Here is a 115,343-nt window from a genome sequence, read left to right on the forward strand (position 1 = left end):
GACTGTGTTCCTTTAAAATCGAATTTTTCAGATTGCTGAAACTCGTTGTCAAACTGATAAGATTGAATATCAAATTTCTCCTGTAATACTTTATTGGATGTTAATTCTTTATAAATTTTCAATGCTGTTTTATCGGCATTCAAGTAGGAGATTGAACTGGAATTGTCAACAACAAGCGCCAAGGGCGTTTTCACGGTTTCGAGCGTATTTCTGGTGATTATGGGATTAATCAACAATAACAATAAGCCGAAAATCGATGAAAAACGCAAAAAAGCCAAAAACAAGTTCAGTTTTGACTTGTTTTTGGCTTTGTAATAATATTGAAAAAATGACAAACCGACTGCAATTACTAGCGAAAGTAAAATCAATAAAATGGTGGTTATTGTCATTTGTTTTATTTTAAATGATGAATTTTAAATTTGAATTCTGATACCATTTATAATTCATCATTCATAATTATTTTTTAAGTAAGCATTCCTCCATCAACATTTAATACTTGACCGGTAATGTATCCACTCATATCCGAAGCTAAGAACAAACAAGCATTAGCTACGTCATCAGTAGTTCCACCACGCTTCAACGGAATTCCGTCTCTCCATCCTTGAACAACATCAGCACTTAATTTGGCAGTCATTTCAGTTTCAATAAATCCCGGAGCGATAGCGTTACAACGGATGTTACGAGAACCTAATTCTAAAGCAACCGATTTTGTAAACCCGATTACTCCAGCTTTAGAAGCAGCATAATTTGTTTGTCCGGCATTTCCCTTCACTCCCACTACACTACTCATATTGATGATTGAACCTGCACGTTGCTTCAAGAATGTTTTTTGAATCGCTTTGGTCATATTGAAAACCGATTTCAAGTTCACATCAATTACGGTATCAAAATCAGCTTCAGACATACGCATCAAAAGGTTATCCTTAGTGATTCCTGCATTGTTTATCAAAATATCTACGGTTCCGAATTCAGCTAAAACGGCATCAACAAATGTTTGCGCTTCATTAAAATCGGCAGCGTTAGATTGGTATCCTTTTGCTTTTATTCCTAATGCATTTAATTCATTTTCTAATGCCAAAGCCGACTCAACAGACGAACTGTAAGTAAACGCAACATTTGCTCCATGTTTTGCAAAAACCTCTGCAATTCCTTTTCCAATTCCGCGACTTGCGCCTGTTATAATGGCAACTTTTCCTTCTAGTAATTTCATGTTCTAAAACTTAGTTTAATTTTTATTTGAAGCTATTCCTGCTATTCGCTGCAATCTTTTATTTTTTAACAAAAAAATAAAAGGATTTTCGCTTCTGTCAGGGCTATCTAACAATCGTCAAATATATAATAATTCCTTTTTTAAAAAAAATTTGAGATTCAATTACGTTAATATAAATAGTTCTCTTTAGATTTTAAAAATTCGATTTACCCATTTATCCCAAAAATTGGCATAGATAGCCACTAATGTAAAGATAAATAAGAATAAATGATACCAGGCATTACTAATTAAATCCAGGAAATTTAATTTACCATTGGCAAAACTCAAAATCAAGAGTACCTGTGCTCCATAGGGCAGAATCCCTTGAATAACACAAGAAAAAATATCAAGTATTGTCGCCGTTTTCTTTGGATTCAAATCGTATTCATCATTGATTTCTTTAGCAATACTTCCTGTAATAACGATAGATACCGTATTATTGGCAATAGCTAAGTTCGTAAGTCCCACTAAGGTTCCAATTCCGGTCTGAGCCGATTTTTTGCTCTTAATGCGCTTCTTAACTTGAGATAATACATAATCGATACCACCGGCTTTGTCAACCATTGCGGCCAGACCACCTGAAAGCATCGAAAGCAAGAAAATTTCGGTCATGCTTGTAAAACCTTCATAAACTTTTTGAGTAAAAACCATAAGGGTGAAATGATTTCCAAAATAACCGATAATTCCAGCAAGTAAAGTACCTATGATTAAAGTTGAGAAAACATTAACTCCAGATACTGCCAGAACAATTACCAATAGATAAGGAACAATGCTAATCCAGTCAAAACTATTTTTAGGAATGGCTACAGCAACAATATCTGAGTTTAATCCCAAGTAAAAAAGCACCAAAATAGTAATTAGCGCTGCCGGGAAGGCAATGAATAAGTTGATTTTAAACTTATCTTTTAAGTTACAGTTCAATGATTGTGTTGCCGCAATAGTGGTATCGGATATCATCGAAAGGTTATCTCCAAGCATAGAACCACCAAGCAAGGCACCTGAAATTAAAGGCAAAGAAGCACCACTTTTATCGGCTAAACTCACTGCTATAGGTCCAATGGCGACAATTGCCCCCACGGAAGTTCCCGTTGCAGTTGATAAAAAAGCAGCAATCAAAAAAATCCCCAACGGAAAATAAGCTACATCAATATTGTTTATTCCTAAACTTACTACTGCATCAACACCTCCTGTAGCTTTGCTTACAACTGCAAAAGCACCGGCCAGCAGATAAATCAAACACATCGTCATAATTTTACTCTCGCCGCAACCGGCAATCAGAGTAGTTACTTTTTCCTCGGTAGAGGATTTAAAAAGTAAAAAAGCGGAAATAATTCCCAATAAAACGGCAACCGGGGACGGAAGTGCATAAAAATCATTGAGCCAAATACCGGCTCCTAAAAAAGTAAAGATAAAAATCAGTAAAGGAATTAAAGCGAATGGATTACCATCATTTCTAACATGTTTTGTCATAATCAATTTATTAAATGAAAGGGATATGACGAAAAAACAAAAAAGCAAAACAGGAATAAAAAAACAACATTTTTTCCAAAGGATTTGGCTTATCGTTTTAGCACCTTGCTCGTTGTTGCAGGTTGCTATCTCATAATATGAGATTCGTGATAACGGCTGCAAAAGTAATGCTTATTTTGATATAAAAATAATTAGAAACTTATTTTTGTGATTTTAAAGCAACAAAAAAGCCTTACCGAAGTAAAGCTTTTTAAATAACAATTTATCTTTTCAGAAATTTGACTAGAAAGCCACGTTCCATCTTGGTAATTTTCCGTTTTCATCTAAGAAGTTTTGCAAAACTTGTCCTTCAACAGCTGTTGGAATAGCTTTAACTGCATCATTGAATGTTTCGTACCAAACCACTTCTAATACACTGATGTCTTCTTTTTTCATTTGCGCAGGCCAAGAATATTTCCTTCCTGTTTTTGCAAATTGGTGACCGTTTACAATTTTATCATATAAACCGCCGTTTTTAATTTTTAATGTTCCGTCGTTTTGAACAGTTCCAGTAGAACCAACCATGATTAATTCTTTACTATCTCCTACTGCGTAAACTAAAAACACACCACTTCCTTCAGAAGCATTGCAAACTTCTTCTAAACTATCATCGATAGAAAATGAAAACTGATTGCTAACTTCGAATTTTTTTAATTCCTTATACATATTATTTTATTTTTATTTGGATTGGCTTTGGCAAAAAAAATACCTCTTAAAGGCATGAGAACAATTCAAAACCATATATTTTTATTGTTTTTATTAAAAATTAACTTCTTAAAAGCTTCAATTTAATAAAGTGCAAAGGTATTTTTTTAATTCGATTTATAATAAAAAAGCCCCACAAATTGTGAGGCTTAATCTATTTTTAGTTTTTAATAGTAAACTATCCTAAAACTTCTTTTACTTTTTTACCAATTTCAGCTGGAGAATCTACTACGTGAATACCACATTCTCTCATGATTTGTTTTTTAGCTTCGGCTGTATCATCAGTTCCACCGACGATAGCACCTGCGTGACCCATTGTACGACCAGCTGGAGCAGTAACTCCCGCGATGAATCCTACAACTGGTTTACGGTTACCATCGGCTTTAATCCATTTAGCAGCATCAGCTTCTAATTGACCTCCAATTTCACCTATCATAACGATACATTCTGTTTCTGGGTCATTCATTAACAATTCAACCGCTTCTTTAGTAGTTGTTCCAATGATTGGATCTCCACCAATACCGATAGCAGTAGTGATTCCTAATCCTTGTTTTACCACTTGGTCAGCCGCTTCATACGTTAAAGTTCCAGATTTAGAAACAATACCTACGGTTCCTTTTTTGAAAACAAAACCTGGCATAATACCAACTTTAGCTTCACCTGGAGTAATAACTCCTGGACAGTTAGGACCAATAAGTCTTGCGTTTCTTTCTTTTACATAGTTATTAGCGTGAATCATATCAGCTACAGGAATTCCTTCTGTAATAGCGATAATCACTTTTATTCCAGCATCAGCAGCTTCCATAATTGCATCAGCAGCAAAAGCTGGCGGAACAAAAATGATAGTAGTGTCAGCTCCTGCTTGTTCTACAGCGTCTTTTACAGTGTTAAAAACAGGTCTGTCTAAATGAGTTGTTCCCCCTTTACCTGGAGTAACACCACCAACAACGTTAGTACCGTACTCAATCATTTGAGAAGCGTGGAAAGTTCCTTCACTTCCTGTAAATCCTTGAACAATTATTTTGGAATCTTTATTAACTAAAACACTCATGATATATATTTTATGTGATTTTTTAAAATTGTGATGCAAAAGTAAGGTTTTCGAAATTATTTTACGCCTTTTTTGGCATCAAAAAAATTAAGATAATTAGTTTGCTGTTATTTTAATTTGATTAAAATTTCAGGAATCTTTTTAATATTGGCCAATTGTTTTAATTTCTCCCTTGATTCTTCTATCGGCGTACCAAAATAGGTCTTTCCTCCTTCAACGGATTTTGTAACTCCGGTTTGTCCTAGAATCACCGCTTTTTTACCAATAGTAATTCCGCTTGTGGTTCCTACTTGTCCCCAAATGGTAACTTCGTCTTCAATAATTACACAGCCGGCAATTCCCGTTTGTGAAGCTATTAAACATTTTTTTCCAATTACGGTATCATGACCTACATGTACCTGATTGTCTATTTTTGTCCCTTCGCCAATGGTAGTATCTCCTGTAACGCCTTTGTCAATTGTACATAAGGCTCCAATACCCACATTGTCTTTTATAACCACTCGCCCACCTGAAAGCAACTGATCAAAACCATCTTCTCGCTTCTTGTAATAAAAAGCATCAGCACCTAGAATTGTTCCGGCGTGAATAATAACATTATCACCAATAACTGTATGATCATAAATAGAAACGTTTGAATGTATCAAACAATTTTTCCCTATGACAACATGATTTCCAACGAAAGCATTAGGCTGTATTACAGTATTTTGACCTATCACAGCTGAAGCAGAAATGCTAGCAGATGAAGATTGAAAAGGCTTAAAATGACGGGTTAGTTTATTGAAATCTCTAAAAGGATCGTCTGACAATAATAATGCTTTCCCTTCAGGACAATCTACTTTTTTATTGATTAAAATAATAGTCGCCGCCGAGTTGAGCGCCTTGTCATAATATTTTGGATGATCTACAAAAACAATATCACCGGCTTCTACAACATGAATTTCATTCATACCGCAAACAGCGAAATTGGAATCACCAACGTATTCGCAGTCAATTATGGCTGCTATTTCTTGTAAAGAATAAACTTTTGGGAATTTCATATTTTTAATTAGAAAATGAGAAAATATGTCAATTAGAAAATGTGAAAATTAGCTAATTTTCACATTTTCTAACTATCAAATTATTTATTCCTTTACGCGCTCCATGTAAGAACCCGAAGCGGTATCAATTTTAATTTTATCTCCTTCGTTGATAAATAAAGGTACGTTTACAGTTGCTCCAGTTTCAACAGTTGCTGATTTAGTTGCATTTGTAGCCGTGTTTCCTTTAATTCCTGGCTCTGCATAAGTTACTTGAAGTATTACAGATCCGGGCATATCTACAGAAAGAGGTAAATCCGTTTCTGTATTGATGCTTACCATTACATTTTCTCCTTCTTTTAACAAGCCTGGTGAATCTAAGATATTTTTGTTCAAAGATATTTGTTCAAAAGTCTCCGTATTCATAAAGTGAAACTCGTCACCTTCTGGATATAAAAATTGAAATTTATGATTTTCAACACGAACTTCCTCAATTTTATGCCCTGCAGAAAAGGTATTGTCCAATACTCTTCCTGTAGTTAAACTTCTTAATTTTGTTCTAACGAAAGCGGGACCTTTACCTGGTTTAACATGAAGAAACTCAATGATTTTATAAATATCATTATTGAATTTAATACATAATCCGTTTTTAATATCTGATGTAGATGCCATTTTAATTTTTGATTTATGATTTTAGATTTATGTATTCTAAAATCTATTGTTTTTATTTTTTTAAATGAAAATTCGAATACTAATAATTCCCCGAATATCCTTTCATAACACCTCTTGATGAGTTTCTGATAAAATCAATAATTTCATCTCTCTCAGGCGTTGCCTCCATCTCACCTTCAATAATGCCTAAAGCTTGAGTGGTGTTATAATTTTTTTGATATAGGATTCTGTATATATCTTGAATCTCTCTGATTTTTTCAGTTGAAAAACCACGTCTTCTCAATCCAACAGAATTAATTCCTACATAAGACAAAGGCTCTTTTGCAGCTTTTGTATAAGGTGGAACATCTTTTCTTAGAAGCGATCCTCCAGAAATCATAGCATGATCTCCAATATTAATAAATTGATGTACTGCCGATAAACCGCCAACGATAGCGTAATTACCTACAGTTACATGTCCGCCTAACAATACGCCGTTTACAATAATGGCATTGTGACCCACGTGGCAATCATGCGCGATATGCGCACTAGCCATGATTAAACAATTATCACCAATAACGGTTTGACCCGAAGCTACTGTTCCTCTATTGACAGTAACACATTCTCTAATGGTACAATTGTCGCCAATTATAGCCAAAGATTCTTCTCCTCCAAACTTCAAATCCTGAGGAACTGCAGAGATTACTGCACCGGGAAATATATTGCAGTTTTTTCCGATTCTTGCACCTTCCATGATGGTAACATTAGAGCCAATCCAAGTACCATCTCCAATAATTACATTATTATGAATGGTTGTAAAAGGCTCAATTACAACATTTTTGGCGATTTTAGCGCCAGGATGAACATATGCTAATGGTTGATTCATCTGCTTTTTTTTATTATTTTTTATTTATCTGAATAAAACTTGACGTTTTATCTGTCAAGAATTACAGGATCCTTATTTATTGTTTTTTTGCAATCTGCGCCATTAATTCGGCTTCAGCAACTAATCTTCCGTTAGCATAAGCATTGGCTTGCATATGGCATATTCCTCTTCTGATTGGTGTAATTAAATCACATTTAAAGATCAAGGTATCACCTGGTAAAACTTTCTGCTTGAATTTAACATTATCTATTTTCATAAAATAAGTCAAATAATTTTCTGGATCCGGAACCGTGCTCAAGACTAATATCCCACCAGTTTGTGCCATAGCTTCTACAATTAAAACACCTGGCATAACCGGAGCATCTGGAAAATGCCCAACAAAGAAATTTTCATTCATTGTTACGTTTTTCATCCCTACCACATGGCTATCAGACATTTCTATGATTCTGTCAATTAACAAAAATGGAGGTCTATGAGGTAGAACTGCCATGATTTTGTGAATATCCATCAAAGGCTCTAGGTTTAAATCATAAACAGGAACATGATTTCTTTGTTCTATTTTTATAATTTTAGCCATCTTTTTTGCAAATTGTGTATTTACAAAATGACCTGGTTTATTCGCTATTACTTTACCTTGAATTTTAGTTCCAATTAAAGCCAAATCACCAACAACATCAAGTAATTTATGTCTTGCAGCCTCATTTGGGTAATGCAAAGTAAGATTGTCTAATATTCCATTAGGCTTCACATTAAGAGAATCTTTTCCGAAAGCCGCTTTTAAATTAGTCATTGTTGAATCAGAAATCTCTTTATCAACATATACAATAGCGTTATTAAGATCACCGCCTTTAATAAGTCCGTTATCTAACAATGCTTCTAATTCATGTAAAAAACTAAATGTTCTGGATTCAGATATTTCAGTTTTAAACTCTGAAATACTTTTCATAGTTGCATTTTGAGTACCTAAAATTTTAGTCCCAAAATCAACCATTGTGGTTATGCAATATTGATCACTTGGCATGATTAATATTTCGCTTCCGCTTGCTTCGTCTGTAAAAGAAATAACTTCTTTTACTACGTATACATTTCGTTTCGAATTTTGTTCTTCAATTCCTGCTTTTTCAAGAGCTTCAACAAAATATTTTGACGAGCCATCCATAATAGGAAGCTCAGATGCATTTAATTCTATAATAACATTGTCTAAGTCGCAACCTACTAATGCAGCTAAAACATGTTCAGGAGTCTGAATTTGAACTCCAAGTTTTTCTAAATTTGTCCCCCTTTGTGTATTGACAACATAATTTGCGTCAGCTTCAACGACTGGTTGTCCTTCTAAATCTACTCTTACAAAAGTAAAACCATTATTGACTGGAGCAGGTTTAAAAGTCATTTTAACTTCTCTACCTGTGTGTAATCCAACTCCTGTTAGCGAGATTTCTGCTTTGATGGTCTTCTGTTTAACCATTGTTTCCATTTTTTTGGTTTAATATTTGTTTTTTTAACTCTTCAATTTCTGCTACAAGTTTAGGCAAATTCTTGAAATGCACATAGGATTTACTAAAATCATTATATGCGAATGATGGAGATCCTTGTAAAACTTCCTCATTTTTTATATTTCTGGCAATTCCTGCTTGGGCTTGAATTCGAACATTATCACCAATGGTTAAATGTCCTGCAATTCCTACCTGTCCTCCAATCATTCCGTTCTTACCTATTTTTGTCGAACCTGCAATACCAGTTTGAGCCGCAATAACAGTATTTTCCCCTATCTCAACATTATGTGCAATTTGGATTTGGTTGTCCAATTTCACTCCTTTTCTTATAACTGTTGATCCCATCGTAGCTCTGTCAATAGTAGTACAAGAACCGATGTCTACATCGTCTTCTATAACAACATTCCCAATTTGTGGAATTTTTTTATAGGTTCCGTCAGGGTTTGGTGCAAAACCAAAACCGTCGGACCCGATAACAACACCGGAATGGATCACGCAATTATTACCAATCACGGATTCCGAATATATTTTTGTTCCGGCGAAAATAGTGACATTATCTCCAATAACAACATTGTCTCCAATGAAACAATTAGGATAAATCTTAACCTTATTGCCTAAAATAACGTTTTTTCCTATATAGCTAAAACTGCCTAAATATAAGTCAGCACCATATTTTACATTTTCAGACAGAACCGATGGTTGTTCTATTCCGCTTTTGTTGCCTTTTGCCTGATCGTAAAATTCCAACAATTTAGAAAATGCCATATAAGCATCCTCTACTTTTATAAGAGTGGTATTCAATTCTGATTCCGGAATAAAGCTTTTGTTTACAATGGTAATCGTAGCCTCTGTAGTATAAATATAATTATTGTATTTGGGATTCGATAGAAAAGTTAACGAACCGTTTTTCCCTTCTTCAATTTTAGATAACTCATGTACTTCAGCATTGGGATTCCCAACAACTTCACCTTCCAAAATCCCTGCTATTTGTTCTGCTGTAAATTTCATCGCGACAAAAATATAAAAAAAATAGATTTTAAATGTTCATTACACAAGTTGTTTTGGGAAACAGATGTAATATTTAGTAACCGATTTTGATAATGATTTTAAATTCAACTGATCCGAAGATTCAATTACATCCTCGACTGTTCTGTCTTTTTTCAAAATTCGTATTGGCTCAGCTTCCTTACTGTAAGCCTGATTTTTTATTTTCCCTCTAAATATAAAATAATTAGTTTCCGGCAAACTGATATTGTTTTCTAATGCAAAGCGTTCTTTTAGAGGTTGTAATTCCTCAATTTGCACTTTTTCGCTTGTCAGTTTTATCTTTAATAAATCTCTATTGATAATCATTTTACTCAAAGAAGATAAAATAAAATCATCCTGACGCTGCCATGATTTCAGGGCACTAATAATGTCAAAATCGTCTAATTGAGAAAACAAATCCAAAGTAGGAGCATCAAAAGTATCCAAGGTGATTTTGTTTTCTAAGAAAAATCTTAACGGTTCACTGCAAGGTAAAACAACTCCTTTTAAAGTTAGCTCTTTGGCTCTTTTTAAGATTTTGGTCAAGATTTGCTCGGCTACCAAACTTGTTTTATGCAGATATGCCTGCCAATACATTAATCGTCTGGACATCAGAAATTTTTCAACAGAATAAATTCCCTTCTCTTCGATAACCAATACATCATCTACTACATTCATCATTTGAATCAGACGCTCTGAATTGACATTTCCTTCAGCTACGCCCGAATAAAAACTATCGCGTTTTAAATAATCCATACGATCCATATCGAGTTGACTGGAAATCAATTGCAACATGAATTTTCGATGGTAATCGCCCTCAAAAACTTGAATAGCCAAATCTAACTTACCTTTGAACTCGATATTCAATTGATTCATGAATAAAAGTGAGATCGCTTCATGATGTACATCTTCTACAATACTCCTTTCCATCGCATGCGAAAATGGTCCATGACCTATATCGTGTAACAAAATAGCAATATATAGGGCATTTTCTTCGTCTGTAGAGATAGAAACGCCTTTGAAACGCAAAACATCTACCGCTTTTTGCATCAAATGCATGCAACCCAAAGCATGGTGAAAACGGGTGTGATTAGCGCCGGGATATACTAAATATGATAACCCCATTTGAGAAATACGCCTAAGCCTCTGAAAATATGGATGCTGTATCAGATCATAAATTAAGGCATTAGGAATGGTAATAAACCCGTATATAGGATCATTGAATATTTTCAGCTTGTTGATTTGACTCACTATAACTTTTTTTTAGGACAACAAATATAGGCAAATTAACCTTTTTACTTTCATATCTATTCAAAATGAGTCCATTTAATTATTGTTTTTTTTGATCAAATTTAATTAACATAAAATTAAGTTCATTTGGTTCGGTGTTTTACGAACCAATCGTATCTTTGCAAGAAAAATATAATGGCAACAACACAAAAAGAAAGACAAGAAATTATAGAAATGCTTGGTGTTCATTTTGAGTCCGTATTTGACATTCCGCCATTGGCGGCAAGAATTTTAGGTTTTTTAATAATAGACGGTTGTAAATCGGGTTTAACATTTGAAAACTTAATCGAAAAATTGGGTGCGAGTAAAAGTTCTGTTTCAACTAATTTAAATTTACTCTTAAAAATGGAAAAAATCACCTATTTCACGGTTACTGGAGATAGGAAAAAATATTATAAAGGAGCTCCTTTAAGTGAACAACTGTCTAATTATTTAAAAATGGTAAAATCCGAAAAGATCATAATTAACAAAATGATCTCTTATAGAGAAAAAACTGTCTCTTGTACTGAGGAAAAATTTAATTTAGAAAATATAAAATCCTACAAATCTCATATCGAGCAGCTAGAACAATTATTTGTCAAAACCATATCTGAATTTAAAGAAATAGAAACTACATAAAAACAAATAATCAATAATCAAATTTAATAAAAAATGAAGAAAAAACTATTACCCATATTAGCTGTTTTGCTTATTATTTCCTCTTGTGGCAAGAAAGAACAACAAGCAGCACCGCAAGGTCCAGCACCTTTTCCGGTTCAAACAGTAATGGTTCAAGATGCAACTGTATATCAGGAATATACTGCTAATCTTGAAGGACAACAAAACGTTGAAATCCGTCCTAAAGTAAATGGATTCATCCAAAAAGTTTATGTAGATGAAGGCCAGGTGGTAAAAAAAGGTCAAATTTTATTTAAATTAGAAACACAAACTCTAAACCAAGATGCTTCGGCAGCAAAAGCGATGGTTCAAGCCGCGCAAGTTGAAGTTGACCGATTAAAGCCTCTTGTTGATAGACAAATCATAAGTAATGTACAATTAGAAACCGCTAAAGCAAAATTAGCCCAAGCTAAAAGCGCTTATGGAAGTATTGCTGCCAATATAGGTTACGGAACCATCTATTCTCCAGTAAATGGAGTTATTGGAAGTTTGCCTTTTAAGGAAGGAAGTTTAGTGAATCCTAGTAGCGAAACGCCTTTAACTACAGTATCTGACACTAAAATTGTTCGTGCTTATTTCACTATGAATGAAAAACAATTGCTGTTTTTTAATAAAACTTTCAATGGAGCAACTGCCGCCGAAAAATTGAAATCAGTTCCGGAAGTTTCTCTGCTTTTAGTAGATAATTCAGAGTACGATCAAAAAGGAAAGATTACTGCTATGAATGGTTTGATGAATGCAACTACAGGAACTACGGAATTTAGAGCCGAATTCAAAAATCCGCAAGGAATTTTAAGAAGTGGTAGTAGCGGAATCGTTCGTTTACCAATAATAGATAAAAATATCATTTTAGTGCCACAAAATGCTGTTTTTGAAGTACAGGGCAAACAAATTATTTATGTTGTTGAGAAAGGAAACAAAGTGAAATCAAGAATCATTGTAACAAATGGAACTTCTGATTTGAATTTCATTGTTACAAGCGGACTTTCTGAAGGAGAAGTTATTGTAGTTGAAGGAGCTTCTAAACTGAAAGACGATATGGAAATCGTCCCTCAGCAAACGAAAAACAGCACCTCAGAAAAGAGTGATGCCGTTGCAATCGATTCGGTAAAAACAAATACTACACCCGCTAAAAAATAATTGTCAAGATGTTAAAAACCTTTATAGAGAGACCAGTTCTCTCGACCGTAATCTCGATCTTAATCACCATTTTAGGTGTTTTAGGATTGATGTCATTACCCGTAGAACAATACCCCGAAATTGCCCCACCAACAGTTCAGGTTACCGCGACTTATACAGGTGCTAATGCTGAAACGGTACTAAACAGTGTGGTTATTCCGCTAGAAGAAGAGATCAATGGTGTTGAAGGAATGACCTATATGACTTCCTCTGCCGCGAATGATGGTTCTGCTAAAATATCCGTTTATTTTGAATTAGGTGTAGACCCTGATATTGCTGCGGTAAACGTTCAAAATAGAGTTGCTCGTGCAACATCAAAATTGCCTCAAGCAGTTGTGCAAACGGGGGTTACAACTCTAAAAAGCCAAACGAGTGCCTTGATGTTTTTTGCTTTGTATTCTAATAATGATGTTTTTGATGAAACTTATATTCAGAATTATGCTAAAATAAACCTAGTACCAAAATTACAACGTATTAAAGGTGTTGGTCAGGTTAATGTTTTTGGATCCAAAGATTATTCGATGAGAATCTGGATTGATCCAGCAAAAATGGCAACTTATAATTTGACTCCTAAAGATATCCAATCTGCATTACAAGAACAAAACGTAGAAGCAGCTCCGGGTAAATTTGGAGAAAATGCAGAAGGAGTTTACGAATATGTTATCAAATACAAAGGACGCCTTTCTGAAATAAAAGATTACGAGAATATTATTGTAAAGGCTACAGGAAATGGAAATTTCTTAAGGCTTAAAGATGTTGCTACTGTAGAATTAGGAGGTTTCAATTATGGAACTAAGAATATAGCGATGGGTAAACAAGGTGTTGCCGTTGGGATATTTCAAACTTCCGGTTCTAATGCACAAGACATTATTACCGAAATTGTGAGTATTCTTGACGAAAGTAAACCATCTTTCCCTGAAGGAGTTGATTATGTAATTCCATACAATACCAAAACTTTCTTAGATGCCTCTATCGATAAAGTAATTTCTACGTTGATAGAAGCCTTCTTATTGGTGTTTTTAGTAGTATATTTATTCTTACAAGATTTTAGATCTACATTAATTCCGGCTATTGCAGTACCGGTAGCTATTATAGGAACTTTTTTCTTCCTGCAAATATTTGGTTTCTCTATCAACATGTTAACCTTGTTTGCTATGATTCTTGCCATTGGTATTGTTGTCGATGATGCCATTGTCGTCGTCGAGGCGGTGCATGCCAAGCTCGATGAGGGAGCAAAATCAGGGAAAGAAGCTACTATGTCAGCGATGAGCGAAATCACAGGAGCGATTATTTCTATCACCTTAGTAATGGCTGCGGTATTTATTCCGGTATCCTTCTTGAGTGGTCCTTCGGGAGTATTTTACCAACAGTTTGCAATAACACTAGCTATTGCCATTTTGATTTCGGCAGTAAATGCCTTGACATTAAGTCCTGCTCTATGTGCCTTGTTTTTGAAGCCACACCATGATTCGGATCACCGTAATAAAAACTTTAAAGACAAATTCTTCATTGCTTTCAACGCTAGTTTTGATCGAATGAATAATAAATACGTGAAATCTTTAGGATTCTTAGCCAGAAAAAAATGGATTGCGATTACTGGTTTATTGGTTTTTTCGGGTATTACTATCTTTTTGTTTCAAACAACCCCTTCAGGATTTATTCCTAATGAGGATAGAGGAATTATCATGGCCGACTTGACGCTTCCTCCAGGGACAACTCTAGAGAAAACACAAAAAGCAGTCAATGAATTGGATTCTATTTTAGCCTCAATGGATATTGTTGAAGCAAGAATGAGTGTAGTAGGTTTTAGTTTACTAAATAGCGTAAGTGGAGGTTCTTATGCCTTTACGGTTATTAAACTTAAAGACTGGAAAGATCGTAAAGGAGCCAACCAATCAGTTGATGCAGTAGTTGGTGAATTATTTGGTCGAACTGCCCATTTTAAAGATGCCAAAGCATTATTCTTTACACCTCCAAGTGTGCAAGGTTTTGGATCAGCTGATGGTTTCGAACTAAAAATTCAAGACAAAGGAGACGATGACTGGGCTACGGTGAGTAAAGTGAGTAATGAATTTTTAGGGGAATTAATGAAAAGACCCGAAATTCAATATGCTATTACCAACTTCAACCCTTCTTTCCCTCAATACCAAATGGATATTAATGTGGAAAGAGCCAAAGATGCCGGAGTTTCTGTAACGGACATTTTCAATACGATGCAGGGTTATTATGGAGGATTGTACACCACGGATTTCAACAAATTCGGAAAGCAATACCGTGTAATGATTCAAGCCAAAGCATCAGATCGTGAAAATCTAGAATCAATCAATTCTATTTATGTTAAAAATGCCTCGGGACAAAAGGTTGGAATAAGCCAATTTGTTGATTTCAAAAGAATTTATGGTCCTGAAGCAGTGGCTCGATTCAACATGCTAAAAGCAGTAAATGTCAATGGTAAAGCAAAACCAGGCTACAGTTCTGGTGATGCAATTAAAGCCATTCAAGAAGTGGCCGCCCAGCATTTACCAAAAAGCTATACCTATGAATTTTCTGGAATGACTCGTGAAGAAATTTTAGCGGGTAATCAGGCAATTGGAGTGTTTTTATTGAGTTTAATATTTGTTTATTTCTTGCTAAGTGCCCAATATGAAAGCTATTTAGTACCACTTTCGGTATTACTTTCATTACCTGTGGGTATTGCCGGAGCAATTGGTTTTGTGAAATTGGCAGGATTAGAAAACAATATCTATTTCCAAGTCGCCTTGATAATGCTGATAGGACTACTGGCCAAAAATGCCATTCTGATTGTAGAATTTGCCATACAAAGGCGACGACACGGAATGGATCTTACAGAAGCTGCTATTGAAGGATCAAAAGCGCGTTTACGTCCTATTTTAATGACATCATTAGCCTTTATCTTCGGATTATTGCCTTTGGCGTTAGCATCAGGAGTTGGAGCTGTCGGAAACCGTTCTATAGGTATGGGAGCTGTCGGAGGAATGTTAGTAGGAACCATTTTTGGAGTGTTTGTAATTCCAATCTTGTTTGTGATATTCCAAGGATTACAGGAAAAAATTTCCGGAAAACCATTTGAAAATAAAGAAGTTGACGTATTACCTTTAGACGAAGAAAATGAAAAATAAAATATACAGAGTCGCACTATTAGGCATAACAGCAACACTAATGCAATCGTGTTTTGTTGCCAAAGACTACAAGCGTCCGGAGTTAAAAACAGAAAATTTATACCGAAATGAAGTAGTGGCTACGGACACTGCTTCATTAGGAAATGTATCTTGGGACAAGCTTTTTACAGATCCGATCTTGCAGGCTCACATCAAAAAAGGATTGCAAAAGAATTTGGATATCCGAATTGCAATGCAAAATCTGGTTGCAGCACAAGCAACTATGAAACAAGGAAAAGCAGGCTACTTCCCTACTCTTTCTGCTGGAACTGATTGGACGCATAATGAATTGTCTAAAAACAGCCAGTTTGGAGCCATTGTGCAAAACAGAAGCACGGATCAATACCAATTAACGGGTTCCTTGTCCTGGGAAGCTGATATTTGGGGTAAAATGAGAAGTAATAAGCGCGCTACCAATGCCGCCTATTTACAAACAACTGCGGTAAATCAAGCAATAAAAACGCAGTTGATTGCCTCTATTGCTTCCACTTATTACCAATTGCTTTCGGTAGATGCTCAAATAAAAGTAGCCGAAAAAACTTTGATTAATAGAAATAAAAGCATCGAAACTATTTCAGCCTTGAAAAATGCCGGAAATGTTACCGAAGTTGGTGTTAAGCAAACTGAAGCTCAGAAGTATGCTACCGAGATTATTATTGCCGACTTAAAGAACAACATTATTTTCTTAGAAAACACGATGAGTATTCTCTTAGGTGAGCCTTCGGCTAAGATTGAGCGCAGTACTTTTGAATCTCAAACAATGCAACCGAGTATAACACTTGGAGTTCCTGCTAATTTATTGAGAAACAGACCTGATGTTGTTGCGGCTGAATACAATTTGATCACTAATTTTGAAATGACCAATGTTGCCAAAAGTGGTTTTTATCCCTCATTAAAAGTTACAGCTACAGGCGGACTTCAAAGTATTGATCTAAAAGAGTGGTTTAGTGCCAATTCGCTTTTTGCTAATATCATCACGGGTTTAACTCAGCCGATATTTAATCAAAGACAAGTTAAAACCAAATATGAAATAGCCAAAGCCAATCAAGAAAAAGCTTATTTACAATTTGAGCAATCCTTGCTTACTGCCGGTAAAGAAGTTTCGGATGCGTTAGCGCAATACAATAACGAAACGTATAAAATCAATGTTCGCGAAAAACAAGTGGATGCACTTAAAAAAGCAGCCGATTTTTCAGATGAATTATTGACCTATGGTTTAGCGAATTACCTAGAAGTTTTAACATCTAAAAATGATGCTTTAAACGCTGAATTGAGTCTAGTAGACAATAAATTCCAACAATACAATGCCATAATTCAATTATACAGAGCCCTTGGTGGCGGATGGCAATAGCTTAGTTCTTGTAGTAGAATTAAATTTGGTTGATTAGGTTCGAAAGCCACTGAGTATTTTTACTTAGTGGCTTTTTTTTAGGGATGTTTTTAAAATTCAATCCTGACAAGCCATGAATTTTACAGCTTTTATTTCTCGGCTATCTTTTCAGCTTTTTTCATGTCTAAATAGCTTTTCATAAATAGTACCGCTATTGCCAATCGGAACAATCTATAAAGCCAAATATCAACCTCCCAAAAGAATAGTTTGTGTGTTGCTCCTTTATCAAATAAGGATTGGATAAAAGAAAGAAAAAAGAATATCGCTAATACTAGATATATCGTTTTTGACATTTTCATAAAAAATTGTTTACTGTTATTTATTTTATTGGAATTACTTCTTTGTTAATATATTTGTTCTTCCGCCTTGAATAATGGTCATTTGATTTACTTTTGGATTAAATTCTAACTTTATTCCAGCCATTCTAAATTCAAACTTATCTTTTTCAGTTGCTTCTAGAGGAAAAGCTGATTGACCAGTTGCTTGAGCCATTAATTTGGTATTGTCTTTCGTAATAGCAATCTTTAAAGGAAAATCAGGACTAGCATATTCTCCTAAATAAGTATCTAAATCTTCTGATTTTAGCTTTATCACTTCAAACGTAGGGTTTTTAAACTCTCTATTGTAATAAGCAGATAAAAGAGCAATAACAATATCATTGTTGGGATAGATCATCCCATTTGATGTTATGGCAACACTAAGCTTGCTTTCAGGAAAATAAGACAATGCTGAACGAAATCCGTCAATTCCTCCTGTGTGACCAAATCCAATTTTATCATAAAAAGGAACCTGAAAAATTCCCATTCCATAATTATCCTGCATTGTTTTCATTTGTTCCAATGATGCCTTAGAAATCAATTTTCCTGAAAACAAACTTTCAATAAATTGAACTAAATCGGTCGGGTTCGAAACCATAGCGCCGGCTCCTATAGGAATTGACATATCCGTTTCGGTTTCTTTATTCCATTTATCCGCAAAACTGTATGAAAAACATTCGTTGGTTTCAGTATTTATTTTACTTCCTAAATAAGTGTTTTTTAAACCTAATGGCTTTACAATTTTTGATTGTACTAATTCTTTATAGCTCTTTTTATAGGTTTGTTCAAGAATATAGCTCAAAAGAACATAATTAGAATTGCTGTATTCTGCTTTAGTATTGGGTTCAAAATCACTTTTCCTTTTAGCAATTATTGCAATCATTTCTTTAGAACTTTTGGGTTCTGAGCTGTATTTAGAATATTCAGGATCACTGGTAAAATTATGAATCCCGCTTCTATGGTTCAATAAATTCCCAATAGTAATTTTATTAGCATTTTCAATCGCAGGAAAATAGCTTTCAATGGTTTGGTTTAGGCTTAATTTCTTTTCTTCGATTGCCTTAAATAACAAAACCGAAGTAAACATTTTAGAAATTGAACCAACTCTATATTTGGTCAAGTTGCTTGTTTTTTTATTACTTTCAACAACATCCTTGCCTATTGACTTGGTATAAATTAACTTACCATTTTCGGAAACAGCAACGCTTCCCATAAACTTATCTTTGGCTTCCAAAATCTGAAACAAGCTGTCCAGTTTAGTTTTATTAAAACTTTGAGCAAAAGTAATTCCCGAAACAAATAGCAATAAAATGACAATGATTTTTTTCATATAGATATAATTTTAATTTATCGAAATTGTAAAACTATCCGCAAAATGCTTTTTCCTAACCAAAAATAAAGGAATAAACGGTATCATCATCAATGGAATAGATATTTTTTTGAGGATCAAGAATTGAACAATTAATGCCGTTACAGCAAATCCAATCATCATTCCTTTCCCTAAATTATAAGTAATACTTGGATTAATCGTTAGTTTTTTTGTTTCGCCATTTTTAAGCTCAATATCTTTTATTTGAAAAGAGGCTTCATTTCCTATTTTAATTTGATATTTTCCTGGCAAAAGATTGTATTCTTTCCTATTATTGAGATAATTTATTTCATAATCTTTACATCCAATTAGCTTTACCAAATAGTTGTTCTTTTTATTATAAATACTACCGCTCTTAGACATTCTGACAATTATTGTACTTTGATTCATAATTCTAATTTATTTAATCCACCTTTCATAAATGCAGTGTAATGCCATTATTTTAAACCGCACACAATTTATAAAAAAAAACTACAAAACATTCAATCCATAATTATATATTAACAAATTTTCTTACAAAAAAATTTTATCAATTTCCCATAAAAAAATCCGTTTTGGTTTTACAAAACGGATTCGTATTTCATTAATGAACTGAATTTATTTCTTCGCTTCCATCTTAAACTTAGCAGGAAACTGCATTACGATTCCTTCAGCAAGCATGTCTGACATTTTCAGGATTTCAAAATGCACTAAATCAAATGCCTTTACGTCACCATCATAATCTTTTTTGATGCGTTTTAGGGCTTCCTCAGTAGTTAATTTAAGATGATCATGCATCATTTCTTTCATGTCCTTCAACTTCCAATTAGGATTTGCTTTACTCAAAAACTCAGCAATTTCATCGGCATTAGCATACCATCTTTTATTTGCTTTATCAAGCGCCACCGAATTTCCAGCTTTGGCTGCATTTACTACTTCGGCAGCAATTTTGATGTGAGGATAAAGCAAATCGGTCAATTTTTTCCCGGCTGCTTCACCATAATAAGGCTTTATTGCATTGCCAATATCATCTTGGTTTTTGAGTAAACGTTTCACCGCCTGATTTTTACCCGGAGTATTATCAACAAGACACATAATAACATTTCGTGTCCAAATAACATGTTCTTCCCACAATTGACGCATGTTTGTTTTCAAATCAAAAGCCGGAGATCTCATGGATTTTTCCGCCATATTCATATGACTTTTTTTCATCTCTTGTTTGTGCTGAGCCAAAAGATTCCCATTAAAAGCTACCGTTAGGGTAACTGCTAAAAATAAAATAACTGTTCTCATTTTCTAAATATTTAAGATTAGTAGAATATTAAAATAAAAATTAGGTTACAGATTGGGAGTCATTTTTAAGAGGTTAATTTTAATACGCAACTTGAATTTCATCAGTTTTTATCCCGAATTCGACCAAAACATTACTGATAAAACGGAGTTAGCAATTGTCATTACAAGTTACAAAATAAAATCATCTATTTAAACATAACAATTTGTAAAACAGATTATTATGCGTTATTTTACAATAAAATTAATCGAAATTAAATTTTATATTTTTTGAATATTTTTTAAAGCAAGTATCTTAATTTTATGGAGTAAATTTCTGTTTTCAATACTATTTATCAGGAAATTTTATCATAATATTAGCAAGCTAACGCCTCAAAAAAATGTAAATTGGCAGAATGATTTACTAAATTTAAATTCTATTGATACAAATATATGGATAAGATAAAAATACTTTGGGTTGATGATGAGATAGACTATTTGAAACCACACATTTTGTTTTTGGAAAAGAAAAATTACAGCGTGACCACCTGTAATAACGGGCGTGATGCGATTGATATTTTTGAAAATGAGAATTTCGATATTGTTTTCTTGGATGAAAATATGCCCGGAATGAGCGGATTGGAAACATTATCGGAAATGAAGGAAAAAAAATCCTCAATTCCGATGATTATGATTACCAAAAGTGAAGAGGAATACATTATGGAAGAAGCCATAGGCTCTAAAATTGCCGATTACCTGATTAAACCGGTAAATCCAAACCAGATTTTGTTGAGTTTGAAAAAAAACTTGGATAATTCCAGACTAGTTTCGCAAAAAACCACCTTAGATTACCAGAAAGAATTCCGCAAAATTGCTATGGATATGGCTATGGTGAATTCCTATGAAGACTGGATTGAATTGTATAAAAAACTGATTTTTTGGGAATTGAAACTCGAAAACATCAACGACCAAGGAATGATCGAAATTCTGGAATCCCAAAAAACCGAGGCCAATTCGCAGTTTGGAAAATTTATAGAGCGCAATTACGAGAGTTGGTTTGCCCCAAAAGCAGATAAACCCATTCAATCGCACACCTTATTCCGAGAATTGGTGGTTCCGGAAATTACAAAAAAAGACAAACCTATTTTATTTGTAGTCATCGATAACCTGCGTTACGACCAATGGAAAGCTTTTGAAAGCGTAGTTGCCAATTATTATAAACTGGAAAAAGAGGTTCCCTACTACTCTATTTTGCCTACGGCCACCCAATATGCTCGAAATGCGATTTTCTCAGGTTTGCTACCTCTTGAAATGGAAAAGCAGTTTCCTCAATATTGGAAAAACGATCCCGAAGAAGGCGGAAAAAACTTGTACGAGGCGGAGTTTTTGTCGGCTCAATTGAAACGATTGGGACTCAATATTAAAGAAGATTATTTTAAAATTACCAATCTTGCCGGCGGGAAAAAACTGGTTGAAAACTTCAAGGCTCTCAAAAATAATGATTTGGTAACGGTAGTTTATAATTTTGTAGACATGCTCTCGCATGCCAAAACCGAGATGGATGTAGTAAAAGAACTTGCCTCAGACGATAAAGCCTATCGCTCGCTGACTTTGAGTTGGTTTAAGAATTCGCCTTTATTGGAGATTATTCAACAAGCTCAAAAACTGGGTTTTAAACTGATTTTAACCACGGACCACGGTACAATAAATGTAAAAAACCCTTCAAAAGTCGTGGGCGATAAAAATACCAGCCTCAACTTGCGTTACAAAACTGGCCGAAGTCTGACCTATGAGCACAAAGATGTTTATGCTGTAAAAGAACCAAAAAAGATTGGTTTACCTGCCATAAATATGAGCAGTTCTTATATTTTTGCAAAAAATGATTTGTTTTTGGCTTATGTCAATAACTACAATCATTATGTGAGTTATTATAAGAATACATATCAGCATGGTGGAATTTCACTCGAAGAAATGATTATTCCCTGTTTGATTTTTAGCCCGAAATAAATAGTGAAATGCGAATAGTGAGAAGTGAATATTTTTTCGATTCACTTCTCACTAATAAAACAAAAAATATGGAGATTACTTTTTCATTAGATGAAATAGAAAATGTAGCGCAGCAAGTAGTTGCGGAAAACCCAAACAAAGTGATTCTTTTTCACGGAGAAATGGGAGCCGGAAAAACCACATTTATAAAACAACTTTGTAAAACCTTGGGTGTTAGCGAGACAACAAGCAGCCCAACTTTTTCTTTAGTTAATGAATATCAAACCACTTCAAATCAGATAGTTTATCATTTTGATTTTTACAGATTGAAAAATGAAATTGAAGCGCTAGACATGGGCGTTGATGATTATTTATATTCGGGAAATTGGTGTTTTATTGAATGGGCCGAAAACATCCCAAACCTAATTCCTGAAACGCATTCGATCATTTCGATCAAGGTTCTTCCTGATGGAAAACGCCTTTTAGAATTAAGTTAGATAAATACTAAGATTATTATGAATTTAGAAAATACGGTTTCGATTATCTCTTTTTCACCTGATTTAAAAGAGCCAATAAAAACCTTGAATATAGAATGGCTTAAAAAATATTTCAGAGTTGAGCCCAATGATGAAAAAGTACTTTCCAATCCGCAGGAAGAAATCATAGACAAAGGTGGAATGATTTTCTACGCCCAATACCAGAATGCAATCGTAGGTACTGTTTCTTTAATAAAAATAGACGACAGTGCGTTTGAATTAAGCAAAATGGCTGTTACAGATGAAGTTCAAGGCTTGGGAATTGGAAAAAAGCTACTTCAACATTGTATGGAAGTGGCAGAAAAAGAACAGATTCCAAAACTTATTTTGTATTCCAATAAAAGCTTAAAACCTGCCATCCATTTGTATGAGAAATTTGGTTTTTCGGAAATAACCTTGGATGAAGGTATTTATGAGAGAGCCGATATTAAAATGGAAAAAATATTTTTTGATCCTAAATAATTTAATACCAGTATTTCTAGGGGTAGAAAATGCTGTTCTTTAATCTTTTTACGTAAATTTACTTCTTATTATCATCATTACAATGTCAATAGCAATAACTCCATTCACTAAATCACAGTTGTTACCCCAAGAAGAAAAACTAGAGGTAAAAAGACAAAAAAGCGAACTTTTCATAGGTATTCCAAGTGAAACGAGCTATCAGGAACGACGTATTTGTCTTACTCCAGATGCCGTAAACTCCTTGACCTATCATGGACATCGCGTAATGATTGAAGCCGGCGCGGGAGTTAGCTCCAGTTATTCAGACAAAGAATACAGTGATGCTGGTGCCGAGGTAACCAGTGATACCCGTAAGGTTTTTAGCTGTCCGATGATTTTAAAAGTGGGTGCTCCCACTCTTGAGGAAATTGAAATGATGAACAATCAAGCTATTCTGATTTCTTCGATTCAATTAAAAACAAAGAAAAAAACCTATTTTGAGGCCTTAACCAAAAAGAAAATCACAGCCCTTGCTTTCGAATACATCAAGGATCCTGATGGAACCTATCCAGCGGTGCGTTCCTCAAGTGAAATTGCTGGTACGGCATCTGTCTTGATTGCTGCTGAGCTGATGATTACCAATGAATTCGGGAAAGGGTTGTTATTTGGAAACATTACCGGAGTACCACCAACAGAAGTGGTTATCATTGGAGCTGGAACTGTGGGCGAATTTGCGGCAAAAACAGCCATAGGCCTTGGAGCCAACATAAAAGTTTTTGACAATTCTATCACCAAGCTAAGGCGTTTACAAAACAACTTAAACCAACGAATTTTCACATCAACAATTCAACCAAAATCCTTGTTGAAGGCACTGAGACGTTGCGATGTAGCTATTGGAGCAATGCGAGGAATAGAACGTTGCCCGATTGTAGTTTCGGAAACGATGGTGGAAAACATGAAAAAAGGAGCCGTAATCGTTGATGTCAGTATTGATACCGGAGGTTGTTTTGAAACTTCAGAGGTTACTTCTCATGAGAAACCTACTTTCATCAAAAATGATGTATTGCATTATTGCGTACCCAATATCCCTTCGCGTTACTCTAAAACAGCCTCACTGTCTATCAGTAATATCATCACTCCCTATTTAATGCAAATTGCAAATGATGGTGGCATCGAAAGTGCCATCCGATGTGATATGAGTTTAAAAAATGGAGTTTATCTTTACCATGGCATCCTAACCAATAAAGCGATTGGAGATTGGTTTGATTTACCCAATAACGACATCAATTTAATTGTTTTTTAAAGGATCTTTCAATTACCTTTGCCCAAAAAAATAACACATGAAATTTGCACATCGTTTTGCCTACTATTTGGTAGGATTGGTAATAGGTCTGTTTTTTGTTGCAATGGTTTTTAGCGGTAAGGACACTCGCTGTAATTATTTCCCAAATGCCAGAGTTTTGAATGATTTAAGAAACAAACCTTTTGAATATTCTGAAAAAGCTTCTCAAATATTAGCCGAAAAATGGATTGATACCATCGATATCAAAAACACTCTAGAATACGGAGATGTTGATTTTGACAAAAGCAATACCGAATTCAATAAAGCAAAATTGTACGTCATTGAAGGTAAGACGCTAAAAAATCAAAAAATTATCCTTAAAATAAGTAATCGTTCAGACAAAGCAATTTTAGAGGATATTATAAAGGAATAATTTTCTCAAAACCTTTTTAACCATATAAGAAAAATTTAATTTTTTATATGGTTAAAGTAGGTTACGAAAACCAGTTAATTTCTGTTTTGTGATTGGCTTTCAAATACAAATTAGTTTTACTGAAATGTTTATTTCCAAACCACTTTCCTTGGTTGGCACTCATCGGCGACGGATGTCCTGACTCTAAAACTAAATGTTTGTTTCGGTCTATTTTAAGTCCTTTTTTATGGGCAAAATTACCCCAAAGCAAAAACACCACTTGCTCTTTTCCATCGGAAATTTTCTGGATAACCGCATCGGTAAAAAGATTCCATTTTAAATGTTTGTGACTATTGGGATTGTCTTCTCTTACGGTTAAGCTGGCATTCAAAAGCAAAACACCCTGCCTTGCCCAAGCTTCTAAATTACCCGAAGTTGGCATAAAAATAGTTCCTAAATCATCGGTCATTTCTCTGAAAATATTGCGAAGCGAAGGCGGAATCCTGACATCATTGTTTACAGAAAAAGCCAAGCCATTAGCCTCTCCTTTTCCGTGATAAGGATCTTGTCCGATGATAACCACTTTTAAATTATTAAAACTGCAATAATTAAAAGCGGCAAAAATTAATTCTTTCGGCGGATAACAAGTCTGATTTTTATATTCTTCGTCTACCGTCTCCATTAATTCCTCAAAATAAGGTTTCTGGATTTCGTCAGCTAAAATAGATTGCCATTCCGGATCAAGATTGATTTGCATAAAATATTTTTAACCGCAAAGTTCGCAAAGTTTTTCGCAAAGTACACAAAAAAGTAACCCATTTTACTCTGAAACTTTGTAACTTTGAGACTTTAGATCTTACTATATAAAATGATATCCATTACCGAAAAAACCTTACAAGACTTACAATTTCCAACCGTTCTCGAAACCATTTCGGCAATATGCAATACCGATATCGGAAAAGAAAAGGCATTAGAAATAACTCCTTTTAGAGACAAAGAAAGCCTGATGCAAGCCTTGATGCAGACTTCTGAATATGTTTCTTCATTCCAAAATAACAATGCGATTCCTAACCATGGTTTCGATGCTATAACTCATGAAATTAAATTCCTTGCTATCGAGGATAGTTTTCTTGAAGTGGGCAGTTTTAGAAAAATTGCAACATTATCGGCCACAGTTAATTTTTTATTGAATTTTTTGAAGAAATTTGATGATTATTATCCACACTTGAATGCGAGGGCTTCTCAGGTCGAATTAACAAAGGAAATCATTACTTTAGTCGATGCCATAGTCGATAAATATGGAGAAATAAAAGACAATGCTTCGCCCGCATTATTAAGTATTCGTCGCGACATGAATTTGGTTCGTGGTAAAGTCAACCAAAGTTTTGGCGTGGCATTAACCCAATACAACAGCCTTGGATATTTAGACGATATCAAAGAAAGTTTTGTGCAAAACCGTCGTGTTTTGGCCGTTCTGGCTATGTATCGTCGTAAGGTAAAAGGTACTATATTAGGAAGTTCAAAAACAGGAAGTATCGCCTATATTGAGCCCGAAGCGACTTTAAGATATTCCCGTGAACTAAGTAATTTAGAATATGAAGAAAAAGAGGAAATTACCCGAATTTTAAAGCAGTTATCAAATGCTATTCGTCCATTTTTACCGCTTTTGATTCAATACCAAGATTTCCTGAGCGATATTGATGTTATTGCTGCTAAAGCCAAATATGCGGATCGTATCAACGGAATTTTACCAACAATTACCGAAGAAAGACGCCTTTATTTTAGAGATGCCTATCATCCTATTTTGTATTTGAACAACAAACAGAAAAACGAAATAACGCATCCGCAAACCATTGAACTAGGTCAAGAAAATCGAATTATTGTGATTTCAGGTCCTAATGCCGGTGGAAAAACCATTTCACTAAAAACAGTTGGTTTACTGCAATTAATGTTGCAATCCGGAATGTTGATTCCCGTTCACGAACGTTCCGAAACTTTTTTATTCGACAGGATATTAACAGATATCGGAGACAATCAATCCATTGAAAATCATCTTAGTACTTATAGTTACCGTTTAAAGAACATGAACTACTTTTTAAAGAAGTGCAATCGCAAAACGATGTTCCTGATTGATGAATTTGGTACTGGTTCTGATCCCGAATTAGGTGGCGCTCTAGCCGAAATTTTCCTCGAAGAATTCTATCATCGAGAAGCTTTTGGAATTATAACTACCCATTATTCAAATTTAAAGATTCTGGCTAACGAACTGCCTTTTGCCACTAATGCCAATATGTTGTTTGATGAAAAATCATTGGAGCCCATGTACAAATTGGTTTTGGGACAAGCAGGAAGTTCTTTTACCTTTGAGGTGGCTTTGAAAAACGGAATTCCATTCAGCCTGATCAACCGCGCCAAAAAGAAGATTGAAGTTGGGAAAGTACGTTTTGATAAGACGATTGCTACTCTTCAAAAAGAGCGTTCAAAGATGGAAAAAACATCGCAAACACTAAAAGAAGAAGAAAGCAAAGCGCGAGAGGAAGGCAAAAAAATGGAAAACATTAATGTCAAAATCAAGCAAAAATTGGAAAGCTATCAGGAATTGTACGATAGCAACCAAAAAACGATTTATATAGGTCAAAAGATTGAAGACATCGCCGAGAAATATTTCAACAACAAGAGCAAAAAAGATCTCATTGGTGAATTTTTGAAAATTATAGAAATCGAAAATTCAAAGCGAAAAAAAGCCACTCCAAAAGAAAGTAAAGCCATAATCGAAAAGAAAAAAGAAGTTATCGCCGAAGTAACGGTGCAGGTGGAAGAAATCAGAAAAGAAAAGAAAGAGAAAAAACTAAAACCTATTATCGAAAAACCAAAGCATATTTTAAAAGTTGGTGATCGTGTACGAATGCTTGATGGTAAAGCTGTAGGAAGCATTGACGCAATTGAGAAGAATAAAGCCACAGTTAATTATGGTATATTTACTTCAAAAGTAAGTTTGGATGAATTGGAACTCGTGGAAGCTGTAAAGAAGAAGTAAATCAGTATTCAGATTACAGTGTTCAGTCGGTAGCGTCTTTGCGAGGCACGAAGCAATCACGCTAGCACAGACTCAACTTGAGAAACTAAATGCGATTACTTCGTGCCTCGTAATGACTAAAACTAAAAAAATGCTTGATTTCCCTAAAGACAAAAAAATAATCCTCTTTGACGGCATTTGCAATTTGTGTGATTCGGCGGTGCAATTAATCATTAAACAGGATAAAAAAGACCTTTTTAGATTTGTTTCTTTGCAATCTGAGTTAGGTCAGGAAATTCTCAAACATATCGGAATTGATTCGGAAAACATCGATAGCATTGTACTTTACGAACCCGGGATTTCTTATTATTACAAATCAGAAGCAGTTTTAGAAATTGCCACAGATCTTGGGTCCTTCTATTCTTTATTAGCTTTTTTCAAGATTTTACCAACTGGATTCTTAAATTTCATTTACGACCATATTGCCAAGAACCGATACCAATGGTACGGCAAAAAAGAACAATGCATGATTCCAGCTGCCGAATTAAAATCAAAATTTTTATAATAAGTAGATTTACTGATTTTTATCATGTTATACACCTAATGAAATTTCTATTTTTGATATTCTAAAATTTATAGATATGAAAAATATAGCACTTTACAATTGGGATAATGGTTCAATAATTATTGTTTTTGTCTTCGGTTTGGTCGTAATAGGATTAGTAGCTGCAGTTTTACTTATGATGAACAATGACAAAAAAAAGAAATAAAAAAAGAGGATGCCGCTTGACATCCTCTTTTTTTGCAACAAAAACTAAAAATTAGTTTCTGATTAATTTTCTATATTTCAAACGTTTTGGAGTTAAATCACCACCTAAACGTTTCTTTTTGTTTTCTTCATATTCAGTGAAACCACCTTCGAAATAATACACTTCAGAATCACCTTCGAAAGCTAGAATGTGCGTACAAATTCTATCCAAGAACCATCTGTCGTGCGAAATTACCACGGCGCAACCTGCAAAATTCTCCAATCCTTCTTCCAAAGCACGAAGTGTGTTAACGTCCAAGTCATTCGTAGGCTCATCCAGCAACAATACGTTTCCTTCTTCTTTTAAAGTCATCGCAAGATGCAAACGGTTACGTTCTCCACCTGAAAGTGCCGAAACTTTTTTGTTTTGCTCTCCTCCACCAAAGTTGAAACGAGACAAATAAGCTCTTGAATTCACTTGTTTTCCACCCATCATAATCAATTCCTGTCCGTCTGCGAAGTTTTCCCAGATTGATTTATTCGGATCGATATTAGAGTGCGATTGATCTACGTAAGCGATTTTTACAGTTTCACCAACAGAGAATTCTCCGCTGTCTGTTTTTTGCTCCCCCATAATCATTTTAAAAATGGTAGATTTACCAGCACCGTTTGGCCCAATAATCCCAACAATTCCAGCTTGTGGCAAAGTAAAATTTAAGTTGTCGTATAATAATTTATCTCCAAAAGCTTTGGCTACATTTTTTGCTTCGATAACATTAGTACCCAAACGTGGACCATTTGGAATGTAGATCTCCAAGTTTTCATCCAATTGTTTTTGGTCTTCGTTCAATAATTTATCGTAATTCTGTAAACGTGCTTTTTGTTTGGTTTGACGACCTTTTGCTCCTTGACGAACCCAGTCCAACTCACGCTCTAAGTTTTTACGACGTTTAGAAGCTACTTTTTCTTCCAATGCCATTCTGCTTGATTTTTGATCCAACCAAGAAGAATAATTTCCTTTCCATGGAATACCTTCTCCTCTATCTAATTCCAAAATCCAACCCGCAACATTATCCAAGAAATACCTATCGTGCGTTACCGCAATTACAGTTCCTGAATATTGTGCTAAATGTTGTTCTAACCAAAGAACAGATTCTGCATCCAAGTGGTTGGTAGGCTCATCCAAAAGCAAAACATCCGGTTGTTGCAACAACAAACGACATAAGGCTACACGACGACGCTCTCCACCTGAAAGGTTTTTGATAGGCGTATCACCATCCGGCGTACGCAAAGCATCCATTGCAATTTCTAATTTGGTATCAATTTCCCAAGCACCAAGAGCATCAATTTTGTCTTGTAAAGCCGCTTGGCGATCCATCAATTTATCCATTTTATCTGGATCTGAATAATTTTCTTCAAGACCAAATAAATCGTTAATCTGATTGTATTCTGCCAAAACAGCCATAGTTTCTGCAGCACCTTCTTGAACAATTTCTAAAACAGTTTTAGAATCATCCAAAATTGGTTCTTGTTCTAAATAACCTACTGTATATCCTGGTTGAAAAACAACATCTCCTTGATAGTTTTTATCAACTCCTGCAATAATCTTTAACAGAGAAGATTTACCTGAACCATTTAAACCTAGAATACCAATTTTAGCTCCGTAAAAGAAACTCAAATAAATATTTTTCAAAACTGGTTTGTCTGCTCCTTGGTAGGTTTTACTCAATTTTTGCATTGAGAAAATTACTTTTTTATCGTCTGACATTTTTTCTTATTTAAAATTTAAAATTACTTTGCCTATTCGTCCATTCTGATTCAAGACAACATTCAAAACATGATTTATACTCTTCCTTTTAGTGAGCTGAAAACCCAGGCAATTGCCAAGAATCCAACACCCACGGCAGCAAATCCCCAACCAGAAACTTCGCTGTATCTAAAAGCGCCAAGACCGATTAGGAGCAATCCCATCAGTATCATTATTAAAGTTGCCCATCCTAAGATAGTATTCTTATTCATTCCCATAGTTGTGGTATAATTTAAAAATGCAAATATCGTCAATTTTAACGGCTAATTAAAGATATTATAGAGCATTTCTCTTAATAAGTCAGCATTTGACATTGCATTTGCTCCTACCCCTTTGCTTTTGATATCAATTTCTCTTAAAGAAGCTACGATTTGACTCACTTTCCGCATCGGATAATTCTTTAGAGCAACATCGTATTCTTTCAAGAAAAAAGGATTTACTCCTATTACGGCAGCAACATTTTTTGGGTTTTTGTCTTTCAGCCCATGGTATTTGAGTAACTGCACGAAAAAACCAAAAACCAAACTTGTGGTAACCACCATTGGATTTTCTTTCGGATTGTTAGCGAAATTTTCGGCAATGGTATAAGCTTTAAGTTGATTGCGTTCCCCGATTGCTTTTCTCAATTCAAAAACATTGAAATCTTTGCTAAAACCGATATTTTCTTCAATATCTTTTGGAGTTATGGTACTTCCTTTGGGTAAAATAATCTGTAGTTTTTCTAGTTCGTTATTGATCTTACTCAAATTGGTTCCCAAAAACTCAACCAGCATTGCGGCGGCTTTAGGTTCAATGGCATATTTTTTACCTGACAAAACACGTTTTATCCAGTCACCAACTTGGTTTTCATATAACTTTTTGCTTTCATAAACCACCCCTGTTTTAGCCAGTAATTTGGTTGTTTTTTTGCGCTTATCTAAAGTTTTATACTTATAACAAATAACCAAAACGGTCGTTGCCATTGGATTTTCGGCATAACTTTCTAGTTTATCAATGGTTCGGCTTAATTCCTGAGCTTCTTTTACGATGACCACCTGACGTTCCGCCATCATTGGGTAACGTTTGGCTGTCGAAACGATATCTTCTATTGTCACATCCCTACCGTACAAAACCGTTTGATTGAAACCCTTTTCTTCTTCTGACAATATATTTTTTTCGATGTAATCTGATAATTTATCAATATAATAGGGCTCTTCTCCCATCAAAAAATAAATGGGTTGAATATTTCCACCCTTAATATCGTTTACAATTTTTATGACTTCGTCCAAAATAAGTTAATTTGATAATTTGGTTATTCGTTCATTTGGTTATAGTTTTGCTTTATGCAACAACTTAATTTTCCTTCTTATGTTTTCCGTTTCAAAAATAGCGAAAATAAAGTGTCTATTTTTGATGAAATCAGGAAAAAATTTATAATTCTCACGCCTGAAGAATGGGTTCGTCAGCATGTTGTTCAATTTTTACTGGAAGAGAAAAAATACCCTAAATCTTTGATCAATGTCGAAAAAGCATTAAAAGTCAATGGATTGAAAAAAAGATATGATGTCGTCGTTTTTAACCCTGATGGCTCTATTTTTGTTTTGATCGAATGCAAGGCTCCCGAAATAAAAATAGCCCAAGCCACTTTCGACCAAATTGCCCGTTATAACATGACTCTGAGTGCACAATTTTTGATGGTAACTAATGGATTGAATCATTACTTTTGCCAAATGGATTTTGAGAATGAAAAATATCAATTCTTGGTTGAACTTCCGCAATATGCCGGAAACAAATAAAACATTAAGCTAATAATAAACTTAAATAATTCTTTTGAAAAAAATAGCAGTAGTCATTCTTAATTGGAATGGCGTTCAATTATTAGAACAATTTTTGCAGTCTATAATACAGTTTTCTCCGGAAGCTACTATTTATGTTGCCGATAATGCGTCTACAGATGATTCTGTTTCTTATGTGAAAGCTTTTTTTCCAACAGTTAAAATAGTGCAAAACGACAGTAATCTAGGTTTTGCCGAAGGATATAACGAGGCATTAAAGTATATTGATGCCGAAATTTTTGCTCTTGTTAACTCCGATATCGAAGTTACCGAAAACTGGTTGCGACCTATTATAGAAACTTTTGAAAGCGAACCACAAACGGCTATTATCCAACCCAAATTATTAGATTTCAAAAACAAAGAATACTTTGAATATGCAGGAGCAGCCGGTGGCTTTATAGATAAATATGGTTATCCTTATTGTCGTGGTCGTATTTTTGAAACAATTGAAAAAGACAACGGTCAGTACAATGATAACCGAGAAATATTCTGGGCTTCGGGGGCTTGTTTTTTTATTCGAAGTGCTGTTTATAATGAACTGAAAGGTTTTGATGGTACATTTTTTGCCCATCAGGAAGAAATTGATTTGTGCTGGCGCGCGTTTAATAAAGGCTATAAAATAAAATACAACCACAAATCGGTGGTTTATCATGTGGGTGGAGCCACCTTACAACAAGGAAATCCTAAGAAAACCTATCTTAATTTCAGAAATTCATTATTAATGCTTACCAAAAATTTGCCCAAGGAAAGCCTCTACAAAGTGCTTATTTTAAGGATGATTTTGGATGGAATTGCTGGAATTCAATTTATTTCAAAGGGAAAATTCTCTCATTTTTGGGCAATACTCAAAGCGCACTTTTCATTTTACAGTTTATTTTCAAGCACTTATAAAAAAAGAGACAAAACTCAATCAACGAAATACTATAACGTAAAAAGCATCGTTTATAATTACTATATAATTTGTGGCAAGATTTTTGTTAATTGATTTTAACATTATTTATTTGCAAAATCTAATCTTTAAAAACTAACTTTGTAATTCACACTAACATTAAATTTATGAAAAAAATTGTAATCGCCTTATCTGTATTGGCACTTTTAACTTCATGTGTTTCTAAAAAAAAATATGCCGATTTAGAAGCTCGTAATAAAGAAACTCAAGATTTATTAAATAGCGCAACTGTAAAATTAAATTCTTGTCTTGAAGAAAAAGCAGGACTTTCAGCTACTGTTGCAGGATTAAAAGAGCACAATCAAGGATTGATCAATGTGTCAAAAGATTTGACAATGTTAACATCAAAAGGGGCTGAAAACTTAGAAAAATCTTTAGAAAGTTTAAAAGAAAAAGATTTAAAAATCTCTAGACTTCAAGATGCTTTAACCAGAAAAGACAGTGTGACATTAGCATTAGTTTCTAGTTTGAAAAGTTCAGTTGGAATTTCTGATCCAGATATCGAAATTAACGTAGAAAAAGGAGTGGTATTTATCTCAATCGCTGATAAATTATTATTCAAAACAGGAAGTTATGACGTTACTGATAAAGCAAAAGGAGTTTTAGCTAAAGTAGCTAAAGTAGTAAACGATAAACCAGATTTTGAATGTATGGTAGAAGGTCATACTGATAATGTTCCTTTGAACGGAAGCGGAGTTTTACTTGACAACTGGGATTTAAGTGTAAAACGTTCTACTTCTATAATCCGTGTATTGACAAATCAATTAGGAGTTAAACCAGAACAATTAATCGCTGCTGGTAGAAGTTCTTACATTCCTTTAGTAGCAAATGATTCTGCTGAAAACAGAGCACGCAACAGAAGAACTCGTATTGTGGTATTACCAAAAATCGATCAGTTCTATGATATGATTGAAAAAGAAATGAAAAAACAAAAACAATAATTAGTTGTTATTCATTAACAGTTTATTCTAAAAACGTCCCGATAAATTCGGGACGTTTTTTTTTATGCTTTTTTTTATAAATAGAAAAAGCAGGTCAATCGACCTGCTTCCATGTATCCTTAATATTTTTTTAATAACCAATTAAATATTGATTAAGAATAGTATTGTTTTTTAAACTTTGATTCATTTTATTATTCCACTAAACCATGAATTAATAAAATATTTGATCATTTACAAAATATCCAAACTTCCTTTTCCTTCCCTGATCACTTTAGGTTCATAGTCCGAAAGATCAATAATAGTAGAACCTACATTATCTCCATAGCCACCATCAATAACAATATCTACCAGATTCTGCCATTTTTCAAATATAAGCTCTGGATCAGTTGTATATTCAATCACATCATCATCATCATGAATCGAAGTAGAAACTATAGGATTTCCTAATTGGCTAACAATTTCCAATGCAATAGAGTTATCTGGAACACGAATACCTACGGTTGTTTTCTTTTTAAATTCCTTTGGCAAATTATTATTTCCAGGTAAGATAAAAGTATAAGGGCCAGGTAAGGCTCTTTTTAATATTTTAAAAGTAGCCGTATCAATTTGCTTGACATAATCCGATAAGTTACTCAAATCATGACAAATAAAAGAGAAATTTGCTTTTTCAAGCTTTACTCCTTTTATTTTAGCAATGCGCTCCAAGGCTTTTGTATTTGTAATATCGCAACCAAGGCCATAAACCGTATCGGTAGGATATATAATCAAACCACCTTCTTTTAAAGTCTTAACTACTTTGGCTATTTCTTTTTCGTTAGGGTTATCCGGGTAAATTTTTATGAATTGTGCCATTTTATTTTTTGTTTAAACTTTTTTATCCAATAATATCTAGTTTTGCAAATCGCAACAATAACTTTTTAATTCCTCCGACTTCAAATTTGATTTCGGCTTTTTTATCAGCTCCAACGCCATCAAGGTTCAAAACTTGCCCTTTCCCGAATCTTTCATGCATTACTATATTTCCGGCAACCAATTTATTATCAAATAAATTAACTGAACCCGATGGGGCATTTCCTGCTACAGGTTTCAATTTACGAACATTTATGTCCGATTTGGGTTCATTATCGGTAATGTATTTTGGCGGCGCTGCATTGGAAGGTTTTGCTAAACGCAGTTTCGATTTATCAACATCTCCAAAAACATCTTTATCTATCAAAGATTTATAGCGATAATTGCTCTCTGCAGGTGTCAGGTATTCCAAAAATTGTGCATCAATTTCTTCAATAAAACGAGAAGGCTCGCTATCTGTCAATTTTCCCCAGCGGTAACGCGATTGGGCATAGGTTAAATACGCTTGATGTTCTGCGCGTGTCAATGCCACATAAAACAAACGGCGTTCTTCTTCTAGTTCAGATCGGGTGCTCATACTCATCGCACTCGGAAACAAATCTTCTTCCATTCCCACAACAAAAACATGTGGAAACTCCAAACCTTTAGCCAAGTGAATAGTCATCAAAGCCACGCGGTCTTCATCATTAGTGTCTTTATCTAAATCTGTAGCCAGCGCAACATCTTCCATAAATTCCGACAGGGCGCCACGCGCACCGTCTACTTCTTTTTGACCTTCGATAAAATCCTTAAGTCCGTTTAAAAGCTCTTCTATATTCTGAATTTTTGCCATTCCTTCTGGTGTGGCATCTTTCTTTAATTCTTGCACCAATCCGGTTTTTTTAGAAACATGTTCGGTGATGTAAAAAGCATCTTGGTTTTCATTGATTACCTGAAAACTCTGAATCATGGTAACAAAATCCTTTAATCTTTGCTTGGTGCCGGAATTCAGCTTCAAGTCAATTTTATCAATATTTTGCATCACTTCAAATATAGAACGTTTGTAGTGATTGGCAGCAACTGTGAGTTTTTCTACAGTAGTATCTCCAATACCTCGAGCAGGATAATTGATTACGCGCATCAGCGCTTCCTCGTCTTTTGGATTAATTACTAAGCGCAAATAACACAGTATGTCTTTTATTTCTTTCCTTTGATAAAATGACAATCCACCATAAATGCGATATGGAATATCTCTTTTTCTTAAGGCGTCTTCCATCGCGCGAGATTGTGCATTGGTACGGTATAAAATTGCAAATTGACCATTGGTCATTTGATTTTGCATTTTTTGTTCAAAAATCGTACTGGCAACAAAACGTCCTTCCTCAGCATCGGTCATGCTACGGTGTATTTTAATCTTTGGACCGAAATCATTGGCTGTCCAAACGATTTTATCCAATTTGACTTTATTTTTATCAATAATAGTATTGGCTGCCTCAACAATATTCCTTGTCGAACGGTAATTTTGCTCCAGACGGAAAGTTTTCACACCTTCATAATCCTTTTGAAAATTTAAGATGTTATTAATATTGGCGCCACGAAAGGCGTAAATACTTTGCGCATCATCTCCAACCACGCATATATTTTGGAATTTATCCGATAAAGCTCTTACAATCAAATATTGGGAATGATTGGTATCTTGGTACTCATCAACCAAAATATAACGAAAACGGTTTTGATATTTTGCCAATACTTCCGGAAAACGAGTCAATAATTCATTTGTTTTTAATAGCAAATCATCAAAATCCATCGCTCCGGATTTAAAACATTTTTCCACATATTTTTCATACAGTTCGCCCATTCTAGGTTTTTTGGACATGGCATCGGCTTCCTGTAAATCGCGATCATTGAAATATGCTTTTACAGTTATCAAACTATTTTTAAAATTTGAAATCCTACCCAAAACCTGCTTTGGCTTGTAAACATCTCTGTCTAACTGCATTTCTTTGATAATTCCAGAAATGGCACGAAGCGAATCTTGGGAATCATATATCGTAAAATTAGAAGGATATCCTAAAAGAGCCGCTTCAGATCTCAAAATCTTGGCAAAAACCGAGTGAAATGTTCCCATCCAAAGGTTTTTGGCTTCGCTATTTCCAACAATATCAGAAATACGTTTTTTCATTTCACGTGCTGCCTTATTGGTAAATGTAAGCGATAAAATATTGAAAGCATCAATTCCTTGATGCATCAAATAAGCAATTCTTATAGTCAACACACGCGTTTTTCCTGAACCTGCACCGGCAATAATGATCATTGGTCCGTCTTTTTGCAATACAGGTTCTCGTTGGGCTTCGTTAAGTTGGGAAATGTATTTTTGCATTGAAATTTTCTATTTATGCAAAAATAAGGATTTAAGAATTAAAAAGAAGTTTAAAATCAAAATCCGAAGTACTTATTCGTTTTAAGTAATAAATAGAACAAGAGTGAGCATTAAATTTGAACTTGTTGTTGAAATATTCCGTTAACTTCATAAACAATCCCAATTTAGTTCTTCAATTTCAACGGACTTAATTCTTGTTTCAGTCTTTTTTCTGTTTTTAAATTCTTTCCGATTACCATTAAAACAATAAACCCGACAAAAACCAATAACAAATACCCCTGCCCTAATCCTAATTGTGTTTTTGCCTGAACAAGATAAGCCGTTCCATAACTAAAAAAAGAAGTTAAAACATAGGTAATTCCACCTGTGAGACCTCCTGCCGTAGCGGCATATTGAGGAAACCTACTCAGGCAGTAGGGGAAATAAATGCTGAAAGTAAAACCTGCCGCAATGTGAATTAAAAATGCAAAAAGTGTTATCGTGAATAAGTTGCTATAAAATGAAGCGGTAAGCATCATTATTAAAATTATAATAAACTGTATGCAATTAGCCACTCTCAATTTGGGCAAAAGCGATTTATTAATCAATGCTTTACCTATAAAACCACCCGTCATCCATGCCAGTCCCAATCCCAAAGACACATATCCGGTAACAATTGAAGAATAACCCAATTCATGTTCCATAATAAAAGGCCCTGTAAGTCCATAAAACATTACAGTTCCGTAAGAAATACCTAGCATCATCAAACCATGTCTAAAATCCTTTTTTAACAGCATTTCAGAATAGCTGTTTTTAATTGCTTGCATTTGGGGTTTCACTTTGGTTTTCATAGTCTCCCCCGAAAAAATCAACTCTAAAATCAATATCAGAAAACCAAAAAATGCCAAAATATAGAAATTAGAGCGCCATCCAAAGGCGTCTTGCAAATATCCTCCTATAAATGGGGCGATAATTGGTGCTACAGACCAAACAATGGTCATAATACTGAGGTAGTTTTTTTGCTTTTCCCCTTCATAAATATCAACAAAGAAAGTTCGTTTAGCAACGGCTATGAAAGCAACAGAAATACCATGTAGCACTCGCATGAAATAAATCACCCAAATACTATCAGTAGTTGCTATTACTAAACTCGCTATGATAAACAAAAATAAAGCTAGTAAAGACAAACGATATCTACCATAAATATCTAATAAACTACCGGCCACAATCTGTGTTAAGCCATAACTAACCAAAAAAAGCATTAGCGTAAGCTGTATGTTATTCACACTAGTGTTCAGCGCGATACCCATTTGTGGCATCGAAGGCAAATATATATCTGTTGCTAAACCTGATAATGGAACTAATGCAAAAGCCAAAATAGTTGCAATTGATTTATTTTTTTCGGCTAACAATTTAACTTCTTTTATTCTCATTTAATTTTTTAATTATTCATTAACGAGGCTACTATCTCTATTTTAAATAGAAGCCAGCTATATTTATGTCTGTAAATTACTGGTATAGCTAAGGTTATTTATAGTCAGAAAAAGGCTGATTTAAATATGGTGATACAAAGTTACCAACAACTAATCGCTTTAATTTTATACAAATTTAAATAGCTATTTCTAGTGGATTCTTCGGAACATTTTAATTCCAGAAAACATCGTAAGCAAAGCGAATCAAAGTGCCAACCACTACTACTAAAAAGAAAACCCGGATGAACCCATTTCCTTTCGTAATAGCCAGTTTAGCTCCAATCCAACCGCCAAGAGCATTACTTGCAGCCATAGGTAAAGCTATTGCCCAAATGATTTTTCCTTTCATCATGAACAAGCATATCGAACCAAAATTAGTCGCCAGGTTAACCATCTTGGCATTTGCGGAAGCATGAAGGAAATCGAATCCCATCAATGCAATAAAAGCCACCACAAAAAAGCTTCCAGTTCCCGGTCCAATAAATCCGTCATAAAATCCAACAACAAAACTGATTAATATTGCATTCAAAATTTGAGTTCTTTCAGAAATATTTCTCTCAACATGTTGCCCAAAATTTTTCTTGGCATAGGTATAAATCGCTAAAAGCGAAAGGATAAAAAGCAATAAGGGTTTCATAAAATCATTGCTCATATAAGTCAATAAAGTAGAGCCCAAAAAGGCAGAAGGCATTGCCAATCCCATCATTATAAACAGCAATCTCCAGTTCATATTTACCTTTTTCAAATATTGAAAAGCTGCAAATGAAGTGCCACTAAAAGCAGGGATTTTTAAAGTTCCAACAACGGTTGAAACGGGTAAGTTAGGTAATAAAATTAATCCAACTGGCGTTTGAATAAGTCCACCGCCACCTACAATAGCATCAATAAATCCTGCAGCAAAAGCGGCAAGGCAAAGAAAAATAATGATATAAGTATCCATTTATGATTGGCAAAAAAATTAAATATTTCAGGGTCTAAAATATTTCGGCAAAAATACCACTCCATTTATACATTCTACCATAATTCATGCGAATTTATCGCCAAAAAGTATATTTTTGCTTTTCAAAATTTAAACCAAATGAATTCTACTACAATCGTTGAAATAATTGCATATACTCTTCCTTCATTAATAACGGGTGCTGTTGCTTACTTTTTATTTAATTCTCACTTTAAAGACCAACAAAACACTAGACGATGGTTGCTACAAAAAGAAAACAAATCAGCAATATTACCACTTCGTTTGCAGGCATACGAAAGATTGACATTGCTAATGGAACGCATTAATCCTTCCCAATTAATAGTGCGTATCAATCCTATTTCTGACGATAAAAACGAATATCAAAATTTTGTGATTGCTCAAATTGAGCAAGAATTTGAGCATAACTTATCTCAACAAGTTTATATTTCTGACGAATGTTGGTCTATTATTGTAACAGCCAAAAATGCTACTATACAAATGATACGATTAGCAGCAAAAAATGAAAAAGTTCAAGATGCCAATGGATTAAGAGAATTGGTTATTAGTGATTTATTAGAGAAACCATCTCCTAGTAGTGCTGCTTTGGCATTTATAAAAAACGAAGTAGGACAATTGTGGTAATAATCAAATAATAGTCTTTTGGGGGTTGTTTTTATTTTGTGCATAATCAAATCCTGTTTTCCACCACTCTTTCATTTTAGCATTATTAAATACTAAGGCGTTATGGGTTAATTCTATTGGAGTGTAATAGATATTCAATTTTACGTTGTTATCTGTGGCAGATAGTTTTCCCAGTAATATATCATGTTTTTCAATTTGGTCTAATTCGATTCGAAATAAATCAATCAATAATGAGAATGGGTTTTTTCCAATTACTATTTTTGAGCTTGACTTTTCAGTTTCCAAAACAATGACGTCAATCTCAGTAGCACCGCGAATAATAGCTTGCTGAATAGGCACCAAACTTGAAAATCCTCCATCGCCATAATCAAAACCATTTCTGGAAACCAAGCTCATAAAGGGAATATAATTACTCGAAATCCAGATCCAGTCACAAAATTCATCGTAAGTGCAATTATGGATTGATTTGTATTCGGCTCTGTTTTTTGAAAGATTGGTAACGCTAATTACAACATCGGTTTTTAAAGCCTTTAATTCTTGAAAATCCGTTATGGTAAAGTTTTTTTTGATGTATTTCAGCAATCTTTTACTTTCGCCAAAGGTTCTTTTTCTTCTTAAAAATTGTTTAATCATATTGAAATGATTAATTCTTACGGTATCAATGCCGTTTTTACTTTTAACTATAAATGGGTTAACATTAAAAATTTTACCCATGCTAACTTCGGTAAAAACATTATAAATTGTATCAATTTTCCCTATAGCTAAATGAGGTATAAGCAAACTTCCGGTAGACGTTCCGATGAATAAATCGTATTTTTCATTCATATTTTGCAATAAATATTGCGCTACACCACCCGCAAAGGCGCCTTTACTGCCGCCACCAGAAATTACTAATGCCCTCATATCAATTTTTAAAAATTAAACAGAATCTTTTAAATATTTTGATTTCAGTAAATTAAATCTAGTACTAATTTAACAATCTATTCAATTGAAATTGCTCTTTTTCATTCAAATAAGGCAAAATTCGTTCAAAAGAAGCCCTCATTTCTTTGTTTTTCAATAAACTACGAATGTTATCTCTTCCAAATTTAGAAAATTGCCACATATGGTGTGTGGTTGCATTTACGAGATTAATCAAAACGGTATCATCAATTAATTTAAAATTGATTAGTTTTTCCAGAGCATTTTGCCTTGTAATTGCTTCATAATTTGGCGAAGAATAATCAACCAATTCCTTTATAAGTTTTGTTTTATCAACAGCATAATCTGGAGTTGATATAGCCAATGACAGCCATAAAGTTTTCAGATTATAATCATTAAAACCAACCCAATATTTTGACAGATTCAAATAATCGGAACGAAATTCAGCAAAATTATTCCACAAATAATACAAGGCGATTTCTTGTGTTTGATAAGATTTATCAGACAATAATGTTTCATACTCGATCCTGAAATCTGCCGGAATTTTAGGCATTGAAGCTGTTACAGCTTGACGAACTTGACTGTTTTTTGTTCCCAAAGCAAGAAGAAGAAGCTGTTTTTTGGCTTCAAAATCTTCATTTTTGAGTTGATTAACAATTACTTCTTTTACTGTAAAATAGACATCTGAATTTAATATTTCGGCAAAAAAAGCCTCTTTTTCAGTTAGTGGCTTTTTCTTTAGCTTTTCTACTTCAAGCAACAACTTCATTGCTTTATTCTTACCCAATAATTCGTTGATATGTTGATTATTGATTACAGTTTCCTGAAGCCAAACTTTACTAAATTTATCTGTATCAAAATCAGAGACCTTATTAATTTCATCAAAGAAATCCTGCGTATTAACCGTTTCAAAAGAATGTTTTTTTAAATAGTTTTTGACTGCTTTTTTAAACTTTTTATCACCTATCGACTCATGCAATACAAACAATGCCCAAGCGCCTTTTTGATAAAAAGATAAGGAACTTGCCTTTTCATTCAAAACAGGAATGCTGTCTGTTCGTGAAGCATATTTAATTTGCTGCGCCGATTGATATAATTTTGAATAAAAATAATCGTCCCCATAAATTTCTCTTTCCGCCAGCAAAGCATAATAAGTAGCAAAACCTTCCTGAAGCCAATGATGCTTTCCACTTTCGGCAGTGACTAAATCGCCAAACCATTGATGCGCCAATTCATGTGCATTGACATTTGTGTAATTGCGATCTTCAAAACCGATGGAATCTACTACATATCTGCTCGAAAACAGAGTTGCCGATGTATTCTCCATTCCAGCATACAAGAAATCCCGAACCGGAATTTGCTTGTAAATTTGCCAGGGATACTTCACTCCTATTGCTGTTTCCAAAAAATCAAACATCCTTTTTGAATAACGATAGGTTGGTTCCAATTTGCCAAAATCATTTGGTTCCAAATACATTTCTAAAGGAATTCCGGACTTTGATTTTTCTACATGTTTTACAAATTTTCCAATGGCAAGCATCAATAAATAAGAACTCATTGGTTTTTGCATTTGATATTGCCAATGCGCCACTTTATTATTAATGGATTTATTTTTTAAAATTCCATTTGAAATTACCTCATAATCGGAGTTAAAAGAAACTCCTAAATTAAAAATCACTTTTTCATTGACATCATCAAAACTAGGAAACCAATTACTAGTGTATTTTCCTTGTCCTTGCGTCCAGATTTGCAAATCGTCAGTCGCCGCAGAACCAACAAAATAAAGGGTTTGTTTCGGAATTGCTTTATAGTCAAAAGCCAGTTTATTTTTGCCTTTTTGAAATGTAAATACCAATTGCAATTGTTTTCCCGTGTTTAGATAAATAATTTCCTTTCCATTTATCCTCAAATCCGAAAATGTCATGTTTTGGGCATCAATTTTTATCGTGTCGATTGGTTTTAAAACCTCAAAATCATAATTCACAGAACCCGAAACCGATCTTTCATTCGTATCTATGTTCAGTTTTGCGGAAACTGATTTGAAATCAACGAATTGGGTTTGTTGGGCGAAAATAAAGCAGGGAATAAAAATAAAGAGGAATTTCATTATAAAATTGAATTTATGGAATCGGTATTCCAATTTTTTGGATTGTTTTTTATGTAATGGCAGATTTTATCAAATGAATCATGATTTCGAACAATATGATCATGATAATTCGATTGCCATATTTTGGATGAATCTGCCGTCAATAAATTGATTTTTTGGGTTGTAACAGATTTTAGAATGGCGACAAATGATGAAATCGAATTTGGTTTGCGGAATAATTTTGATAATTGCGATTCCGATTCCAATTGTAGAGACGTACAATGTAGAGACGCACTGCAGTGCGTCTCTACCGTATTGGGATTATCGTTTTTTATTTCAATCAACAAATGAATATGATTGGGCATAATGACCCAATTATGAAAAAACCAATTTTCCCGAATTTTAATTGATCTCAATAATTCCTTTTCAATAATTTTCCCGTTCGGATTTAATTCCATTTTATGATCATTAATGGCTCCAAAAAGCCATTCTCTATTTTGGGTAACCATTGTAATAAAATAGATGGCTTCGCTTGAATAATCCCAATTTTTTAATCTATTTGAATCGGTTTGATATTTATTATTGAATAATGTCATTTAAAATTTTTCACTGATTTTCAAAGTTAGAACAATTTGATCAACTAATTGAATGATTTTTGTAAGTTTACCTCCAAAAATCATTAGGAAAATACCATTGAAAAAGAAAGCCTTATTTAACTGGAGTAGCGGAAAAGATTCGGCTCTGGCCTTATATAAAATTTTACAAAATCCTGATTTTGAAATTAGCTGTTTACTAACGAGTGTAAACCAACAATTCCAGCGCGTTTCAATGCATGGCATTCGAGTAGAATTATTGCAACAGCAAGCCGAAAGTATCGGATTACCGATTGAAATAATGGAAATTCCCGAAATGCCCACGATGGAAGTCTATGAACAAGTGATGCAACAAACACTCACAAAACACAAAGAACAAGGTGTCACTCATTCTGTTTTTGGAGATATTTTCTTAGAAGATTTGCGTAAATATCGTGAGGACAAATTGGAATCCATAGGATTTGAAGGCGTTTTCCCGCTTTGGAAAATCCCGACAAAAGATTTGATTCAGGAGTTTATAAATTTGGGTTTCAAAACCATTGTTGTTTGTGTAAATGAGCGTTTCCTGGACAAAAGTTTCGTTGGTCGTGTGATTGACCAGGATTTTATCAATGATTTACCTGAAAATGTTGACGTTTGTGGCGAAAACGGAGAATTTCACACCTTTACTTTTGACGGCCCGATATTCACGAAACCAATTACTTTTGAAATTGGTGAAATCGTGTACCGCAAATATGAAAAACCAGAAAAGGAAGAATCCTCGGATACAGCTTGTGACACGAATACTTCTGATGCGTTTGATTACGGATTTTGGTATTGTGATTTGATTTAAAATAATATGCTTGATGTTTTTTGTGGCATCGATTTTGAGTTTCCAACTTAAAAAAAATATATTTGTTCAAAATTAATTTTATGAAAAAAACTTTACTTCTGCTCTCCTTCATAATTCTTACAGCCTCTTGTGGCGTAAAACAAACGCGCAACATGCTTTCGTCAGGAAATTACGATGAAGCTATTGATAATGCCGTATCAAACCTTCGCACAAACAAAGATAAAAAAGGCAAACAAGACTATGTATATCTTCTCGAAGAGGCATTTGCCAAAGTTAAAGAACGAGATTTGAATCATATAAATTTGTTAGCTAAAGACTCTAATCCTGCGCAATTGGAAAAAATGTACAATGCCTATTTACAATTAAATGCGCGTCAAGAAAAAATAAAACCATTGCTTCCTTTGCAATTAATTGCCGAAGGCAGGAATGCTATTTTTCCTTTTGATAATTACAACGACGAAATTATTGACAGTAAAAATGCTTTATCTGCTTATTTGTACTCCAATGCAAAAAAGCTGCTATTGACTTCTGATAAAATGAATTTCCGTAAGGCTTACGATGATTTAGGCTATTTAAATCAGATAAATCCTAATTACAAAGATGTCTTAAAATTGATGGATGATGCAAAGTTCAAAGGTTCTGATTATGTTATGGTTAATACCAAAAATGAAACTAATATGATCATTCCTGTTCGTTTAAGGAATGATTTACTGGACTTTAGCACTTATGGATTAAACGATAAATGGACCGTTTACCATAGCAACAAGCAAAAGGGAGTTAATTATGATTACACAATGATGATTAATTTTAGAGAAATAAACATTTCGCCTGAGCAAATAAAAGAAAGAGAATTCATAAAAGAACGTCAAATAAAAGACGGTTCCAAAAAACTTTTGGATGCAAACGGCAAAGAAGTCTTAGACAAAGACGGTAAGGTCGTTATGGTAGACAATCTTAGAAAAGCAACGGTTCAAATTTATGAATCCAGACAATTTAAATCTTCCCAAATTACTGCAAAAGTGGATTATATAAATTTCAAAAACAACCAACTATTGCAATCGTTCCCAATAAGTAGTGAATACATATTTGAGAATATTTATGCCACTTATAAAGGCGACAAACGCGCTTCAGACGATAATTATTTTTCCTATTTTGATAAAAAAGTAGTTCCGTTTCCTAGCAATGAACAAATGGTTTATGACACCGGTGAAAACTTGAAAGCGAAGGTAAAAGACATTATAAATAGAAACCCTTTTAGGAACTAAACAGTACCTAACTACCTATAAATAAAGCTCCTTGAAAGTATATTTCAAGGAGCTTTTCGTTATAAAACACAACAAAATATTAATTTTTTGTTACAAACATAAAAAACTGTATTGTGTTTCAAAAATATGTGTACTTTTGCACCAATGAATAATACAAGTTTACATATAACTTCTATCTCACGGACAAACACAGCAAGTACTTCACCCGAAGTACGGATACTATTTGTATAGTACCCAAATTGTGATTCGCTCTATTTTATTCATTTTTCATTTTTCTTATTTTGAAATTTCAACTGTTATCCATTGGATTAACTTATCCTAAAAGCATTATTTCTTATTATTCTTTTTCAAACACATCGAACTGTACACCAACAACTTACAATGCGTTTATTTCGTTTAATTGGAGTAACTTTAGCTTTCCAAATACAAAATTATATAACTTACTTTTTAACTCAAAATTCAGTTCTTGAAATGAATATCTCTATTGTTATAGCTCAGGAAGAACATTTTAAGTATGCACAAATTATTTGTGACACTATAGAATCATCTGCCTTATTAAGAGGAACCGGAATTGCTAAAAGAACTCCGGAATACATCCAAAAAAAGATGGAAAACAAGGATGCCATTATAGCATTGGAAAACGGAAATTTTGCCGGTTTTTGTTATATCGAAAGTTGGCAAGACCATAACTATGTTGCCCACTCAGGACTAATTGTACACCCCGATTATAGAAATTTAGGTTTAGCCAAACAAATCAAATCAAAAGTATTTGATTACTCACTGAAAAAATATCCAAATGCTAAAGTATTCGGAATCACAACCGGATTGGCGGTAATGAAAATAAATTCAGAACTAGGCTACAAACCCGTTCCGTTTTCTGAACTAACTACCGATCCTAGTTTTTGGAAGGGATGCCAAACCTGTACTAATTATGAAATTCTGAAAAGCAAAGAAAACAAAATGTGTTTGTGTACCGGAATGCTTTATGATCCAAAAGAAAAAGCTAAAACACCACCAAAACATCCTTTTAATGTCCGGATTTGGAACCGACTAAAAAAGATAAAACAAGCACTTTTCTTAGAAAAATAATAAGAAGTAAAACATAAAACAATAAATATAATCTGCTAAAAGCTAGTCTACATAAAACGAATAGCCAATAGCCCATAATAGATCCAAAAATGAAAAAAGTTGTATTAGCTTATAGTGGAGGTTTAGATACCTCATATTGCCTTAAATATTTAAAAAACGAAAAAGGATATGAAGTTCACACCGTATTAATCAATACAGGAGGATTTGATGATGAAGAATTAAAAGCAATAGAAGAAAGAGCCTACGAATTAGGAAGCGCACAACATGCCAATCTAACTATCGTTGACAAATATTATGACAAAGCAATAAAATATTTGATTTATGGCAATGTTTTAAAGAACAATACCTATCCATTATCAGTGAGTGCTGAACGTGTTTTTCAGGCAATTGAAGCCATAAAATACGCCAAATCTGTTGGTGCTAGCGCCATCGCTCATGGAAGTACAGGTGCAGGAAATGACCAAATTCGTTTTGATTTAATTTTCCAAACCATCGCTCCCGAAATAGAAATCATCACTCCTATCAGAGACTTGAAATTATCAAGACAAGAAGAAGTTGATTATTTATCAAAAAACGGAGTACACTATTCTTGGGAAAAAGCACAATATTCTATCAATAAAGGACTTTGGGGAACAAGTGTTGGAGGAAAAGAAACCTTAACTTCCGGAAAGCCTTTGCCTAGTGAAGCTTACCCTTCGCAATTGCAAAAAGAAGGTGAAGAGAAAGTAACTCTTGAATTCAAAAAAGGTGAATTAGTTGCCGTAAATGGCGTAGCTGACAAACCGTCGAACAATATTGTTGCCTTAGAAAAACTGGCCAGTGCTTACGCTATCGGTAGAGACATTCACGTAGGTGATACAATTATCGGGATCAAAGGAAGAGTTGGTTTTGAAGCTGCTGCTCCAATAATCATCATCAAAGCGCACCATTTGTTAGAGAAACATACTTTAGGCAAATGGCAACAATATTGGAAAGAACAACTAGGAAACTGGTACGGAATGTTATTTCATGAAGGCCAATTCTTGGATCCTGTAATGAGAAACATCGAAACTTTCCTAGAAGATACTCAAAAAACCGTAAACGGAACCGTAACTGTTTCATTGAAACCGTACCACTTTTCATTAGACGGAATTGAATCTCCTAATGATTTGATGAATACCGGTTTTGGTCAATACGGAGAAATGAACAATGCCTGGACATCTGATGATGCGAAAGGATTTATCAAAATTTTGGGTAATGCTCAAAATATATTTTCATCTGTAAACAATGAAACTTACGAGTAATTTAAATAAAGATTAGCCACAGATTATATAGATTTTCACAGATTAAATCTTTCTAATCATTATAATCTGTGGCTGAAAAATTAAATAAAAACAAATGAAAACTAAATTATTTTTTTTACTTCCTTTATTTCTTATTTTTTTAGGATGTAGTAGTGATGATAAACCTGAAAAAGAGACATTAAAAAATATTACTTATGAAGTTTTATTATTTGAATATACTCCTGATACTGGTAATAATACATCTAGGTTTCGCTATGAAATAAAGTTTACTAATCCTAATAATGTTGCTGTAAAAGGAAATTATAAGATAACATATGACGCTGATGGACTTATTTTAACTCCCATCAGAAAAGTACCCAACGACGATCCTTACGAAAAAATTGGAGCAAACTCCTTTTATACCGCTAGTTATGATGTTGAAACTACTCTTAATCCAACCTTAGGAAATATAAAATCAATAAAATTTGTATCAGCAGATTTCGTTCTTGTGATTGAATAAAAATTAAAAGATTTTAGTGAAATCTAAAAAAAATAAAAATATGATTAATATTGGAATAATTGGAGGTTCAGGATATACTGCGGGGGAATTAATTAGAATTCTGATGTTTCACCCTAACGCAAAATTAGATTTTGTTTACAGTACAACTAATGCTGGAAAACCACTTTCGATAGCGCATCACGATTTATTGGGCGATATTGAAATGAATTTTACCGATACCGTAAATCCAAATGTCGATGTGCTTTTTTTGTGTTTAGGACATGGAAAATCAATTTCATTTTTAGAAAACAACAAATTTTCTGATGCTACAAAAATTATCGATTTAGGAAATGATTTCCGTTTGCTAAAAGATAAGGAATTTGATGGAAAATCATTCGTTTACGGATTGCCTGAACTAAACAAAACCGATATTAAAAACGCTCAATTCATTGCAAATCCGGGTTGTTTTGCAACCGCCATTCAATTGGCTTTATTACCCCTAGCGGCAAATGGATATCTAAACAATGATGTTCATATCAATGCTACAACAGGAAGCACGGGAGCTGGGGTTTCTCCATCGGAAACAACCCATTTCAGTTGGAGATCTAACAATATGTCGCATTACAAAGCTTTTGATCACCAACATTTAGGCGAAATCAACCAAAGCATCAATCAATTGCAATCTAATTATACAAATGAATTGCTTTTTATCCCTAACAGAGGAGATTTTGCCAGAGGAATTTTTGCAACCTTATACACAACTAGTGATGAAAATCTAGAAGCCATTGTTGCCAAATACGAGGCTTTTTACAAAGACCAACCATTTGTAACCATTACCACTACTGACATTAACATGAAACAAGTGGTGCAAACTAATAAATGCATCATTAGTTTAATGAAAAAAGGGAATCGAATTTTGATTACTTCGGTGATCGATAATTTAACAAAAGGTGCTTCAGGCCAAGCCATTCAAAACATGAATTTAATGTTTGGATTGGATGAAACCACGGGATTGCATTTGAAACCAAGTGGATTTTAAAATTTGTTTATTGGATTAATCGTTAATTCGGCTAATCGATTAAACAAATCAACAACTAACCGATTAAAAAAATTAAAAAATGAACTTATTTGACGTTTACCCATTATACAACATTACCCCTGTAAAAGCACTAGATTGCACCATTACAGACAATAACGGAATTGAATATTTAGACTTATACTCTGGACACGGAGTAATCTCTATAGGCCACACACAGCCGGATTATGTTGCTCAATTAAAAAAGCAATTGGATAACATTAGTTTTTATTCAAACGCAATCCAGAATCCTTTGCAAACAGAATTGGCGCAGAAATTAGGAACACTTTCCGGTTTAACTGATTACAGCTTATTTTTGTGCAGTTCTGGAGCTGAAGCCAATGAAAACGCACTAAAACTAGCTTCTTTTCATAACGGAAAATCAAGAATTGTGGCTTTTGACAATTCTTTCCACGGAAGAACATCAGCTGCAGTAGCAGCAACTGATAACAAAAAAATTGTCGCTCCATTAAACGCTCAACAAGCAGTTACTTTTTTACCATTAAACAATATTGATCTTGTAGAAGCCGAATTACAAAAAGGCGATGTTTGCAGTGTTATCATCGAAGGAATTCAAGGTGTTGGCGGATTGGACGAAGGTACAACCGAATTCTTCCAAGCCTTAGAAAAAGCATGTAAAGCGCACGATGTTGTTTTGATCTTAGACGAAGTACAATCCGGTTACGGAAGAAGCGGAAAATTCTTTGCTTTTCAACATCATGGAATCAATCCGGATGTCATTACAACTGCTAAAGGAATGGGAAATGGCTTTCCTATTGGAGGAGTAATAATTTCGCCTAAATTCCAAGCAAGCCACGGATTACTGGGTACCACTTTTGGCGGAAGCCACTTAGCCTGTGCTGCAGGAATTGCCGTTTTGGATGTGATCGAAAATCAAAAACTAATCGATAATGTAAATACGGTTGCCGAGTATTTCTTTGAAGCTATCAAGCAAATTCCGGAAATCAAAAACGTAAAAGGAAAAGGATTGATGCTGGGAGTTGAATTTGATTTTGAAGTTGCCGCACTTAGAAAAAAGATGATTATCGATAAGCATATTTTTACAGGAAGTGCCAATAACAAAAATCTATTAAGAATACTTCCTCCACTGACTATCAATAAAGAAGCTATCGATACTTTTATTACTGCTTTAAAAGAATCTTTGGCTGAATTAAAATCATAATTGACGTTCGGCAATTGCCAAAGCCATCAATATAGAGATTTGGATTGTTAATGGATTGGAAGATAATTTTATTTTGAAAGCATTAAAAAACGAAATTCCTTTTACTAAAATAATCTCATTAAAATCATACAAACATGAACTACACCGCAATAAAAGACATTGATTCGCTCTCAAAATGGGTGAAACAAGCATTGAAAATTAAAAAAAATCCGCTAAAAAACAAAAAACTGGGTAAAAACAAAACCTTGGGAATGTTGTTTTTTAATCCGAGTTTGAGAACTCGTTTGAGTACTCAAAAAGCGGGTTTAAATCTGGGCATGAACGTCATTGTAATGAATTTCGGCAATGAAGGTTGGACTTTAGAATTTGAAGACGGAGCCATCATGAATTCTGGCGCTTCAGAACACATCAAAGAAGCCGCCGCAGTCGTTTCTCAATATTGCGATATCATCGCCGTACGATCTTTTGCAGGATTGAATGATAAAGAAAAAGACAATGCCGAAACCGTAATTTCAGGCTTCATTAAATACGCTACCGTTCCCGTTGTAAATATGGAAAGCGCGACAGGACATCCGTTGCAATCTCTTGCTGATGCAATAACCATGGAAGAATTCAAGACGGAACACCGACCAAAAGTGGTATTAACCTGGGCACCGCATCCTAAAGCATTACCTCAGGCGGTCCCCAATTCTTTTGTGGAAATGATGCAGTTACAAGATGCCGATTTTGTTATCACGCATCCTGAAGGTTATGAATTGAATCCTGAAATCACAAAAAATTCGAAAATTGAATACGATCAGAATAAGGCTTTTGAAAATGCTGATTTTATCTATGCCAAAAACTGGAGTAATTATAACGATTACGGAAAAATCACAAATTCCGACCCAAATTGGACTGTTACAGCCGATAAAATGAAACTAACCAATAATGCTAAATTCATGCATTGTTTACCGGTTAGACGTAATGTTATTGTAAGCGATGAGGTAATTGACAGCGAAAACTCGATTGTAATAGAACAAGCGAATAACAGAACCTATGCAGCTCAATTAGTCTTGCAAAAAATATTGAAAAATGGAAAATAAAAAACCATTATCAATCATAAAAATAGGCGGTAACATCATTGATAATCCTAGCGAATTAAAACAATTTTTAAACGATTTTTCAAAAATTGAAGGCCATAAAGTATTGGTTCATGGCGGAGGAAAATCAGCCACAAAAATGGCTAAAAGCATTGGATTAGTTCCTCAAATGATTGATGGAAGACGAATTACAGATGCACCGATGCTTGAGGTTGCTGTAATGATTTATGCTGGTCAAATCAATAAAAACATTGTCGCTCAATTACAAGCTCTAGAAACAAATGCGATGGGTTTTTCGGGTGCAGATGGAAATTTAATCCAATCCGTAAAAAGAAACCACCCTACTATAGATTATGGTTTTGTTGGAGATGTCCAAAAAATAAACACCAGCCTTTTAGAAACATTGATTTCAAATGAAATTGTTCCTGTGTTTTGCGCCATTACCCATGATAAAAACGGGCAACTATTAAACACCAATGCGGATACTATTGCCAGCGAATTGGCGATTGCCTTATCGGCGGTTTTTGAAGTAACCTTAAATTATTGTTTTGAAAAACCGGGTGTTTTATACGACTCCGAAGATGACTCATCGGTAATCCCGACTATGGATACCGCTTTATATTCAGAATTAAAAACGAAAGGTGCCATCCACTCGGGAATGATTCCTAAATTAGACAACTGCTTTAACAGTCTTTCAAAAGGAGTTCAAAAAATACGAATTGGCCATCATCAAATGTTACAAAATACAAATTCAGTTTGCACAACAATTCAATTGTAAGAAGTAAATCTATTAAAATTGTAATGAAACAACATTTTTTGAAAAAATAAATTATTTTTGAGCCTTGTAAGAAATTTGGCGATGGATAAATTAGTACTGTTTTCTTATTGAAACTTTCTAAAACAAACCTAAGTCACTTGCATGACCCATTTTTAAAATGTATGTTTCCTATAAAAAATAGAATTTGCGCCTTCATGGCGAAACAAAAGAATAAATGAAAAACATAGAAACCCTTACTCAAGAAGCCATTTCGTTATTAAAAGAACTTATTGAAACTCCTTCCTTTTCAGCTGAAGAAGAGCAAACGGCGATTTTAATTGAAAATTGGTTCAACCAAAACGAAATTCCATTCAGGAGAGAAAATAATAATGTTTGGGCTTTTAACAAACATTTCGATAAGACTAAGCCTACGCTTTTACTTAATTCGCATCATGATACCGTAAAACCCAATCAGGCTTACACAAACGATCCGTTTAAGGCAATTGTAAAAGAGGGCAAATTATATGGATTGGGAAGCAATGATGCCGGAGGTTGCTTGGTTTCCTTATTAGCTACTTTTGTTCATTTTTATGCCAATGAAAATTTACCCTACAATATTGTTATCGTCGCTTCAGCAGAAGAAGAAAGCAGCGGTAAGAATGGTTTGAACAGCGTGCTAAAACATTTACCAGAACTTGATTGCGCTATTGTTGGCGAACCTACTTTAATGCAATTGGCTGTAGCCGAAAAAGGATTATTGGTCCTTGACGTAAAAGTAAAAGGAACCGCAAGTCATGCCGCACATCAAAATGATGACAATTCAATATACAACGCAATCCCTGTGATGGAATGGTTTAAAAACTATCAATTCGATAAAATTTCGGATGTTTTAGGTCCCGTAAAAATGACCGTAACCCAAATCAAGGCCGGAAAGCAACACAATGTAGTGCCGTCTGAATGTGATTTGGTTATTGACATTCGAGTGAATGATTGTTATTCTAATCCAGAGATTTTACAAACGGTAAAAGAACATGTGAATGCCGAGGTAACACCACGTTCCATGCATTTAAATGCATCGTCAATTCCTGTAACACATGGCTTGGTACAAGCTGGAATCGCGTTGGGCAGAACAACCTATGGCTCTCCTACTCTTTCGGATCAATCCGTTTTGAGTTGCCAGTCTTTAAAATTAGGTCCTGGAGAAACTTTGCGATCACACTCGGCAGACGAATTTATTTATTTAAACGAAATCGAAGAAGGAATTCAGTTGTATATCAAAATATTGACTGACTTTTTGAAATAATATATGCACCAGTACGGACAATTAGCAAACTGTCCCTGCGAAACAAAAAACAACACTATGAAACTTTGGGAAAAAGGAATACCAACAGACAAGCAAATAGAACAATTCACTGTTGGAAATGACAGAGAATTGGACTTGGTATTGGCAAAATACGATGCCTTGGGTTCCATTGCTCATGCCAAAATGCTGGGACAAATTGGACTTCTAACCGACTCGGAAACCCTATCGCTTGTTTTGGCTTTGGAAGACATCATTGCTGATGTTGAGAAAGGAAATTTCGAAATCGAAGACAGTTTTGAAGACGTACATTCCAAAATTGAATATTTACTTACGGCTAAATTAGGTGATGCTGGTAAAAAAATCCATACCGCACGTTCGCGTAATGACCAAGTTCTGGTTGATGTGAATTTGTATCTAAAAGACGTTGTAAAAGACCTTAAAGAACAAGTAAAAACGCTATTTGACTTGTTGATGGAATCGGCAGAAAAACATCAAAATGTACTGTTGCCAGGTTACACCCATTTGCAAATTGCAATGCCTTCTTCTTTCGGAATGTGGTTTTCTGCTTATGCAGAAACTTTAATTGACGATATAACAATGCTGAATGCCGCTTTGAAAATCGTGGATCAGAATCCATTGGGATCAGCCGCCGGATACGGAAGTTCTTTCCCTATCAACAGAACTTTCACTACTAAAGAACTCGGTTTCGAGACTTTAAAATACAATGCCGTTGCCGCACAGATGAGCCGTGGAAAATCCGAGAAAACAGTCGCATTTGCTATGAGCAGTGTGGCCGCTACCCTATCTAAATTCTCTATGGATGTGTGTTTGTACATGAGTCAGAACTTTGATTTCATCAGCTTGCCTGCGCATCTTACAACTGGATCCAGTATCATGCCTCACAAGAAAAACCCGGATGTTTTTGAACTGATTCGAGGAAAATGCAACAAAATTCAAGCCTTGCCGTATGAAATCACTTTGATCACCAATAACCTTCCAAGTGGTTATCACAGGGACTTACAACTCTTGAAAGAAGGTCTTTTTCCGGCTATTCAAAACTTAAAAGCCTGTCTGGATATCGCTATTTTCTCTATCAAGGACATCAAAGTAAAAGACAACATCCTAGCTGATAAAAAATACAATTATTTATTTACCGTAGATACCTTAAACGAAATGGTGGTTGCAGGAATGCCATTTAGAGACGCTTATAAAGCTGTAGCCAAACAATTAGAAAACGGTACTTATGAGTCTCCAAAAGAGACTAAACACACTCACGAAGGAAGTATCAATAATTTGTGTTTGAAAGAAATAAAGGAAAAAATGAATTTAGCTTACTAGAAACATTAAATAAAAAAAATCCATAAAGTCTATTTATGGATTTTTTTTATTTAAAGTATATCCTCTCTAATTCTTATACTTTATCTTTCAAATCCACAGCATCAATATCGCTATGAGAAGCATTATAAAACGCTTTTCCGTCCTTAATTAAGATCAACTGAGGAGATTGATGTTGCACCCCAAAACGACTCGCTATTTCGTTAGAAACATCGCGGTACGCTATTAAATCCAAAAAATAAACTGTAACTTTATCTTGTAAATCAAACTCGTTTTCAAATTGTTTCAGGGCCATTCTGCTCACACTACAGCGCGTACTGTGTTTGAAAATGGCTACCGGTTTTTCATTAGATAAAGCGATAATTTCGTTTAACTGTCCCAAATCAGTTAGATCAACCCAATTGATTTTAGTTTTAGAATCATTTTGGTTCTCTGAACCGTTAAAAATATTTGTAAAAAAACTCATAGTTGTCTTGTTTTAAGTCATTTTGACCTGATTTTGTGATAAAAACCACATAAAAACAAGTCAATTTGTCGGTAATTCTATTATGGAATATATATTGAATATTGATTCGCAAAGTTAGCTAAATAACACAAACAATATAAAATCATGAATATAAATAAATTTACAATCAAATCTCAGGAGGCTATCCAAAGTTCGCAACAATTGGCTCAAAGTCTGGGCCAGCAACAAATTGAAAACGAGCATATTTTCAAAGCGATATTCGGTGTCGATGAAAATGTTGCTCCTTTTATTTTGAAAAAACTCAACGTAAATGTGCCTTTATTTCTTCAGATTTTAGATAGTACCATCCAAAATTTCCCTAAAGTTTCTGGTGGCGAAATCATGTTGTCAAGATCCGCAAATTCAGCACTGAACGAGGCTGAAATTATCGCCGGCAAAATGAATGACGAATACGTTTCTATCGAGCATTTGATACTGGCTATTTTTGATTCGAAAAGCAAAGTCGCCCAAATATTAAAAGACCAAGGAGTTACCGGAAAAGGACTGAAAGCCGCCATTGAAGAACTGCGAAAAGGCGAAAGAGTAACTTCTGCCTCAGCCGAAGAAACCTACAATTCATTAAACAAATATGCTAAAAACCTCAACGAATTGGCTCGCTCCGGAAAACTGGATCCGGTTATTGGCCGTGACGAAGAAATCCGACGCGTGTTGCAAATTTTAACCCGAAGAACCAAAAACAATCCGATGCTTGTTGGGGAACCCGGCGTGGGTAAAACCGCTATCGCAGAAGGGTTAGCGCACCGAATTGTAGATGGTGACGTTCCTGAAAACCTAAAAAATAAAATCGTCTACTCTCTTGATATGGGAGCCCTTATTGCCGGAGCCAAATACAAAGGGGAATTTGAAGAACGATTAAAATCCGTCGTAAAAGAAGTCACTTCTGCCGAAGGAGATATCGTTTTATTCATTGACGAAATCCACACCCTTGTTGGAGCCGGCGGTGGCGAAGGCGCCATGGATGCGGCCAATATCCTCAAACCTGCTTTGGCGCGTGGAGAATTGCGCGCTATTGGGGCAACTACTTTAGACGAATACCAAAAATATTTCGAAAAAGACAAAGCACTCGAAAGACGTTTCCAGAAAATTATGATTGAAGAGCCCGATACCGAAAGTGCGATTTCAATCCTGCGTGGTATTAAAGAAAAATACGAAACACATCATAAAGTACAGATCAAAGACGAAGCCATTATTGCGGCTGTCGAATTATCTCAGCGCTATATCACCAATCGATTTTTACCGGACAAAGCCATCGATTTGATGGACGAAGCGGCTTCAAAAATACGCATGGAAATCAATTCAAAACCCGAAGAACTGGATGTTTTGGATCGAAAAGTAATGCAATTGGAAATCGAAATCGAAGCCATCAAAAGAGAAAAAGATGAGAGTAAACTCAAAATCTTAGGAATGGATTTGGCCAACCTTAAAGAAGACCGAAACAAAATATTTGCCAAATGGAAATCAGAAAAAGATGTAGTCGATAACATTCAGGCTGTAAAAACGGAGATTGAAGATTTCAAATATGAAGCCGAACGTGCCGAACGCGATGGCGATTACGGAAAAGTAGCCGAAATAAGATATGGAAAAATAAAAGAAGCCCAAGAACGTTTGGATGTTTTACTGAAACAATTACAGGAAAATCAACATGGAACTTCGTTGATAAAAGAAGAAGTAACCCGCGAAGACATTGCTGAAGTGGTTGCCAAATGGACCGGAATACCGGTAATGAAAATGTTACAAGGAGAACGTGAAAAACTATTGCATCTAGAAGAAGAATTACACCACCGCGTCGTTGGTCAAGAAGAAGCCATAGAAGTCGTCAGCGATGCCGTACGCAGAAGCCGCGCCGGATTACAAGATATGAAAAAACCTGTTGGGACTTTTCTATTTCTGGGGACAACTGGTGTTGGTAAAACAGAATTAGCCAAAGCTTTGGCCGAATACCTATTTGACGATGAAAACGCCATGACTCGTATCGATATGAGCGAGTACCAGGAACGCCACAGCGTAAGCCGATTGGTGGGTGCGCCTCCGGGATATGTAGGTTATGACGAAGGCGGACAATTGACCGAAGCTGTTCGAAGAAAGCCCTATTCTGTAATCTTATTGGATGAAATCGAAAAAGCGCATCCCGATACCTTTAATATCTTGTTACAGGTTTTGGATGAGGGACGATTAACGGATAATAAAGGACGTCTTGCCGACTTTAAAAACACGATTATCATTATGACCTCGAATATGGGAAGCCAAATCATTCAAGATAAATTTGAAAATCTGAAAGGTAGCATGGAAGCGGCTACAGAATTAGCAAAAATAGAAGTATTGGCCTTATTGAAGCAAACGGTTCGTCCGGAATTCATTAATCGTATTGACGAAATTGTAATGTTTACGCCACTTACCAATGCCAATATCACGAAAATTGTGAGTTTACAACTCAAAGGTATCACCAAAATGCTCGCCTTGCAAGGCATCACGATGGACGCCACACCCGAAGCCATTGACTATTTATCCGAAAAGGGATACGACCCACAATTTGGCGCCAGACCAGTGAAACGTGTCATCCAAAGGGATGTTCTCAATAAATTATCTAAAGAAATCCTAGCAGGAAAAATCACTACCGATAGTATTATCCTATTGGATGCCTTTGATGGGGAATTGGTTTTTAGAAACCAGACTAAAGTGGTCTCTTAATGAAAAATAGAACAGTTTAAAAAGCATCAGCCGAAAGGCTGGTGTTTTTTTTTGAACATTGTAATCATTTTCAAAAACTAATTCCCTGCTATCCAAGTGTATCTTTATTCCAAACAATAACATAATGAGGATCAACCAAGTCATTATTACACCGTAGCTTATCATTACACAACATATAAAAAAACTTCAAAAAAGGTTAATTTAGATACCTACTGGGATTCCCTTTCATAGTTTAGTATTAGCCATTTCTATTTAATCAATTGTAAGATACTCAATCAAATTTCAAGTAAATTTACAAGTATTTATTATTACATTAGCAAGACTATAACCTTCTATATTCAGAACCAATCGATGATGTTTAATCAAATGTCGTGTTAATGCCGTAAGAAAACCGCTATCAAAGTATCTATTTATAAATAACTTTGACACCTAATCAAATAGCAAAATCATGAATAGTATCGGGAAAACAATTAATGAAACTAGAAAATCAAAAGGATATACTCAAGAAGAATTGGCAGAATTATCAAAAGTCAATTTGAGGACGATACAACGAATTGAAAGTAACAAAAGCGAACCGCGTGAAAAAACATTAAAACTTATTTGTGATGTTCTTCAAATTGACAAAGAGAGTTTACTCCAAAAAGACAAAAAAACTGAAAGTAAAAAAATTGGCACCATAATTATCAATGTTTTCTTTCTTGCACTTCTTAATTTACTTTTAATGACAATTATAGGATACTTAACTTTAGATTCGGAGGCAAATAAAAATAGCCGAATTGCTGCAGTTTTGCTAAGTTTTTTCATTCCATTTTTTATTGTTTATTTGACTCAAAAAATGAGTGCAATCGAACGAATGTTAAAATTCGGTATAGGATTTATAACCTATATCATCATGGTTTTAATAGTACAAGGATTCCGAGTTGGTTTTCAAAATGGATTTCATAAGGGTTTATTCCTTTGTTTAGCCATATCTATTGGAGTTCTATTTTACGGAAAAACATTAATAAAACCCGAAAAATAAAACTTCGTCCTTTTTTCGGAATTGCTCAAAAATGCTAGCTGACTTGGTTGCTCTTGAAAAACATAATTTAGCACATCCAATAAATAAGTCTAAATAAGAAATAAAAGACTTACAAATTTTCTAATTTTCCTACTTTTTACTCTTCATAAAATTGACTATTTTTGCAGTCTAAAAATTTATCTGATGTCAAATAAAAAATACAAAATAGCCGTTATTCAGTTAAACCTTAATGACGTTGCCGAAAATAACCTAAAAAAATGTTTAAGTTGGGTTCGTGATGCCGCTAATCAAGGTGCTGAAATAATTTCTATACCGGAATTATATAGCAGCCATTATTTCTGTCAGAGCGAAGATGTAGACAATTTTGCTTTGGCTGAACCTTTATACAGCACCTCATTTATTGCCTTTAGCGAATTAGCTAAAGAGCTTGGTGTGGTAATCATTGTTCCTTTCTTCGAAAAAAGAATGGCAGGAATCTATCACAACAGTGCTTACATTATAGATACTGACGGAACCGAAGCGGGATTGTACCGAAAAATGCATATCCCGGATGACCCGCATTTTTATGAAAAGTTCTATTTCACTCCTGGCGACTTGGGGTTCAAAACCATACCTACTCAAAAAGGAAAAATTGGAACTTTAATCTGCTGGGACCAATGGTATCCAGAAGCAGCTCGTTTGACAGCTTTAAAAGGTGCAGAGGTTTTATTTTACCCAACAGCAATTGGATGGCATCCACAAGAAAAAGAACAATATGGTGAGAACCAATATGGAGCTTGGATGAACGTAATGAAAGGTCATGCTGTGGCAAATGGAGTATATGTTGCCGCTGCCAATAGAATTGGTCTAGAACAATACCTTCCTGATACGGCGGGAATCCAATTTTGGGGCGCTTCGTTTATAGCAGGACCACAAGGAGAAATTTTGGCACAAGCCTCACACGATAAAGAAGAAATCCTGATTGCCGAAGTTGATCTAGACTTACAGGAAAATGTGCGTCAGAATTGGCCGTTTTTTAGAGACAGACGAATTGACGCTTTTGGAGATATTACAAAAAGAGCGATTGACTAAATCTTCTTTTTTATAATTAAAAAATCCCTGCTTAGAAAAAATTCTTAGCAGGGATTTTTATTTGAAAGTAAACTTTTAATTTAAATCCGGTTGGAACATTTTAACCACACCATCGCCTTCACTACTCACAACTACTAAACTTCTTTTGGTAGGACTTTTAGAAGCTGGAATAAAAAGCAATCCTTCTGGCGCATCTCCGGTTTTAAAAGCCTGCAAAAATTTTGGCGCAACTGGATTACTAACGTCGTACACCATAACAGCATCCACTCGTTCCAATCCAACAAAAAGAATCGTTTTATCACCCATTTTAGTCACCACAACGGATTCTGGCTCTACTGATTTATCATCACTACGATTGTCATCATAAATGCCTAATTCTTGTGCTTTTTTATCCAATTCATTTTTACTGTCGAACACTAATGCTCCTGTGTTTCCATTCCAAATGGAGAAAGATCGGGCTCCAAAAGAAACTAATTCATCAAAATCGCCATCACCGTCCGTATCTCCCATTTTGGTATTGATATTCAATCTTCCCATACTTGACTCTGCCTTTAGAAGTGCCGCATTAGGAAATGCTATTGGATCCAGAACAACTGAAGAACTGCTGATTCTTTTTACATCTACAAAAGCTGAATATTCTCTGGCATCGCCTTCATTTGCAGTAACAAAATAAGGGGTTTTATTGATCTCAAAATTACTGATGGCATCGGGTTGAAACATTCCTTTCGCTTTCCAAGTATTCGCCAAAACACCACCATCTTTGTCACTGATATCTACAGCATTTTCGGCAAGATTGTAGTCTTTATAACCCAATGGGAAAATATTCGTGATCGTTTTAGTAGCCAAATCAATTTTAGCCACACCGTTATTTTCCTGTAAGGTAACCCAAGCCGTTTTTGAATCAGAAGAAATCGTTATGTATTCTGGTTCGATATCAGAGGCAAAATTATTGGTTGGACTTGCTATTCTAAATCCTTTCGTTTTTAGCGTACTCAATTGAGTGCTAAAATTTCCAAAATTTAAAGTCGTCACCGCATAATTATTGTTCACTGCAATAATAGAAACCGAACCATCCGGATCAATCGAATACGTATCATTTGGTTCCCCTTCATTAGCCGTCATGATATAATTCCCGTCGGGAGAGAAAGTAATCATATCAGGCAAAGCACCAACCGTTATTACTTTAATCACACTGTAACTAGCCGTATCAAACACAACCACTTTTCCGGCATCTTGCCTATTGGGTGTCGCTTCTAATGCTACTGCTAATTTGCCATTATAAGTTGCAACACTATTAGAAGCACCATTAAATGGGGTTAAATCAATACTTGTTACAAAAACTGGACTGGACGGATTAGACAAATCAATAACATCAATTCTATTTGTATTGCTGTTGTTTACTGTAAATAACTTTTTAGAAACTTCATCATACGCACTTATTTCTGCAGCTCCGGCACCACCTATAGTAATGGAACCAATTTCTTTGAAAGTGGCTGCATTTTCATTTACAACCAACTCCGGAGATTTCTCTTTATCAGAATCATTTTCGCAACTTGACAATACCATAATTGCCGCTAATAGTGTAATACCATATTTTTTCATAACTGTATTTTTTAATTTTTTTCAAAAATAACTAGCTGAAGCCCGACACGAATTAACTCAGCATTATATAATCATTACCAAAACTATTCTTATAAATTCATGAAATGGCCGAAAATGAATAGTTACTAACTATTTTAAAATCCTACTGAATGTTTATATTTGCAGTCTTTATAATTAGATAAGCTGTATGACGACAAATAATAGAAGGTTCCCAGCAGAATGGGAAAAGCAACAAGGAATTTTACTTTGTTTTCCTCACAACGGAAAAGATTGGCCTGGAAAATATGAAGCGATTCAATGGGCTTTTGTAGAATTTATTAAAAAAGTGGCTACTTACGAAACCGTTTTTTTGATGGTTTCCGATCAAAAATTAAAAGAAAAAGTAAACGAAATGCTAGAAATGGCAAGGGTAAACCTTAATAATGTTTCTTTCATTATTCAAAAAACCAACAGAAGTTGGATGCGCGATTCGGGTCCGATTATCGTTAAAAATGGCGAAACAAGAGAAGCGTTAAACTTTAATTTTAACGGTTGGGCAAAATATAAAAATTTCCAATTAGACAAACATGTTCCTGCAACAGTAGCTGATTTCCTGAATATGCCACTTACCCAAGTGATGTACAAAGGAAAGCTCGTAATCGTTGAAGGAGGCGCTATTGACTCCAATGGAAAAGGAACTCTGTTGACTTCTGAAGAATGTTTGATGCATCCGGATATTCAAGTGCGAAATCCTAATTTTACCAAAGCGGATTATGAGGCCGTTTTCAAGGAATACCTTGGAATAACAAATGTAATCTGGCTAGGAGATGGCGTTGAAGGCGACGATACCCACGGGCATATTGATGATTTATGCCGTTTTATCAACGAAGACACCATTGTAACTATTGTAGAAAAAGATCCTAATGATAGTAACTATGCTCCTTTGCAAGACAATTTAAAACGTTTGCAAAATGCAAAATTAGAAAATGGTGAATCTCCAAAAATTGTAGAATTACCAATGCCAAAACGATTGGATTTTGAAGATTTAAGATTGCCAGCTAGTTATGCCAATTTCTTGATTTTGAATCAATGTGTATTGGTTCCTACTTTTAACGACCCAAATGACCGCCTAGCACTGAATATTCTAGCAGACTATTTTCCAGACAGAGAAGTTATTGGAATCAGTTCTATCGATTTGATTTGGGGTTTTGGAACTTTGCATTGCCTGAGTCAACAAATTCCAGCTTAAGATTTCAACTAAAATTTTCTTATAACAAAAAACACCAGCAAGAGATTGCTGGTGTTTTTTTGTTCAATATAAATAACTTATTTGTTTTTTGTAAATGGTATTTTTTGACCATTTTCGATAATTATCATATCAAACCCAGTTTTACTTTCATTAAACTGAAATCTAAGCCCTGCCCTTTTTGATTCAAAAAGATCTTTCCCAGCTGGTTCTACCGAAAATTTTGGATAATCTGTAATTTCTACATTAAGAACACTATTTTTCTCTGTAAAAACAATTTTCATAGGTGCACTTGGATTTGAATAATTACCTAGGTAACCGTCTAAAATCAAATCTTTTTCGATAACTCCTTTGTCAGCTGTCCAAGTATTATTTCCTCCGTTATTGTCTGGAAGAGCATGATCCGGATCTAACTTTATACTTTCAATTTCCTCGGTAGAATTGTGTTTAAACGACCAAACCTTATTTCTCTGCCAAATCTCAACCGGCAATTTTACTCTTTCTATTTTTCCACTTTTTGTTTTCAACTCCAAAACTACAGGCATAGGCATTTTTTCGAAGTTTTCAATAGTAATTATAACACCTTGTTTTGGATCATTTTTCACATATTTAATAGAATTAATTCCTTGATCAAAACGCCAGTTGTATTGAAACCAACCTCTCCAAAACCAGTTTAAATCTTCGCCAGAAACATTCTCCATGGTTCTAAAAAAATCATCAGGTGTAGGATGTTTGTATGCCCAACGCTCCATATAAGTTCGAAAAGCTCTATCAAAAACCTCTTTACCTAAAATTTGCTCACGCAAAATAGTTAATCCAGAACTTGGCTTGTAATAAAGTAAAAGACCGATATTAGCTTCTTTCATATTATCAGGTGAACTCATTATTGTTTCCAAATTAGGACTTGTAAACATTTCAGCTCTTTGATGCAAATCAGATACTTCTTCTTTATATTCCCCATTATTAAAATCAACAGAACTCAATGAATTGATAAAAGTATTAAAACCTTCATCCATCCATCCAAATAAACGCTCGTTAGATCCTACAATCATAGGAAACCAAATATGACCAAATTCGTGATCAGTAACTCCCCATAAATCCGCTCCTTTTGATTCCCAACTACAAAAAACAATTCCAGGATATTCCATTCCTCCTTCGTTACCTGCTACGTTTACCGCTTCCGGATAAGGATATTCTAGCCATCTTTTAGAATAGTTTTCAATCGATCCTTTAGTATATTCTGTAGAACGCCCCCAAGCTGCATCTCCAGCACTTTCAACCGGATACGCAGAAAGAGCCAATGATTTTTTGCCACTTGGTAAATTGATTTTTGCACCATCTAAAATAAATGCTGCAGAAGAAGCCCAAGAAACATCGCGTGAATTTTTCATTTTATAATGCCAGGTTTTAGTGGCAGTTGTAGCTGTTTTATTTGCTAAAGCATTTACTTCGTCAGCAGTACGTATAAAAACAGTTTTGTCGCTCAATTTAGCCTGTGCTAATCTTTTTTGTTCTACCGTAGTATAAACTGCTGTTGGATTTACTAATTCTCCTGAACAAACTACAATATGATTTGATGGCGCCGTTATATTTACGTCAAAATCTCCATATTCTAAATAAAACTCAGATGCTCCTAAATACGGATGAGTATTCCATCCTCGTACATCATCATACACACACATGCGAGGATACCACTGAGCAATGGTAAAAATCTTTCCATTTTTAGTCTCAAGAACTCCAGTTCTATCGGAACCTTCGTATGGAGAGATATATGAAAAATCGACTTTTATTTTTACAGTTCCGCCTTTAGATTTTAATTCCTGCGGAAGAAAAACCTGCATTCTGGTATCGCTAATCATAAATTTAACGTCAGTTTCAGTAATTTTCCCTTTCGCAGTACTAACCACTTTTACTGATTTGATTTTATGCCCTCCATCAAACACTTGTCCTTGAGCTCCATTACGGCTTCCTGTCAAAGGTACTATGGCATTACCACGTGAATCTGCCTTGAATAAATTTTGATCCAAATGCATCCATACAAAAGACATTTTGTCTGGACTATTATTGGTGTAACTAATTACTGCATTACCAATGATTTCATTTTTTTCTTCATTTAACTTTACCGTTAATTGATAGTCAGCTCTGTTTTGCCAATATTCAGCACCGGGTTGACCACTAGCTGAACGTGTTCCTGAACCATTTTTAGTATAAAAAAATGGACCAAAAGCATCATGGTAATTATAATTTGATGTTGGGGCATTCCCTGTAACAGCAGGAGTTTGCTGTGCCCAAAGGGAAGAGATTCCCAATAATAAAACCATTTGAAGCATGGCTTGAAACCGAATATTTTTCATGTTTTTACTGTTTATAGAGCAAATTAATGAAAAAAAAGAGGACCAATAAATTAATACTCCTGATTTAATCAAAATTTATGAAAATTTTTACAAAAAAATTAGCTGCTATTCACTATCATAAGTAAAATTTATAAAATATATTTACAGAATAAAATTAATTCAATAAGTCTTTATCTTGACAACAACAATAACTAACTCCAAGCTAACAGCCCAAATTAACCATGCTGGCGCCGAATTATTCTCCTTAAAAGACAGTTCTAATAAAGAATACATCTGGGAAGGCAATCCTGAGTTTTGGGGAAAGCACTCCCCTATTTTATTTCCGATTGTGGGAACTCTCAAAAACAATTCTTTCCAATTTAACAATAAAGAATACAGCTTGTCTAGACATGGTTTTGCCAGAGACATGGTTTTCAATTTAATTGACAAAAAAGAAAATAGTGCTACTTTTTCTATTCAATCAACTGCAGATACCTTAAAGATTTATCCTTTTGATTTTGAGTTACAAATCAACTATACACTTTATGAAAATAGTCTAGAGATTCAATACACGGTTGTCAACAAAAGTAAATATCAAATGCCTTTTTCTTTAGGAGCACATCCTGCCTTTTATTTGTCGGGTAATTTTGAAGATTATTCTCTTGAATTTGAAAAAGACGAGGTTTTAGAATACCATCTTTTGGAAAACGGATTAATCTCTGATGAAACAAAAAAATGTACGCTTCAAAACAGCAGAATTCCTATAACCTATCAATTGTTCGAAAATGACGCATTGGTTTTCAAAAAAATGGAATCTAAAACCGTAACAATTATAAAGAATCAAAGTCCAATACTAAAAGTTCAATACGAAGATTTCCCCAGTTTAGGAATTTGGACAATAGAAAATGCTCCTTTTCTTTGTATAGAACCTTGGTTTGGTTATTCTGATACAACCGGCAGCAATGGTGATCTTTTTACAAAAGAAGGAATTCAGATTTTAGATCCAAATCAAAGCTTTAAACCAAAATTCAGTATTGAGATTTTATAACCCATTAAAATAACACTATTATGTTGACTATAAATTTCACTCCTTTCCCGAATTTAGAAACGGAACGCTTATTATTAAGACGCGTTGACAAAAATGATGTGAACGAGATTTTTGAATTGCGTTCCAATCCGGAAACCATGAAATACATCCCGAGACCATTAGTAAAAACTACCGAAGATGCTCTGGAACATATTGCAAGCATTGATTCAAAAATAGACACTAACGAAGGAATCAATTGGGCAATTACATTAAAAGGAAATTCAAAATTGATTGGAGTAATTGGTCATTACCGAATTAAGCCAGAGCATTTTCGTGCAGAAGTTGGGTATATGTTACTGCCGGAATACAGTGGAAAAGGTATTGTTACCGAAGCTGTTCAAGAAGCAGTTAAATACGGTTTTGAGATAATGAAACTGCATTCCATTGAAGCTATTATTGATCCCGAAAACGATGGTTCGGCACGAGTATTAGAGAAATGTGATTTTGTAAAAGAAGCACATTTAAAAGAAAACGAGTTCTATGAAGGACGTTTTTTGGATACTGTTATTTATTCTATTATAAACAAACGCTAATCCTTCACAATTTATATCGTTAAAATAAAAAAACTTCAAACTTCTCAAATTAATATTTCTATATTTGGCCCAAAAACTAGGCGCTTTCTTATAAAGCATTAGTTTAAAACTATTCTATGAAAAAATTACTTGTTTTTACTATCCTTTTCTTTTCAATTCAATCTCAAAGTCAAACCTACGTAAAAGGCAATGTCTTTACCACATTATTAACCATACCAAATCTAGGAATCGAAACTAGCATCGGCGGAAAATCAACTTTGTCGTTTGATGTTCTTGCTTCACCTTGGAAATCTTTAGATAATAAACCATTTCAATTTTATACTTTCACTTCTGAATATCGCTATCATTTTAATGAAAACTACAAGGGATTTTATGTTGGTGCCAATATTGGGGGAAGCAAATTTAATTTCCAAAAATGGAATTATTTAAATACCGATATGTATGAAAAAGGAATGGGATATTTTGCTGGAGCTACAGTTGGATACCAAGTAAAATTAAATGAGAAGTTCATGCTGGATTGCTTTTTAGGAGGTGGTTGGCATCAAGGCTTTTACAAAGGATATCTGATAAGTACTGGAGAAAGATACGAAAAGGCACAACACTATAATAAAAGTGGAGAATGGTTACCCTACAGAGGAGGCGTTATGGTTTCGTATAAATTGAATTAATTTTATTTTACAAATTTATTCACGGTTCTAACGTACAAATCTTCTACTTGTTTTCTTGCCCAATCTGTTTTTCGTAAAAAAGTAAGACTCGATTTGATACTTGGATTATCATTAAAACATTTAATTTTAACTAGTTCTCCCAAGGTGTCAAATCCGTAGTGGTCTACTAGTTTTTCTAAAATGGCTTTTAATGTTATTCCGTGAAGAGGGTCGTTAGATTTTAAGTTTTCCATTATACAAATATATAAAACTAGAGATATAACCCGTTTTTAAATTAATCCAAATGAAAAAATATTTAATAATAATCGTTTTATTTGTTTTGCAAAATAGTTTTGGACAACAAAATACAACTACTACTTATTATTTTATTCGCCATGCAGAAAAAGCAGACGATTCTAAAAATCCCGACTTATCCGAAATAGGTTTTGAAAGAGCAAAAACCTGGAATAAAATATTCTCTGAAATCAATTTTGATCAAATATATTCGACAGATTACAATAGAACACAGCAAACCGTAAATCCAACTGCTATATCCAAAAAAATAAGTGTTAAACTTTACAATCCTAAAACGATAGCAATTGAAAGCTTTAAAAAGGAAACTTTGGGTAAAAAAGTTTTAATCGTTGGCCACAGTAATTCCATACCAAATTTTGTAAATCAAATTATTAATCAAAAAATATATCCTAATATTGACGAAGATACTTTTGGTAATCTTTATATTGTGACCATAACTGATGACACGATTACATATCAATTGCTGAAATTGCCCTAACCTATTGCTGAACCTTTAATTTTTGCTACCTTTGCAACCATGTTAAAAACTATAAATATACTCAATAAACGAGCAAGATTCGACTATGAAATAATCGAAAAGTTTACTGCTGGAATCGTTTTGGCGGGAACCGAAATAAAATCCATACGTTTAGGGAAAGCAAATATTACGGAAAGTTTCTGCGAATTTAGCGGTACTGAACTTTTTGCAATCAATACTTATATTGAAGAATATGCTTTTGGGAATCAATTCAACCACAAAGCCCGAAGCGAAAGAAAACTTTTGTTGAATAAACGAGAGCTGAAAAGTTTAGCAAGAAGTGTTCAAGCCAAAGGATTAACCATTGTTCCTTTAAAATTATTCACTAACGAAAAAGGAATGGCTAAACTGGAAATAGGACTTTGCCGAGGTAAAAAAACCTATGATAAACGCGAATCATTAAAAGAGCAAGATACCAAACGCGATTTAGACCGAATCAAAAAAGCGTATAAATAATAAAAAAAGGAAATTGACTTTCCTTTTTTTATTATTCAAAATGATGACTAAATTTGTCAAGACTGTTTAAAACCTGACTTAAAAATGAAAACACTACTCAAAAACGCAAGAGAACAAAAAGGACTCAAAACTAGAGAAGTGGCACAGATTTTAGGCATAGATCAGGCTTTAATAAGTAAATTTGAAACCGGAACCAGAAAACCAACAAGAGAACAGGTCGTAAAAATTGCCACGCTACTAGAAATCGACCTAGAATCTCTTATGATTACTTGGCTCAAAGAGAAAATCATACATGAAATTGGCAATGACGAATTTGCATTGCAAGCACTAAAAGTTGCCGAAGAAGAAATTAAATCAAACAGAGATTCTTCGGCTAAAAAAGTTTCATCAATACTTCAAAAGTTCTTAGACGAAATAGCTATTTTTAAGGCTAAACTAAATTCTTTTCGACCAGCTGAAAACAATTCCATTAATCAAATTCTTGATTTAGAATATACACATTCTAGCAATTGGATTGAAGGAAACACTCTTACTTTGGCTCAGACTGATTTGGTTGTCAATGAAGGACAAACGATTGCCGGCAAAAGTATGCGAGAACATTTGGAAGCAATAAACCACCAAGAAGCGATTGTATTCATCAAAACCATGATCCAAAAGAATGCTATTCTTGGCGAAAAAGAGCTCATTTCTTTGCATGGTATTATTTTAAGAGGAATAATACCTAAAGAAGCAGGACAATACCGAAATGTATCCATTACAATAAAAGACAACAGTTTTAATCCTTCAGAACCGACAACTATTCCAAAAGAAATAGAAGCACTATTTAATTGGTATGAATTAAATAAAAATAATATCCATCCAATTATTTTGGCTGCCACAATAAAAGAGCGTCTCTTAACCATTCATCCGTTTATAAATGGAAATGGAAAAGTTTCGAGACTGATTATGAATCTAATTCTTTTACAGCACGGTTACCCAATAGCAAACATTAATGCAATCGAAGAGAAACGAATGCAATATTACCAAACGCTAAAAGCTTCTTTAACAAAAGAAAACAAAGAAGATTTCATCTTGTTTATCGCTCAAACGGAAAAAGAAAGCATACAGAGATGTCTTGAAGTTATCAGCCAATAAAAAACCATTCTGTTACGAATGGTTTTATTTAATTTTTATCTTCCAATAAAGGCACGAATCGGAATTCCCCGAGTTCATGTTTTTCAAACTGTGTCTCATTTTTACGAATCAACAATGTCATTTCCTGCACATCATCTCCCAAAGGAATAACAAGTCTCCCTCCTATTTTTAACTGTGCCATCAAAGGCTTTGGTATAAACGGTGCTCCAGCAGTTACAATAATGCTGTCAAAAGGGGCATAACCCGGTAAACCTTTATAGCCATCGCCAAAAGAAAGATGTTTGGGACGAATTCCCAACTTAGGCAACAAAACCGAAGTTTGCTTAAAAAGTTCATTTTGCCTTTCTACACTAAATACTTTTGCGCCCATCAAACACAAAACGGCAGTTTGGTAACCGGAACCGGTTCCGATTTCCAAAACTTTATGCTCTTTTTTTATTTCCAATAATTGCGATTGAAAAGCAACAGTGTAGGGTTGCGAAATAGTTTGCCCCGCACCAATAGGAAATGCCTTGTCTTGGTAGGCATAATCTTCAAAACTGGAATTCAAAAAAAGGTGTCTTGGTATTTTTTTGATCGCTTCCAAAACATTTATATCGGTAATCCCTTTTTGCTGTAAAACGTTTACTAATTGATTCCGAAGTCCTTGATGTTTGGCTGTGTCTTTCAAAGTTTGTAAATTTTATTTTGGTAAAAATAGAGGTTAAAACATCATTTTCCAAATGCTAAATTCAACTTCAAAAATCATTATTTTAATTGGTATTTGGTATTTATTGTTATTTTTGTAGAAATTACATCACTATGCTAAAAATTGGAGTATTAGGTGCTGGTCACCTAGGAAAAATACATTTGCGATTATTACAACAATCTAAAAAATATGAATTAGTTGGTTTTTATGACCCTAATCAAGAGAATGCTGAAAAGGTTTCTAAAGAATTTGGATACAAACATTTTAGCACTATCGCAACACTAATCCACGCTGTGGATGTTATAGATATCGTTACCCCTACACTTTCTCATTACAAATGTGCAAAAGTTGCCATCAAATCAGGCAAACACGTTTTTATTGAAAAACCAATCTCAAATACTTTAGAAGAAGCCGAAGAAATTATTGCTTTAGCTAATGAATACAATGTAAAAGGACAAGTAGGACATGTCGAAAGATTCAATCCCGCCTTTATCGCCACAAAAAACATGATTGAAAATCCCATGTTTATTGAAACCCATCGATTGGCCGAATTCAATCCTCGCGGAACGGATGTTCCCGTAGTTTTAGACTTAATGATACACGACATCGATGTTATTCTAAGTGTCGTAAAATCAAAAGTAAAAAATGTTAGCGCCAGTGGTGTCTCAGTTATTAGTGAAACTCCGGATATTGCCAATGCCCGAATCGAATTTGAAAATGGATGTGTTGCTAATTTGACTGCCAGCAGAATTTCAATGAAAAACATGCGTAAAACCCGCTTTTTTCAAAAAGACGCTTACATCTCTGTTGACTTCTTAGAGAAAAAATGCGAGGTTGTAAAAATGAAAGACGCTCCTGAAGTTCCTGGCGATTTTGATATGATTTTGCAAAATGCAGAAGGCGTAAAAAAACAAATCTACTTCTCTAATCCTGATGTAGAACAAAACAACGCCATTCTAGAAGAATTAGATACATTTGCCGATGCAATCAATAACGATACGACTCCTATTGTAACCTTAGAACAAGCTACAGAAGCGCTAAGAGTTGCCTATCAAATTATCGATTGTTTTAAGAAATAATCATGCCCTCTTATTTAAAAGTTAAACGAGAAAACTTTAAAATTAAAATATAAATTAAATGAAAATAATAGCAGTAATCGGAGCAGGAACAATGGGTAACGGAATTGCCCATACTTTTGCCCAAAGTGGTTTTACCGTAAAGTTAATTGATGTTTCCGAAAAATCATTGGATAAAGGAATGGCAACCATTGCCGCCAATTTAGATAGAATGGTAACAAAAGGAACCATTACTGAAGAGGACAAAATGAAAACCATTTCTAATATCATCACTTATACAGACATCAAAGATGGCGTTGTAGGAGTTGATTTAGTGGTTGAAGCTGCAACCGAGAACGTAGATTTAAAGCTGAGTATTTTCAAACAATTGAATGACGCTTGCTCTCACAACACCATATTAGCCACCAATACTTCTTCTATTTCTATTACACAAATAGGAGCTGTTGTTTCACATCCGGAACGCGTTATTGGAATGCATTTTATGAATCCGGTGCCGATTATGAAATTGGTCGAAATCATTCGTGGTTACAATACCAGTGATGAAGTGACCAAAATCATCATGACATTATCAGAAAAATTAGGAAAAACTCCTGTTGAAGTTAATGATTATCCGGGTTTTGTTGCTAATAGAATTTTGATGCCAATGATCAATGAAGCAATCGAAACTTTATACAATGGTGTGGCAGGTGTTTATGAAATTGACACTGTAATGAAATTAGGAATGGGACATCCAATGGGACCATTACAACTAGCCGATTTTATTGGACTTGACGTATGTTTAGCGATATTAAATGTAATGTACGACGGTTTCAAAAACCCAAAATACGCTCCTTGTCCTTTATTGGTAAATATGGTTCGTGCCGGAAAATTGGGTGTGAAATCTGGTGAAGGTTTCTATGACTATTCCGAAAGTAAAAAAGCAGAAAAAGTTTCTAAACAATTTATTTAAAAGTCACATTTTCAGTTTTCAGGAGATTAATATTCCCGAAAACTGAAACTGAAAACCAAATCCGATGGCCAAAATAAGTCCTTTTAAAGCAGTTCGGCCTACCTCTGACAAAGTGAGCTTGGTTACTTCTCGTTCCTATGATGATTATGGAACTGTAGAACTTGCTGCCCATTTAGAATTCAATCCGTTTTCATTTTTGCATATTCTCAATCCGGCTTATGCAAACCAACAAAAATTAGGTTGGGAAAATCGATTAAAAATGGTAAAACACAAATACCAAGATTTTAAAAAAGACGGTGTTTTAATCCAGGAAAAAAAAGCTGTTTTTTATCTTTACGAGATACAATCAAAAGACCACTCCTTCACTGGGATTTTGGCAGGAATTTCTATTGAAGATTATCAAAACAACATAATCAAAAAACACGAGGATACCTTACAATATCGGGTTGATCTGTTCAAGGATTATTTGCATCAAACGGGATTTAATACCGAGCCTGTTTTGATAACTTATAACGACAATAAGGAGCTTTCGGAATGGATTTCGACTAAAAAAACATCTCGACCAATTTACGAATTCGCTACCACTAATAAAGAAAAGCATATTCTTTGGACTATTGAAAGTCAAGACGAAATCAATTGGCTAAAAAATCAATTTGAAAAAATAGGCGATTTATATATTGCCGATGGGCATCATCGATCTGCTTCTGCCGAATTGCTTTTTGAACAAGACAAGAATCTAGGCAATGAAAACCTGAATTATTTCATGAGTTTTCTTACTGCAGAAAGCAATGTGAAGATTTACGAATACAACAGAATTATCAGGGATTTAAACAACTATTCGAAAGAGGATTTTATCAAAAAAATATCTGACCATTTTGTAATCAAAAGCAAAAAACAGGAATTGTGGAAACCAAAACACAAGTTTGAATTTGGAATGTATCTCGACGGCGAATTTTATGCATTGCGATTAAAAGAAGAATTCCTCATTTTCGAAAATGAATTATCAAAACTTGACGCACAAATAATATTCGACACGGTTCTAAAACCAATTCTGGGTATAGACGATTTACGCACCGATGACAGAATTGAATACGTACCAGGAACAAAATCCATAACTACCATAAAAGAATTGGTAGATAGTGGTGAGTTTAAAGTTGGTTTTATTATGTTTCCATCAAATATTAATGAAATAAAGGCTTTGGCTGATGCCAATTTAATTATGCCTCCCAAGAGCACATACATCGAACCCAAGTTCAGAAGTGGTTTAGTGATTTATGAGCTTTAAATCTGTCTAAAAATAAAAAAATGTCAATAGCTACCAATTTACAATCTATAAAATCTTCTTTAGCTGAAAATGTAACCTTAGTGGCGGTTTCCAAAACCAAACCCATTCCTGATTTGATGGAAGCCTATGATGCTGGACAACGCATCTTTGGTGAAAACAAAATTCAGGAAATGACCGAGAAATGGGAACAAATGCCCAAAGATATCCAATGGCACATGATTGGGCATGTTCAATCCAATAAGGTCAAATTTATGGCACAATTTGTGAGCCTGATTCACGGTGTAGACAGTTTGAAATTATTGCAGGAAATCAATAAACAAGCTTTAAAAAACAACCGAATTATTGACTGTTTATTACAAATACATATTGCCGAAGAGGAAACAAAATTTGGTCTTGATGAAAAGGAATTGGCTTCCCTACTCTCTTCGAATGAATTTCAGGAAATGAAGAACATTCGAATTACAGGATTAATGGGAATGGCCACTTTTACGGATAATCAAAGCCAGATCAAAAAGGAATTTTTGCATCTAAAATCGATTTTTGATGCAATCCATAAAGATACACTGCAGAGCATTTCTACTATATCAATGGGAATGTCCGGAGATTATCAACTTGCCATCGAATGCGGAAGCACCATGGTTCGCATAGGAAGTAGTATCTTTGGAACGAGATAAAGATTTATAAATGTTGATTAACCATTGTAGATTTCAGAACGAAATACTAAAACAATAAAAAAACGGAACACTGATTTGTACGCAATATTAGACATAGAAACAACGGGAGGACAATTCAACGAAGAAGGAATTACCGAAATCGCCATTTATAAATTTGACGGTCATGAGATCGTAGATCAATTTATTAGTTTGGTCAATCCTGAAATTCCAATCCAACCCTTTGTTGTCAAATTGACCGGTATTAATAACGCCATGCTACATTCGGCTCCAAAATTCTTTGAAGTTGCCAAGCGCATCATCGAGATAACAAATGATTGCGTTTTAGTAGCGCATAATGCCGATTTTGACTATCGTATTTTAAGAACGGAGTTTAGACGTTTAGGATATGATTTCAATCTAAAAACACTTTGTACGGTTGAATTGTCTAAAAAATTATTGCCTGAACAAGCCTCACATAGTTTAGGAAAGTTAGTACGCGCTTTGGGAATTCCAATGGCCGACAGGCACCGTGCCAGTGGTGATGCAATGGCAACGGTAAAGCTATTCAAAATGCTCTTGGAAAAAGACTTGGAAAAAGAGATCGTTAAAGAACTTATTAAAACTGAAGTTCAAAAAGGAATAGCTCCAAAACTGCTCAATATCATCGAAAGCTTACCTTCAAAAATTGGGGTTTACTACATTCATAACGAACTGGGTAAAATAATTTTTATTGGAAAAAGCAAAAACATAAAAAAAAGAGTCAATCAGCATTTCACCGGAATTACCAGAAGTGCCAAAAAAATACAAGCCGAAGTCTTCACCGTAACTTACGAAGAGACTGGAAGTGAATTGATCGCTATCCTGAAGGAAATGCAGGAAATTAAAGTCAACAAACCTATTTACAACAGAATGTCACGCAAGAATAATTATTCTTGGGCTATTTATTCCGAAAAAAATAGCAACGGTTATTTGACCTTAAAACTTCAAAAAGCGGACGGTCGCAAGAAAGAGATTCTATCGTACCTTAATGCTCAAGAAGGTAAAAATTCCTTATTGCAAATCTCTTCTGATTTTAAATTATGTCAGAAACTAACTGGTTTATACGAAACCAAAACGCATTGTTTTCAGCATACCATTAACGAATGCGATGGCGCTTGTATAGGTTCCGTATCACCAACAGTATATAATTCTAGAGTGACCGAATTTATTACTAAAAATAGTTTTGATAATAAAAGTATGGTCATCGTTGACAGAGGACGTAACATAAATGAACGTAGCGCGATTTTAGTAGAAGATGGGGTATTTAAAGGCTATGCTTTTTTTGATTTAAATTATCAAGTACACAATGTCGAAATCCTAAGAAACATTATTATACCGATGGAAAACAACCGTGAAATTCGTAAAACAATTCAAGGTTATCTTAGAAAAAACAAAGGTTTTAAGATTATAAATTTCTAACTAAAATCTTAATTATTTCAACTTCTCATGCTTCAATTAAAATCAAAATACGATGTTTTTAGACAACAAATCAATGTTGTAATCCATGGTACAAGTACCAAAGCGGGTCGGTTATTTGATTTAATTCTTCTAGGACTTATTTTACTAAGTGTTTTTTTGGTAATGATGGAAACCGTTGCCGGATTTAACCAAAAATACCATTACTATCTAGTGCTTCTAGAGTGGATTATCACCGGATTATTTACCATTGAATACATTCTAAGAATCATTTCAATCAACAAACCCTTCAAATACATATTTAGTTTTTATGGTATTGTAGATTTGCTGGCCATTGTTCCAATGTATTTGTCTTTTTTCTTGGTAGGAACCAGTATCCTATCGGTTATTCGTTCTTTGAGATTGTTACGATTATTTAAAATATTAAACCATCCACAGTTTAATGGCCATTACTTACAATTAAAACAAGCTATTTACGCCAGTAAAGGAAAAATCATAGTTTTCATTTATTTTGTCCTTATCAGTACGATAATTATTGGTTCAATAATGTATGTTGTAGAGGGCAAACAAAGCGGTTTCACCAGCATCCCGATTGGTATTTATTGGGCAATTGTAACCTTGACCACTGTTGGCTACGGAGATATTTCACCTATAACACCATTGGGACAATTTATTGCCTCTCTTGTAATGATTTTGGGATATGGAATCATTGCTGTTCCTACAGGAATTGTTACTGCCGAAATAGCCAAAAGAGCAAATTTTAAGGCTTCAAATCCTAAATATCCATGTAGTGAATGTGGTTCCGATGATTACCCAGACAATGCTAATTTTTGTCCTAATTGCGGCCATTCACTTGAAAAAAAATAAAATGAAATACCTAATAACCATAATTGGACCAACAGCAATAGGGAAAACATCTCTAAGTATTTTGTTGGCGAATCAATATAATTGCGAAATTATTTCTTGTGATAGCAGACAATTTTTCAAGGAAATGACCATTGGTACTGCGGTTCCAAGCACAAAAGAATTAGCAGCAGTTCCTCACCATTTTATCCAAAACAAATCCATTTTTGAAAATTATACCGTTGGTGATTTCGAGAAAGAAGCTATTTCTAAAATTGAACAATTGCTCTTAACAAACGATTATGTTGTACTTGTTGGTGGCTCCGGATTGTATGTAAATGCTATTTTAAAAGGATTTGATGAATTTCCAGAAATTGAAGCTTCGGTTCGTCAAAATGTAAATACCAATTATGAAAAACTCGGAATTACCTATTTACAAGAACAACTAAAAACACTTGATCCTGATTATTTTGAGAAAATAACTACCGAAAATCCGCAAACTTTGCAAAATCCACAGCGTATGATGCGATTCGTAGAAGTTTGCATTGGCACCGGTAAACCTTATTCTTCTTTCTTAAACCAGAAAAAGAATGAACGTAGTTTTACCCCTATTCTTATTGGCCTTGAAGCCGAAAGAAATGTCATGTACAATCGAATCAACCAACGTGTGGATATTATGCTAAATGAAGGCTTACTCAAAGAAGCTAAAAATTTATATCCAAATAAAGAACTAAATGCACTACAAACTGTAGGCTATAGAGAACTATTCTCTTATTTTGATAAAGAATTCTCTCTGGAATTTGCCATCGAAGAAATCAAGAAAAATACCAGACGTTTTGCAAAGCGCCAACTTACTTGGTTCAAACGCGATGAAAGCACAAAATGGTTTCATTTTGAAACTCCTTATCAAAAAATCATTGAGTATATTAATTCGAAAAAATAGTTTCAAATATTAAATCGTTTATCATAATTCTAAAATAAAAATCTCCATGCCAATAGCTTCAAATTTCACATCAGTTCTAAGCAAAGATTGGGAAATTAATTTCACCCAATGTATGTCTAATGGCTACTTGAAATATACCGATTTATGCAATATTTTGCAATTAACCGCAGCCGCACATTCAGAATTAGGAGGAATTAGCTTTACGGATATGCAGGAATTCGATCAGGCTTGGGTTTTGAGCAGAATGCGTGTAGAAATTACAGAATTGCCGCAATGGAGAGATGTTGTAACGGTTAAAACCTGGATTAATAGTTTAGAAAATTCCCGCTCGGTGCGTGCTTTGGAAATGTACATCAACGGGAAAAAGATTGTGGGTTCCGAAACTTTTTGGGCAGTTTTTAACACCGAAAAACGCCGCCCAGAAGCATTGGCTTTACCTTATCAACATTTTGAATTATATCCGGATAATAGAGCTACAAAAGAAGGATTTTCTAAAATAAGCATCAATACCGAGAAAGAAGTTATTTTTGAAAAAACAGTTTATTTATCAGACTTAGATATTGTAAACCATGTCAATAATGTCAAATACCTGGAATGGTGTATTGATCACGTGGATCCAGAATTAATTTTGGCTCAAAAACTAAGCAGTTTTGAAATGAATTTCATGAAAGAACTTTCATTGCAAGATAAAGTTATCATCCATGAAAATTTTGCCGAAGAATCGGCTGTTTTCAGCATTACCAAAGAGGACAAAAGCTGTTTTGCTTTGCAGCTCAACTGGAAATAGACTAAAAGTAAAAAGGCTTCGAGAAATCGAAGCCTTTTCTATTTTTCTTATGCTTTGTTTTTAACAACAAGTCTGAATCCTTCCCCATGAATGTTAAGTATTTCAACATCTTCATCCAGTTTAAGGTACTTTCTAAGTTTAGCGATGTAAACATCCATACTTCTTGAAGTAAAATAGTTATCGTCTCTCCATATTTTCGTCAACGCTAATTCCCTTGGCATTAAATCATTTTCATGAAGGATTAACATTTTCAATAATTCATTCTCTTTTGGAGACAATTTAATTGGCTCTTGTCCATTAAAAGATAGGAATCTCAATTTTGAATTAAGATGGAATTTTCCAATATTAAATTCGTGTTGAACTTGTTCCGTCTTCGCATCCGAAGATTTTCTTTGAATAATAGCCTTTATTTTCATCAGCAAAACTTCTGAATCAAAAGGTTTGTTCAAATAATCATCAGCTCCTGCTTTATAACCTTTTAAGACATCCTCTTTCATCGATTTTGCAGTTAAAAAGATAATAGGCACTTCGCTGTTTTTTTCTCTTATTTCTTTGGCTAATGTATATCCGTCTTTATAAGGCATCATCACATCCAAAATACATAAATCGTATGAATCTTTTTTGAATTTTTCAAAACCTTCCATACCGTTTTTGGCTAGAGTGACATCAAAATCATTTAACATTAAATAATCTTTTAGTACAGCTCCAAAATTCAGATCATCTTCAACTAAAAGTATTTTTTTATTTACATTTTCCATATTCTAATTTATTAGTGGCATTTTTATTATAAAGGTACTTCCTTTTCCTTTTTCACTTTCTACATATACTTGACCATTATGATCCTCTACAATTCTCTTCACATAGGATAAACCTAACCCATGTCCTTTTACATTATGTAGATCTCCGGTGTGCTCTCTATAGAATTTCTCAAAAACTCTTTTTTGAGCCACTTTACTCATTCCTAATCCTTGGTCTTTCACCTTAATAAGAATCATGTCTTTTATATTCTCGGTGTAAACATCTATTTCCGGAACATCAGGCGAATATTTAATGGCATTCTCCAAAATATTTACAATAACGTTTGTAAAATGCACTTCATTTATCAATACCGTTGTTCTAGTAGCATTAAAATGAGTTGTAATTTTACCCTGTCTGTCTTCTAAAATTAAATTCACATGCTCGATAGCATCATTGACAATTTCTTCAACATCGCTTGATTCCTTTTCAATATCAAGCTCTTTTTTCTCTAATTTAGAAATCCTTAAAACATTTTCAACCTGTGAATGCATTCGTTTATTTTCATCCCGAATCATCTGCAGGTATTTTAAAACCTTTTCTTTATCGTCAATTATTTTCGGGTTCTTTATTGCATCTAAAGCCAAATTAATTGTAGCAATAGGTGTTTTAAACTCATGCGTCATATTGTTAATGAAGTCATTTTTAATTTCAGAAATATGACGTTGACGAATCAATTGACTCAATGCACTTGAATAAGCAACGATAATAATTAACGTGAAAATGATTGAAAGAACGGTTATACTTACCAACTGCGACAATAAAAACTTTTTCTTATGCGGAAACGTTACTAATAACTGGTATTTACTGTGTCCCTCATTATCTGTAAAAATCGGAATCGAATAGGTCGACTCTTTATCATAGAGAAAATCTTTCGATTTAATTTTTGTTGCTAAACCATTGCTGTAAACTCCAAATTCAAACTTGGTTTTTACGCCGTATTCCTCCAACTCGTTTTTTAATAACTTTTGCAAGACTTCATTTGAAACCCTTTCCTCTAGAGGTGTTGCCGCCGCAACATCTTTGTATGAAATTTCGATCTGAACTTTATCTAAAATATCTAAATTTCCAGATTTTTCTATTGTGAGATCCGGTAACAAACTCTGCTGTAAACCTGATTTATCAATCACATTATTATTATAAACTTCAGTTACTCGCTTAGAACTAAAATTTTTAAATCTTTCATTGCTAAATTTCTTATTAAACAACGAAGATGTAATATTATAATCCTCAGCAATTATACTGTTTGAATATACAATGGTCTTATTTGTTTTAGTATTTCTTTGAACATAATAAAACTCTAATAAATCCTCTTTTTTAGGATCTTTACCAGTGCTGTCTTTGAGTTTATTGTACCTATCATAAAACGTATAATCTTCTCTTTTTTGAAGTTTATCGGCTACATTCCCTATAACCTGTTTTACGTGAAACTTAAATTGTTCGTCATTATTTTTAAACGAAGAATCAAACCAATATACCTGAACAAGTATTATACCTATCAAAGATAGGCTCATCAATAAAACAAGTAATCTAAAAAAAAATCTATTCATCAGAACAAAATTAACATTTTAACAGTATGAATGATAATGCATTAACCAAAGATTAACATTTAAGCCTCGTTTTGCCTAATATTCAAAATTTTAAGGATTTTTTTAATTTCTTTATAACAATTTTCGAAATCTACGTTTTCAATGACAAAATCACTTTTTGAAATCCGTTGTTCGTCAGTCCATTGCGCATTCATTCTTTTTAGAACTTGTTCACGAGATGTATTATCTCTTTTGATAACTCTCTCAATCCGCAAATCCACTGGTGCCGTAACGGTTATTATCTTATCAAAATCTTTATAACTCCCGCTTTCAAATAAAATAGCAGCTTCATAAATTACAATCGGAAATTCATTATGCTCCAAAAGCCATTGTTTAAAATGTCTTTTTACAGCAGGATGAACAATAGCATTGAGTTGATTTAACTTATCCGAATTGTTAAATACCATTTCGGCGAGTTTTTCTCTTTTTAACATATTCTCTTCAAAAAGATCAGCCCCAAATGCTTCTTTGATGGCGCTGACTATTTCATCGGATTGCATCAGTTTTTTGGCCTCATCGTCAGCAATATATACAGGAATCCCTAAGGATTGAAAATAATTTGCAATTGTGGTTTTCCCACTTCCAATCCCCCCTGTTAAACCTATAATTTTTGTCATACTAAATTTTGAAAAATAATTCTGGGAAAGCGATTTGAGGTTTTTGCTTCAAAATAATGATTTTGATAAATGATTCCATAAAACCGATTCCATATCCAAAAAATTGCTTCCAAACTGCAATTACAGACAGATAACCAATTTTAACACTCTTGTTCTGATAAGATGACACCAAAAACAGTACCAAAAAATAGATTAAATACAATTTTAGTAAGAAATCAACAGTAAAAATTAGTAATACTACCGCTAAAGCAAATCCTAAGATAAAAAATGAAGGAAAAAAGAAAGTAAGTTTATTGTATTTTGGATACCAACTATTAAGTATGGGTCTCGCTTTTCCAAATTTATTTACCTGAATAGAAAATTTATCCCAATCAATCCTTCTTTTATGATAGACAAATGCCTTGGAGAAAAGTTTAGTTTCAAAACCTAAATTCCATAATCTTATTGACAAATCCGGATCTTCACCGGGATGGATATTTCCAAAACCATTAGATGCTTCAAAAGCTTTTCTGGAAATTCCCATATTAAAACTTCTGGGTTGAAATTTATCAATTTTCTCCGAACCACCGCGAATTCCGCCGGTAGTAAGAAAAGAAGTCATCGCAAAATTGATTGCTTTTTGAATATCCGAAAAACTATCCAGAGCCTTATCGGGACCACCAAAACAGTCTACATAATTCTCTTTCAGAGCCTTATCTACTTCCGTCAAATATTGGGTAGGGATTATACAATCCGAATCAAAAATGATAAAATAATCTCCTTTTGCCTTTTTCATTCCATAATTTCTGGAATCTCCTGGGCCTGAATTTTCTTTATAATAATAAGAAATAGCTAATTTACTCTCATATTTATGTACAATGTCCTCACATTTTAATGAAGAACCATCCTCTACAATTACGATTTCAAAATTTTCCTTATAATCTGATTCTGACAGACTTTCTAAAAGTTCATCCACTTCATCTGGACGGTTGTAAACTGGGATAATCAAAGAAAAAAACATATTCTTGAATGAGGTATTAATTATACGATTAAGGACGAAATTTTAACAAAGATAAACTTTAATCCATAAAAAAACCACCAATAATTAATTGGTGGTTTTACTATTATATGATTTTTATTCAGTACTAATTAACTGATTTTATCATTTAAGCAATACTAGAAACATTTACCATTTCATTAGCATCCGCTTTGTAATCTACTCCTTCGAAATCAAATCCAAAAAGGTTGTAAAAATCTTTTCTATAGCCTTCTAAATCTCCTATTTCTGCTAAATTTTCGGTAACCGCTTGATCCCATAATTTAGCTACTTTTTCTTGTACGTCTGGGCGCATTTCCAAATCGTCTATGCGAATTCTACCTTTTTCGTCTGTAGGAACATCTGAACCAGTATACAATCTTTCTTGGTATAAACGTTGAATTTGCTCAATACAACCTTCATGAATCCCTTCTTCTTTCATTATTTTATACAATAAAGAAATATACAATGGAATAACAGGAATAGCCGAACTTGCTTGTGTTACTAATGCTTTATTTACAGAAACATAAGCTTTACCATTAATTCCGGCTAAGCTGTCAGTGATGGTAAAAGCAGTAGCTTCTAAATGATCTTTTGCACGACCGATAGTTCCTTTTCTATAAACTGCCTCAGTTAATGATGGCCCAATATAAGAATAAGCAACAGTTGTAGCTCCAGGAGCTAATAAATTCTCTGCTTTCAAAGCATCAATCCACATAGACCAATCTTCACCTCCCATTACAGCAATGGTGTTTTCAATATCATCACCGCTACAAGGCTCAATTGAAACATCAGAAACTTTTCCTGAATGAAAATCGACTGTTTTATTTGTAAAAGTACTTCCAATAGGTTTCAATACTGAACGATGCAAAACTCCAGTAACCGGATTCAAACGCACAGGAGAAGCCAAACTATAGATTACCAAATCTACTTGACCTAAGTCATTTTTTATAAGATCTAATGTTTGTTGCTTCACTTCGTTTGAAAAAGCATCTCCATTGATACTCTTTGCATACAATCCTGCTTTATGAGCTTCATTTTCAAAAGCAGCAGAGTTGTACCATCCTGGCGAAGCCGTTTTACCTTCCAAAGGTGGTTTTTCAAAAAACACACCAATAGTTGCTGCATCAGAACCAAAAGCACTTGTTATTCTGGAGGCCAAACCAAATCCAGTTGAGGCTCCAATTACTAATACCTTTTTAGCACCTTCAATAGCGCCTTTGGATTTTATATATTCAATTTGATTTTTAACATTTTGTTCGCATCCTTTTGGGTGAGATGTCAAACAAATAAATCCTCTCATTCTAGGTTCTATGATCATAATCTAAAAATATTTTATATTTTTTTTAATGTAAAAAAGTAAAAAAACTATTGTTTTTATAAAGTAAAATCTATCAATTTAGTTGACAAATATAGGTCATTTTTTTAGTTCAACAAGGCTTTTGCATGATTTAAGGCCGAATCAGAAACGATAGTTCCCGACAACATTTGGGCAATCTCAACAACTCGTTCTTCCTCCGATAACAGTTTTAACTCCGATTGAGTATCCTCGCCAACAGTAGACTTAAAGACTTTAAAATGAGCATCTCCTTTAGCTGCGATTTGAGGTAAATGGGTGATGGCAAAAATTTGCATTTTCTGACTCATCTCTTTCATGATTTCACCCATTTTAATCGCAATTTCACCCGAAACTCCAGTGTCAATTTCATCAAAAATCAAGGTTGGTAATTTTGAATATTGTGCTAATATTGCCTTAACTGCCAGCATAATTCTGGACATTTCTCCACCGGAAGCCACTTTTTTCAGCAAACCAAAATCAGTTCCTTTATTAGCAGAAAACAAAAATTGCAATTCATCTTTTCCGTTTACAAAATAAGTTGAAGTCGCACTAACTTCTATATTAAAACGAACATTAGGCATTCCTAAAGTTTCTAAAATAGCTATCAATTTTTGAGACAATACCGGAATCGAATCCAATCGTTTTTCATGAATTGTATCCGCTAAACTATCTAATTGTTCTGATTTTTGTTGGATGGAATTAGTCAATTCTGAAATTTCACTTTCTAAATTACCCAATTCAAAAACCGAACTTTCCAGATTAGCTTGAATTTCCAATAATTCTTCAACAGAAGAAACCTGATGCTTCTTTTGTAAATTGAAAATCAGCTGCAATTTCTGGCTAATCAGATCCAATTGCTCCGGATCATTAACCAGCTTTTCTGAAAATCGATTTAATTCGTCGGCTATATCTTCAAATTCAATTACTAAACTCGTTAGTCTTTCTAATTGAGAATGGTATTCGGTTGAAAAAGGAGCTATTTTTTGCAAAGAAACCTTAATCTCTTTCAAATTATGCGAAACACCTATTTGTTCTTCATTGGCGATAGCCAAAGATTTATCAATTGCTTCTTTTATAATCTCAACATTGTTCAACTTTTCAAAATCGGCTTCAAGAATTTCTTGCTCCCCTGATTTCAATTGTGCTTCAATCAGTTCATTCAAAATAAAAGTATTGTATTCCTGCTCTTTGGCTGAATCACTTTGTCTTTTAATCAAAGAATTGAATTTGGATTTATCCGATTTATAGCTCTTTAAAACAGATTGATAAATCGCTTTATCTTCTTGCACATTGGCAATGGCATCTATAATTTCAAATTGGACATTTTCGTCCGAAAGTTCCTGTGTTTGCTGTTGCGAATGAATATCAATCAGGAAAAGCCCTAATTCTTGAAGTTCCTGAAGATTTACGGGACTATCATTAATAAAAGCCCTTGATTTCCCAGAGGGAAGAATTTCGCGTCTAATGATGGTATCATCTTCATAATCCAAATCATTAGCCTCAAAAAAAGGCACTAAATTATACTTAGAAATTTCAAAATGCGCCTCGATGATGCATTTTTCTTCTTTATTTTTCAAAGAAGTTAAGTCGGCTCTTTTTCCTAAAACCAATCCTAAAGCTCCTAATATAATTGATTTACCAGCACCCGTTTCTCCAGTAATAATTGAAAATCCTTTTGAAAAATCTATGCTCAATTTTTCTATTAAAGCATAATTCTTTATCGATAGAGTGGTTATCATTTATTGTATATTTTGTTGTGAAGATTTAAATTTATTGTAAAAAATAGCGAATAAATTTAATATTTAATCAATTCCCATTTACTTGAATTCAAAGGAGAGGTTTTATTCAAACTATCAATTAAATCAGATACAGTTATACTTGGTCCACCTGAAAATACAGAAAGAATTTCATCTGATTTAGCATCTAAAAATACGCGAGTCAAAAACGCATTCGGCTTAGAAGCATTTAATTTACCCAAATTTAATAAAGAAGATTTAATTTTTTCTTTTGCTACTTTCAAATCCTTAGACATGGCATCTAAACCCGAATGGTATTCGAATGTAGCTTTGCGTATTGTTGAAAATGTTGGAGACAACATATCATTGATAAGAAAATAACGATTTTGATTCCCATCAATTTGGCTCCATCCTTTGTTACCGCTTTGTTGGGCTATATTTGCAATATTCTGTGCTATTTCAAAATTACCATCACCCGATTCAAGCGAGAAAGTATCTTCGTCCATTCCTAAAATTATATAGCTATAGAAAGAAATCACCGAAACAAGATTAGATTCAAAAACAGTAGGATTAAAAATCAAATTCTCAAACTCAGTATATCTGAAATTGAAATCTTTATCGTTAAAGTTTAATACTGGCGTAGAATAAGAAGAATTATAAATAGGTCTTGAAGATTGCACCTGAATTGAAGCCGAAAATTGATCCGAACTATTCGATAAAATAGTGATATACATCGAACAATTTATCTTTTCATTCTGAGCATAATTTTGATTGGTCCAATTTGTCTTATTTACAAATTCATTCAACGATGTTTCCAAGGTTTTAAAAACTTGTTGGTTGGCATTACTTAATTTTTGAGAATTTACCGTTACTGTACAATTTAGCTGCTGGGCTTGCGTAAGTCCAAATGCAAATAGCAAAAAAAAAGTAATTATCTTATTCATTAAAATGCGCTATAACTTTATTTAATATATCATCTGCCACGGCTTCTTTCGATTTCAATTCCTTCGGCTCGATATTGAAGTCCTTATCGATAAAGGTAACCTTATTCGTTGGTTTTCCAAAACCGGCTCCCGGATCTTGCAAAGAATTTAAAACTATCAAATCTAAGTTTTTTTTCTGAATTTTAGCCTTTGCATTTTCAATTTCATTTTCTGTCTCTAAAGCAAACCCAATCAAAAACTGTTTTTTCTTCTTAACTCCCAAAGAAACTAAGATATCTTTTGTTTTTTCGAGCTCTATGACAAAATCGTCCGCCGCTTTTTTAATTTTTTGGGCAGCTACATTCTTTGGTCTATAATCCGCAACTGCAGCTGCAGCGATAGCTACATCAACTTCGCCAAAATATTGATTACAAGCCTCAAACATTTCCTGAGCCGAAACCACATTAATGACTTCGATCAAAGAATGACTTATTTTTAAACTTGTGGGACCTGCTACCAAAATTACCGAAGCACCCAAATTAGCAGCGCTCATGGCAATATCAAAACCCATCTTACCCGAAGAATGATTTCCTATAAAACGCACAGGATCTATCGCTTCGTATGTGGGACCGGCAGTAATTAATATTTTTTTTCCTTTTAAAGGCAATCGGCTTTCTAAATCAGCTTCTAAAAAAGCAATTATGTTTTCGGGTTCAGCCATTCTTCCTTCGCCGGAAAGACCACTAGCCAGTTCTCCGCTTTCAGCCGGAATTATGGTATTCCCAAATTCCTGCAAAGCCTTAAAACTAGCAATCGTAGAAGGATGCTTGTACATATCTAAATCCATTGCCGGAGCAAAATAAACAGGACATTTTGCCGATAAATAAGTCGCTATAAGAAGATTGTCACAGCTACCATTTGCCATTTTAGACAAGGTATTTGCTGTTGCGGGCGCGACAATCATCATGTCTGCCCAAAGCCCTAATTCTACATGATTATTCCATTGCTCATTCTCCTCGTCCTGATTAAAAAAGGTAGAATGCACGGGATTTTTAGATAGGGTTGATAATGTAAGTGGGGTTACAAAATCCTTAGAAGCAGGTGTCATTATCACTTGGACATGCGCACCTGCTTTTATGAAAAGTCGTACTAATGAAGCTGTTTTATAGGCGGCAATTCCACCAGAAATCCCCAGCAAAATTTTCTTACCGCTTAAAACTGACATTGTAGGATTATTTGTTTGAATCTCTATGATAGATTTTACCATCTAACCATTCTTGAACTGCTAATGCATGTGGTTTTGGCAATTTTTCATAGAATTTTGAAACTTCAATTTGTTCTTTGTTTTCAAAAACTTCTTCAAGACTGTCATTATATGTAGCAAATTCTTCCAGTTTTTCAGTCAATTCTTTTTTGATTTCAGAGTTGATTTGGTTTGCTCTTTTAGCCATAATGGTTATTGCTTCATATACATTACCAGTAGGCTCTTCAATAACTGTTTTATTGTAAGTTATTGTATTTACCGGAGCATTCGTCTTTTTTAAATCCATGACTTTATTTATTTAGTAAAATTTTGTAAATCTTTTTCAACACGAACTAACATTTCGTTCGCTTTCTCTTTGTATTTTGTATTGGCATCAAATTTCATCAAATTCGAATAGGCTGTTTTAGCAACATTCAATCGTTCTTCCATTTTAGAAGGAATACTATTGATTGCTAATAAATAAGCAGAATCAAATCTATAAAACAACGCATCTTCTTTGAATGCTGTCCCTGGATAATCTGCTATAAAAATATCTAACGACACCAATGCAGATTTATAATCTGAAATCGTATGATAGCCTTTCGCATTTTCAAAAACCTTTTTTTCGATTTTTACTGACAAACCTTTTACCAATTCATTAGCTTCAGCTAAATACTGCGAATTAGGATAGCTATCAATAAAAGATTGTAATTTGTCAATTGCCTTAAAAGTATCTGCCTGATCTAAGCTATAAACCGGAGAAAGCATTGAATAACTTTTTGCGCCTAAATAAGCTGCTTCTTCTACTTTTTCACTTTTAGGATAACCCGAAACAAAACTCTCAAACTGATAACCCGCTAAATAATATTGCTTTGTCTTATAATAAGATTGTGCAAACATATAAAATAACTTTTCTGCTTGTGGCTTCCCTCTATATGCGGGAGCGATTTGCTCAAAAAGTCGAATTGCCTTAGAATACTTCCCTGCTTCATATAATGAAGATCCCATCTCAAATTTTACGGCAACATCTTCATTTTTCAATGCTTTTTGATATTCGCCACAAGAGATAAAAAGAACCAAAACAAGCAATAGAGATATAATTTTTTTCATATTTATTTATTTATTTGACCTATGGGTTACTCACAACCCACAAAAAATCATACCGAAGTTTCGGTGGCAAATTTAGTTATTAATTTAGCTACTACAAAATATTTCTTTGGTTAAAAAAAGACGGGCACTTTGAAGCCTATTTACTGATATTTTCAACAAATTGATTGATTCTTTTAGACAATGACTCATCTACGCTAACCAAAGGCAAACGTAGAGTATTTCCTGCAATTCCAAGTGATTGAAACACTTCTTTAATTCCAGCTGGATTACCTTGCTCAAAAATCATATCAATAGAATCAGCCAATAAATATTGTGATTTGAACGCCTCATCTACTTTTCTATTCAACCCTAATCGAATCATTTCTGAAAATTCCACTGGAAATCCTTGACCAATTACCGAAATAACCCCAGCACCACCAGCCAAAACCATTGGTAAGGCAATCATATCATCGCCAGAGATTACCAGAAAATCTTTAGGCTTATCTTTTAATATTTGCATTGCTTGTACTATATCACCAGCAGCTTCTTTGATTGCAACAACATTCTCAAAATCATTAGCCAAACGCAAAACCGTTTTTGGCAACATATTGCTAGACGTTCTTCCCGGAACATTGTATAAAATTACTGGAATTGGCGAAGCTTCGGAAACAGCTTTGAAATGTTGGTAAATTCCCTCTTGTGTAGGTTTATTATAATATGGAGAAACCGAAAGAATCGCAACAAAATGAGATAAATCTCTAGTTTTAAGCTCCTCTACAACCTTAAGAGTATTATTCCCTCCTACTCCAAGCACCAATGGCAATCTTCCATTATTAACCTCAATAACCGTTTTGATTACCAATTCTTTTTCGTCTTGAGACAAAGTAGCATTCTCAGCTGTTGTACCAAGAACTACAAGATATTCAATTCCACCATTGATGGAATGATTTATAATTCTTTCTAATGCTTCGGTATCTATTGAAAAATCTTTTTTAAATGGAGTCACTAGAGCAACGCCGGTACCTATTAATGATTGCATGTTTATATTAATTTTGTTTGATTTTTTTTAAATATTTGAACAATTCATGAGTAAAAACTTTATACTTTTTAGCATCAGCATTAACAATCAAATGATTCAATCTTTTATCTATTGATGAGAAACCTGCCTTGAATTTAGCATTAGAACGATGGGTAATCAGCATTAAAATTGGCTTCTCTACCTCATAATAACTAATCAATAAATCAAATTCCTCGTTGATAAAATCATTTACCACAACATTATTGATTTCTGCGTTCCAAGTCAAATCTTTAGAACTAAAAACAGCCTGCGTATCGCTTTCCTTCTTACTTAAACTGTCCTTGTAAATAATAATTTTTATATTTTCTTCTAAAATTCCATTAGCTGTTATCTCTTTTATCAAAGCTTTTTCTTCCAAAAAAGAACTTTCATCTATAAGTAAGCCCACGGTTTTTATGGCTCCAGTAAGCCCCGTACTTTTTACATCATAAAAAATATTTTTCAACTTTCTTTTTAAGAAAAAACCTTTTATATAACTCAAAAACATACTAATTTTACCGATTTACAAAATTAATTAATAAAGTCTCATTATAAATGGTAAATCTAAAAAAGTATAACGGGTTTTTCAAACTTTTTGTTATATTCTTAACACTTTTTTTTGCTCTTTCCTGCAGCAAACAAACTCTTCAAGTTACTAGGATTGAAGGAAAAATGGTTCCCATCACTCAAACCAATAATCAATCCTCTGAAATTGAAAACTTTATCAAACCTTACCGAGAACACATCAACAAGGATCTAAACAGTATATTGGCATATTGTCCGGAAACATTAGATAAAAGTACCGGAAAATGGCAAACTAAAATTGGTAATCTACTTTCTGACATTACTTTGAGTCAAGGAAATCGCGTATTTAAAAGTAGAGAAAAAAAAGACATCGATATTTGTTTGCTCAATAATGGAGGAATTCGTTCCGTTCTACCAAAAGGAAATGTTACCGCCAGAACGGCTTTTGAAATTATGCCTTTTGAAAATAGTCTCGTTGTTATTGCTTTAAAAGGCGAGCAAATCAAAGAACTAGTCAACTACTTCATCGCCGATAAAAAACCGCATCCTTTATCCGGAATGTCATTTACGATTGACAAAAACAATATTGCCAAAAACATACTCGTACAAGGAAAAGCACTTGACCTTGAGAAAATTTATTATGTTGCCACGAATGATTATTTAGCAAGCGGAGGCGACAATATGACTTTCTTCGCCAAAGGAGTTCAAAAATTTGACTTAAATTATAAGCTCCGCGATATCATGATTGACTATTTCAAAGAAGTTGATACTATTCCGGTACCAAATGATGTCCGAATTACAATAGAATAGTTTTTAAAAAAAACACAGTTTAAAACTTTAATATTATAGCCCCGATAGCAGTGAAAATCCTTTTTATTTTTTTTTAAAATAAAAAGATTGTAACGAATAGCGGGAAATAGCTCCAAAAAAACAGCAATGAAAAGAAGAGATTTTATAGAAAAAACAGCCGCCGGAACCGCTTTTGTAGGTCTAGGATTGTCTATGAGTAGTTTTAAATCTTCGGAAATAAAACAACTTACAATTTTGCATACTAATGACGTTCACAGTTATATTGATCCTTTTCCTGCAGATCACCCTAGGAATCCGAACATGGGCGGAGTTGTCAGAAGAGCCGAATTGATAGAAGCTATCCGAAAAGAAAACCCAAATGTATTGCTTCTTGATGCCGGCGATATCTTTCAGGGAACTCCTTATTTTAACTATTATGGCGGCGAGTTAGAGTTTAAATTAATGAGCATGATGCGTTATGATGCCGCAACGATAGGAAACCACGATTTTGACAACGGTCTCCAAGGATTGTATTCGCAGTTGCCACATGCTAAGTTCGAATTCATTTCGTCAAATTATGATTTCAAGAATACGATTATGGATGGCTTTGTAAAGCCTTATAAGATTTTCAACAAGAACGGCATCAAAATAGGCGTTTTTGGATTGGGAGTAGAACTGAACGGCTTAGTTGACAAAAAAATGTACGAGGAAACAATATACAATGACCCAGTGGAAATTTCTCAAGATATGGTTCGTATTTTGAAGAAAGAAGAAAAGTGCGATTTGGTGATTTGTCTGTCTCACATTGGTTACAAATATAAAAACGAACCCGATAAGATTTGCGATTTGAAATTGGCCGCACTAACCAAGGATATTGATATGATTATTGGTGGGCACACTCACACTTTTCTAGACAAACCAACAATAGTTAAAAACCTTGACGGTAAAGAAGTTTTAGTAAATCAGGTTGGTTGTTATGGAATTAACCTTGGCCGAATTGATGTGTTTTTTGATTCAAACAAAAACAAGACACACGAAGGAAGATCAATCGTTGTGTGATAAAACGACATTAGCATTTGCATTTTCGGCATCAACAACGAAGCGGTAAAAAGCATAATAAACACTTGCATTTAATACCATCGCCAATGGCCTAAAGGCTATTGGCGCTAAATTTGACAAATAATATTTCTCAATAAAAACAATAAAATACTGGGTAACTGATAATAATCCAAAAATCAAAAACCAAGAACTCATTTTGCTATAATTTAAAATATACTCCGACAAGGCAAGTCCTCCTATAAGTGAAATTAGGACATTTTGAATTAGTAAGATCCAATAACTCTTCATCTGTATTTCATTCGAAATAGACAATAGATACGAAAAAACGAATAGAAAAGGCACTATAGCAATAAATAAAGGAATAAAGTCTTTGAGTTTTATTATCCGAATTACATAAGAAATCAACAATAGTCGATGAATCAAAAAGACAACTAAACCAACAAATAATAAGTTTTCGCTACTTGAAATAAAAAGAAGATTAGTAATCAACGATAAAGAAAGTACGACAAAAAATATACTATCTTTTCTCTTAGAAGCATTCCAATAAAGAGCCATAATCCCGATAGACAATAAGGGCTTAAAAATAAAGATTAATAATTTATTTGAAAATAACTCTGCGGTTGCCTCAATGACCATAATAATTAAGAACATTACGGTCAGACATTTCCCAAAATCTACTTCTCTCTTAAATCCCAACATATTTACTGGTTTTATAGTGTTACGCTAACAACTTCATAAATTCAATTTCAGAAATGATTGGAATATTAAGTTTAGCCGCTTTTTCTAATTTTGCGGGTCCCATATTATCTCCTGCAACTACATAATTTGTTTTGGCAGAAATAGAACTCCCCACCTTTCCGCCGTTATCTTCAATGGCTTTCTTTAAATCATCTCTTGAAAATTTTTCGAAAACACCTGAAACTACAAAAACTTTCCCGCTAAGTTTATCCGTTGCATTGGGATTTACTTTTTCAACAATTTCAAATTGAATCCCATAACTTTTCAGTCTATCTATGATAATTCTATTTTCTTCATTGTCAAAAAATTCAATTACGCTTTGAGCAATTCGGTCTCCGATTTCATCAACCAAAATCAAATCCATCAATGTTGCCCGACTCAATGCCTCAATGGTCACATAGTGTTTCGCTAGTTTTTTAGCTACCGTTTCCCCAACAAATCGAATTCCCAACGCATACAAAACACGCTCAAAAGGAATGCTTTTCGAGTTTTCAACACCTTTAACCAAGTTTTCTGCCGATTTTTGAGCCATTCTCTCCAAAGGAAGAATTTGCTCTACGGTCAACTCGTACAAATCGGCATAATTTTGAACCAAACCATTATTAAACAACAAGGTCACTGTTTCGCCGCCCAATCCTTCAATATCCATTGCTTTTCTGGAAATATAATGCTGAATTCTACCAATAATCTGCGGAGGACAACCATAAAAATTAGGACAATAATGATTGGCTTCTCCTTCATTACGAACCAATAAAGTCTGACATTCCGGGCAATGCGTAATATATTTTGTAGGCTCTGAATTCTCAGGACGTTTCGATAAATCTACGGCAATAATTTTAGGGATAATTTCTCCTCCTTTTTCCACAAAAACAGTATCATCAACACGTATATCCAGTTTTTCAATTTGATCCGCATTATGCAAAGAAGCCCGTTTTACAATAGTTCCTGCCAATTGTACCGGCTCTAAATTTGCCACTGGCGTTATTGCTCCGGTCCTTCCCACTTGGTAAGAAATCGAATTTAACTTTGTAGATACTTGTTCAGATTTGAATTTATAAGCAATAGCCCAACGTGGCGATTTGGCTGTATATCCTAATTCATCCTGATATTGAAAGTTATTTACTTTCACCACCACTCCATCCGTTTCGTAAGGTAAATTATGCCTGTGCTTGTCCCAATAATCAATATACTCAAAAACTCCTTCTAAATTATGAGCTAATTTTGCTTCTTTCGGGACTTTAAAACCCCATTTTCTAGCCGTTTCCAGACCATCAAACTGAGAATTAAACGGTAATTTATTTCCAATTAAAAAGTACAAAAGGCAATCTAGCGGTCTTTTGGCAACTTCAGCACTATCCTGAAGTTTTAAACTTCCCGAAGCCGTATTTCTAGGATTTGAATAAGGTGTTTCACCAATTTCAATTAACTCCTGATTCATTTTTTCGAAACCGGCAAAAGGCAAAATAATTTCGCCACGGACATCAAATTTATCCGGAAAATCTCCTTTAAGCTTTAGCGGAATTGATTTTATAGTTTTTACATTGTTCGTTACATCATCTCCCTGAAAACCATCACCACGAGTAACGGCACGTTTGAGCTCCCCATTCTCATAAGTAATACTAATTGATGCGCCATCATATTTTAGCTCGCAGGTATATTCTAATGAAACGTCGCCTAAAACTTTCTGGACGCGTTTTTCCCACTCTTCTAAGTCTTCTTTAGAATACGAATTATCCAGTGAATACATTCGATATTCATGAGGAACGGTTTTAAAACTTTTGGTAATCGTTCCACCCACACGCTGAGTTGGTGAGTTTGCATCAAAAAATTCGGGGTGTTTATTTTCTAAATCTTGAAGTTCTTTCAATTTTATATCAAACTCATAATCTGATATAATAGGATGATCCAAAACGTAATAATTGTGATTATGAAGATTGAGTTCTTCTCTTAGTGTTTGGATTGTTTTTTTAATATCCATAAAAATAAAATTGGCTACTTTAGTATTTGAAAATCGTGTACTAAAATAACCAATTTAAAAGAAATAACATCCAAATTAAGATTCAATAATTGAATTTATTTGTTTGTATAGTTGTCCGTCACTCAAAAAAGCGCCTTGTTGTATCAATGCAAAAATAGAGCTGTTACGTTCTTCGGTAAACATTTTTTTACCTGTTTTCATTTCGATTGTTTCCGTAAACATATTATCGCTAAGCCATTGCAATCCGTCTTTGGTCAAAAAATCAACCTCCGGAACCAAGGATTTAAGAACTATAGAGTTAACATGAGTATCAAAGCTTTGAAACAGAAAAATATGGTTTTTTGAAAAATGTTCCAAATATTCCGCACGTGTAAGAACTCCTTCCCAAATTAAATCCGAAAAAACATCCAGTTCTTGCTCTGCAACCTCCGGTTTTTCTGTCTTAATCTTATCCCATTCTGCTTTATCAATGGCTTGGGTTGCCAAAAAATTACTGAACTCTTGATTTAATTCTTCAAATTGTTCTTTTGTTAATCTAGTATATTTCATATTCATTTACTATTTTGAAATTCAGTCCAAAATTTTTAAAATCTCCAATAATTCCAAACCCAATATTCCTTATTAAATTTAGATTTTCTACATAAAAAAAGGCTGTCTTTTTGAGACAGCCTTTTCTATTACTAAAAATTTGCGAACAAATTATTATTATTCAGCAATGATCTCGTAAGGTAAATCAATTATTACATCTCTGTGTAATCTTACAGTAGCAGAATATTTTCCTGTACGTTTAACGATTCCAGAAGTAATGAATTTTCTTTCGATTACTTGACCACCTTTTGCTAAAGCGTCAGCGATATCAATATTCGTGATTGAACCGAATAATTTTTCACCACCTGCTTTTGCAGAAATTTTGATCTCGATAGCTTTTAAAGCTTCTGCCAATGCTTTTGCATCTGCAACAACTTTAGCTTCTTTGTGCGCTCTTTGTTTTAGATTCTCAGCCAATACTTTCTTTGCAGAAGCAGTTGCTAATTGAGCAAATCCTTGTGGGATTAAGTAATTACGACCGTATCCGTTTTTTACAGTTACTACATCGTCTTTAAATCCTAAATTTTGAACGTCTTGTTTTAAAATCAATTCCATGTTGTTGTCCTTTATTTAATAAGTTAGGTTTCATATTTCAGAAAACCAACAAATGTTAATTTTTAATTATTTTAATAAATCCGCCACGTATGGCATCAAAGCTAAGTGACGTGCACGCTTAACAGCTACAGACACTTTTCTTTGGTATTTTAATGAAGTACCTGTTAAACGACGAGGAAGAATTTTTCCTTGCTCGTTAACAAATTTCAATAAGAAATCAGCATCTTTATAATCGATGTATTTGATTCCAGATTTTTTGAAACGACAGTACTTTTTAGTTTTGTTAGTTTCTATGTTCAAAGGAGTAAGATATCTGATATCTCCGTCTTTTTTTCCTGAAGCAGATTGTTGTAATGTTGCCATGATAATTAAGCTTTTTGAGATTTAAGTTTTGCTCTTCTTCTTTCAGCCCAAGAGATAGCATGTTTGTCAAGACTTACAGTTAAGAAACGCATAACTCTTTCGTCACGTCTAAATTCAGTTTCAAAAGCAATTAAAACTTCTCCTGATACGTTGAATTCAAACAAATGGTAAAAACCACTTTTTTTGTTTTGGATTTCGTAAGCCATCTTTTTAAGACCCCAGTCTTCTTTAGATACCATTTGTGCTCCTCTACTAGTAAGAAAATCTTCAAATTTGCTTACTGTTTCCTTTACCTGAACATCAGATAAAACGGGATTTAAAATGAAAACAGTTTCATAATGATTCATAAATATGTATTTATTTGTTATTTTGGCTGCAAAAGTAATCAATTATTCTGAATAAGCAAGCACAATCTCGCTTTATTCGTTGTACAACAAAAAAAACCGACTAAAATTAGTTTTTTTTTAAATTCCGACTTATATTTACTTCACCAAAACCTTAAATGTAATAATTATGAAACTAAATTGTGTAGTTGTAGATGACAGTTCCATTCAAAGGATGATCATTGCAAAGTTAGTTAATAATCACCCAAATTTACATCTAATTGGTGATTTTTCTAATGCCATTGAAGCTAAAAGTTGTATGTCTATACATACCGTTGATTTAATCTTTTTAGACATTGAAATGCCGGTTATTAGTGGTTTTGATTTTTTGGATGGTTTAAAAATTAAGCCTCAGATTATTTTTGTTACCTCAAAGGCCGAATATGCTCTGAAAGCTTTTGATTATGATGCCACTGATTATCTTCAAAAACCAATCGCCTTAGATCGATTCAATGCTTCGGTTAGAAGAGCAGTTGATCAATATCTATACAAAAACGACAACCGAGAAGAAGAAGGTGATCATATTTTTATCAAAAGCAACTTAAAAAAACTGAAAATATTCACTTCAAAAATAAAATGGATTGAAGCTTTTGGAGATTATGTAAGAGTGGTTACCGAAGACGACAGTAATCTGGTTCTTTCGACGATGAAATCATTTGAAAACGATCTGTCAAAAAAGAAATTTGTGAGAGTTCATAAATCTTACATAATAAACATCGACAAAGTAGAACGCTTCAATAGTAAATTTGCCGAAATAGGTATTACAAAAATTCCATTGAGCAGAAACAAAAAAGAAGATCTGGTAAAAGCACTTTCCTATGGGTAAAACAACTATTTAATAAAAATCGACATTTATAACAACCTTAATAGCTCTGTACTGAGCAACAGCATCAAAACTATTCAACATTTTCTGGATGGTTTTTTTTGTGCCTGCCACCGAAGAATTTTGTGGGATTTTAATCAGTATCGTTCTAATGTACTCATTCCTGATTCTATTGATAGCCGGTTCTTCCGGTCCCAATACCGGTATATTTAAATTCTGGCTCATTACCTGATACAACCAGGCAGCACCTTCTTTTAATTTTTCAAAATCGCGGTGTTTTAGCGTTACTTTTATTATTCTGAAATAAGGAGGGTATTTATAGATTTGTCTGTCGTACAACTGCTCCGTATACATCCCTAAATAATCGTTATTGGTAACTTGCTGAATCGTATTGTGATTGGGATTATAGGTTTGAATAATTACTTTTCCACGTTTTTCTGAGCGTCCGGACCGACCGGAAACCTGCGTCATCATTTGAAAACTTCTTTCAAAAGCCCTAAAATCGGGATGAAACAGCATATTATCGGCATTCATAATCCCTACTAAACTCACATTATCAAAATCAAGCCCTTTCGCTAGCATTTGGGTTCCTACTAAAATATCGACTTCCTTATTTTTAAAGCTATCAATTATTTTTTCAAAACCAAATTTGCCACGTGTGGTGTCCTGGTCCATTCTCCCTATTTTATGAGCCGGAAAAAGAGTTAATAGTTCTTGCTGAATTTGCTCAGTTCCGAAACCTTTAGTTATTAAATCAACGCTCGAACAGCTGTGGCAATGTGTGGGTTTTGCAATTGAATAACCGCAATAATGACAACGCAATTGACTTTTATGTTTGTGATACGTTAAACTCACGTCGCATTGCTGGCATTGCGGCACATGCCCACAAGTCATACATTCCAATAAAGGCGAATATCCTCTTCTGTTTTGAAACAAAATTACCTGTTCTCCCAATGACAAAGCGGTGCCAATTCCATCGATTAAAGTATCGCTAAAATGACCTGTCATTTTTTTTCGGAAATACTTGTCTTTTAAATCTACTAATTCGATATCTGGCATCATTACATTTCCATATCGCTTGCTGATTTCTACAAGTCCGTATTTCTCCGTTTTAGCATTAAAAAAAGTTTCAATACTTGGCGTTGCCGATCCCAACAAAACTTTAGCTTTATAAAAATTAGCCAACACTATTGCCGCATCGCGAGCATGATAACGCGGCGCAGGATCAACTTGCTTAAATGTCTGTTCGTGTTCTTCATCGACAATCAAGAATCCCAAATCAGAAAACGGCAAAAAGAGAGCCGATCGCGCACCTATCACAATTTGCGCCTTTTCGGAATTTTGCAAAACTTGATTCCAAACTTCTATTCGTTCATTATTATTGTATTTCGAATGAAAAACAGCCACTTTGTTTCCAAAATAAGCACTTAATCTTCCCACTAATTGAGTCGTTAATGCGATTTCGGGCAACAAATACAAGACTTGTTTCCCAGTAGCGAGATATTCTTCTATCAGTTTTATATAAATCTCTGTTTTCCCACTCGAAGTTACCCCATGCAAAAGACAAACCTCTTTTTGAGTAAAACTATTTTTAATTTGCTCAAAAGCATTTTGTTGGGCTTCACTCAATTGCAATTGCCTTTCTCTTGCTTTTCCTGAAAAATCAACTCGGTCTTGCTGTAAAAAATAATCTTCGAATATTTCTTTTTCAATCAATACTTTTACAATCGCAGATGATGAATTAGCAGCTTCGACCAATTTTTTTACCGTGATCGGCTTCTTATCAGTGGCGCTTAACTGAAAATAAGAAATCACAATTTCTTTTTGCTTATTGGCACTTTTAAGCGTTTCCAGTAACTCCCCCAACGCCTGATTGGATTCATATTTAGCATGCAAACGAACGTATCGAACCAATTTAGGTTTATAACTTTCTAACATTTCTTCCTGCAACATCAATATATTTTTATCGATGAGCTTTTGAATAACCGGAAAAATATTTTTTTTGTTTAAAATAGAAATAATCTCTTGCACTTTGAGCGAAGACTGGAGTTGCAATGCCTGATAAATCAAATATTCATCATCTGAAAGCAGACTTTCATCAACAAAAACATCAGGCTTTTGAGAAATCAAGGTTTCATTCTCCAGCAATAATGCACTTGGCATCGCGCCACGATACACATCGCCAATGGCACACATATAATAAGACGCAATCCATTGCCAGTGGCTAATTTGGATTTCGGTTACTATTGGTCTTTCATCCAGAATTTGATGAATTTCCCTGGCTTCATATAAGGTAGGCTTGTTTTGATGTACTTCTATTACTAATGCGGTATAGATTTTACTTTTCCCAAAAGGAACAGCCAGACGCATTCCTTTTTTGATATAATGGTATTCCGCTTCAGAAATACTATAAGTAAATGTTTTAGCAAGAGAAAGAGGTAAAATTACTTCGACAAAATGCATTCTAGATGGCAGATTTTAGATTTTAGAATTCAGAATTAACATTTCTGGTTTAAAGTTTCTGATTCCGATTACAAAGCTTTAAACTTGAAAACAAAGAAAACTAATTTTTAACTCTGTACCAATATTGTGTTCTTCCTAATAACGAAAATCCAACATATCCTCTAACTTTTAGTTTGTCGTTTCCTTCAAGAGCTATGAAACATTTGTATAATTTACCGTTTTTGGGATCTAAAATTTTCCCTCCACTATATTCTGCTCCGTCTTTAGAAAGCCCTTTTATAACCGTAATTCCTTCTATAGGTTTATTAGCATCTTCGCCCGGACAGCTTTTACAAAGATCATTTTTATGAACTACATCTAAAACCTCAATCACCTTACCGTAAATTTTTCCTGATTTCTCGAAAATCTCAACTACAGATTTAGGTTTACCTGTTTCGTCATCGATTGTTTTCCATTTTCCGAGAACGCTTTTATTTTGTGCATAGAACAGCGTTGTAGCAAACAACAATGCAATTGTAATGATTTTTTTCATGGTTTTATTTTTTTTAGCCCTGATGGAAGCGGCATCCCACGCTTTTTGCGTGGATACAGCGTACAACAGGAATAGCTTCTTATTTTTATCAAATCTACTATAAAATTTACAGAACTTTTTCGGTTTTATTAAATATTCATTTTTTTTCTTTTCAGGTTGTTTATTGTCGCGTTCAGTTCAAAACCAAGGAGCAAAATCATGCAATTGATCCAGATATAGAACATGACAATTAACAATGTTCCTATAGAACCATAAAGTTGGTTGTATTGAGAGAATCGTATTACCCAAATTCCAAAAAAATAAGAAATTATTATGGTGAAAATCGTTGAAAAAACAGACCCTATTGAAATGAAAGACCTGCTTTTATCGTGCTTGGTTCCAAACTTAAAAAGAATCGATGTTGTGATTAGAATCATCAGAATTAAAAACCCATACCTGCCTAAAACAATCAATGGAATTTGCTCATTCATCAGTTCATGACCTGTTAATTTTTGGATAAAAACCTCAAAAACAATGATTATAGCCACAGTAAGTATCAACAAGAAAGATAATACTACTGACATTCCTACTGCCACAAAATATTGATGAAAAAAGCCTCTTTTTACAAGTACATGCCGCGAGGTTTCAAAACCTCCCAAAATAGAATTCAATCCATTGGCCATCAAAAAAATAGACAATAAAAAACCCGAAGACAGCAATCCGGAATGACTGTTATGCAAAATATCATTGATGATATTCTCAATGGCATAATAGGTATTGGGCGGCACTCCATCGGCAACAAATTTTAAAAAATCCTGCTGAAAACCTTCTATAGGAATGTAAGGAATGAGATTCAGAATAAAAAGTGCAAAAGGAAACAAAGCCATAAAAAAGCTGAAGGCAATCGCTCCTGCCCTATTTGACAAAGCTCCCTCGGCAATACCAATAATGTATAATTCCGATAAATCATAAAGAGACAAGCCCTCTAACCAACGTAATTTAATCCCTTTAAAAAAACGGACTAAATTTCGCAATACCGGGATTTTTTCTATTCTTTCTTCAATTTCTTGACTCATAGTATTCCGATTGCAGACTAAATCGCTTTCAAACTCAAATCCATATTATAAATAGAATGCGTCAAAGCACCTGATGAAATATAATTCACACCACATTCCGCATAGGCGCGTATGGTTTTTTCGTTGATATTTCCCGAAGATTCCGTTGAAGATTTGTCACCAATAAAAGCCACTGCTTCCCTAGTTGTTTCGTAATCAAAATTATCCAACAGGATTCTGAACACACCACCGCAGGCAACAATCTCTTTTACTTCATCCATGTTTCTGGCCTCGACGATGATTTTCAAATCTCGGTTAGTTTCTTTTAGATAGATTTTAGTTTTGGCTATTGCCAAAGTGATTCCGCCAGCGAAATCGATATGATTATCCTTCAGCATCACCATATCATACAAGGCAAAACGGTGGTTTTCTCCTCCGCCCAGTTTCACCGCCCATTTCTCGGCGACACGAAAACCAGGAGTTGTTTTGCGCGTATCCAAAATTCTAGTGTTTGTTCCCTCAAGCAATTGTACATAACTATTCGTTTTTGTGGCAATGGCTGACATGCGCTGCATAGAATTCAATACCATGCGCTCCGCTTTAAGAATGGACTGGGAACTTCCTGAAACATGAAATACCACATCACCGTATTTCACCGGGGTTCCGTCAGCTATAAAAGTTTCTATTGCTAAATTTGGATCTACATAACGGAAAATCATTTTGGCAAATTCTACACCGGCAATAATCCCTTCGTCTTTAACCAAGAGCTTTGCTTTTCCTTGGGCCGAAGCTGGAATACAAGCCAGTGAGCTGTGATCGCCATCACCTACATCTTCTCTAATGGCATTTGCAATTAGTATCTCTAACTCGTTTTGAAATTGTGCTTCGCTAATCATTTTTATAGGAAATTTATATAGTGCTAAAGTAGAACATATTTTGTGGAATTGAAAATTTGTTTTGGCGCTCCTGACTTCTATCTATTATCTGTTGTTTTGATTTTACTGAACACAAACCGGTAGGCACTGTTCTGTTAGTTGAAAAATATATTCTATTTTCGGATTTTTATATTTAGTTATTTAAAACTGAAAATAAACCCTTGAATCAAAAATTAATAAACAACTATAAATCAACTATTTTAAAATGAAATTACTCTTTCGCAATGCTTTTTTAGTTTTGACTTTGCAACTGCTGTCGATGCAAGCTCATGCTATCACAAACAAAAAGGGTCCTGATAACACCAATCCAGGACCAACTATCGCGTCAAAAACCATAAAAGTAACACTGGACTCTTCCTTCCCGAGAATCATTCAATACAATTGGATTTCAAACGGAACCGTTCTTTACGGACAAGAAGACCAATTATCGCAAGTGCTGGTTAACGGGAAACTTTATAGCCCGAAAACCACTTTTTCGATAGCAAAAAATGTAGCTAACTACGTATTGGATATTCCTGAAATCAAAGTTTCGGTAAAAATCCAAATCAAAGTGGTTGCTAATATCGTTGAATTTAATGTAACCCAAATTGCGGAAAATGGGACTTTCAAAGTGAGCACTTTTGAAATTCCAAACCATAATTTGGTTTCTGTAAGAAGTTCACAAACGGAGGCCTCTTTTTCCGGTGCTAAAATGTTTACTGCTGTAAAAGGAACCGGTGACGAATTCATCCCGCTTAAAGCATCAATGGCAAATGATAGCATCGCAAAAAATTACATGTATGGCATTGTCAATACAGCTCAGTTAGCGGCAAGTATATGGAGTAATTCCGTTACAGAAAAAAACGACGATTCCAGAGTTCAAAAACAGACTGTTACAAAAACGGATTATTCCCGCACAGGAATATGGAGTGGTTCTTGGATTTACCGCGCCAAAGGAATGAAAGCTACTGACCCGCTTCCTGTTGCCAAAATTGTCATTACCAATGATGCCAATCGAGATAATAAAGTAGATTGGCAGGATGGGGCAATCGCCTTTAGAAGCATCATGAACAACCCCATGGGTAGCGATAGAATCAAAGATTTGGTAGTACAACGTATTCCAATGAACTTTGGTAGTCAGGCAACCAATCCATTTACAAAAACATTAGATGAAACCAAAAGAATTTTCCTCAACACAGATGGTTTGGGTCAATATGTAATCCTAAAAGGATACGGATCTGAAGGACATGACTCTAAACATCCTGATTACGAAGACATCGGAAAAAAACAAGGTGGCGCCAAAGAAATGGAGCTACTTTGCAAGCAAGCCATTAAGTACAATGCTTTTATGGGAGTACATATCAATGCCACTGAATCTTATCCTGAAGCCACTGCGTTTAACGATTCCTTAGTTGATAAAACTAAAAAAGGTTGGGATTGGCTTGATCCTTCTTATTACATCAACAAACGTTACGACGCAACAACCAATAATAGAATGCTTCGCCTTAAAGCCTTGAAAGATCAAGTACCTTCATTGGCTTTTATTTATTGTGATGTTTGGTATGCCAAAGGAAGCTGGGACAGCCGAAAATTAGGCCGAGAAATCCATTCTTTGGGCTTAACACTAACAACTGAATTTCCTAATGATCATGAATACGATGCTATTTGGAATCACTGGGCTGTTGATTATAATTATGGAGGAAAAGATATTAAAGGATTCAATAGTCAAATTGTTCGATTCATTCGCAACCACCAAAAAGACACTTGGATTGCTAGACATCCTCTATTAGGCGGAACTGAAATGGATGATTTTGAAGGTTGGCAAGGAAGAAATAATATCGATAATTGTATCGAAATGACTTTCGGTACAGATTTATCAACAAAATACCTACAACATTTCCCAATCCTTAAATGGGAAGAAAACGCTATTTCTCTTGAAAAAAATGTAAGTGTTAGCTTAGTTTCGGGTAAAAGAACCATCATCAAAGATGGCAAAACGATATTAAATGGCGATACTTATCTTTTGCCTTGGAATCCTTATACCGAAGAAAAATTATATCATTGGAATCAAACCGGAGGAACAACTACTTGGGAATTGCCTAAAAGTTGGGCGAATTTAAAAACAGTTCAATTGTATAAATTAACCGATCAAGGAAGAGAATTTGTGCAACAAATTGAAGTAAAAAACGGTCAAATCATTTTACAAGCAGATTCAAAAACACCTTATGTTTTAGACAAAAAGAAAACGGAATCAAAAGTGGTGGCTAACTTTGGAGAAGGAACTTTTATAAAAGATCCGGGTTTCAATAATGGCAACCTAAAAAACTGGAAAGTAGATGGCAACGGAGCTAGCGTAGTCCGCAGTAAAATTGGACAGTATGAACTTGAAGTTAGCGGAACAACTGCTGTAACGGTAAGCCAAATACTTACTGGGTTAAAAGCAGGTAGTTACTATGCTTCCGTATACGTTTCAACTAATTCTGATAGAAGAGCCTATTTAGGCGTAAACAATTACGGAGGACAAGAAGTGAGCAACTATGCAAACAACACTTTGTGGAAAAACTATATTTCTGCCGATTCAAAGCGCGATACCAACATGCAACGTATGTATGTCTTTTTTAAAGTTCCTGAAGGACAAACTACGGCAAATTTATTCCTTCGTGCAGAAGCAGGTAATTCACAAGTCTTATTTGATGATATTCGTGTGGCAGCCATAAAACAAACAGCAAAACCTTCGAATGTGTTTTTTGAAGAAAACTTTGAAAATATTCCTGACGGATTGTACCCTTTCATCAAAGGACCTTCGGGAGGCGTAAATGACCCAAGAACTCATTTGGCTGAATTGCATGCACCTTATACCCAAAAAGGATGGAATGAAAAACCAATTGATGATGTAATCAACGGAAACTGGTCTTTAAAAGCCCATGGCGAGGAAGCGGGACTTTTATTGCAAACCATTCCGCAAACCATTCGATTCAAAGCAGGTAAAACCTATAGCGTGACTTTTAATTATGAAGCATCGGGAGCTGATTATGCATTAGTGATGGGAGACGGAACATCTACCAAAATAGCAGTTGCTATCAATACTGCAAACACTCCAACCAAAACTTCTTTTACTTTCATAGGATCTGAGAGTGGAAATTCATGGTTTGGAATCGAAAAATTAAATGGTAATCAAACTGACTTAGTTATTGATGATTTAGTTATTATCGAGAATTAATTTACACAAATTTTAATATCATAAATAAAAAGGAGCTTCCTATACTTGCCCCTTAAAAATCAAAATCAAGCTCTTTTAAAAGAGCTTGATTTTTTTTTATCCAATACCAAGATTTTTTTTAGTCCGTATTTTCAATTACATTTGCCTGCAAATTTAATTCAAATGCCGACATTTGAAAGATTTTTTCAGATTGTGTTTCCTAAAACAATAATCCTGAATAAAGAGTTAAAATTGCTCTGAAAAATACCTTTTCAACAAAAAAAAGACATGATGAAATGAGCGTGACGAAAATTTGATGCAAACACCAATAGCAGTTATGCGAATTACATATGCCCTTTAAAAAAGAATAAATAGCTACATATGAAACTAATTTATACGCTTCTTTTCTCAGCAATGCTGAATTTGAGCTACTCACAATCCCCTAGCCTTTATTTAGAAAAAATTAGAGATAATGAAGCGGCTTTAACCGCTTTTTTTTCACAAATGCCTAAAGGAGGTGATTTACACCATCATTTTAGCGGCTCCATCTATGCAGAACCAATCTTGGAAGATGCTATAAACGAAGATTTTTACCTGAATACAACAACCATGGAGGTGCTCAAGGAAAAGCCAGCCAAAGGAAACTGGGAGTGTTTCTCCAGCCTACGCAATCAAGGTGAACTGGATGTTTACAAACAAATGATAATGGAAAAATGGTCTGTGAAAGATTACAATCATGTGAGTTATCCTTCAGATAAATTATTTTTTGAATCTTTTGGCAAATTTAGCCCTGCCATTGAAGGGCATTTCGGAGAAGGATTATTAGAATTAAAAAACAGGGCTATTTCTGAAAATGTGAGTTACATTGAAACTCAATTATCAACAATTCCTTCCAATATTGATACTGCCGATTTATCCGATTTTAATGCTAAATTGAGGTTATTAGCCAACAAAAAGGATGAAAAAGGTATCAAAGCGCTTCTTGATTCGCTGTACAACACTTTACTAAAAAGAGAGGCTGCAAAGTATGCAAATGACTTTAATGCCAATTTTGTTAGCAAAATGCACCAAGAACTAAAGATTGACGATACCCGTTTTACGATGCGTTATCAAAACTTTGTGTTGCGTTTTATGGAACCGGTAGATTTGTTCAAAAATTTAGTGATTGCCTTTATCTCGGCCGATAACAGTCCACTTATGGCAGGCGTAAATATTGTTTCTCCCGAAGATGGCGAAACTTCGATGAAAGATTATTGGTTGCACATGGTTATGTTTAAATACTGTAACGGTCGTTTTCCAAATGTAAAATATACGATGCATGCGGGCGAACTTACCTTGGGACTGGTACAACCCGAAGATTTAACTTGGCACATTAACGAAGCGGTTCATACCGCTGGTTCTCACAGAATTGGACATGGAGTTGATATCGCTTATGAAAATAAATCTTATGAATTGTTGCGTTATATGGCAAAGAATGATATTCCAGTCGAAATCAATTTGGTTAGTAACGAATTCATTTTAAAAGTAAAAGAAAACCGCCATCCTATCTCTTTATACAGGGATTTTAATGTTCCTATTGTCATCAGTACGGATGATGCCGGAATATTAAGAACTAACATGACCGAACAATATGTTTTATTGGCAAAAAGATACAAAGACGTTACTTATGCCGATATCAAAAATTATGTATACAACAGTATCAACTATAGTTTTATCAAAGAAAAATCTGTTAAAAAACAATTATTAAAAGACTTAGATGCTCGTTTTAAGACTTTTGAGGCTAATTTTCCTTTAAAATAATCCTCATGAACATCAAACTCATCGCCATTGGAAAAACCGATAATAAAGCACTACAGTCTTTAATCGACGATTATACGAAGCGCTTGTCTTTTTATATCAAATTTGATTTGGATATTATTCCTGACATCAAGAATGTAAAAAACCTATCCGAAAGCCAACAAAAAGAAAAAGAAGGTGAATTAATTTTGTCAAAAATAACAGCCACCGACCAACTCATTTTATTGGACGAAAACGGAAAAAATTTCTCCAGTGTCGGTTTTTCGGAAGAATTACAAAAGAAAATGAACTCCGGCGTAAAAACTTTGGTTTTTGTGATTGGTGGTCCTTATGGTTTTTCGGATACCGTTTACGCCAAAGCACAAGGAAAAATTTCACTTTCGCTAATGACGTTTTCCCACCAAATGGTGCGTTTGTTTTTTATCGAACAATTGTATCGTGGCTTTACGATTTTAAGAAATGAGCCCTATCATCATCAATAAAAAATTATTTGTTGATTCGATTACTTTCTAAAAAACAAACTCTTGATTTTCGTCAAATTGCATTCCTTTTTTAGTAAAAATCAGACTCTGAATAAATATTTTATTCTGAATATAAGATTCGTAACTGCTGTTTTTATCAAAACATAAAAACATCGGAATATCATTTTCGCTGAATATATTGTTTAAATATTGCTGCAATTCGGCTTTAGCGACAACAACATCATTCACTTTAATTTTATCCTTATAAAAGTAAACTACTGGATTTTCTGAAAACGGTTTTTCCATTTTATAATGCACTTTGGTAAAAGGAATAAAAGCCATATTTTTTCCAATAGAATCAGCATAGGCATAATAATTCTCGGCCTTTTCATTTTTATGGGCTTTTTCTTTTCGCTTTTTATCTTGTAATTTCATAACCTCCGGAATAACGATTCGCAAAGGCAAACGCTTGTCGATATTAAGAATCCAATTGGTCGTAATAATACTGTTTTTACGATTGACTTCAGTCAAAGTATCTTTGCCGTTTGCTCTAAAAAACATATAAATGGGCGAATGATCGACAACATCGCTAACAACCGTTTTATTGGATTTAGGTAATAAAATATCTTCTTTATTTCCACAAGAAACCAATAAAAAAACAATAAACAAACTTAAATATTTCATTTTACAAATTCATTTTATTCCATAATTGTACACATTCTACCGCTTCTTTCACATCGTGAACCCTAAGAATCGATGCGCCTTTTGTCAAAGCAATTGTATTTAAAAAGGTGGTTCCGTTCAAAGCGTCTTTCGGACTGGAATTTAAAACCTTATAAATCATCGATTTTCTTGATATTCCAACCAGCAAAGGCAATTCCAACATTTGAAATAATTCCATTTTTTGCATTACTTCGTAATTTTGCTCTATTGTTTTGGCAAAACCGAAACCGGGATCAATAATCAAATCATTAATACCAAGACTTCTTGCTTTATGGATTTTTTCCGAAAAATAAAATAGCATTTCTTTGATGATATCCTCATAATTTGTCATGCTTTGCATTGTTTGCGGAGTACCGCGCATGTGCATCATAATATAAGGAACATTATATTTAGCAATAACATCAAACATTTTATCGTCTAGCTCACCAGCCGCAATATCATTGATAATTGCCGCTCCGTTTTCGATACAGGCTTTGGCAACTCCGGCTCTAAAAGTATCTATCGAAAGTAAGGCCTCGGGAAAATGTTTCAAGATTAATTGAACTGCAGGAATAATTCGGTCAAGTTCTTCTTGTTCCGAAACAAACTCTGCACTTGGTTTACTCGAATAAGCTCCTAAGTCAATAAAAGTGGCGCCATCGGCGATTATTTTTTCTACTTGAGATAGTATTTCGCTTTCGTCATTGTATTTTCCACCATCAAAAAAGGAATTGGGTGTCACATTTAAAATTCCCATTACCTTAGGAATTGATAAATCTATTAATTGTCCTTTACAGTTAATTGTCATTGTTTTTTTGTTTACAGTCATTTATCCGTTTTTCATTCTCTTAGCTCTTAGTATTCTTTTTGAGTTCAAAACGGCTATATTCAACAATCTTTCGGCTTAGATTTCCTTTCCAGAAAAAATATGCTATTTTTGAAGAAATTTTAGACAAATATACATCAATAATGAATAATACTTCTCAAGAATTCGATAATGTAATGGCGAGCTGCCGCTCTCTTTTCATTAATAAAATGAAAGATTATGGCAGTGCTTGGCGCATATTACGATTGCCTTCTTTAACAGATCAAATTTTCATAAAGGCGCAAAGAATTAGAAGCCTGCAAGAAAATGAAATCCGAAAAATTGACGAAGATGAAACAGGAGAATTTATCGGGATCATCAATTACTCGATTATGGCTCTAATCCAATTGGAACTTGGCGTAGCTGAGCAACCGGATTTAAACGTTGAAAAAGCAACTGAATTATACGATGCTAAAATAAAGTTGACCAAAGAATTAATGGAGGCCAAAAACCATGATTATGGAGAAGCTTGGCGCGAAATGAGAGTCAGTTCTCTAACCGATTTGATTTTGCAAAAACTCCTTCGCGTCAAACAAATCGAAGATAATAAAGGAAAAACAATCGTTTCTGAAGGCATCGATGCCAATTATCAGGACATGATCAATTACTCCATATTTGCATTGATATTAATGGGATTTAATAAATAAACTTTTAAATAAACATGAAAAATATAATTACACAATTTTCGCGGCTATTCGTAGGATTACTGTTCATCATTTCTGGATTAATAAAACTAAATGATCCTGTAGGTTTCTCTTATAAACTGGCCGAATATTTTAGTGAGCCCGTTTTTAACATCCCTTTCTTGGTTCCGCTTTCTTTGGTTTTAGCCTTGTTTTTAGTTATTCTAGAAGTTGTTTTAGGTGTGATGTTATTAATTGGTTACAAATCTAAAGTTACGATTTGGAGCTTATTGATTCTAATTGTGTTATTCACCTTTTTAACTTTTTATTCCGCTTACTTTGATGTAGTGAAAGACTGTGGTTGTTTTGGCGATGCTTTAAAACTGACTCCTTGGCAATCCTTTACTAAGGATATCATTTTATTGTTCTTCATTATTATTTTATACCTAAATCAAAAATTGGTAAAACCATTATTTGAAAATAAAATACAAAATCTAATCGCTTATATAACCATCATTTTATGTATGTTTATGGGTGTTTGGGTTCTTAATCATTTGCCTTTAATTGATTTCAGAGCTTATAAAATAGGATCTAATATTCAAAAAGGAATGGAGATTCCGGAAGGAGCACCAAAATCAGTGGTAGAAATGCTATTTATTTACAATGTAAATGGAGTAAACAAAGAGTTTTCTGAGAAAGATTTGATGAATATTCCTGAAGGAGCCACATTTGTAGACCGAAAAGACAAAGTAATTACCGAAGGCTACGTTCCTCCTATTCATGATTTCACGATGATGAAAGATGGTTCTGATTATAAAGATGAATTGTTATTAGAACCTAAATTATTGATGATGGTATCTTATGATTTGACAATTTCCGAAAAAGAGGGAATGTCAAAACTGGAAAAATTAAATCAAGAAGCCAAAGCCAAAGGATACAAAGTAATTGGTATGACAAATTCTACTGTGGAAGAAATTGCAAAAGCCCAGAAAAAATACGGACTTACATTTGACTTTTATACCTGCGATGCCATCACCTTAAAAACAATTGAAAGATCTAATCCTAGTATCGTCATTCTTGAAAAAGGAACTGTAAAGCAAAAAGTACATTACAACGACATCAAAGATTTGAAATTGTAAAAAATAAGAATGGGTTTCAAGTTTCAAAATGTTCGAAACTTGAAACCTTTTTTTTTGACGATATAAAAATTCGTTTAAGCTTAGATTTGTTGGCTTTTAAAGTTCGAAAAAACAAATTACCCAAATACATTATAACCTAAATCATCAAATTATTTATTAACTATAACGTTATCATTTTTTGATTTTCGAATTCTGCTTTCAAAAATCCCCAAAACCCTTTATATCATTCCATTTGTTTGTTTAACTTTACTGAAATTATAATAAAAATGAAAAAAATAATCGCTTTATTAGTCGTATTGGCAACATTTTCTTGTTCAGATACAAATGCTCAGAAAACTAAATTTTCTAAAGAAGCATTGTCCGAAAAATTATTAGCTACTGATAACGGACAAGTTGCATTTAAAGACATATTAAAAAAATACAAAGGAAAAACTTTAGTAATAGAAGTTTGGGCTTCCTGGTGTGGTGATTGTATAAAAGCAATGCCAAAGGTAAAAGAATTGCAGGCTAAGAATCCGGATGTCTCTTATTTGTTCATTTCTATGGATAAAACAGCCGATAAATGGAAAGCCGGAATAGAGAAACACGAAATCAAAGGAGATCATTTCATGGCAAACGATCAAATGAAAGGTGTATTTGCTAAAGCTATTGACGTAGATTGGATTCCAAGATATATCATTGTGGACAAAACCGGTAAAATTGTATTGTATCGCGCCATAGAAACTGATTTTGATAAAATCAATGAAACCTTAGCCAAATTAAAATAAGAACTAAAAATAGAATATCTAAAATATAACCGAACTGAAAATGAGAAAAAAGATAGTAGCTGGAAACTGGAAAATGCATAAAAATGCAGAACAAACAGAAGATTTATTGAACGAATTAATTGCAAAAATACCTACTGATACAGAAACACAAGTAATCGTTGCTCCTACTTTCGTTAATTTGGCCTCAGCGGTTGATCATTTGGAATTCACAAATATAGATGTTGCTGCACAAAATATGCATCAAGCTGAAGCGGGTGCTTACACAGGAGAAATTTCTGCTGATATGTTGCAAAATGTTGGTGTAAATACCGTAATTCTTGGACATTCAGAGCGCAGAGCTATTTTCAATGAAACAGATGCTCTAATCGCAAACAAAGTTGACACTGCCTTAGAACATGATATGACTGTTATTTTCTGTTTTGGAGAAGAATTGAAAGATCGTCAGTCTAAAAATCATTTTAATGTGGTTGAAAACCAATTAAAAGATGGTCTGTTTCATACTAAAACAACTGACTGGGGAAATATTGTTTTGGCTTACGAGCCAGTTTGGGCTATTGGAACTGGAGAAACTGCTTCGCCAGAACAAGCACAAGAAATGCATGAATTCATCAGACAAACTGTACGCACCGCTTACGGAAAAGAAGTTGCTGAAGAAGTATCAATCCTTTATGGTGGAAGTGTAAAACCAGAAAACGCAAAAGAAATCTTCTCTAAACCTGATGTAGACGGTGGTCTTATTGGTGGAGCTGCGCTAAAAGCAGACGATTTTGCAGCAATTGTGAATGCAATCTAAACGCCTTAAATAACATACAAGAAAGCGGTAAATTGTATTTTACCGCTTTTTTTATTTTTATAATATTCCCTAAAAGAGAAATGCTACCTTTGCAAAAAAAATAAACATGTCAAATATCTATATAGGTTACCATTTTACCATAGAACCAAAAGAACTGGGTTCAGAAATATTAATCGCCGAATTAGGAGAAACGGCTTTTGAAAGTTTTACTGAAACCGAAACTGGTATTTCTGCCTTTGTACAAAAAGATTTATGGGACGAAGCCATTTTGGAAAACATCCATATTTTGAAATCCGAAGAATTTAAAATTGATTATACTTTCGAAGAAATCGATCAGGTCAACTGGAATGAGGAATGGGAAAAGAATTTTGAACCTATCGATGTGGAAGGAAACTGCCATGTTCGCGCACCTTTTCACCCTAAAACAGATGCCGAATTTGATATTGTAATCGAACCAAAAATGAGTTTTGGTACCGGTCATCACGAGACAACGCACATGATGATTCAGCATTTATTAGAAATCGATGTTCGCGGAATGAAGACACTTGATATGGGATGCGGAACGGCTATATTGGCCATTCTTGCCGAAATGAAAGGTGCTCAACCTATTGATGCTATTGATATTGACAACTGGTGTTATTTGAACTCTATTGAGAATGCCGAACGCAATAACTGCAAGCACATCACCGTTTATGAAGGCGAAGCTTCATTATTGGAAGGCAAAAAATACGATTTGATCATTGCTAACATCAACAGAAACATTTTGTTGAATGACATGCAAAGTTATGTTGATTGTTTGAATCCAAATGGGACTCTGCTTTTAAGTGGTTTTTATGTAGAAGATATCCCATTTATTGAGGCTTCTTGCACTGAAAAAGGTTTAACTTATGTTAAAAAGTTTGAAAGAAACAATTGGGTTTCTTTAAAATTCGTAAATTAGCAGAACCATACTAACTTACTGGAAGTCAACAGTAAATTTATCTTTACATATTTATATTACTTTCGAAAAATTTAATGCATTAATGAAGATTATAAATCCCCTTTTGAATCGATACAAAAATTTGTGTTTTGTATTTTTAAAAAACGACCAGTCAACTGAATTTTTATTTAACTACAAAATTATTTAAAAATGAGCACTAAAGTAAAAACAAGAGAGAGAGTCAGCGCAAAAGAAGCAACATCCATAAATAATGAAATCGTAGTTTATAATGATGATGTTAATACTTTTGACCACGTAATTGACACCTTAATGCGTGTATGCGAACATACACCTGAGCAAGCCGAACAATGTTCCTTGATTGTACATTATAACGGAAAATGCACTGTAAAAA

The 115,343-nt window shown here is 34.2% G+C and carries 112 protein-coding genes and 1 riboswitch (2 of these 113 cut by a window edge); of the genes, 57 read left to right on the plus strand and 55 right to left on the minus strand.

Annotation, left to right across the window (positions count from 1 at the left end; all coding sequences use genetic code 11):
- From ACMDB5_RS11475 to ACMDB5_RS11525, 11 genes are all read right to left on the minus strand, one after another.
- Window positions 1–389, minus strand: the 5' portion of a protein-coding gene (locus tag ACMDB5_RS11475; protein ID WP_413998396.1) for a hypothetical protein. 1,639 nt of this gene lie to the left of the window's left edge; the window shows 389 of its 2,028 coding nt (coding positions 1–389); it begins with the start codon at window positions 387–389; its stop codon lies off the left edge, out of view.
- 74 nt (window positions 390–463) lie between these two features.
- Entirely contained in the window at window positions 464–1,210 is a 747-nt protein-coding gene (gene fabG, locus ACMDB5_RS11480; RefSeq protein WP_413998397.1) for a 3-oxoacyl-[acyl-carrier-protein] reductase, read from the minus strand.
- 186 nt (window positions 1,211–1,396) lie between these two features.
- Window positions 1,397–2,719 (minus strand): Na+/H+ antiporter NhaC family protein, encoded by a 1,323-nt coding sequence (locus ACMDB5_RS11485; RefSeq protein ID WP_413998398.1) that lies wholly within the window; start codon window positions 2,717–2,719, stop codon window positions 1,397–1,399.
- 59 nt (window positions 2,720–2,778) lie between these two features.
- Window positions 2,779–2,877, minus strand: a riboswitch (SAM-I-IV-variant riboswitch).
- A gap of 124 nt (window positions 2,878–3,001) precedes the next feature.
- The gene (locus ACMDB5_RS11490; protein WP_413998399.1) at window positions 3,002–3,424 is read right to left on the minus strand and encodes a hypothetical protein; all 423 of its coding nucleotides are present in this window, start codon (window positions 3,422–3,424) and stop codon (window positions 3,002–3,004) included.
- 217 nt (window positions 3,425–3,641) lie between these two features.
- The gene (sucD, locus tag ACMDB5_RS11495) at window positions 3,642–4,514 is read right to left on the minus strand and encodes a succinate--CoA ligase subunit alpha (RefSeq protein ID WP_413998400.1); all 873 of its coding nucleotides are present in this window, start codon (window positions 4,512–4,514) and stop codon (window positions 3,642–3,644) included.
- A 107-nt stretch (window positions 4,515–4,621) separates the two neighbouring features.
- Window positions 4,622–5,551, minus strand: coding sequence for a UDP-3-O-(3-hydroxymyristoyl)glucosamine N-acyltransferase (locus ACMDB5_RS11500; RefSeq protein WP_413998401.1), 930 nt, complete (start codon window positions 5,549–5,551; stop codon window positions 4,622–4,624).
- 84 nt (window positions 5,552–5,635) lie between these two features.
- Window positions 5,636–6,202: an elongation factor P gene (efp, locus tag ACMDB5_RS11505; RefSeq protein WP_413998402.1), complete on the minus strand. Its 567-nt coding sequence runs from the start codon at window positions 6,200–6,202 to the stop codon at window positions 5,636–5,638.
- 79 nt (window positions 6,203–6,281) lie between these two features.
- Entirely contained in the window at window positions 6,282–7,067 is a 786-nt protein-coding gene (gene lpxA / locus ACMDB5_RS11510) for an acyl-ACP--UDP-N-acetylglucosamine O-acyltransferase (protein ID WP_413998403.1), read from the minus strand.
- Window positions 7,068–7,143: 76 nt separating this feature from the next.
- Complete coding sequence (locus ACMDB5_RS11515) at window positions 7,144–8,532, minus strand: bifunctional UDP-3-O-[3-hydroxymyristoyl] N-acetylglucosamine deacetylase/3-hydroxyacyl-ACP dehydratase (RefSeq protein ID WP_413998404.1); 1,389 nt, start codon at window positions 8,530–8,532, stop codon at window positions 7,144–7,146.
- Window positions 8,525–9,568, minus strand: coding sequence for a UDP-3-O-(3-hydroxymyristoyl)glucosamine N-acyltransferase (gene lpxD / locus ACMDB5_RS11520; RefSeq protein WP_413998405.1), 1,044 nt, complete (start codon window positions 9,566–9,568; stop codon window positions 8,525–8,527). Before lpxD ends, ACMDB5_RS11515 begins: the two co-directional genes overlap by 8 nt.
- 39 nt (window positions 9,569–9,607) lie before the next feature.
- Complete coding sequence (locus tag ACMDB5_RS11525) at window positions 9,608–10,837, minus strand: HD domain-containing protein (protein WP_413998406.1); 1,230 nt, start codon at window positions 10,835–10,837, stop codon at window positions 9,608–9,610.
- A 174-nt stretch (window positions 10,838–11,011) separates the two neighbouring features.
- Between ACMDB5_RS11525 and ACMDB5_RS11530 the strand changes: the two genes are divergently transcribed.
- From ACMDB5_RS11530 to ACMDB5_RS11545, 4 genes are read left to right on the plus strand one after another with little or no spacing between them, the layout of a single operon-like run.
- Window positions 11,012–11,494, plus strand: a complete 483-nt coding sequence (locus tag ACMDB5_RS11530; RefSeq protein ID WP_413998407.1) for a GbsR/MarR family transcriptional regulator — start codon at window positions 11,012–11,014, stop codon at window positions 11,492–11,494.
- 33 nt (window positions 11,495–11,527) lie between these two features.
- Complete coding sequence (locus tag ACMDB5_RS11535) at window positions 11,528–12,673, plus strand: efflux RND transporter periplasmic adaptor subunit (RefSeq protein WP_413998408.1); 1,146 nt, start codon at window positions 11,528–11,530, stop codon at window positions 12,671–12,673.
- An 8-nt stretch (window positions 12,674–12,681) separates the two neighbouring features.
- A complete protein-coding gene (locus ACMDB5_RS11540) occupies window positions 12,682–15,852 on the plus strand; it encodes an efflux RND transporter permease subunit (RefSeq protein WP_413998409.1) in 3,171 nt (1,056 codons plus the stop codon).
- Window positions 15,842–17,242 (plus strand): efflux transporter outer membrane subunit, encoded by a 1,401-nt coding sequence (locus ACMDB5_RS11545; protein ID WP_413998410.1) that lies wholly within the window; start codon window positions 15,842–15,844, stop codon window positions 17,240–17,242. The genes ACMDB5_RS11540 and ACMDB5_RS11545 overlap by 11 nt, the downstream gene beginning before the upstream one ends.
- 128 nt (window positions 17,243–17,370) lie before the next feature.
- Here ACMDB5_RS11545 and ACMDB5_RS11550 read toward each other — a convergent pair whose 3' ends face one another.
- The 4 genes from ACMDB5_RS11550 to ACMDB5_RS11565 form a co-directional block, all read right to left on the minus strand.
- Window positions 17,371–17,574 carry a hypothetical protein gene (locus ACMDB5_RS11550; RefSeq protein ID WP_413998411.1) on the minus strand — a complete coding sequence of 68 codons (204 nt, stop codon included), beginning with the start codon at window positions 17,572–17,574 and terminating at the stop codon, window positions 17,371–17,373.
- Between the two features lie 40 nt (window positions 17,575–17,614).
- Window positions 17,615–18,928 carry a serine hydrolase domain-containing protein gene (locus ACMDB5_RS11555; RefSeq protein ID WP_413998412.1) on the minus strand — a complete coding sequence of 438 codons (1,314 nt, stop codon included), beginning with the start codon at window positions 18,926–18,928 and terminating at the stop codon, window positions 17,615–17,617.
- A 12-nt stretch (window positions 18,929–18,940) separates the two neighbouring features.
- Window positions 18,941–19,357 carry a hypothetical protein gene (locus tag ACMDB5_RS11560; protein ID WP_413998413.1) on the minus strand — a complete coding sequence of 139 codons (417 nt, stop codon included), beginning with the start codon at window positions 19,355–19,357 and terminating at the stop codon, window positions 18,941–18,943.
- Between the two features lie 207 nt (window positions 19,358–19,564).
- Window positions 19,565–20,239 (minus strand): hypothetical protein, encoded by a 675-nt coding sequence (locus ACMDB5_RS11565; RefSeq protein ID WP_413998414.1) that lies wholly within the window; start codon window positions 20,237–20,239, stop codon window positions 19,565–19,567.
- A 429-nt stretch (window positions 20,240–20,668) separates the two neighbouring features.
- Here ACMDB5_RS11565 and ACMDB5_RS11570 point away from each other — a divergent pair, with 429 nt between their 5' ends.
- From ACMDB5_RS11570 to ACMDB5_RS11590, 5 genes are all read left to right on the plus strand, one after another.
- Window positions 20,669–22,222 (plus strand): response regulator, encoded by a 1,554-nt coding sequence (locus ACMDB5_RS11570; protein ID WP_413998415.1) that lies wholly within the window; start codon window positions 20,669–20,671, stop codon window positions 22,220–22,222.
- 68 nt (window positions 22,223–22,290) lie between these two features.
- Window positions 22,291–22,698, plus strand: coding sequence for a tRNA (adenosine(37)-N6)-threonylcarbamoyltransferase complex ATPase subunit type 1 TsaE (gene tsaE, locus ACMDB5_RS11575; RefSeq protein WP_413998416.1), 408 nt, complete (start codon window positions 22,291–22,293; stop codon window positions 22,696–22,698).
- An 18-nt stretch (window positions 22,699–22,716) separates the two neighbouring features.
- Complete coding sequence (locus ACMDB5_RS11580) at window positions 22,717–23,199, plus strand: GNAT family N-acetyltransferase (protein WP_413998417.1); 483 nt, start codon at window positions 22,717–22,719, stop codon at window positions 23,197–23,199.
- Window positions 23,200–23,281: 82 nt separating this feature from the next.
- The gene (locus tag ACMDB5_RS11585) at window positions 23,282–24,481 is read left to right on the plus strand and encodes an alanine dehydrogenase (protein ID WP_413998418.1); all 1,200 of its coding nucleotides are present in this window, start codon (window positions 23,282–23,284) and stop codon (window positions 24,479–24,481) included.
- A 37-nt stretch (window positions 24,482–24,518) separates the two neighbouring features.
- Window positions 24,519–24,893 (plus strand): DUF4258 domain-containing protein, encoded by a 375-nt coding sequence (locus ACMDB5_RS11590; protein ID WP_413998419.1) that lies wholly within the window; start codon window positions 24,519–24,521, stop codon window positions 24,891–24,893.
- 61 nt (window positions 24,894–24,954) lie between these two features.
- Here the strand turns inward: ACMDB5_RS11590 and ACMDB5_RS11595 are convergent, their stop codons facing one another.
- Window positions 24,955–25,629, minus strand: coding sequence for a uracil-DNA glycosylase (locus tag ACMDB5_RS11595; RefSeq protein WP_413998420.1), 675 nt, complete (start codon window positions 25,627–25,629; stop codon window positions 24,955–24,957).
- Between the two features lie 111 nt (window positions 25,630–25,740).
- Between ACMDB5_RS11595 and ACMDB5_RS11600 the strand changes: the two genes are divergently transcribed.
- The 3 genes from ACMDB5_RS11600 (at window position 25,741) to ACMDB5_RS11610 (ending at window position 28,658) form a co-directional block, all read left to right on the plus strand.
- Window positions 25,741–27,909, plus strand: a complete 2,169-nt coding sequence (locus ACMDB5_RS11600) for an endonuclease MutS2 (protein WP_413998421.1) — start codon at window positions 25,741–25,743, stop codon at window positions 27,907–27,909.
- A 130-nt stretch (window positions 27,910–28,039) separates the two neighbouring features.
- Entirely contained in the window at window positions 28,040–28,453 is a 414-nt protein-coding gene (locus tag ACMDB5_RS11605) for a thiol-disulfide oxidoreductase DCC family protein (RefSeq protein ID WP_413998422.1), read from the plus strand.
- A 76-nt stretch (window positions 28,454–28,529) separates the two neighbouring features.
- Entirely contained in the window at window positions 28,530–28,658 is a 129-nt protein-coding gene (locus ACMDB5_RS11610; RefSeq protein ID WP_413998423.1) for a hypothetical protein, read from the plus strand.
- Window positions 28,659–28,709: 51 nt separating this feature from the next.
- Here ACMDB5_RS11610 and ettA read toward each other — a convergent pair whose 3' ends face one another.
- From ettA to holA, 3 genes are all read right to left on the minus strand, one after another.
- Window positions 28,710–30,404, minus strand: coding sequence for an energy-dependent translational throttle protein EttA (ettA, locus tag ACMDB5_RS11615; RefSeq protein ID WP_413998424.1), 1,695 nt, complete (start codon window positions 30,402–30,404; stop codon window positions 28,710–28,712).
- Between the two features lie 74 nt (window positions 30,405–30,478).
- Window positions 30,479–30,661, minus strand: coding sequence for a CAL67264 family membrane protein (locus ACMDB5_RS11620; protein ID WP_414000383.1), 183 nt, complete (start codon window positions 30,659–30,661; stop codon window positions 30,479–30,481).
- Window positions 30,662–30,706: 45 nt separating this feature from the next.
- On the minus strand, window positions 30,707–31,711 hold the full coding sequence (holA, locus tag ACMDB5_RS11625) for a DNA polymerase III subunit delta (RefSeq protein ID WP_413998425.1): 1,005 nt from the start codon (window positions 31,709–31,711) through the stop codon (window positions 30,707–30,709).
- A gap of 54 nt (window positions 31,712–31,765) precedes the next feature.
- Here holA and ACMDB5_RS11630 point away from each other — a divergent pair, with 54 nt between their 5' ends.
- The 3 genes from ACMDB5_RS11630 to ACMDB5_RS11640 all read left to right on the plus strand — a co-directional run bounded on the left by ACMDB5_RS11630 (window position 31,766) and on the right by ACMDB5_RS11640 (window position 34,147).
- Window positions 31,766–32,218, plus strand: coding sequence for a type I restriction enzyme HsdR N-terminal domain-containing protein (locus tag ACMDB5_RS11630; RefSeq protein WP_413998426.1), 453 nt, complete (start codon window positions 31,766–31,768; stop codon window positions 32,216–32,218).
- A 34-nt stretch (window positions 32,219–32,252) separates the two neighbouring features.
- A complete protein-coding gene (locus ACMDB5_RS11635; protein ID WP_413998427.1) occupies window positions 32,253–33,242 on the plus strand; it encodes a glycosyltransferase family 2 protein in 990 nt (329 codons plus the stop codon).
- Between the two features lie 71 nt (window positions 33,243–33,313).
- Complete coding sequence (locus tag ACMDB5_RS11640) at window positions 33,314–34,147, plus strand: OmpA family protein (RefSeq protein ID WP_413998428.1); 834 nt, start codon at window positions 33,314–33,316, stop codon at window positions 34,145–34,147.
- A gap of 231 nt (window positions 34,148–34,378) precedes the next feature.
- Here the strand turns inward: ACMDB5_RS11640 and ACMDB5_RS11645 are convergent, their stop codons facing one another.
- The 4 genes from ACMDB5_RS11645 to ACMDB5_RS11660 form a co-directional block, all read right to left on the minus strand.
- Window positions 34,379–34,999, minus strand: coding sequence for an L-threonylcarbamoyladenylate synthase (locus ACMDB5_RS11645; protein WP_413998429.1), 621 nt, complete (start codon window positions 34,997–34,999; stop codon window positions 34,379–34,381).
- A gap of 22 nt (window positions 35,000–35,021) precedes the next feature.
- Complete coding sequence (locus ACMDB5_RS11650) at window positions 35,022–37,355, minus strand: ATP-dependent helicase (RefSeq protein WP_413998430.1); 2,334 nt, start codon at window positions 37,353–37,355, stop codon at window positions 35,022–35,024.
- A 164-nt stretch (window positions 37,356–37,519) separates the two neighbouring features.
- Window positions 37,520–38,767 carry an MFS transporter gene (locus tag ACMDB5_RS11655; protein ID WP_413998431.1) on the minus strand — a complete coding sequence of 416 codons (1,248 nt, stop codon included), beginning with the start codon at window positions 38,765–38,767 and terminating at the stop codon, window positions 37,520–37,522.
- A 211-nt stretch (window positions 38,768–38,978) separates the two neighbouring features.
- A complete protein-coding gene (locus tag ACMDB5_RS11660) occupies window positions 38,979–39,746 on the minus strand; it encodes a sulfite exporter TauE/SafE family protein (protein WP_413998432.1) in 768 nt (255 codons plus the stop codon).
- Window positions 39,747–39,884: 138 nt separating this feature from the next.
- Here ACMDB5_RS11660 and ACMDB5_RS11665 point away from each other — a divergent pair, with 138 nt between their 5' ends.
- Window positions 39,885–40,406, plus strand: a complete 522-nt coding sequence (locus ACMDB5_RS11665; protein ID WP_413998433.1) for a hypothetical protein — start codon at window positions 39,885–39,887, stop codon at window positions 40,404–40,406.
- Window positions 40,407–40,409: 3 nt separating this feature from the next.
- On the opposite strand, the gene ACMDB5_RS11670 is transcribed toward ACMDB5_RS11665, so the two are convergent.
- From ACMDB5_RS11670 to ACMDB5_RS11680, 3 genes are all read right to left on the minus strand, one after another.
- On the minus strand, window positions 40,410–41,309 hold the full coding sequence (locus ACMDB5_RS11670; RefSeq protein ID WP_413998434.1) for a patatin-like phospholipase family protein: 900 nt from the start codon (window positions 41,307–41,309) through the stop codon (window positions 40,410–40,412).
- 64 nt (window positions 41,310–41,373) lie between these two features.
- Window positions 41,374–43,434 (minus strand): M1 family metallopeptidase, encoded by a 2,061-nt coding sequence (locus tag ACMDB5_RS11675; RefSeq protein WP_413998435.1) that lies wholly within the window; start codon window positions 43,432–43,434, stop codon window positions 41,374–41,376.
- Window positions 43,434–44,009 (minus strand): transposase, encoded by a 576-nt coding sequence (locus ACMDB5_RS11680; RefSeq protein WP_413998436.1) that lies wholly within the window; start codon window positions 44,007–44,009, stop codon window positions 43,434–43,436. The genes ACMDB5_RS11675 and ACMDB5_RS11680 overlap by 1 nt, the downstream gene beginning before the upstream one ends.
- A 97-nt stretch (window positions 44,010–44,106) precedes the next feature.
- On the opposite strand from ACMDB5_RS11680, the gene ACMDB5_RS11685 reads away from it, so the two are divergent.
- From ACMDB5_RS11685 to argH, 11 genes are all read left to right on the plus strand, one after another.
- Window positions 44,107–44,838, plus strand: coding sequence for a diphthine--ammonia ligase (locus ACMDB5_RS11685; RefSeq protein ID WP_414000384.1), 732 nt, complete (start codon window positions 44,107–44,109; stop codon window positions 44,836–44,838).
- Between the two features lie 80 nt (window positions 44,839–44,918).
- Window positions 44,919–46,103, plus strand: coding sequence for a hypothetical protein (locus ACMDB5_RS11690; protein ID WP_413998437.1), 1,185 nt, complete (start codon window positions 44,919–44,921; stop codon window positions 46,101–46,103).
- A gap of 471 nt (window positions 46,104–46,574) precedes the next feature.
- A complete protein-coding gene (locus ACMDB5_RS11695) occupies window positions 46,575–47,192 on the plus strand; it encodes a GNAT family N-acetyltransferase (protein ID WP_413998438.1) in 618 nt (205 codons plus the stop codon).
- A gap of 89 nt (window positions 47,193–47,281) precedes the next feature.
- The gene (locus ACMDB5_RS11700) at window positions 47,282–48,475 is read left to right on the plus strand and encodes an argininosuccinate synthase (RefSeq protein WP_413998439.1); all 1,194 of its coding nucleotides are present in this window, start codon (window positions 47,282–47,284) and stop codon (window positions 48,473–48,475) included.
- Between the two features lie 94 nt (window positions 48,476–48,569).
- The gene (locus ACMDB5_RS11705) at window positions 48,570–48,974 is read left to right on the plus strand and encodes a hypothetical protein (RefSeq protein ID WP_413998440.1); all 405 of its coding nucleotides are present in this window, start codon (window positions 48,570–48,572) and stop codon (window positions 48,972–48,974) included.
- A 40-nt stretch (window positions 48,975–49,014) separates the two neighbouring features.
- The gene (gene argC / locus ACMDB5_RS11710; protein ID WP_413998441.1) at window positions 49,015–49,992 is read left to right on the plus strand and encodes an N-acetyl-gamma-glutamyl-phosphate reductase; all 978 of its coding nucleotides are present in this window, start codon (window positions 49,015–49,017) and stop codon (window positions 49,990–49,992) included.
- Between the two features lie 79 nt (window positions 49,993–50,071).
- Window positions 50,072–51,211 (plus strand): aspartate aminotransferase family protein, encoded by a 1,140-nt coding sequence (locus ACMDB5_RS11715; protein WP_413998442.1) that lies wholly within the window; start codon window positions 50,072–50,074, stop codon window positions 51,209–51,211.
- A 134-nt stretch (window positions 51,212–51,345) separates the two neighbouring features.
- Entirely contained in the window at window positions 51,346–52,293 is a 948-nt protein-coding gene (locus tag ACMDB5_RS11720; RefSeq protein ID WP_413998443.1) for an N-acetylornithine carbamoyltransferase, read from the plus strand.
- Window positions 52,283–53,068 carry an acetylglutamate kinase gene (gene argB / locus ACMDB5_RS11725; RefSeq protein ID WP_413998444.1) on the plus strand — a complete coding sequence of 262 codons (786 nt, stop codon included), beginning with the start codon at window positions 52,283–52,285 and terminating at the stop codon, window positions 53,066–53,068. Before ACMDB5_RS11720 ends, argB begins: the two co-directional genes overlap by 11 nt.
- Window positions 53,069–53,282: 214 nt before the next feature.
- On the plus strand, window positions 53,283–54,350 hold the full coding sequence (locus ACMDB5_RS11730) for a M20 family metallo-hydrolase (RefSeq protein ID WP_413998445.1): 1,068 nt from the start codon (window positions 53,283–53,285) through the stop codon (window positions 54,348–54,350).
- A 57-nt stretch (window positions 54,351–54,407) separates the two neighbouring features.
- The gene (gene argH, locus ACMDB5_RS11735; protein WP_413998446.1) at window positions 54,408–55,688 is read left to right on the plus strand and encodes an argininosuccinate lyase; all 1,281 of its coding nucleotides are present in this window, start codon (window positions 54,408–54,410) and stop codon (window positions 55,686–55,688) included.
- Between the two features lie 73 nt (window positions 55,689–55,761).
- Here the strand turns inward: argH and ytxJ are convergent, their stop codons facing one another.
- Window positions 55,762–56,151, minus strand: coding sequence for a bacillithiol system redox-active protein YtxJ (gene ytxJ / locus ACMDB5_RS11740; RefSeq protein WP_413998447.1), 390 nt, complete (start codon window positions 56,149–56,151; stop codon window positions 55,762–55,764).
- Window positions 56,152–56,295: 144 nt separating this feature from the next.
- Here ytxJ and clpB point away from each other — a divergent pair, with 144 nt between their 5' ends.
- From clpB to ACMDB5_RS11755, 3 genes are all read left to right on the plus strand, one after another.
- Window positions 56,296–58,899: an ATP-dependent chaperone ClpB gene (gene clpB, locus ACMDB5_RS11745; RefSeq protein ID WP_413998448.1), complete on the plus strand. Its 2,604-nt coding sequence runs from the start codon at window positions 56,296–56,298 to the stop codon at window positions 58,897–58,899.
- A 448-nt stretch (window positions 58,900–59,347) separates the two neighbouring features.
- On the plus strand, window positions 59,348–59,920 hold the full coding sequence (locus tag ACMDB5_RS11750) for a helix-turn-helix domain-containing protein (RefSeq protein ID WP_413998449.1): 573 nt from the start codon (window positions 59,348–59,350) through the stop codon (window positions 59,918–59,920).
- Window positions 59,921–60,103: 183 nt separating this feature from the next.
- Window positions 60,104–60,991: a carbon-nitrogen hydrolase gene (locus tag ACMDB5_RS11755; protein WP_413998450.1), complete on the plus strand. Its 888-nt coding sequence runs from the start codon at window positions 60,104–60,106 to the stop codon at window positions 60,989–60,991.
- A 75-nt stretch (window positions 60,992–61,066) separates the two neighbouring features.
- Here ACMDB5_RS11755 and ACMDB5_RS11760 read toward each other — a convergent pair whose 3' ends face one another.
- Entirely contained in the window at window positions 61,067–62,593 is a 1,527-nt protein-coding gene (locus ACMDB5_RS11760) for a choice-of-anchor I family protein (protein WP_413998451.1), read from the minus strand.
- 187 nt (window positions 62,594–62,780) lie between these two features.
- Here ACMDB5_RS11760 and ACMDB5_RS11765 point away from each other — a divergent pair, with 187 nt between their 5' ends.
- A complete protein-coding gene (locus ACMDB5_RS11765) occupies window positions 62,781–63,821 on the plus strand; it encodes an agmatine deiminase family protein (protein ID WP_413998452.1) in 1,041 nt (346 codons plus the stop codon).
- Between the two features lie 77 nt (window positions 63,822–63,898).
- Here ACMDB5_RS11765 and ACMDB5_RS11770 read toward each other — a convergent pair whose 3' ends face one another.
- On the minus strand, window positions 63,899–66,172 hold the full coding sequence (locus ACMDB5_RS11770) for a M1 family metallopeptidase (protein ID WP_413998453.1): 2,274 nt from the start codon (window positions 66,170–66,172) through the stop codon (window positions 63,899–63,901).
- Between the two features lie 175 nt (window positions 66,173–66,347).
- On the opposite strand from ACMDB5_RS11770, the gene ACMDB5_RS11775 reads away from it, so the two are divergent.
- From ACMDB5_RS11775 to ACMDB5_RS11785, 3 genes are all read left to right on the plus strand, one after another.
- Window positions 66,348–67,199, plus strand: a complete 852-nt coding sequence (locus ACMDB5_RS11775; protein ID WP_413998454.1) for an aldose 1-epimerase family protein — start codon at window positions 66,348–66,350, stop codon at window positions 67,197–67,199.
- A gap of 20 nt (window positions 67,200–67,219) precedes the next feature.
- A complete protein-coding gene (locus ACMDB5_RS11780) occupies window positions 67,220–67,771 on the plus strand; it encodes a GNAT family N-acetyltransferase (RefSeq protein ID WP_413998455.1) in 552 nt (183 codons plus the stop codon).
- Between the two features lie 116 nt (window positions 67,772–67,887).
- On the plus strand, window positions 67,888–68,439 hold the full coding sequence (locus ACMDB5_RS11785; RefSeq protein WP_413998456.1) for a DUF3575 domain-containing protein: 552 nt from the start codon (window positions 67,888–67,890) through the stop codon (window positions 68,437–68,439).
- 2 nt (window positions 68,440–68,441) lie between these two features.
- Here the strand turns inward: ACMDB5_RS11785 and ACMDB5_RS11790 are convergent, their stop codons facing one another.
- Window positions 68,442–68,672 (minus strand): VF530 family DNA-binding protein, encoded by a 231-nt coding sequence (locus ACMDB5_RS11790; protein ID WP_413998457.1) that lies wholly within the window; start codon window positions 68,670–68,672, stop codon window positions 68,442–68,444.
- Between the two features lie 50 nt (window positions 68,673–68,722).
- Here ACMDB5_RS11790 and ACMDB5_RS11795 point away from each other — a divergent pair, with 50 nt between their 5' ends.
- The 3 genes from ACMDB5_RS11795 (at window position 68,723) to ACMDB5_RS11805 (ending at window position 70,840) form a co-directional block, all read left to right on the plus strand.
- Complete coding sequence (locus tag ACMDB5_RS11795; RefSeq protein WP_413998458.1) at window positions 68,723–69,211, plus strand: SixA phosphatase family protein; 489 nt, start codon at window positions 68,723–68,725, stop codon at window positions 69,209–69,211.
- A 39-nt stretch (window positions 69,212–69,250) separates the two neighbouring features.
- Window positions 69,251–69,706 (plus strand): SsrA-binding protein SmpB, encoded by a 456-nt coding sequence (gene smpB, locus ACMDB5_RS11800; RefSeq protein ID WP_413998459.1) that lies wholly within the window; start codon window positions 69,251–69,253, stop codon window positions 69,704–69,706.
- Window positions 69,707–69,790: 84 nt separating this feature from the next.
- Window positions 69,791–70,840 carry a Fic family protein gene (locus ACMDB5_RS11805; RefSeq protein ID WP_413998460.1) on the plus strand — a complete coding sequence of 350 codons (1,050 nt, stop codon included), beginning with the start codon at window positions 69,791–69,793 and terminating at the stop codon, window positions 70,838–70,840.
- 28 nt (window positions 70,841–70,868) lie between these two features.
- Here the strand turns inward: ACMDB5_RS11805 and ACMDB5_RS11810 are convergent, their stop codons facing one another.
- On the minus strand, window positions 70,869–71,510 hold the full coding sequence (locus tag ACMDB5_RS11810; RefSeq protein WP_413998461.1) for a protein-L-isoaspartate(D-aspartate) O-methyltransferase: 642 nt from the start codon (window positions 71,508–71,510) through the stop codon (window positions 70,869–70,871).
- 131 nt (window positions 71,511–71,641) lie between these two features.
- Here ACMDB5_RS11810 and ACMDB5_RS11815 point away from each other — a divergent pair, with 131 nt between their 5' ends.
- The 8 genes from ACMDB5_RS11815 to ACMDB5_RS11850 all read left to right on the plus strand — a co-directional run bounded on the left by ACMDB5_RS11815 (window position 71,642) and on the right by ACMDB5_RS11850 (window position 79,519).
- On the plus strand, window positions 71,642–72,607 hold the full coding sequence (locus ACMDB5_RS11815) for a Gfo/Idh/MocA family protein (protein WP_413998462.1): 966 nt from the start codon (window positions 71,642–71,644) through the stop codon (window positions 72,605–72,607).
- A 58-nt stretch (window positions 72,608–72,665) separates the two neighbouring features.
- Window positions 72,666–73,553, plus strand: a complete 888-nt coding sequence (locus ACMDB5_RS11820) for a 3-hydroxyacyl-CoA dehydrogenase family protein (RefSeq protein WP_413998463.1) — start codon at window positions 72,666–72,668, stop codon at window positions 73,551–73,553.
- Window positions 73,554–73,617: 64 nt separating this feature from the next.
- On the plus strand, window positions 73,618–74,838 hold the full coding sequence (locus ACMDB5_RS11825; protein ID WP_413998464.1) for a DUF1015 domain-containing protein: 1,221 nt from the start codon (window positions 73,618–73,620) through the stop codon (window positions 74,836–74,838).
- Between the two features lie 20 nt (window positions 74,839–74,858).
- Window positions 74,859–75,512: a YggS family pyridoxal phosphate-dependent enzyme gene (locus tag ACMDB5_RS11830; RefSeq protein ID WP_413998465.1), complete on the plus strand. Its 654-nt coding sequence runs from the start codon at window positions 74,859–74,861 to the stop codon at window positions 75,510–75,512.
- Window positions 75,513–75,587: 75 nt separating this feature from the next.
- Window positions 75,588–76,949, plus strand: a complete 1,362-nt coding sequence (locus ACMDB5_RS11835) for an exonuclease domain-containing protein (RefSeq protein WP_413998466.1) — start codon at window positions 75,588–75,590, stop codon at window positions 76,947–76,949.
- Between the two features lie 27 nt (window positions 76,950–76,976).
- Window positions 76,977–77,813 (plus strand): ion transporter, encoded by an 837-nt coding sequence (locus ACMDB5_RS11840; protein WP_413998467.1) that lies wholly within the window; start codon window positions 76,977–76,979, stop codon window positions 77,811–77,813.
- Between the two features lies 1 nt (window position 77,814).
- Window positions 77,815–78,732 carry a tRNA (adenosine(37)-N6)-dimethylallyltransferase MiaA gene (gene miaA / locus ACMDB5_RS11845; protein WP_413998468.1) on the plus strand — a complete coding sequence of 306 codons (918 nt, stop codon included), beginning with the start codon at window positions 77,815–77,817 and terminating at the stop codon, window positions 78,730–78,732.
- Between the two features lie 46 nt (window positions 78,733–78,778).
- Window positions 78,779–79,519: an acyl-[acyl-carrier-protein] thioesterase gene (locus ACMDB5_RS11850; protein ID WP_413998469.1), complete on the plus strand. Its 741-nt coding sequence runs from the start codon at window positions 78,779–78,781 to the stop codon at window positions 79,517–79,519.
- A gap of 47 nt (window positions 79,520–79,566) precedes the next feature.
- Here the strand turns inward: ACMDB5_RS11850 and ACMDB5_RS11855 are convergent, their stop codons facing one another.
- From ACMDB5_RS11855 to ACMDB5_RS11910, 12 genes are all read right to left on the minus strand, one after another.
- Window positions 79,567–80,277 (minus strand): response regulator transcription factor, encoded by a 711-nt coding sequence (locus tag ACMDB5_RS11855; protein ID WP_413998470.1) that lies wholly within the window; start codon window positions 80,275–80,277, stop codon window positions 79,567–79,569.
- A gap of 3 nt (window positions 80,278–80,280) precedes the next feature.
- Window positions 80,281–81,864 (minus strand): sensor histidine kinase, encoded by a 1,584-nt coding sequence (locus ACMDB5_RS11860; protein ID WP_413998471.1) that lies wholly within the window; start codon window positions 81,862–81,864, stop codon window positions 80,281–80,283.
- Window positions 81,865–81,923: 59 nt separating this feature from the next.
- Window positions 81,924–82,520 carry a dephospho-CoA kinase gene (coaE, locus tag ACMDB5_RS11865; RefSeq protein WP_413998472.1) on the minus strand — a complete coding sequence of 199 codons (597 nt, stop codon included), beginning with the start codon at window positions 82,518–82,520 and terminating at the stop codon, window positions 81,924–81,926.
- Window position 82,521: 1 nt separating this feature from the next.
- Window positions 82,522–83,520, minus strand: a complete 999-nt coding sequence (locus ACMDB5_RS11870) for a glycosyltransferase (protein ID WP_413998473.1) — start codon at window positions 83,518–83,520, stop codon at window positions 82,522–82,524.
- Window positions 83,521–83,665: 145 nt separating this feature from the next.
- Window positions 83,666–84,856: an enoyl-ACP reductase FabV gene (gene fabV, locus ACMDB5_RS11875; protein WP_413998474.1), complete on the minus strand. Its 1,191-nt coding sequence runs from the start codon at window positions 84,854–84,856 to the stop codon at window positions 83,666–83,668.
- Window positions 84,857–84,960: 104 nt separating this feature from the next.
- A complete protein-coding gene (gene recN, locus ACMDB5_RS11880) occupies window positions 84,961–86,613 on the minus strand; it encodes a DNA repair protein RecN (RefSeq protein ID WP_413998475.1) in 1,653 nt (550 codons plus the stop codon).
- A gap of 56 nt (window positions 86,614–86,669) precedes the next feature.
- A complete protein-coding gene (locus tag ACMDB5_RS11885; protein WP_413998476.1) occupies window positions 86,670–87,554 on the minus strand; it encodes a DUF4835 family protein in 885 nt (294 codons plus the stop codon).
- The gene (gene coaBC, locus ACMDB5_RS11890) at window positions 87,547–88,758 is read right to left on the minus strand and encodes a bifunctional phosphopantothenoylcysteine decarboxylase/phosphopantothenate--cysteine ligase CoaBC (protein ID WP_413998477.1); all 1,212 of its coding nucleotides are present in this window, start codon (window positions 88,756–88,758) and stop codon (window positions 87,547–87,549) included. Before coaBC ends, ACMDB5_RS11885 begins: the two co-directional genes overlap by 8 nt.
- A gap of 7 nt (window positions 88,759–88,765) precedes the next feature.
- Window positions 88,766–89,083 (minus strand): DNA-directed RNA polymerase subunit omega, encoded by a 318-nt coding sequence (locus ACMDB5_RS11895; RefSeq protein ID WP_026709525.1) that lies wholly within the window; start codon window positions 89,081–89,083, stop codon window positions 88,766–88,768.
- Between the two features lie 8 nt (window positions 89,084–89,091).
- The gene (locus ACMDB5_RS11900; protein WP_413998478.1) at window positions 89,092–89,886 is read right to left on the minus strand and encodes an outer membrane protein assembly factor BamD; all 795 of its coding nucleotides are present in this window, start codon (window positions 89,884–89,886) and stop codon (window positions 89,092–89,094) included.
- A gap of 136 nt (window positions 89,887–90,022) precedes the next feature.
- Window positions 90,023–90,904, minus strand: a complete 882-nt coding sequence (gene dapA, locus ACMDB5_RS11905; RefSeq protein WP_413998479.1) for a 4-hydroxy-tetrahydrodipicolinate synthase — start codon at window positions 90,902–90,904, stop codon at window positions 90,023–90,025.
- 7 nt (window positions 90,905–90,911) lie between these two features.
- A complete protein-coding gene (locus tag ACMDB5_RS11910) occupies window positions 90,912–91,430 on the minus strand; it encodes a DUF6913 domain-containing protein (RefSeq protein ID WP_413998480.1) in 519 nt (172 codons plus the stop codon).
- Between the two features lie 47 nt (window positions 91,431–91,477).
- On the opposite strand from ACMDB5_RS11910, the gene ACMDB5_RS11915 reads away from it, so the two are divergent.
- A complete protein-coding gene (locus tag ACMDB5_RS11915; RefSeq protein ID WP_413998481.1) occupies window positions 91,478–92,257 on the plus strand; it encodes a 5'-nucleotidase C-terminal domain-containing protein in 780 nt (259 codons plus the stop codon).
- A gap of 126 nt (window positions 92,258–92,383) precedes the next feature.
- Entirely contained in the window at window positions 92,384–93,295 is a 912-nt protein-coding gene (locus ACMDB5_RS11920; protein WP_413998482.1) for a bifunctional metallophosphatase/5'-nucleotidase, read from the plus strand.
- Here the strand turns inward: ACMDB5_RS11920 and ACMDB5_RS11925 are convergent.
- The 6 genes from ACMDB5_RS11925 to rpsF form a co-directional block, all read right to left on the minus strand.
- Complete coding sequence (locus ACMDB5_RS11925) at window positions 93,281–93,994, minus strand: hypothetical protein (protein ID WP_413998483.1); 714 nt, start codon at window positions 93,992–93,994, stop codon at window positions 93,281–93,283. The two genes, ACMDB5_RS11920 and ACMDB5_RS11925, sit on opposite strands and share 15 nt — an antisense overlap.
- A 19-nt stretch (window positions 93,995–94,013) precedes the next feature.
- Window positions 94,014–96,011, minus strand: coding sequence for an NAD-dependent DNA ligase LigA (gene ligA / locus ACMDB5_RS11930; RefSeq protein ID WP_413998484.1), 1,998 nt, complete (start codon window positions 96,009–96,011; stop codon window positions 94,014–94,016).
- A 75-nt stretch (window positions 96,012–96,086) separates the two neighbouring features.
- Window positions 96,087–96,560: a DUF6495 family protein gene (locus ACMDB5_RS11935; RefSeq protein WP_413998485.1), complete on the minus strand. Its 474-nt coding sequence runs from the start codon at window positions 96,558–96,560 to the stop codon at window positions 96,087–96,089.
- 156 nt (window positions 96,561–96,716) lie between these two features.
- Window positions 96,717–97,154: a 50S ribosomal protein L9 gene (gene rplI / locus ACMDB5_RS11940; protein WP_413998486.1), complete on the minus strand. Its 438-nt coding sequence runs from the start codon at window positions 97,152–97,154 to the stop codon at window positions 96,717–96,719.
- 66 nt (window positions 97,155–97,220) lie between these two features.
- Window positions 97,221–97,517 (minus strand): 30S ribosomal protein S18, encoded by a 297-nt coding sequence (rpsR, locus tag ACMDB5_RS11945; protein ID WP_007138295.1) that lies wholly within the window; start codon window positions 97,515–97,517, stop codon window positions 97,221–97,223.
- A gap of 5 nt (window positions 97,518–97,522) precedes the next feature.
- Window positions 97,523–97,864 (minus strand): 30S ribosomal protein S6, encoded by a 342-nt coding sequence (rpsF, locus tag ACMDB5_RS11950; protein WP_413998487.1) that lies wholly within the window; start codon window positions 97,862–97,864, stop codon window positions 97,523–97,525.
- A 166-nt stretch (window positions 97,865–98,030) separates the two neighbouring features.
- On the opposite strand from rpsF, the gene ACMDB5_RS11955 reads away from it, so the two are divergent.
- Window positions 98,031–98,726, plus strand: coding sequence for a LytR/AlgR family response regulator transcription factor (locus tag ACMDB5_RS11955; protein WP_413998488.1), 696 nt, complete (start codon window positions 98,031–98,033; stop codon window positions 98,724–98,726).
- A 9-nt stretch (window positions 98,727–98,735) separates the two neighbouring features.
- On the opposite strand, the gene priA is transcribed toward ACMDB5_RS11955, so the two are convergent.
- The 4 genes from priA to nadC form a co-directional block, all read right to left on the minus strand.
- Complete coding sequence (gene priA, locus ACMDB5_RS11960) at window positions 98,736–101,186, minus strand: primosomal protein N' (protein ID WP_413998489.1); 2,451 nt, start codon at window positions 101,184–101,186, stop codon at window positions 98,736–98,738.
- A gap of 100 nt (window positions 101,187–101,286) precedes the next feature.
- On the minus strand, window positions 101,287–101,718 hold the full coding sequence (locus ACMDB5_RS11965; protein ID WP_413998490.1) for a DUF2147 domain-containing protein: 432 nt from the start codon (window positions 101,716–101,718) through the stop codon (window positions 101,287–101,289).
- A gap of 128 nt (window positions 101,719–101,846) precedes the next feature.
- Entirely contained in the window at window positions 101,847–102,773 is a 927-nt protein-coding gene (locus ACMDB5_RS11970; protein WP_413998491.1) for a YihY/virulence factor BrkB family protein, read from the minus strand.
- 17 nt (window positions 102,774–102,790) lie between these two features.
- Window positions 102,791–103,648, minus strand: coding sequence for a carboxylating nicotinate-nucleotide diphosphorylase (nadC, locus tag ACMDB5_RS11975; protein WP_413998492.1), 858 nt, complete (start codon window positions 103,646–103,648; stop codon window positions 102,791–102,793).
- A gap of 244 nt (window positions 103,649–103,892) precedes the next feature.
- On the opposite strand from nadC, the gene ACMDB5_RS11980 reads away from it, so the two are divergent.
- The 3 genes from ACMDB5_RS11980 to rlmH all read left to right on the plus strand — a co-directional run bounded on the left by ACMDB5_RS11980 (window position 103,893) and on the right by rlmH (window position 109,144).
- Window positions 103,893–106,886, plus strand: coding sequence for an endo-alpha-N-acetylgalactosaminidase family protein (locus tag ACMDB5_RS11980; RefSeq protein WP_413998493.1), 2,994 nt, complete (start codon window positions 103,893–103,895; stop codon window positions 106,884–106,886).
- A gap of 360 nt (window positions 106,887–107,246) precedes the next feature.
- Complete coding sequence (locus tag ACMDB5_RS11985) at window positions 107,247–108,665, plus strand: adenosine deaminase (RefSeq protein WP_413998494.1); 1,419 nt, start codon at window positions 107,247–107,249, stop codon at window positions 108,663–108,665.
- A 5-nt stretch (window positions 108,666–108,670) separates the two neighbouring features.
- Entirely contained in the window at window positions 108,671–109,144 is a 474-nt protein-coding gene (rlmH, locus tag ACMDB5_RS11990) for a 23S rRNA (pseudouridine(1915)-N(3))-methyltransferase RlmH (RefSeq protein WP_413998495.1), read from the plus strand.
- A gap of 27 nt (window positions 109,145–109,171) precedes the next feature.
- Here the strand turns inward: rlmH and ACMDB5_RS11995 are convergent, their stop codons facing one another.
- Both ACMDB5_RS11995 and folP read right to left on the minus strand, forming a co-directional pair.
- On the minus strand, window positions 109,172–109,807 hold the full coding sequence (locus ACMDB5_RS11995; RefSeq protein WP_413998496.1) for a hypothetical protein: 636 nt from the start codon (window positions 109,805–109,807) through the stop codon (window positions 109,172–109,174).
- A 1-nt stretch (window position 109,808) separates the two neighbouring features.
- A complete protein-coding gene (gene folP, locus ACMDB5_RS12000; protein WP_414000385.1) occupies window positions 109,809–110,633 on the minus strand; it encodes a dihydropteroate synthase in 825 nt (274 codons plus the stop codon).
- Between the two features lie 161 nt (window positions 110,634–110,794).
- Between folP and ACMDB5_RS12005 the strand changes: the two genes are divergently transcribed.
- From ACMDB5_RS12005 to ACMDB5_RS12030, 6 genes are all read left to right on the plus strand, one after another.
- On the plus strand, window positions 110,795–111,337 hold the full coding sequence (locus tag ACMDB5_RS12005; protein WP_413998497.1) for a DUF1599 domain-containing protein: 543 nt from the start codon (window positions 110,795–110,797) through the stop codon (window positions 111,335–111,337).
- Window positions 111,338–111,351: 14 nt separating this feature from the next.
- The gene (locus tag ACMDB5_RS12010; RefSeq protein WP_413998498.1) at window positions 111,352–112,452 is read left to right on the plus strand and encodes a BT_3928 family protein; all 1,101 of its coding nucleotides are present in this window, start codon (window positions 111,352–111,354) and stop codon (window positions 112,450–112,452) included.
- Between the two features lie 266 nt (window positions 112,453–112,718).
- Window positions 112,719–113,219, plus strand: coding sequence for a TlpA family protein disulfide reductase (locus tag ACMDB5_RS12015; protein ID WP_413998499.1), 501 nt, complete (start codon window positions 112,719–112,721; stop codon window positions 113,217–113,219).
- Window positions 113,220–113,259: 40 nt separating this feature from the next.
- Window positions 113,260–114,012 carry a triose-phosphate isomerase gene (gene tpiA / locus ACMDB5_RS12020; protein ID WP_413998500.1) on the plus strand — a complete coding sequence of 251 codons (753 nt, stop codon included), beginning with the start codon at window positions 113,260–113,262 and terminating at the stop codon, window positions 114,010–114,012.
- 106 nt (window positions 114,013–114,118) lie between these two features.
- Window positions 114,119–114,952, plus strand: coding sequence for a 50S ribosomal protein L11 methyltransferase (gene prmA / locus ACMDB5_RS12025; protein ID WP_413998501.1), 834 nt, complete (start codon window positions 114,119–114,121; stop codon window positions 114,950–114,952).
- A 189-nt stretch (window positions 114,953–115,141) separates the two neighbouring features.
- Window positions 115,142–115,343, plus strand: partial view of an ATP-dependent Clp protease adaptor ClpS gene (locus ACMDB5_RS12030; RefSeq protein WP_413998502.1) — the 5' portion only. The gene runs 74 nt beyond the window's last position; only the first 202 of its 276 coding nucleotides appear in the window; its start codon is at window positions 115,142–115,144; the stop codon falls past the right edge of the window.

Source organism: Flavobacterium sp. W1B (genome assembly GCF_047344965.1).
Classification (GTDB): Bacteria; Bacteroidota; Bacteroidia; order Flavobacteriales; family Flavobacteriaceae; genus Flavobacterium.

Excerpts from the sequence above, each read along its gene's own strand:
- fabG (WP_413998397.1), bottom strand. The coding sequence starts at position 1,210 with ATGAAATTACTAGAAGGAAAAGTTGCCATTATAACAGGCGCAAGTCGC.
- ACMDB5_RS11485 (WP_413998398.1), bottom strand. The coding sequence starts at position 2,719 with ATGACAAAACATGTTAGAAATGATGGTAATCCATTCGCTTTAATTCCT.
- ACMDB5_RS11490 (WP_413998399.1), bottom strand. The coding sequence starts at position 3,424 with ATGTATAAGGAATTAAAAAAATTCGAAGTTAGCAATCAGTTTTCATTT.
- sucD (WP_413998400.1), bottom strand. The coding sequence starts at position 4,514 with ATGAGTGTTTTAGTTAATAAAGATTCCAAAATAATTGTTCAAGGATTT.
- ACMDB5_RS11500 (WP_413998401.1), bottom strand. The coding sequence starts at position 5,551 with ATGAAATTCCCAAAAGTTTATTCTTTACAAGAAATAGCAGCCATAATT.
- efp (WP_413998402.1), bottom strand. The coding sequence starts at position 6,202 with ATGGCATCTACATCAGATATTAAAAACGGATTATGTATTAAATTCAAT.
- lpxA (WP_413998403.1), bottom strand. The coding sequence starts at position 7,067 with ATGAATCAACCATTAGCATATGTTCATCCTGGCGCTAAAATCGCCAAA.
- ACMDB5_RS11515 (WP_413998404.1), bottom strand. The coding sequence starts at position 8,532 with ATGGTTAAACAGAAGACCATCAAAGCAGAAATCTCGCTAACAGGAGTT.
- lpxD (WP_413998405.1), bottom strand. The coding sequence starts at position 9,568 with ATGAAATTTACAGCAGAACAAATAGCAGGGATTTTGGAAGGTGAAGTT.
- ACMDB5_RS11530 (WP_413998407.1), top strand. The coding sequence starts at position 11,012 with ATGGCAACAACACAAAAAGAAAGACAAGAAATTATAGAAATGCTTGGT.
- ACMDB5_RS11535 (WP_413998408.1), top strand. The coding sequence starts at position 11,528 with ATGAAGAAAAAACTATTACCCATATTAGCTGTTTTGCTTATTATTTCC.
- ACMDB5_RS11540 (WP_413998409.1), top strand. The coding sequence starts at position 12,682 with ATGTTAAAAACCTTTATAGAGAGACCAGTTCTCTCGACCGTAATCTCG.
- ACMDB5_RS11545 (WP_413998410.1), top strand. The coding sequence starts at position 15,842 with ATGAAAAATAAAATATACAGAGTCGCACTATTAGGCATAACAGCAACA.
- ACMDB5_RS11550 (WP_413998411.1), bottom strand. The coding sequence starts at position 17,574 with ATGTCAAAAACGATATATCTAGTATTAGCGATATTCTTTTTTCTTTCT.
- ACMDB5_RS11555 (WP_413998412.1), bottom strand. The coding sequence starts at position 18,928 with ATGAAAAAAATCATTGTCATTTTATTGCTATTTGTTTCGGGAATTACT.
- ACMDB5_RS11560 (WP_413998413.1), bottom strand. The coding sequence starts at position 19,357 with ATGAATCAAAGTACAATAATTGTCAGAATGTCTAAGAGCGGTAGTATT.
- ACMDB5_RS11565 (WP_413998414.1), bottom strand. The coding sequence starts at position 20,239 with ATGAGAACAGTTATTTTATTTTTAGCAGTTACCCTAACGGTAGCTTTT.
- ACMDB5_RS11570 (WP_413998415.1), top strand. The coding sequence starts at position 20,669 with ATGGATAAGATAAAAATACTTTGGGTTGATGATGAGATAGACTATTTG.
- tsaE (WP_413998416.1), top strand. The coding sequence starts at position 22,291 with ATGGAGATTACTTTTTCATTAGATGAAATAGAAAATGTAGCGCAGCAA.
- ACMDB5_RS11580 (WP_413998417.1), top strand. The coding sequence starts at position 22,717 with ATGAATTTAGAAAATACGGTTTCGATTATCTCTTTTTCACCTGATTTA.
- ACMDB5_RS11585 (WP_413998418.1), top strand. The coding sequence starts at position 23,282 with ATGTCAATAGCAATAACTCCATTCACTAAATCACAGTTGTTACCCCAA.
- ACMDB5_RS11590 (WP_413998419.1), top strand. The coding sequence starts at position 24,519 with ATGAAATTTGCACATCGTTTTGCCTACTATTTGGTAGGATTGGTAATA.
- ACMDB5_RS11595 (WP_413998420.1), bottom strand. The coding sequence starts at position 25,629 with ATGCAAATCAATCTTGATCCGGAATGGCAATCTATTTTAGCTGACGAA.
- ACMDB5_RS11600 (WP_413998421.1), top strand. The coding sequence starts at position 25,741 with ATGATATCCATTACCGAAAAAACCTTACAAGACTTACAATTTCCAACC.
- ACMDB5_RS11605 (WP_413998422.1), top strand. The coding sequence starts at position 28,040 with ATGCTTGATTTCCCTAAAGACAAAAAAATAATCCTCTTTGACGGCATT.
- ACMDB5_RS11610 (WP_413998423.1), top strand. The coding sequence starts at position 28,530 with ATGAAAAATATAGCACTTTACAATTGGGATAATGGTTCAATAATTATT.
- ettA (WP_413998424.1), bottom strand. The coding sequence starts at position 30,404 with ATGTCAGACGATAAAAAAGTAATTTTCTCAATGCAAAAATTGAGTAAA.
- ACMDB5_RS11620 (WP_414000383.1), bottom strand. The coding sequence starts at position 30,661 with ATGGGAATGAATAAGAATACTATCTTAGGATGGGCAACTTTAATAATG.
- ACMDB5_RS11630 (WP_413998426.1), top strand. The coding sequence starts at position 31,766 with ATGCAACAACTTAATTTTCCTTCTTATGTTTTCCGTTTCAAAAATAGC.
- ACMDB5_RS11640 (WP_413998428.1), top strand. The coding sequence starts at position 33,314 with ATGAAAAAAATTGTAATCGCCTTATCTGTATTGGCACTTTTAACTTCA.
- ACMDB5_RS11645 (WP_413998429.1), bottom strand. The coding sequence starts at position 34,999 with ATGGCACAATTCATAAAAATTTACCCGGATAACCCTAACGAAAAAGAA.
- ACMDB5_RS11650 (WP_413998430.1), bottom strand. The coding sequence starts at position 37,355 with ATGCAAAAATACATTTCCCAACTTAACGAAGCCCAACGAGAACCTGTA.
- ACMDB5_RS11655 (WP_413998431.1), bottom strand. The coding sequence starts at position 38,767 with ATGAGAATAAAAGAAGTTAAATTGTTAGCCGAAAAAAATAAATCAATT.
- ACMDB5_RS11660 (WP_413998432.1), bottom strand. The coding sequence starts at position 39,746 with ATGGATACTTATATCATTATTTTTCTTTGCCTTGCCGCTTTTGCTGCA.
- ACMDB5_RS11665 (WP_413998433.1), top strand. The coding sequence starts at position 39,885 with ATGAATTCTACTACAATCGTTGAAATAATTGCATATACTCTTCCTTCA.
- ACMDB5_RS11670 (WP_413998434.1), bottom strand. The coding sequence starts at position 41,309 with ATGAGGGCATTAGTAATTTCTGGTGGCGGCAGTAAAGGCGCCTTTGCG.
- ACMDB5_RS11675 (WP_413998435.1), bottom strand. The coding sequence starts at position 43,434 with ATGAAATTCCTCTTTATTTTTATTCCCTGCTTTATTTTCGCCCAACAA.
- ACMDB5_RS11680 (WP_413998436.1), bottom strand. The coding sequence starts at position 44,009 with ATGACATTATTCAATAATAAATATCAAACCGATTCAAATAGATTAAAA.
- ACMDB5_RS11690 (WP_413998437.1), top strand. The coding sequence starts at position 44,919 with ATGAAAAAAACTTTACTTCTGCTCTCCTTCATAATTCTTACAGCCTCT.
- ACMDB5_RS11695 (WP_413998438.1), top strand. The coding sequence starts at position 46,575 with ATGAATATCTCTATTGTTATAGCTCAGGAAGAACATTTTAAGTATGCA.
- ACMDB5_RS11700 (WP_413998439.1), top strand. The coding sequence starts at position 47,282 with ATGAAAAAAGTTGTATTAGCTTATAGTGGAGGTTTAGATACCTCATAT.
- ACMDB5_RS11705 (WP_413998440.1), top strand. The coding sequence starts at position 48,570 with ATGAAAACTAAATTATTTTTTTTACTTCCTTTATTTCTTATTTTTTTA.
- argC (WP_413998441.1), top strand. The coding sequence starts at position 49,015 with ATGATTAATATTGGAATAATTGGAGGTTCAGGATATACTGCGGGGGAA.
- ACMDB5_RS11715 (WP_413998442.1), top strand. The coding sequence starts at position 50,072 with ATGAACTTATTTGACGTTTACCCATTATACAACATTACCCCTGTAAAA.
- ACMDB5_RS11720 (WP_413998443.1), top strand. The coding sequence starts at position 51,346 with ATGAACTACACCGCAATAAAAGACATTGATTCGCTCTCAAAATGGGTG.
- argB (WP_413998444.1), top strand. The coding sequence starts at position 52,283 with ATGGAAAATAAAAAACCATTATCAATCATAAAAATAGGCGGTAACATC.
- ACMDB5_RS11730 (WP_413998445.1), top strand. The coding sequence starts at position 53,283 with ATGAAAAACATAGAAACCCTTACTCAAGAAGCCATTTCGTTATTAAAA.
- argH (WP_413998446.1), top strand. The coding sequence starts at position 54,408 with ATGAAACTTTGGGAAAAAGGAATACCAACAGACAAGCAAATAGAACAA.
- ytxJ (WP_413998447.1), bottom strand. The coding sequence starts at position 56,151 with ATGAGTTTTTTTACAAATATTTTTAACGGTTCAGAGAACCAAAATGAT.
- clpB (WP_413998448.1), top strand. The coding sequence starts at position 56,296 with ATGAATATAAATAAATTTACAATCAAATCTCAGGAGGCTATCCAAAGT.
- ACMDB5_RS11750 (WP_413998449.1), top strand. The coding sequence starts at position 59,348 with ATGAATAGTATCGGGAAAACAATTAATGAAACTAGAAAATCAAAAGGA.
- ACMDB5_RS11755 (WP_413998450.1), top strand. The coding sequence starts at position 60,104 with ATGTCAAATAAAAAATACAAAATAGCCGTTATTCAGTTAAACCTTAAT.
- ACMDB5_RS11760 (WP_413998451.1), bottom strand. The coding sequence starts at position 62,593 with ATGAAAAAATATGGTATTACACTATTAGCGGCAATTATGGTATTGTCA.
- ACMDB5_RS11765 (WP_413998452.1), top strand. The coding sequence starts at position 62,781 with ATGACGACAAATAATAGAAGGTTCCCAGCAGAATGGGAAAAGCAACAA.
- ACMDB5_RS11770 (WP_413998453.1), bottom strand. The coding sequence starts at position 66,172 with ATGAAAAATATTCGGTTTCAAGCCATGCTTCAAATGGTTTTATTATTG.
- ACMDB5_RS11780 (WP_413998455.1), top strand. The coding sequence starts at position 67,220 with ATGTTGACTATAAATTTCACTCCTTTCCCGAATTTAGAAACGGAACGC.
- ACMDB5_RS11785 (WP_413998456.1), top strand. The coding sequence starts at position 67,888 with ATGAAAAAATTACTTGTTTTTACTATCCTTTTCTTTTCAATTCAATCT.
- ACMDB5_RS11790 (WP_413998457.1), bottom strand. The coding sequence starts at position 68,672 with ATGGAAAACTTAAAATCTAACGACCCTCTTCACGGAATAACATTAAAA.
- ACMDB5_RS11795 (WP_413998458.1), top strand. The coding sequence starts at position 68,723 with ATGAAAAAATATTTAATAATAATCGTTTTATTTGTTTTGCAAAATAGT.
- smpB (WP_413998459.1), top strand. The coding sequence starts at position 69,251 with ATGTTAAAAACTATAAATATACTCAATAAACGAGCAAGATTCGACTAT.
- ACMDB5_RS11805 (WP_413998460.1), top strand. The coding sequence starts at position 69,791 with ATGAAAACACTACTCAAAAACGCAAGAGAACAAAAAGGACTCAAAACT.
- ACMDB5_RS11815 (WP_413998462.1), top strand. The coding sequence starts at position 71,642 with ATGCTAAAAATTGGAGTATTAGGTGCTGGTCACCTAGGAAAAATACAT.
- ACMDB5_RS11820 (WP_413998463.1), top strand. The coding sequence starts at position 72,666 with ATGAAAATAATAGCAGTAATCGGAGCAGGAACAATGGGTAACGGAATT.
- ACMDB5_RS11825 (WP_413998464.1), top strand. The coding sequence starts at position 73,618 with ATGGCCAAAATAAGTCCTTTTAAAGCAGTTCGGCCTACCTCTGACAAA.
- ACMDB5_RS11830 (WP_413998465.1), top strand. The coding sequence starts at position 74,859 with ATGTCAATAGCTACCAATTTACAATCTATAAAATCTTCTTTAGCTGAA.
- ACMDB5_RS11840 (WP_413998467.1), top strand. The coding sequence starts at position 76,977 with ATGCTTCAATTAAAATCAAAATACGATGTTTTTAGACAACAAATCAAT.
- miaA (WP_413998468.1), top strand. The coding sequence starts at position 77,815 with ATGAAATACCTAATAACCATAATTGGACCAACAGCAATAGGGAAAACA.
- ACMDB5_RS11850 (WP_413998469.1), top strand. The coding sequence starts at position 78,779 with ATGCCAATAGCTTCAAATTTCACATCAGTTCTAAGCAAAGATTGGGAA.
- ACMDB5_RS11855 (WP_413998470.1), bottom strand. The coding sequence starts at position 80,277 with ATGGAAAATGTAAATAAAAAAATACTTTTAGTTGAAGATGATCTGAAT.
- ACMDB5_RS11860 (WP_413998471.1), bottom strand. The coding sequence starts at position 81,864 with ATGAATAGATTTTTTTTTAGATTACTTGTTTTATTGATGAGCCTATCT.
- coaE (WP_413998472.1), bottom strand. The coding sequence starts at position 82,520 with ATGACAAAAATTATAGGTTTAACAGGGGGGATTGGAAGTGGGAAAACC.
- ACMDB5_RS11870 (WP_413998473.1), bottom strand. The coding sequence starts at position 83,520 with ATGTTTTTTTCTTTGATTATCCCAGTTTACAACCGTCCAGATGAAGTG.
- fabV (WP_413998474.1), bottom strand. The coding sequence starts at position 84,856 with ATGATCATAGAACCTAGAATGAGAGGATTTATTTGTTTGACATCTCAC.
- recN (WP_413998475.1), bottom strand. The coding sequence starts at position 86,613 with ATGATAACCACTCTATCGATAAAGAATTATGCTTTAATAGAAAAATTG.
- ACMDB5_RS11885 (WP_413998476.1), bottom strand. The coding sequence starts at position 87,554 with ATGAATAAGATAATTACTTTTTTTTTGCTATTTGCATTTGGACTTACG.
- coaBC (WP_413998477.1), bottom strand. The coding sequence starts at position 88,758 with ATGTCAGTTTTAAGCGGTAAGAAAATTTTGCTGGGGATTTCTGGTGGA.
- ACMDB5_RS11895 (WP_026709525.1), bottom strand. The coding sequence starts at position 89,083 with ATGGATTTAAAAAAGACGAATGCTCCGGTAAATACAATAACTTACAAT.
- ACMDB5_RS11900 (WP_413998478.1), bottom strand. The coding sequence starts at position 89,886 with ATGAAAAAAATTATATCTCTATTGCTTGTTTTGGTTCTTTTTATCTCT.
- dapA (WP_413998479.1), bottom strand. The coding sequence starts at position 90,904 with ATGCAATCATTAATAGGTACCGGCGTTGCTCTAGTGACTCCATTTAAA.
- ACMDB5_RS11910 (WP_413998480.1), bottom strand. The coding sequence starts at position 91,430 with ATGTTTTTGAGTTATATAAAAGGTTTTTTCTTAAAAAGAAAGTTGAAA.
- ACMDB5_RS11915 (WP_413998481.1), top strand. The coding sequence starts at position 91,478 with ATGGTAAATCTAAAAAAGTATAACGGGTTTTTCAAACTTTTTGTTATA.
- ACMDB5_RS11920 (WP_413998482.1), top strand. The coding sequence starts at position 92,384 with ATGAAAAGAAGAGATTTTATAGAAAAAACAGCCGCCGGAACCGCTTTT.
- ACMDB5_RS11925 (WP_413998483.1), bottom strand. The coding sequence starts at position 93,994 with ATGTTGGGATTTAAGAGAGAAGTAGATTTTGGGAAATGTCTGACCGTA.
- ligA (WP_413998484.1), bottom strand. The coding sequence starts at position 96,011 with ATGGATATTAAAAAAACAATCCAAACACTAAGAGAAGAACTCAATCTT.
- ACMDB5_RS11935 (WP_413998485.1), bottom strand. The coding sequence starts at position 96,560 with ATGAAATATACTAGATTAACAAAAGAACAATTTGAAGAATTAAATCAA.
- rplI (WP_413998486.1), bottom strand. The coding sequence starts at position 97,154 with ATGGAATTGATTTTAAAACAAGACGTTCAAAATTTAGGATTTAAAGAC.
- rpsR (WP_007138295.1), bottom strand. The coding sequence starts at position 97,517 with ATGGCAACATTACAACAATCTGCTTCAGGAAAAAAAGACGGAGATATC.
- rpsF (WP_413998487.1), bottom strand. The coding sequence starts at position 97,864 with ATGAATCATTATGAAACTGTTTTCATTTTAAATCCCGTTTTATCTGAT.
- ACMDB5_RS11955 (WP_413998488.1), top strand. The coding sequence starts at position 98,031 with ATGAAACTAAATTGTGTAGTTGTAGATGACAGTTCCATTCAAAGGATG.
- priA (WP_413998489.1), bottom strand. The coding sequence starts at position 101,186 with ATGCATTTTGTCGAAGTAATTTTACCTCTTTCTCTTGCTAAAACATTT.
- ACMDB5_RS11965 (WP_413998490.1), bottom strand. The coding sequence starts at position 101,718 with ATGAAAAAAATCATTACAATTGCATTGTTGTTTGCTACAACGCTGTTC.
- ACMDB5_RS11970 (WP_413998491.1), bottom strand. The coding sequence starts at position 102,773 with ATGAGTCAAGAAATTGAAGAAAGAATAGAAAAAATCCCGGTATTGCGA.
- nadC (WP_413998492.1), bottom strand. The coding sequence starts at position 103,648 with ATGATTAGCGAAGCACAATTTCAAAACGAGTTAGAGATACTAATTGCA.
- ACMDB5_RS11980 (WP_413998493.1), top strand. The coding sequence starts at position 103,893 with ATGAAATTACTCTTTCGCAATGCTTTTTTAGTTTTGACTTTGCAACTG.
- ACMDB5_RS11985 (WP_413998494.1), top strand. The coding sequence starts at position 107,247 with ATGAAACTAATTTATACGCTTCTTTTCTCAGCAATGCTGAATTTGAGC.
- rlmH (WP_413998495.1), top strand. The coding sequence starts at position 108,671 with ATGAACATCAAACTCATCGCCATTGGAAAAACCGATAATAAAGCACTA.
- ACMDB5_RS11995 (WP_413998496.1), bottom strand. The coding sequence starts at position 109,807 with ATGAAATATTTAAGTTTGTTTATTGTTTTTTTATTGGTTTCTTGTGGA.
- folP (WP_414000385.1), bottom strand. The coding sequence starts at position 110,633 with ATGACAATTAACTGTAAAGGACAATTAATAGATTTATCAATTCCTAAG.
- ACMDB5_RS12005 (WP_413998497.1), top strand. The coding sequence starts at position 110,795 with ATGAATAATACTTCTCAAGAATTCGATAATGTAATGGCGAGCTGCCGC.
- ACMDB5_RS12010 (WP_413998498.1), top strand. The coding sequence starts at position 111,352 with ATGAAAAATATAATTACACAATTTTCGCGGCTATTCGTAGGATTACTG.
- ACMDB5_RS12015 (WP_413998499.1), top strand. The coding sequence starts at position 112,719 with ATGAAAAAAATAATCGCTTTATTAGTCGTATTGGCAACATTTTCTTGT.
- tpiA (WP_413998500.1), top strand. The coding sequence starts at position 113,260 with ATGAGAAAAAAGATAGTAGCTGGAAACTGGAAAATGCATAAAAATGCA.
- prmA (WP_413998501.1), top strand. The coding sequence starts at position 114,119 with ATGTCAAATATCTATATAGGTTACCATTTTACCATAGAACCAAAAGAA.